At 71.5% G+C, this 115,343-nt stretch carries 96 protein-coding genes and 1 pseudogene (1 of these 97 cut by a window edge); 56 read left to right on the top strand and 41 right to left on the bottom strand.

Going from position 1 to position 115,343, the window contains the following annotated elements; all coding sequences use genetic code 11:
- Window positions 1-77 precede the first annotated feature (77 nt).
- The 4 genes from EDF40_RS04965 (at window position 78) to EDF40_RS04950 (ending at window position 4,840) form a co-directional block, all read left to right on the top strand.
- Window positions 78-1,073 (top strand): Gfo/Idh/MocA family protein, encoded by a 996-nt coding sequence (locus EDF40_RS04965; RefSeq protein WP_123338902.1) that lies wholly within the window; start codon window positions 78-80, stop codon window positions 1,071-1,073.
- A 73-nt stretch (window positions 1,074-1,146) separates the two neighbouring features.
- Window positions 1,147-2,655, top strand: a complete 1,509-nt coding sequence (gene dacB, locus EDF40_RS19120; protein WP_185002779.1) for a D-alanyl-D-alanine carboxypeptidase/D-alanyl-D-alanine-endopeptidase — start codon at window positions 1,147-1,149, stop codon at window positions 2,653-2,655.
- A gap of 23 nt (window positions 2,656-2,678) precedes the next feature.
- Window positions 2,679-3,299: an isochorismatase family protein gene (locus EDF40_RS04955; protein WP_111084202.1), complete on the top strand. Its 621-nt coding sequence runs from the start codon at window positions 2,679-2,681 to the stop codon at window positions 3,297-3,299.
- A 74-nt stretch (window positions 3,300-3,373) separates the two neighbouring features.
- On the top strand, window positions 3,374-4,840 hold the full coding sequence (locus EDF40_RS04950; RefSeq protein WP_123339061.1) for an NAD-dependent succinate-semialdehyde dehydrogenase: 1,467 nt from the start codon (window positions 3,374-3,376) through the stop codon (window positions 4,838-4,840).
- A gap of 19 nt (window positions 4,841-4,859) precedes the next feature.
- On the opposite strand, the gene EDF40_RS04945 is transcribed toward EDF40_RS04950, so the two are convergent.
- The 10 genes and pseudogenes from EDF40_RS04945 to EDF40_RS04900 all read right to left on the bottom strand — a co-directional run bounded on the left by EDF40_RS04945 (window position 4,860) and on the right by EDF40_RS04900 (window position 14,543).
- Window positions 4,860-6,713, bottom strand: a complete 1,854-nt coding sequence (locus EDF40_RS04945; RefSeq protein WP_123338903.1) for an ABC transporter ATP-binding protein — start codon at window positions 6,711-6,713, stop codon at window positions 4,860-4,862.
- Window positions 6,714-6,720: 7 nt separating this feature from the next.
- Window positions 6,721-6,936, bottom strand: coding sequence for a helix-turn-helix domain-containing protein (locus EDF40_RS04940; RefSeq protein ID WP_123292166.1), 216 nt, complete (start codon window positions 6,934-6,936; stop codon window positions 6,721-6,723).
- A 245-nt stretch (window positions 6,937-7,181) separates the two neighbouring features.
- Window positions 7,182-8,561: an MFS transporter gene (locus tag EDF40_RS04935; RefSeq protein ID WP_123338904.1), complete on the bottom strand. Its 1,380-nt coding sequence runs from the start codon at window positions 8,559-8,561 to the stop codon at window positions 7,182-7,184.
- 188 nt (window positions 8,562-8,749) lie between these two features.
- Window positions 8,750-9,397 (bottom strand): annotated as a pseudogene (ribA, locus tag EDF40_RS04930) (GTP cyclohydrolase II); the annotation flags it as partial.
- A 29-nt stretch (window positions 9,398-9,426) separates the two neighbouring features.
- Window positions 9,427-10,551 (bottom strand): bifunctional diaminohydroxyphosphoribosylaminopyrimidine deaminase/5-amino-6-(5-phosphoribosylamino)uracil reductase RibD, encoded by a 1,125-nt coding sequence (gene ribD, locus EDF40_RS04925; protein ID WP_260212604.1) that lies wholly within the window; start codon window positions 10,549-10,551, stop codon window positions 9,427-9,429.
- A 150-nt stretch (window positions 10,552-10,701) separates the two neighbouring features.
- Entirely contained in the window at window positions 10,702-11,259 is a 558-nt protein-coding gene (locus tag EDF40_RS04920) for a GNAT family N-acetyltransferase (protein WP_185002777.1), read from the bottom strand.
- 2 nt (window positions 11,260-11,261) lie between these two features.
- Window positions 11,262-12,272, bottom strand: a complete 1,011-nt coding sequence (gene trpS / locus EDF40_RS04915; protein WP_123338908.1) for a tryptophan--tRNA ligase — start codon at window positions 12,270-12,272, stop codon at window positions 11,262-11,264.
- A gap of 42 nt (window positions 12,273-12,314) precedes the next feature.
- Window positions 12,315-13,157, bottom strand: a complete 843-nt coding sequence (locus EDF40_RS04910) for an exodeoxyribonuclease III (protein ID WP_123292347.1) — start codon at window positions 13,155-13,157, stop codon at window positions 12,315-12,317.
- A 273-nt stretch (window positions 13,158-13,430) separates the two neighbouring features.
- Window positions 13,431-13,703: an HPr family phosphocarrier protein gene (locus EDF40_RS04905; RefSeq protein ID WP_123338909.1), complete on the bottom strand. Its 273-nt coding sequence runs from the start codon at window positions 13,701-13,703 to the stop codon at window positions 13,431-13,433.
- Between the two features lie 69 nt (window positions 13,704-13,772).
- Window positions 13,773-14,543, bottom strand: coding sequence for a DeoR/GlpR family DNA-binding transcription regulator (locus EDF40_RS04900; RefSeq protein WP_111086639.1), 771 nt, complete (start codon window positions 14,541-14,543; stop codon window positions 13,773-13,775).
- A 252-nt stretch (window positions 14,544-14,795) separates the two neighbouring features.
- On the opposite strand from EDF40_RS04900, the gene ptsP reads away from it, so the two are divergent.
- From ptsP to EDF40_RS04885, 4 genes are all read left to right on the top strand, one after another.
- Window positions 14,796-16,451, top strand: a complete 1,656-nt coding sequence (gene ptsP / locus EDF40_RS04895) for a phosphoenolpyruvate--protein phosphotransferase (RefSeq protein ID WP_123338910.1) — start codon at window positions 14,796-14,798, stop codon at window positions 16,449-16,451.
- A 65-nt stretch (window positions 16,452-16,516) separates the two neighbouring features.
- Window positions 16,517-18,055 (top strand): PTS mannitol transporter subunit IICB, encoded by a 1,539-nt coding sequence (locus EDF40_RS04890; protein WP_185047005.1) that lies wholly within the window; start codon window positions 16,517-16,519, stop codon window positions 18,053-18,055.
- Window positions 18,056-18,145: 90 nt separating this feature from the next.
- Complete coding sequence (locus tag EDF40_RS19455; protein ID WP_027466426.1) at window positions 18,146-18,583, top strand: PTS sugar transporter subunit IIA; 438 nt, start codon at window positions 18,146-18,148, stop codon at window positions 18,581-18,583.
- Complete coding sequence (locus tag EDF40_RS04885) at window positions 18,580-19,746, top strand: mannitol-1-phosphate 5-dehydrogenase (RefSeq protein WP_123338911.1); 1,167 nt, start codon at window positions 18,580-18,582, stop codon at window positions 19,744-19,746. The genes EDF40_RS19455 and EDF40_RS04885 overlap by 4 nt, the downstream gene beginning before the upstream one ends.
- Before the next feature lie 72 nt (window positions 19,747-19,818).
- Here EDF40_RS04885 and EDF40_RS04880 read toward each other — a convergent pair whose 3' ends face one another.
- Window positions 19,819-20,778 carry a diacylglycerol kinase family protein gene (locus EDF40_RS04880; RefSeq protein WP_123338912.1) on the bottom strand — a complete coding sequence of 320 codons (960 nt, stop codon included), beginning with the start codon at window positions 20,776-20,778 and terminating at the stop codon, window positions 19,819-19,821.
- Between the two features lie 186 nt (window positions 20,779-20,964).
- Here EDF40_RS04880 and EDF40_RS04875 point away from each other — a divergent pair, with 186 nt between their 5' ends.
- The 5 genes from EDF40_RS04875 (at window position 20,965) to EDF40_RS04850 (ending at window position 25,189) form a co-directional block, all read left to right on the top strand.
- The gene (locus EDF40_RS04875; RefSeq protein WP_185002775.1) at window positions 20,965-22,224 is read left to right on the top strand and encodes an ice-binding family protein; all 1,260 of its coding nucleotides are present in this window, start codon (window positions 20,965-20,967) and stop codon (window positions 22,222-22,224) included.
- A 10-nt stretch (window positions 22,225-22,234) separates the two neighbouring features.
- Window positions 22,235-23,167 carry an NADP-dependent oxidoreductase gene (locus EDF40_RS04870; RefSeq protein WP_123339063.1) on the top strand — a complete coding sequence of 311 codons (933 nt, stop codon included), beginning with the start codon at window positions 22,235-22,237 and terminating at the stop codon, window positions 23,165-23,167.
- 132 nt (window positions 23,168-23,299) lie between these two features.
- Entirely contained in the window at window positions 23,300-23,824 is a 525-nt protein-coding gene (locus tag EDF40_RS04865) for a DUF805 domain-containing protein (RefSeq protein WP_123338914.1), read from the top strand.
- A 70-nt stretch (window positions 23,825-23,894) separates the two neighbouring features.
- Complete coding sequence (locus EDF40_RS04860; protein WP_123338915.1) at window positions 23,895-24,473, top strand: DUF805 domain-containing protein; 579 nt, start codon at window positions 23,895-23,897, stop codon at window positions 24,471-24,473.
- Window positions 24,470-25,189 (top strand): DUF805 domain-containing protein, encoded by a 720-nt coding sequence (locus EDF40_RS04850; protein ID WP_221180445.1) that lies wholly within the window; start codon window positions 24,470-24,472, stop codon window positions 25,187-25,189. The genes EDF40_RS04860 and EDF40_RS04850 overlap by 4 nt, the downstream gene beginning before the upstream one ends.
- Before the next feature lie 70 nt (window positions 25,190-25,259).
- Here EDF40_RS04850 and EDF40_RS04845 read toward each other — a convergent pair whose 3' ends face one another.
- The 6 genes from EDF40_RS04845 to EDF40_RS04820 all read right to left on the bottom strand — a co-directional run bounded on the left by EDF40_RS04845 (window position 25,260) and on the right by EDF40_RS04820 (window position 30,793).
- Complete coding sequence (locus EDF40_RS04845; RefSeq protein WP_111086631.1) at window positions 25,260-25,904, bottom strand: TNT domain-containing protein; 645 nt, start codon at window positions 25,902-25,904, stop codon at window positions 25,260-25,262.
- A gap of 52 nt (window positions 25,905-25,956) precedes the next feature.
- Window positions 25,957-26,727 (bottom strand): succinate dehydrogenase iron-sulfur subunit, encoded by a 771-nt coding sequence (locus EDF40_RS04840; RefSeq protein WP_123292177.1) that lies wholly within the window; start codon window positions 26,725-26,727, stop codon window positions 25,957-25,959.
- Window position 26,728: 1 nt separating this feature from the next.
- The gene (gene sdhA, locus EDF40_RS04835) at window positions 26,729-28,522 is read right to left on the bottom strand and encodes a succinate dehydrogenase flavoprotein subunit (protein ID WP_123338916.1); all 1,794 of its coding nucleotides are present in this window, start codon (window positions 28,520-28,522) and stop codon (window positions 26,729-26,731) included.
- Between the two features lie 49 nt (window positions 28,523-28,571).
- Entirely contained in the window at window positions 28,572-29,018 is a 447-nt protein-coding gene (gene sdhD / locus EDF40_RS04830; protein WP_123338917.1) for a succinate dehydrogenase, hydrophobic membrane anchor protein, read from the bottom strand.
- Window positions 29,019-29,029: 11 nt separating this feature from the next.
- Window positions 29,030-29,479 carry a succinate dehydrogenase, cytochrome b556 subunit gene (sdhC, locus tag EDF40_RS04825; RefSeq protein ID WP_123338918.1) on the bottom strand — a complete coding sequence of 150 codons (450 nt, stop codon included), beginning with the start codon at window positions 29,477-29,479 and terminating at the stop codon, window positions 29,030-29,032.
- A 78-nt stretch (window positions 29,480-29,557) separates the two neighbouring features.
- The gene (locus EDF40_RS04820) at window positions 29,558-30,793 is read right to left on the bottom strand and encodes a glycosyltransferase family 1 protein (protein ID WP_235035928.1); all 1,236 of its coding nucleotides are present in this window, start codon (window positions 30,791-30,793) and stop codon (window positions 29,558-29,560) included.
- Between the two features lie 156 nt (window positions 30,794-30,949).
- Here EDF40_RS04820 and EDF40_RS04815 point away from each other — a divergent pair, with 156 nt between their 5' ends.
- The 16 genes from EDF40_RS04815 (at window position 30,950) to EDF40_RS04735 (ending at window position 48,661) form a co-directional block, all read left to right on the top strand.
- The gene (locus EDF40_RS04815; protein ID WP_123338920.1) at window positions 30,950-32,065 is read left to right on the top strand and encodes a mannose-1-phosphate guanylyltransferase; all 1,116 of its coding nucleotides are present in this window, start codon (window positions 30,950-30,952) and stop codon (window positions 32,063-32,065) included.
- A gap of 81 nt (window positions 32,066-32,146) precedes the next feature.
- Entirely contained in the window at window positions 32,147-34,084 is a 1,938-nt protein-coding gene (locus EDF40_RS04810; RefSeq protein WP_123338921.1) for an alpha/beta hydrolase, read from the top strand.
- Between the two features lie 136 nt (window positions 34,085-34,220).
- Window positions 34,221-34,598 (top strand): hypothetical protein, encoded by a 378-nt coding sequence (locus EDF40_RS04805; protein ID WP_148053795.1) that lies wholly within the window; start codon window positions 34,221-34,223, stop codon window positions 34,596-34,598.
- A gap of 525 nt (window positions 34,599-35,123) precedes the next feature.
- A complete protein-coding gene (locus EDF40_RS04795; RefSeq protein ID WP_148053796.1) occupies window positions 35,124-35,483 on the top strand; it encodes a hypothetical protein in 360 nt (119 codons plus the stop codon).
- Window positions 35,484-35,717: 234 nt separating this feature from the next.
- The gene (locus EDF40_RS04790; RefSeq protein WP_123292183.1) at window positions 35,718-36,782 is read left to right on the top strand and encodes a BMP family protein; all 1,065 of its coding nucleotides are present in this window, start codon (window positions 35,718-35,720) and stop codon (window positions 36,780-36,782) included.
- Between the two features lie 140 nt (window positions 36,783-36,922).
- Complete coding sequence (locus tag EDF40_RS04785) at window positions 36,923-38,443, top strand: ABC transporter ATP-binding protein (protein WP_123338925.1); 1,521 nt, start codon at window positions 36,923-36,925, stop codon at window positions 38,441-38,443.
- Between the two features lie 55 nt (window positions 38,444-38,498).
- Window positions 38,499-39,860, top strand: a complete 1,362-nt coding sequence (locus tag EDF40_RS04780) for an ABC transporter permease (protein ID WP_185002773.1) — start codon at window positions 38,499-38,501, stop codon at window positions 39,858-39,860.
- Window positions 39,857-41,146 (top strand): ABC transporter permease, encoded by a 1,290-nt coding sequence (locus EDF40_RS04775; protein WP_123338926.1) that lies wholly within the window; start codon window positions 39,857-39,859, stop codon window positions 41,144-41,146. The genes EDF40_RS04780 and EDF40_RS04775 overlap by 4 nt, the downstream gene beginning before the upstream one ends.
- 166 nt (window positions 41,147-41,312) lie before the next feature.
- Complete coding sequence (locus tag EDF40_RS04770) at window positions 41,313-41,711, top strand: cytidine deaminase (RefSeq protein WP_123339066.1); 399 nt, start codon at window positions 41,313-41,315, stop codon at window positions 41,709-41,711.
- A gap of 5 nt (window positions 41,712-41,716) precedes the next feature.
- A complete protein-coding gene (locus EDF40_RS04765; protein WP_123338927.1) occupies window positions 41,717-43,015 on the top strand; it encodes a thymidine phosphorylase in 1,299 nt (432 codons plus the stop codon).
- Between the two features lie 120 nt (window positions 43,016-43,135).
- Window positions 43,136-44,248: an adenosine deaminase gene (locus EDF40_RS04760; RefSeq protein WP_123338928.1), complete on the top strand. Its 1,113-nt coding sequence runs from the start codon at window positions 43,136-43,138 to the stop codon at window positions 44,246-44,248.
- A gap of 3 nt (window positions 44,249-44,251) precedes the next feature.
- Window positions 44,252-44,698, top strand: a complete 447-nt coding sequence (locus EDF40_RS04755; protein ID WP_123338929.1) for a PTS sugar transporter subunit IIA — start codon at window positions 44,252-44,254, stop codon at window positions 44,696-44,698.
- A complete protein-coding gene (locus EDF40_RS04750) occupies window positions 44,695-44,973 on the top strand; it encodes a PTS sugar transporter subunit IIB (protein ID WP_123292189.1) in 279 nt (92 codons plus the stop codon). The genes EDF40_RS04755 and EDF40_RS04750 overlap by 4 nt, the downstream gene beginning before the upstream one ends.
- Window positions 44,974-45,026: 53 nt before the next feature.
- Entirely contained in the window at window positions 45,027-45,869 is an 843-nt protein-coding gene (locus EDF40_RS04745; RefSeq protein ID WP_123338930.1) for a purine-nucleoside phosphorylase, read from the top strand.
- Entirely contained in the window at window positions 45,866-47,542 is a 1,677-nt protein-coding gene (locus EDF40_RS04740; RefSeq protein WP_123338931.1) for a phospho-sugar mutase, read from the top strand. Before EDF40_RS04745 ends, EDF40_RS04740 begins: the two co-directional genes overlap by 4 nt.
- A 165-nt stretch (window positions 47,543-47,707) precedes the next feature.
- Window positions 47,708-48,661 carry a hypothetical protein gene (locus EDF40_RS04735; protein ID WP_123338932.1) on the top strand — a complete coding sequence of 318 codons (954 nt, stop codon included), beginning with the start codon at window positions 47,708-47,710 and terminating at the stop codon, window positions 48,659-48,661.
- Window positions 48,662-48,755: 94 nt separating this feature from the next.
- On the opposite strand, the gene EDF40_RS04730 is transcribed toward EDF40_RS04735, so the two are convergent.
- The gene (locus EDF40_RS04730) at window positions 48,756-50,540 is read right to left on the bottom strand and encodes a biotin carboxylase N-terminal domain-containing protein (protein WP_123338933.1); all 1,785 of its coding nucleotides are present in this window, start codon (window positions 50,538-50,540) and stop codon (window positions 48,756-48,758) included.
- Between the two features lie 79 nt (window positions 50,541-50,619).
- Window positions 50,620-51,414 carry a nucleoside triphosphate pyrophosphatase gene (locus EDF40_RS04725; protein ID WP_123338934.1) on the bottom strand — a complete coding sequence of 265 codons (795 nt, stop codon included), beginning with the start codon at window positions 51,412-51,414 and terminating at the stop codon, window positions 50,620-50,622.
- A gap of 14 nt (window positions 51,415-51,428) precedes the next feature.
- Here EDF40_RS04725 and EDF40_RS04720 point away from each other — a divergent pair, with 14 nt between their 5' ends.
- The 4 genes from EDF40_RS04720 (at window position 51,429) to EDF40_RS04705 (ending at window position 56,000) form a co-directional block, all read left to right on the top strand.
- Entirely contained in the window at window positions 51,429-52,688 is a 1,260-nt protein-coding gene (locus tag EDF40_RS04720) for a class I SAM-dependent RNA methyltransferase (protein WP_123338935.1), read from the top strand.
- 131 nt (window positions 52,689-52,819) lie between these two features.
- Window positions 52,820-53,536, top strand: a complete 717-nt coding sequence (locus EDF40_RS04715) for a response regulator transcription factor (RefSeq protein WP_111086608.1) — start codon at window positions 52,820-52,822, stop codon at window positions 53,534-53,536.
- Window positions 53,537-53,541: 5 nt separating this feature from the next.
- Entirely contained in the window at window positions 53,542-54,954 is a 1,413-nt protein-coding gene (locus tag EDF40_RS04710) for a sensor histidine kinase (protein WP_123338936.1), read from the top strand.
- Window positions 54,951-56,000 carry a hypothetical protein gene (locus EDF40_RS04705; protein WP_123338937.1) on the top strand — a complete coding sequence of 350 codons (1,050 nt, stop codon included), beginning with the start codon at window positions 54,951-54,953 and terminating at the stop codon, window positions 55,998-56,000. The genes EDF40_RS04710 and EDF40_RS04705 overlap by 4 nt, the downstream gene beginning before the upstream one ends.
- A gap of 757 nt (window positions 56,001-56,757) precedes the next feature.
- Here EDF40_RS04705 and EDF40_RS04700 read toward each other — a convergent pair.
- Both EDF40_RS04700 and EDF40_RS04695 read right to left on the bottom strand, forming a co-directional pair.
- On the bottom strand, window positions 56,758-57,012 hold the full coding sequence (locus EDF40_RS04700; protein ID WP_123338938.1) for an acyl-CoA carboxylase subunit epsilon: 255 nt from the start codon (window positions 57,010-57,012) through the stop codon (window positions 56,758-56,760).
- Window positions 57,013-57,025: 13 nt separating this feature from the next.
- Window positions 57,026-58,621, bottom strand: coding sequence for an acyl-CoA carboxylase subunit beta (locus EDF40_RS04695; protein ID WP_123292198.1), 1,596 nt, complete (start codon window positions 58,619-58,621; stop codon window positions 57,026-57,028).
- Between the two features lie 74 nt (window positions 58,622-58,695).
- On the opposite strand from EDF40_RS04695, the gene EDF40_RS04690 reads away from it, so the two are divergent.
- The 4 genes from EDF40_RS04690 (at window position 58,696) to EDF40_RS04675 (ending at window position 63,386) form a co-directional block, all read left to right on the top strand.
- Window positions 58,696-59,496, top strand: a complete 801-nt coding sequence (locus tag EDF40_RS04690) for a biotin--[acetyl-CoA-carboxylase] ligase (RefSeq protein ID WP_123338939.1) — start codon at window positions 58,696-58,698, stop codon at window positions 59,494-59,496.
- A gap of 4 nt (window positions 59,497-59,500) precedes the next feature.
- The gene (locus EDF40_RS04685) at window positions 59,501-60,049 is read left to right on the top strand and encodes a PH domain-containing protein (RefSeq protein ID WP_185002771.1); all 549 of its coding nucleotides are present in this window, start codon (window positions 59,501-59,503) and stop codon (window positions 60,047-60,049) included.
- A gap of 65 nt (window positions 60,050-60,114) precedes the next feature.
- Entirely contained in the window at window positions 60,115-61,422 is a 1,308-nt protein-coding gene (locus EDF40_RS04680) for a UDP-glucose/GDP-mannose dehydrogenase family protein (RefSeq protein ID WP_123338941.1), read from the top strand.
- A gap of 74 nt (window positions 61,423-61,496) precedes the next feature.
- Window positions 61,497-63,386, top strand: coding sequence for a glycosyltransferase family 39 protein (locus EDF40_RS04675; protein WP_148053798.1), 1,890 nt, complete (start codon window positions 61,497-61,499; stop codon window positions 63,384-63,386).
- Here EDF40_RS04675 and EDF40_RS04670 read toward each other — a convergent pair.
- Complete coding sequence (locus tag EDF40_RS04670; RefSeq protein ID WP_123338943.1) at window positions 63,361-64,908, bottom strand: DUF2142 domain-containing protein; 1,548 nt, start codon at window positions 64,906-64,908, stop codon at window positions 63,361-63,363. The two genes, EDF40_RS04675 and EDF40_RS04670, sit on opposite strands and share 26 nt — an antisense overlap.
- A 10-nt stretch (window positions 64,909-64,918) precedes the next feature.
- Window positions 64,919-65,434, bottom strand: a complete 516-nt coding sequence (locus tag EDF40_RS04665) for a GtrA family protein (RefSeq protein WP_123338944.1) — start codon at window positions 65,432-65,434, stop codon at window positions 64,919-64,921.
- A gap of 116 nt (window positions 65,435-65,550) precedes the next feature.
- Between EDF40_RS04665 and EDF40_RS04660 the strand changes: the two genes are divergently transcribed.
- From EDF40_RS04660 to EDF40_RS04640, 5 genes are all read left to right on the top strand, one after another.
- Window positions 65,551-66,687 carry a 5-(carboxyamino)imidazole ribonucleotide synthase gene (locus tag EDF40_RS04660; RefSeq protein ID WP_123338945.1) on the top strand — a complete coding sequence of 379 codons (1,137 nt, stop codon included), beginning with the start codon at window positions 65,551-65,553 and terminating at the stop codon, window positions 66,685-66,687.
- 274 nt (window positions 66,688-66,961) lie between these two features.
- Entirely contained in the window at window positions 66,962-68,935 is a 1,974-nt protein-coding gene (locus EDF40_RS19380; RefSeq protein ID WP_221180446.1) for a glycoside hydrolase family 6 protein, read from the top strand.
- Between the two features lie 66 nt (window positions 68,936-69,001).
- Window positions 69,002-70,123, top strand: a complete 1,122-nt coding sequence (locus EDF40_RS04650; protein WP_123338946.1) for a glycosyltransferase — start codon at window positions 69,002-69,004, stop codon at window positions 70,121-70,123.
- A 55-nt stretch (window positions 70,124-70,178) separates the two neighbouring features.
- Entirely contained in the window at window positions 70,179-70,646 is a 468-nt protein-coding gene (gene purE / locus EDF40_RS04645; RefSeq protein ID WP_123339067.1) for a 5-(carboxyamino)imidazole ribonucleotide mutase, read from the top strand.
- A 237-nt stretch (window positions 70,647-70,883) separates the two neighbouring features.
- On the top strand, window positions 70,884-71,645 hold the full coding sequence (locus tag EDF40_RS04640) for a glycoside hydrolase family 16 protein (protein WP_123338947.1): 762 nt from the start codon (window positions 70,884-70,886) through the stop codon (window positions 71,643-71,645).
- A gap of 24 nt (window positions 71,646-71,669) precedes the next feature.
- Here EDF40_RS04640 and EDF40_RS04635 read toward each other — a convergent pair whose 3' ends face one another.
- Both EDF40_RS04635 and EDF40_RS04630 read right to left on the bottom strand, forming a co-directional pair.
- Window positions 71,670-72,812 carry a glycosyltransferase family 1 protein gene (locus tag EDF40_RS04635; protein WP_123338948.1) on the bottom strand — a complete coding sequence of 381 codons (1,143 nt, stop codon included), beginning with the start codon at window positions 72,810-72,812 and terminating at the stop codon, window positions 71,670-71,672.
- Between the two features lie 57 nt (window positions 72,813-72,869).
- Window positions 72,870-73,925 carry a YbhN family protein gene (locus tag EDF40_RS04630; protein ID WP_123338949.1) on the bottom strand — a complete coding sequence of 352 codons (1,056 nt, stop codon included), beginning with the start codon at window positions 73,923-73,925 and terminating at the stop codon, window positions 72,870-72,872.
- 29 nt (window positions 73,926-73,954) lie between these two features.
- Between EDF40_RS04630 and EDF40_RS04625 the strand changes: the two genes are divergently transcribed.
- On the top strand, window positions 73,955-75,133 hold the full coding sequence (locus EDF40_RS04625) for a glycosyltransferase family 4 protein (RefSeq protein ID WP_123338950.1): 1,179 nt from the start codon (window positions 73,955-73,957) through the stop codon (window positions 75,131-75,133).
- Window positions 75,134-75,137: 4 nt separating this feature from the next.
- Here the strand turns inward: EDF40_RS04625 and EDF40_RS04620 are convergent, their stop codons facing one another.
- Genes EDF40_RS04620 through EDF40_RS04595 form a run of 6 tightly spaced genes read right to left on the bottom strand, consistent with a single transcriptional unit; the run spans window position 75,138 to window position 83,053 of the window.
- On the bottom strand, window positions 75,138-76,295 hold the full coding sequence (locus EDF40_RS04620) for an acyltransferase (protein WP_123338951.1): 1,158 nt from the start codon (window positions 76,293-76,295) through the stop codon (window positions 75,138-75,140).
- A 23-nt stretch (window positions 76,296-76,318) separates the two neighbouring features.
- Entirely contained in the window at window positions 76,319-77,269 is a 951-nt protein-coding gene (locus EDF40_RS04615; protein WP_123338952.1) for an NAD(P)-dependent oxidoreductase, read from the bottom strand.
- A complete protein-coding gene (gene rfbD / locus EDF40_RS04610; protein ID WP_123338953.1) occupies window positions 77,266-78,117 on the bottom strand; it encodes a dTDP-4-dehydrorhamnose reductase in 852 nt (283 codons plus the stop codon). The genes EDF40_RS04615 and rfbD overlap by 4 nt, the downstream gene beginning before the upstream one ends.
- A 44-nt stretch (window positions 78,118-78,161) precedes the next feature.
- Complete coding sequence (gene rfbB / locus EDF40_RS04605; RefSeq protein WP_123338954.1) at window positions 78,162-79,148, bottom strand: dTDP-glucose 4,6-dehydratase; 987 nt, start codon at window positions 79,146-79,148, stop codon at window positions 78,162-78,164.
- A 49-nt stretch (window positions 79,149-79,197) separates the two neighbouring features.
- Window positions 79,198-82,122, bottom strand: a complete 2,925-nt coding sequence (locus EDF40_RS04600; RefSeq protein WP_123338955.1) for a hypothetical protein — start codon at window positions 82,120-82,122, stop codon at window positions 79,198-79,200.
- Window positions 82,112-83,053 carry a glycosyltransferase family 2 protein gene (locus EDF40_RS04595; protein ID WP_123338956.1) on the bottom strand — a complete coding sequence of 314 codons (942 nt, stop codon included), beginning with the start codon at window positions 83,051-83,053 and terminating at the stop codon, window positions 82,112-82,114. The genes EDF40_RS04600 and EDF40_RS04595 overlap by 11 nt, the downstream gene beginning before the upstream one ends.
- Before the next feature lie 129 nt (window positions 83,054-83,182).
- Between EDF40_RS04595 and EDF40_RS04590 the strand changes: the two genes are divergently transcribed.
- The 3 genes from EDF40_RS04590 to EDF40_RS04580 all read left to right on the top strand — a co-directional run bounded on the left by EDF40_RS04590 (window position 83,183) and on the right by EDF40_RS04580 (window position 86,608).
- Window positions 83,183-83,791: a dTDP-4-dehydrorhamnose 3,5-epimerase family protein gene (locus EDF40_RS04590; protein WP_123338957.1), complete on the top strand. Its 609-nt coding sequence runs from the start codon at window positions 83,183-83,185 to the stop codon at window positions 83,789-83,791.
- Between the two features lie 22 nt (window positions 83,792-83,813).
- Window positions 83,814-84,677 (top strand): glucose-1-phosphate thymidylyltransferase RfbA, encoded by an 864-nt coding sequence (gene rfbA, locus EDF40_RS04585; protein ID WP_123338958.1) that lies wholly within the window; start codon window positions 83,814-83,816, stop codon window positions 84,675-84,677.
- A 128-nt stretch (window positions 84,678-84,805) separates the two neighbouring features.
- On the top strand, window positions 84,806-86,608 hold the full coding sequence (locus EDF40_RS04580; protein WP_123338959.1) for a glycosyltransferase: 1,803 nt from the start codon (window positions 84,806-84,808) through the stop codon (window positions 86,606-86,608).
- A gap of 37 nt (window positions 86,609-86,645) precedes the next feature.
- Here EDF40_RS04580 and EDF40_RS04575 read toward each other — a convergent pair whose 3' ends face one another.
- The 5 genes from EDF40_RS04575 to EDF40_RS04555 all read right to left on the bottom strand — a co-directional run bounded on the left by EDF40_RS04575 (window position 86,646) and on the right by EDF40_RS04555 (window position 91,922).
- The gene (locus EDF40_RS04575) at window positions 86,646-87,500 is read right to left on the bottom strand and encodes a glycosyltransferase family 2 protein (protein ID WP_123338960.1); all 855 of its coding nucleotides are present in this window, start codon (window positions 87,498-87,500) and stop codon (window positions 86,646-86,648) included.
- Window positions 87,497-88,663: a glycosyltransferase family 1 protein gene (locus EDF40_RS04570; RefSeq protein ID WP_221180447.1), complete on the bottom strand. Its 1,167-nt coding sequence runs from the start codon at window positions 88,661-88,663 to the stop codon at window positions 87,497-87,499. The genes EDF40_RS04575 and EDF40_RS04570 overlap by 4 nt, the downstream gene beginning before the upstream one ends.
- A 92-nt stretch (window positions 88,664-88,755) precedes the next feature.
- The gene (locus EDF40_RS04565) at window positions 88,756-89,871 is read right to left on the bottom strand and encodes a glycosyltransferase (protein ID WP_221180448.1); all 1,116 of its coding nucleotides are present in this window, start codon (window positions 89,869-89,871) and stop codon (window positions 88,756-88,758) included.
- Window positions 89,790-91,019 carry an ABC transporter ATP-binding protein gene (locus EDF40_RS04560; RefSeq protein WP_123338962.1) on the bottom strand — a complete coding sequence of 410 codons (1,230 nt, stop codon included), beginning with the start codon at window positions 91,017-91,019 and terminating at the stop codon, window positions 89,790-89,792. The genes EDF40_RS04565 and EDF40_RS04560 overlap by 82 nt, the downstream gene beginning before the upstream one ends.
- 3 nt (window positions 91,020-91,022) lie before the next feature.
- Complete coding sequence (locus EDF40_RS04555) at window positions 91,023-91,922, bottom strand: ABC transporter permease (RefSeq protein WP_123338963.1); 900 nt, start codon at window positions 91,920-91,922, stop codon at window positions 91,023-91,025.
- 206 nt (window positions 91,923-92,128) lie between these two features.
- Here EDF40_RS04555 and EDF40_RS04550 point away from each other — a divergent pair, with 206 nt between their 5' ends.
- Both EDF40_RS04550 and EDF40_RS04545 read left to right on the top strand, forming a co-directional pair.
- Window positions 92,129-92,695 carry a hypothetical protein gene (locus tag EDF40_RS04550; RefSeq protein WP_123353878.1) on the top strand — a complete coding sequence of 189 codons (567 nt, stop codon included), beginning with the start codon at window positions 92,129-92,131 and terminating at the stop codon, window positions 92,693-92,695.
- Window positions 92,695-95,208 (top strand): hypothetical protein, encoded by a 2,514-nt coding sequence (locus tag EDF40_RS04545; RefSeq protein ID WP_123338965.1) that lies wholly within the window; start codon window positions 92,695-92,697, stop codon window positions 95,206-95,208. The genes EDF40_RS04550 and EDF40_RS04545 overlap by 1 nt, the downstream gene beginning before the upstream one ends.
- 256 nt (window positions 95,209-95,464) lie before the next feature.
- Here EDF40_RS04545 and EDF40_RS04540 read toward each other — a convergent pair whose 3' ends face one another.
- On the bottom strand, window positions 95,465-96,781 hold the full coding sequence (locus EDF40_RS04540; RefSeq protein ID WP_260212605.1) for a glycosyltransferase: 1,317 nt from the start codon (window positions 96,779-96,781) through the stop codon (window positions 95,465-95,467).
- Between EDF40_RS04540 and EDF40_RS04535 the strand changes: the two genes are divergently transcribed.
- Together EDF40_RS04535 and EDF40_RS04530 are read left to right on the top strand one after the other, a co-directional pair.
- On the top strand, window positions 96,704-99,415 hold the full coding sequence (locus EDF40_RS04535) for a glycosyltransferase (protein WP_395862388.1): 2,712 nt from the start codon (window positions 96,704-96,706) through the stop codon (window positions 99,413-99,415). The two genes, EDF40_RS04540 and EDF40_RS04535, sit on opposite strands and share 78 nt — an antisense overlap.
- Window positions 99,412-100,164 (top strand): polyprenol monophosphomannose synthase, encoded by a 753-nt coding sequence (locus tag EDF40_RS04530; RefSeq protein WP_123338967.1) that lies wholly within the window; start codon window positions 99,412-99,414, stop codon window positions 100,162-100,164. Before EDF40_RS04535 ends, EDF40_RS04530 begins: the two co-directional genes overlap by 4 nt.
- A gap of 72 nt (window positions 100,165-100,236) precedes the next feature.
- Here the strand turns inward: EDF40_RS04530 and EDF40_RS04525 are convergent, their stop codons facing one another.
- The gene (locus tag EDF40_RS04525; RefSeq protein WP_123338968.1) at window positions 100,237-102,114 is read right to left on the bottom strand and encodes a hypothetical protein; all 1,878 of its coding nucleotides are present in this window, start codon (window positions 102,112-102,114) and stop codon (window positions 100,237-100,239) included.
- A 119-nt stretch (window positions 102,115-102,233) separates the two neighbouring features.
- Complete coding sequence (locus tag EDF40_RS04520) at window positions 102,234-103,535, bottom strand: O-antigen ligase (RefSeq protein WP_123338969.1); 1,302 nt, start codon at window positions 103,533-103,535, stop codon at window positions 102,234-102,236.
- A gap of 103 nt (window positions 103,536-103,638) precedes the next feature.
- On the opposite strand from EDF40_RS04520, the gene EDF40_RS04515 reads away from it, so the two are divergent.
- Window positions 103,639-105,018 carry a hypothetical protein gene (locus tag EDF40_RS04515; RefSeq protein WP_148053799.1) on the top strand — a complete coding sequence of 460 codons (1,380 nt, stop codon included), beginning with the start codon at window positions 103,639-103,641 and terminating at the stop codon, window positions 105,016-105,018.
- A 9-nt stretch (window positions 105,019-105,027) separates the two neighbouring features.
- On the opposite strand, the gene EDF40_RS04510 is transcribed toward EDF40_RS04515, so the two are convergent.
- A complete protein-coding gene (locus EDF40_RS04510; RefSeq protein ID WP_123338971.1) occupies window positions 105,028-106,428 on the bottom strand; it encodes an O-antigen ligase in 1,401 nt (466 codons plus the stop codon).
- A 9-nt stretch (window positions 106,429-106,437) separates the two neighbouring features.
- Window positions 106,438-108,570: an acyltransferase family protein gene (locus tag EDF40_RS04505; RefSeq protein WP_123338972.1), complete on the bottom strand. Its 2,133-nt coding sequence runs from the start codon at window positions 108,568-108,570 to the stop codon at window positions 106,438-106,440.
- Between the two features lie 45 nt (window positions 108,571-108,615).
- Here EDF40_RS04505 and manA point away from each other — a divergent pair, with 45 nt between their 5' ends.
- The 5 genes from manA to EDF40_RS04480 all read left to right on the top strand — a co-directional run.
- A complete protein-coding gene (gene manA, locus EDF40_RS04500) occupies window positions 108,616-109,824 on the top strand; it encodes a mannose-6-phosphate isomerase, class I (protein WP_123338973.1) in 1,209 nt (402 codons plus the stop codon).
- 75 nt (window positions 109,825-109,899) lie between these two features.
- Window positions 109,900-110,862, top strand: a complete 963-nt coding sequence (gene galE, locus EDF40_RS04495) for a UDP-glucose 4-epimerase GalE (RefSeq protein WP_123339070.1) — start codon at window positions 109,900-109,902, stop codon at window positions 110,860-110,862.
- A gap of 188 nt (window positions 110,863-111,050) precedes the next feature.
- Entirely contained in the window at window positions 111,051-111,383 is a 333-nt protein-coding gene (locus EDF40_RS04490) for a WhiB family transcriptional regulator (protein WP_395862573.1), read from the top strand.
- A gap of 96 nt (window positions 111,384-111,479) precedes the next feature.
- Window positions 111,480-114,317, top strand: coding sequence for a glycosyltransferase family 2 protein (locus tag EDF40_RS04485; protein ID WP_123338974.1), 2,838 nt, complete (start codon window positions 111,480-111,482; stop codon window positions 114,315-114,317).
- Window positions 114,314-115,343, top strand: partial view of a DUF5719 family protein gene (locus EDF40_RS04480; protein WP_123338975.1) — the 5' portion only. Its footprint extends 374 nt past the window's final position; 1,030 of the gene's 1,404 nt are visible here — the first part of the coding sequence; it begins with the start codon at window positions 114,314-114,316; its stop codon lies beyond the right edge, outside the window. Before EDF40_RS04485 ends, EDF40_RS04480 begins: the two co-directional genes overlap by 4 nt.

Here is a 115,343-nt window from a genome sequence, read left to right as displayed (position 1 = left end):
CTCGCAGCACGTTAGCTGGCAATCACCCGTGGAGTCCATACCAAAGTGCTGCGGCCAGTCCTGGTAGAAATGGCCGCATGACGGTTCGCTGGGGAGTCATCGGCACGGGCGGCATCGCCCGGTCCTTCGTGGGCGACTGCGTCGCCGCGGGCATCGAGTTCACGGCGGTCGGCAGCCGTACCCGCGACGGTGCCGAGGCGTTCGCGGCGGAGTTCGGCATCCCACGGGCGCACGGCTCCTACGAGGACCTCGTCGCCGACGACACGGTCGACGCCGTGTACGTCGCGACCCCGCACGTCCGGCACGCCGAGGACGCCCTGCTCGCGATCCGCGCCGGCAAGCACGTCCTCGTCGAGAAGGCCTTCACGATGACGGCGGCCGAGGCGCGGACCGTGGTCGATGCCGCCCGTCGAGCGGGCGTCGCGGTGACCGAGGCGATGTGGACCCGGTTCCTGCCGCAGATGGCGATGATCCGCGAGGTCCTGGCCGAGGGGCGCATCGGCCGGCCGGTGCTCGTCGAGGCGACGCACCACCAGGCCCTGCCCACCGACCCGTCGCACCGGCTGCGCGATCCCGCCCTGGGCGGTGGAGCCCTGCTGGACCTGGGCGTGTACCCGGTGTCCTTCGCCGTCGACGTGCTGGGCGTGCCCACCTCGCTCGTCGCGGCCGGCACGCTGAGCGAGCAGGGCGTCGACACGCAGATGGGCATCGTCCTGACGCACGAGGGCGGTGCGCAGTCGGTGATCCACTTCGGGATGGACGTGCGCAGCCCGAACACGGCCTCGGTCATCGGCGAATCGGGGCGCATCGACGTCGACTCGACCTGGTACACCCCGACAACGTGGCGGATCCGGGACCGCGACGGTGTCGTGGTCGAGGAGTTCGACGCGCGTGAGGAGCTGGCCGGCTACGGCCACGAGGCGCGCGCGTTCGAGGCGATGGTCACGTCCGGCGTGCACGAGGGCGGTCCGATGGACGCCGAACAGTCGGTCGCGATCATGGCCGTCATGGACGAGGCCCGCCGCCAGGTCGGCGTGCACTACCCGGCGGACGACCCCTCCACAGCGCCCTGATCCGGGTCGCGTCGTCCACATCGGCACGATCCGGCCTGGAGGCTCCTGCCGCAGTTCCGTAGGATCGGTCGCGATGTCCGAGCAGCAGCCCACCCCGCCTTCCGTACCGGAGCGTCTCCGCGCCGCCGTCGCCGCCGTGCGCGCCTCCGCCGTGCGCCGCCCGGTGCCCTGGATCGCCGGTGGGCTCGCAGCCCTGCTCGTGGTCGGTTCGGGCGGGGCCGTCGCGGTCGCCGCGGCGATGACACCGGACACGGGCACGACGGCCGCGCGGGAGACCACGTCGACCGCGACCGCGACGCCGAGCCGGTCGACCGCCACCACGAGGCGACCGACGAGCACGCCGACACCGACCCCGGACGCCCGCGCCGTGCCGAAGGACCCGGCGGGCCCGTCCGCCCTGCGCACCTGCTCGATCGCCGGTGCGGCGTCGGCGAGCGGTCTCGGCGCGTTCGAGGGGTACGTCATGGACGCGAAGACCGGCGAGGTCCTGTTCTCGAAGGACGGCGACAAGGCTGCCCAGACCGGCAGCGTCATGAAGACCCTGACGACGGCGACGGCGCTCGCGGTGCTCGGCGGCGACCACCGCATCCCGACCACGGTCACGCAGGAGTCCGGCGGGACCATCGCGCTGGTCGGGCACGGCGACGCCACCCTGTCGGCCGGCAACGGCACGGTCTACCCGGGGGCCCCGACGCTCGCGCAGCTCGCCCAGCAGGTCAAGGCGAAGGTCGGCGACACCCCCGTCACCACCATCGTCACCGACGACACGTACTGGAGCGACGCCGACGCGTGGGACCCCACGTGGCCGGTGTCCGAGCGCACCATCGGGTACCAGCCGAAGGTGACGGCGCTCATGGTCGACGGTGACCGGGCGAACCCGGCCGCGGCGACCTCGCCCCGGTCCGAGGACCCGGTCGGCCGTGCGGGCACCGCGTTCCGGACGGCACTGGCGAACGCCGGGGTCGCCGGGGTGGGGTCGGCACAGATCGTCAAGCGCGCCACGACAAGCACGAACACCATCGCGACGGTGTCCTCGCAGCCGGTGTCGACGCTGATCGGGCAGATGATCCCGAACTCGGACAACACCCTCGCCGAGATGCTCGCCCGGGTGTCGTCGAAGGAGTCCGGCTCGAACGGGTCGGCGGCGTCGCTGACCTCGGTGTACCGGTCGGCGCTCGGTTCCTACGGCGTCGACCCGGCCGGCGTCGTCATCAAGGACGGCTCGGGCGAGAGCGCCGCCAACGCGGTGTCGCCGAACTTCGTCGCCCACCTCATGGTGCAGGTCGCCGCCGGTGCGAAGGGCCTCGGCACCCTAGCCAACGCCCTGCCCGTGTCCGGCCAGTCCGGCACCCTCGCCAGCCGCTTCACCGGCGCGAACGCCGTCGCCCGCGGCAAGGTGCACGCGAAGACCGGGTGGATCGACAGCGCGAACACCCTCGGCGGGTACATCGACGCCGCGGACGGCTCACGCCTGACCTTCGCGTTCTACGCCATCGGGTCCTCGCGTGCGGCCGCGCTGCCGGCCCTCGACGCGGTGACCGCGGCGGCCTACTCGTGCGGGAGCAAGCTCACCGACTCCTGAGTCACCGGGTGTTGGATGGGCCCATGGCACGGGCTCTCCTCATCGTCGACGTCCAGAACGACTTCACCGAGGGCGGTGCGCTCGGTGTCACCGGGGGCGCGGCCCTCGCGGAACGGATCAGCGCGTTCCTCGGCCGGCACGCCGAGGAGTACGACCTGATCGTCGGCTCCCGCGACTGGCACCACGGCGACGACGACAACGGCGGACACTTCGCCGGACCCGAGGGCCCCGACTTCGTCGACACGTGGCCCGTGCACTGCGTGGCCGGCACACCGGGCGCCGAGTACCACCCGGAGCTCGACACCGAGCCGATCGACGTCGACGTCTTCAAGGGCCAGGGCACGCCGGACTACTCGGCGTTCCAGGCACGGACCGAGGCGGGCGTGCCGTTGCCGGAGATCCTGACCGAGCACCGGGTGCACTCCGTCGACATCGTCGGCATCGCCACCGACCACTGCGTCCGGGCCTCGGCCCTCGACGCCCGTGCTGCCGGCATCGACGTCGCGGTCTACGAGGACCTGGTGGCCGGCGTCGACGACGAGCGCAGCGCCCGCGCGCTCGACGACATCCGAGCGGCCGGCGGGCACGTCGACCGCAGCGACATGGACGAGGGGCTCGCGAACCCCGGAGGAGCACAGCTGTGACCGAGACCAACACCGACACCAGCACCGAGACCGACACCGGCAAGAGCGGCACGGCCGGCGACCTCACCGCGACCGTGGGCGACGACCACGTCACCGTGCACGGCGTCCCGACCGGCCTGTTCATCGGCGGGTCCTGGCGCCCGTCGGCGAGCGGCGCGACGTTCGCCGTCCGCGACCCCTCGACCGGCGACGTGTTGGCCGAGGTCGCCGACGCCACCCCCGAGGACGGCATCGCCGCGCTCGACGCCGCGGTCGCCGCGCAGCAGGAGTGGGCGGCCACCGCACCGCGCCAGCGCTCCGACTTGCTGCGCCGTGCGTTCGACCTGGTCCGCGCGCACGAGGACGACCTGGCTGCCCTGATGACGCTCGAGATGGGCAAGCCCCTGGCCGAGGCCCGCGGCGAGGTGGTCTACGGCGGCGAGTTCCTCCGCTGGTTCTCGGAGGAGGCCGTCCGCATCGGCGGCGCCCGCACCAACCCCGAGGGCACCGGACGCGCGATCGTCCTGAAGCGTCCGGTCGGCCCGGTGTACGCGATCACCCCGTGGAACTTCCCCCTCGCCATGGCGACCCGCAAGATCGGCCCCGCACTGGCGGCCGGCTGCACGGTCGTCGTGAAGCCGGCGGACCTCACGCCGCTGACCACGCTGTTCCTGGTCGAGCTGTTCCGCCGTGCCGGGCTGCCGGACGGCGTGCTCAACGTGGTGCCGTCCCTCGACGCCAAGGGGCTGTCCGAGCCGATCATCGCCGACCGCCGCCTCCGCAAGCTCACCTTCACCGGGTCGACGCCGGTCGGGTCCGCGCTCCTCAAGCAGGCGGCGGACAACGTGCTCAAGACGAGCATGGAGCTCGGCGGCAACGCCCCCTTGCTGGTGTTCGACGACGCCGACCTCGACGCCGCCGTCACCGCTGCGATGCTCGCGAAGTTCCGGAACGTCGGCGAGGCCTGCACGGCCGCCAACCGGTTCTTCGTGCAGGAGGGCATCGCCGACGCGTTCGTGGCAGCCCTCACCGCGAAGGTCGACGCGCTCCGCATCGGCCGGGGCACCGAGGACGGCACGACGATGGGTCCGCTCATCGACGACCGTGCGGTGGACAAGGCCGCCGGACTCGTCGACGATGCGGTCACCCGCGGCGCACGGCTCGTCACCGGCGGACACCGCGTCGAGCGGCCCGGCACCTACTACTCGCCCACGGTGCTCGACGACGTCCAGCCGGGGTCGGAGATCCTGACGACCGAGATCTTCGGACCGGTCGTGTCGATCACCCGCTTCGCGACCGAGGACGAGGGCATCCGGCTCGCCAACGACACCGAGTTCGGGCTCATCGCCTACGCGTTCACGACGGACTTCCCGCGCGGGCAGCGGCTCGCCGAACGCCTGGAGACCGGGATGCTCGGGCTGAACACCGGCGTCGTGTCGAACGCAGCGTTCCCGTTCGGCGGGGTGAAGTCGTCCGGCCTCGGCCGCGAGGGTTCGCACGAGGGCATCGAGGAGTACCTCGAGACCGTGTACGTGCTCACCCCGGACCCGTTCGCCGCCTGAACGGGCCCCACGGCGGGGCTCAGACCAGCAGCTGGTGCTTCGCCAGGTCGCGGTAGAGCGGCGTCGACTCGACGAGCTCGGAGTGCGTGCCGGCGCCGACGACCCGGCCGTGCTCGAGCACGACGATGATGTCGGAGTCGACCACGGTGGACAGCCGGTGCGCGATGACGAGCAGGGTGCGGTCCTCAGCGACGGCATCGATCGCCAGCCGCATCTTCTGCTCGTTCACGCCGTCGAGCGACGACGTCGACTCGTCGAGCAGCAGGATCGGGGGAGCGGCGAGCAGGGCGCGGGCGATGGCCAGCCGTTGACGCTCTCCGCCCGAGAGCATCACGCCGTCCTCGCCGACCTGGGCGTCGAGCCCACGCGGGTCGCGGTGCAGCACCTCGCCGAGGTTGACCGCCTCGAGCACGCGCACGCAGTCGTCCTCGGTCGCCTCCGGCGAACCGAGCAGCAGGTTCGCGCGGATGGTGCCAGCGAGTACCGGTGCGTCCTGCTCGACGTAGCCGATCTGGGCGCGGAGCTCCTGGCGGTCCATGCCCCGGACGTCGATGCCACCGAGCCGGATGACGCCCTCGGTCGGGTCGTAGAACCGCTCGATCAGGGCGAGGGTCGTCGACTTGCCAGCACCCGACGGACCCACGAGTGCGACCCGCGAGCCGCGGGGAACACGGAACGACACGTCGTGGAGCACCACGTCGTCGGCCGGACGCTCGTCGGCGAGGCGATCCGGGCCTCCCGGTCGATCCACCGCGCCGGACGCGACGGCGCCGTCCGGACCGGAGGCATCCGCTGCAGCCGCGTACCGGAACGTGACGTGCTCGAACGTGATGGCGTCGTCGGAGGCGACCGCGGCGGCGGGGCGCGCAGCTGCGTCGTCCTGCGCCTCGGTCGGCAGGTGCAGGATCTCCTCGATCCGGCCGAGCGCCCCGAGCGCCTGGGCGACCGCGACAGCGGCGCCCATCGCCTGGCCGAGCGGCATGATCATCATGAAGAGCAGCAGGATGAACGTGATGAGCGTGGCGATGGTGATGGTGCCCGCGGCGACCTGGGCCCCGCCGACGCCGAGCACGGCGATGAACGCCACCTGCATGACGATGCTCGCGACCGGCACGACGAACGCGGACATCTTCGCGATGTCGAGGCCGCGCTGGTAGGCCTCGGTCGCGTGTCCGTCGACCTCGTGCACCTCGCGCTCGGTGGCACCGGCCGCGCGGATGGTGCGGACGGCGCCGATGCCGCGCTCGACGGCCGCGGTCAGGTCGCCGACCTTCTCCTGCGCACGCTTCGACGCGACCCGGATGCGCCGGCTCAGTCCGCCGACGACCACGATCGCGACCAGGACGATGACGACCACGATCACGAGCAGCAGCGGGTCGATGATCGCCATCGCGATGATCGCGCCGATGAACGTGAGGGCGCCGCCGATCGACTCGATCAGGCCCTGGGTCAGGACGGCGCGCAGGAGCGTGGTGTCGCTGCCGACGCGGGACACCAGGTCGCCGGTGCGACGGGTGTCGAACTCCGAGATCGGCAGGTTGAGGATGCGGGCGATGAGCTTGCGGCGCGTGGAGAGCACGACGCCCTCGCCCGCACGCTGCAGCAGGAAGTGCTGCACACCGTTCAGGACGCCGGCGACGAGGACGAGTCCGACGAGCAGCCAGACGAGCGTGCTGAGCGTGTTGCCCTGCTGCACCGCCGTGACGACCTGGTTGACGAGCAGCGGCTGCGCGAGCGACGCCCCGGCGCCGAGGATGCTCAGCACGATGATGACGACCATCGCCGGCTTGTTCTCGAACAGGTAGGACAACAGGCGGCCGAAGGTGGCGCGGGGGCCGTCGGTCTTCTTGGGGCGCGCGAAGGGGAGACTCATCGTGTTCCTAGTTTCTGCCGTACTTCTTGTGCACTGCCTGTCGGCTGACACCGAGCAGGGTCGCGATCTCCTGCCACGACGCCCCGGCGTTCCGGGCGGCACGCGCAGCGAGCTCTTCGGTCCGGTCGAGTTCACGGCGGAGCTCGCGCACGTTGGCGAGGGCGGAGAACGGGTCGTCCCCGGAGGCTCCGGCCGCGAGGCTCGTGATGGTCGGTCGGTCCATGGGTGTCAACCTACATTGACGCGCCGACAACTGTCAACCTGAGTTGACGGACAGGGTCGGTGTGTCGGCATCGGAAACGCCGGCGGCTTCGTTCGACGCCTCCGAGTTCGCGAGACGCCGCCGCATTCGGCGGCGTCTCGCCGACACGACGGCGTCTTGCGCCGGGAAGTGGTCGTGCGCGCACGACGGACGGGAGGCCCGGTGCCAGCTGGCACCGGGCCTCCCGTCCATCAGGTGGTCGCGTTTCAGGCGTCGGTGAAGTCCTTGCTCTTCGTCTCGCGGACGAAGAGCAGCGCGACGAGCGTCACGACGGCGGCGATCGTCAGGTACAGCCCGACCAGGAAGATGTTGCCGTCGGCCTGCCACAGCGCCAGGGCGATCGTCGGTGCGAGCGAGGCACCGAGGATCGACGCGACGTTGTACGCGATCGCCGAGCCGGTGTACCGGACGTTCGTCGGGAACAGCTCCGGCAGCAGCGCACCCATCGGCCCGAAGGTCAGCCCCATCAGGGACAGGCCGACGATCAGGAACGTCACCACCGTGATCGGACCCTGCGACGCCGCGAACCAGAACTGGAACGTCAGACCGAACAGCGCGATGCCGATCGTGGTCGGGATGAGGGTCTTCCGGCGCCCGAACTTGTCGGCCAGGATGCCGGCGATCGGGGTGAAGATGCCGAAGAACACGACGCCGATCATGAGCAGCGTCAGGAACTCACCGCGGCTGTAGCCGAGGCCGACCTTCGGGACGAGCGGACCGGCCTCGGCACCGGTGGTGCCGTACGACAGCGTGAACGTGGTCATGAAGTAGAAGAGGACGTACGTCGCGACCATGCCGAACGTGCCGACGATGAGCGCCTTCCACGAGGTGCGGAACACCCGGCCCAGCGGGACCTTCGCGACCGTGCCGGACTCCTGCACGCCGCGGAACACCGGCGACTCGACGAGCTTGAAGCGCACGTAGAGCCCGACGATGACCAGGACCGAGGAGAGCAGGAACGGGATGCGCCAGCCCCACGCCTGGAAGTCGGCGTTCGGGGTGCCGTCGGCACCGGCGGGCATCGCGGCGTTGATCGCGATGAACAGGCCGTTCGCGAGCAGGAAGCCGATCGGTGCGCCGAGCTGCGGCATCGAGCCGAAGACGCCGCGCTTGCCCTTGGGGGCGTTCTCGGTGGCGAGCAGTGCCGCACCGGACCACTCGCCGCCGAGGCCGACGCCCTGGGCGAAGCGCATCACGGCGAGCAGGACCGGTGCCCACACGCCGATGGTGCTGAACGTCGGCAGGCAGCCGATCAGGAACGTCGCGGTGCCCATGACGAGCAGCGACGCGACGAGGGTGGTCTTGCGGCCCACCCGGTCACCGAAGTGCCCGAAGATGATCGACCCGATCGGCCGCGCGAAGAAGGCGAGGGCGAACGTCACGAACGACGACAGCTGCGATGCCGTGGGGTCCTCGTTCGGGAAGAACAGCGTCGGGAAGACGAGCACCGCGGCCGTCGCGTAGACGTAGAAGTCGTAGAACTCGATCGAGGTGCCGACGAGGCTGGCGATGACGACGCGCGAGCGCGGGTTGCCTGCTGGTGCCGGAGCTGAGGTCGGGGTTGCTGGTGCCGGTGCGGCGGTCATGGGTGTCGTGTGGTCTTCCGTGGTGCGCACTCCTGGTAGGGAGCACGGATACCCGAAACGGCGGACACCGATCGGTTCGCGCAGGGTGGCGCGGGCACCGATCGGGTGCGTTCGGTTGGTGGGGGACCGCTTGTGACGGAAGACAACATCGTACGACAGATGTCGCCCACCTGCGAATCAGCCCAGAGTCAGCTGGCGGCTCCTGCGCCGGCGCCCGCCCCGGCGCCGGCCTCGAGGTGGGCGGGCAACTGGTGCCCCATCCGGTCGCGCTTGGTGTCGAGGTAGCCGGCGTTCTGCGCCGAGACACCGACCACCAGCGGCACGAGCGACTCGACGGTGATGCCGTGCTCCTCGAGCTGGCGACGCTTCTCGGGGTTGTTCGAGAGCAGTCGCACGCGGGTGATCCCGAGTTCGGCGAGGATGCCCGCGGCGCCGCCGTACGCACGGGAGTCGGCCGGCAGCCCGAGCGCCAGGTTGGCGTCGAGCGTGTCGAGGCCGTCCTCCTGCAGGCGGTAGGCCTTGAGCTTGTTGATGAGCCCGATGCCGCGTCCTTCCTGCCCGCGCAGGTAGACCACCACCCCGCCCTCGGCAGCGATGGTGTCGAGCGCGGCGTCGAGCTGGGGCCCGCACTCGCACTTCAGCGAGCCGAACGCCTCGCCGGTCAGACACTCGGAGTGCACGCGGACCAGGGCGCCGTCGGACGGGGCGGACCCGTCGGGCAGCGCGCCGATGATCGCGACGTGCTCCGCGCCGGTCACGAGGTCGCGGTAGGCGCGCATCTGGAACGTGCCGTGGGTGGTGGGGACGTTCGTCGACACCTCGAACTGGACGGGGCTGCCCGGGGTGGAGGAGGTCAGCGCGTCGGTCATGGGGTGCTCCGGTCGTTCGTGGGCCCGTCGTCTCCGAACCCGGGTGCTGCGTCGTGCTGCTGCGGTGTCTGCTGCTGCGCTGTCTGTGGTGGCGCTGTCTGTGGTGGCGCTGCCTGCGGCTGCGCTGTCGCGCTGCGTTGCGGTCGGGCTCGGACCAGCAGGTCAGGGCCCAGGCTGGTGGTCGATAGTACGTCCAACCGCCGACGCCCGGACATGCTTCCCACCCCGAGGTCGTCGAGGGCGACCCGGGGTCCGCCGAGCAGGATCGGGGCGACGTACACGAGGTACTCGTCGACGAGCCCGGCGGCGATGAGCGCGGACGCGACGGCGGGGCCGCCCTCGACGAACACCGAGTGCACGCCGTGCCCACGCAGGGCGGCGAGCGACGCGGCGAGGTCGTGCCCCGGCAGCGTCACGAGCCCACGGGGGTGTCGACGGACCGCGGCGTCGTCGGGGACGGCGCGGTCACCGAGCACGACCGCGAGCGGCTGGTCGGCGAGGAGTTCGCCCGCGTCACCCCGAGCGGTCAGGCTCGGGTCGTCGGCGAGCACGGTGCCGGTGCCGACCAGGATCGCATCGTGCGCGGCGCGCTGCTCGTGGACGTGCTGTCGGGCTGCGGCGCCGGTGATCCACTTGCTCGTGCCGTCGGCCGCTGCGGCGCGGCCGTCCAGGCTCGAGGCCCACTTCACGGTCACCCACGGGCGTCCGAGGCGGACCGAGAGGAGCCACCGTTCGAGGAACGCCTCAGCCTCGTCGGCGAGCACACCGGACACGACGTCGACCCCGGCGGCGCGGAGTCGGTCGGCACCGCCGTGCACGTCCGCGCCCGGATCGTCGATCGCGTACACGACACGGGCGACCCCGGCCTCGATCAGGGCGACGGCGCAGGGGCCGGTGCGGCCGGTGTGGTTGCAGGGCTCGAGGGTGACGACGGCCGTCGCGCCGCGGAGGTGTGCCGGATCGACCTTCGCCATCGCGTCGACCTCGGCGTGTGGGCTTCCGGCGCCCTTGTGCCATCCCTCGGCGAGGACGTCGCCGGCGGGGGAGAGGATCACGGCGCCGACCCGTGCGTGGTCGCCCACGACGGGCCCGAGGGCCGCGAGTTCGAGCCCGCGGCGCATCGCCCGGACCTCGGTGGGTCGTGCCGTGTCGCTCACGGATCGAGCCTACCGGCGGTGGATCGGTGACACGTCATCGTCGGGAACGCGGCGTCATGCGGGACCGGGTCACGGAGCGCTGCGTCACGCGGGGCCGAGTCACGGAGCGCTGCGTCACGGAGCGTCGGGCCACGGGAGGTCCGATGCGGGCGCACCGTCGGCTCGGCGCAGGGCGGTCCACGCGGTCGTCGGCCCGCCGTCGCGTCCCGGGATCCGGGCGGGCCCGGCGCCGGTGAACGAGAACCCGGCGCTGCGGGCGACCGCGGCCGACGCCGTGTTGCCCTCGTAGCACTCCCAGTAGACGTCCGGAGCACCGTCCTCGAACGCCCAGTCCACGACGAGCTCCACCGCATCGTGCATCAACCCGGCACCGCGGGCCGAGGGCGCCAGCCAGAAGCCGAGGTCGCGGCCGGCGGTGCGGTAGCCGATGATCCCCTCGAGCCAGGAGGACCCGCTGCGACGGATCGCCCAGGTGTACTCGCGGTCCGACGCCCAGCCAGGACCGACCAGGGCGTCGACGAAGGTCCGTGCGTCCTGTTCGCGGTACGGCGTGGGGATCGTCGTCCAGCGGACGATGTCCGGGTCCTGACAGGCGTCGGTGATCGCCGCGGTGTCCGCCCGGGTCGGGACGTCGAGTCGGACCCGGGCGGACTCCAGCGTGACCGGCAGCACGGTCAGCCGCGCGAGCGCGGGACGAACCCGATCCGGTCGTACACGCGCGCCAGGGTCTCCTGCGCGATGGACTGGGCACGGTCCGCGCCGACGGCGAGCAGTCGGTCGAGCTCCGCCGGGTCGTCGAGCAGCTCGAGCGTGCGGGTGCGTACCGGCTCGAGCTCGGCGACGACGGCGTCGGCGACCGCGCCCTTGAGGTCCCCGTAGCCCTTGCCCGCGAACGATGCCTCGAGCTCGGCGACAGGGGTCCGGCTGAAGGCGGACAGGATCGCGAGCAGGTTCGTCACGCCCGGCTTCGCCTGCCGGTCGGAGCGGATCTCGCGCTCGTCGTCGGTGACGGCCGACTTGATCTTCTTCGCGGTGCGCTTCGGGTCGTCGAGCAGCCGGATCAGGCCGCTGTCGGACGCCGCCGACTTGCTCATCTTGCTCGTCGGGTCCTGCAGGTCGTAGATGCGCGCCGTCTCGGTGCCGATCCGGGCCTCGGGCACGACGAACGTGTCGCCGAACCGCGAGTTGAAGCGTCCGGCGAGGTCGCGGGTGAGCTCGACGTGCTGGCGCTGGTCGTCGCCGACCGGCACGACCTTGGTGTCGTACAGCAGGATGTCGGCGGCCATCAGGACCGGGTACGTGAAGAGCCCGACCGACGCGGCCTCGGACCCCTGTCGCGCCGACTTGTCCTTGAACTGGGTCATCCGGCTCGCCTCACCGAACCCGGTGAGGGTGTTGAGCACCCAGGCGAGCTCGGCGTGGGCCGGCACGTGTGACTGCACGAACAGCGTCGACTTCGTCGGGTCGATGCCCGACGCGATGTACTGCGCGGCCGTCGCCCGGGTGCTCGCGCGGAGCTCGGCCGGGTCCTGCGGCGAGGTGATCGCGTGCATGTCGACGACGCAGTAGATGGCGTCGAAGTCGTCCTGCAGGTCGCGCCACTGCATGAGCGCCCCGACGTAGTTGCCGAGGTGCAGCGAGCCGGCGGACGGCTGGATGCCCGAGAAGATGCGGGTCTTGGTCATGGTGGTGTTCCTGTGGGTCAGGTGGAGCGCAAGGAGTGGGGATCAGAGTTCGTAGTCGACGACCACGGGGGCGTGGTCGGACCATCGCTGGTCGTACGCCGCGGCGCGGTCGACCGTGTACTCCGTGACCTTCGCCGCGAGGTCGGGCGTGGCCATCTGGTAGTCGATGCGCCAGCCGGTGTCGTTGTCGAACGCCTGGCCGCGCCAGGACCACCACGTGTACGGCCCCTCGACGTCGCCGGCCTGCGCACGCCCGACGTCCACCCAGCCGAGCCCCGGGCCCGTCGAGCCGTCAGCGCCCTCGACCGGTTCGCCGTCGGCACCGAAGAAGCGCGAGAAGTAGGCACGCTCGCGCGGCAGGAAGCCCGCTCGCTTGACGTTGCCCTTCCAGTTCTTGATGTCGCGCTGGTCGTGCCCGACGTTCAGGTCACCGACGACGACGGCGAGTGGGTTGTGCGCGCGGAGGGCGGGCAGCCGCTCGGTCATGGCGTCGAGGAACTTCCACTTCTCGTCCTGCTTGGGGGTGTCGACCTCGCCCGAGTGGACGTAGGTGGACACGACCGTGACCGTGGTTCCGCCGATCTCGTAGTCGGCTTCGAGCCAGCGGCCGGCGGAGTCGAACTCGTCCGGTCCGAGGGCGACGCGGTGGATCTGGGCGGAGTGTCGCGAGGCGATCGCGACGCCGGCCCGGCCCTTGGCGGTCGCGGGGTCGTGCACGATGTCCCACTCGTCGCCGAGCAGACCGGCCAGGTCCTCGCTCGACGCACGCACTTCCTGCAGGGCGAGCACGTCGACGTCGCGGGTGGCGAGCCAGTCGCCCATGCCCTTGCGGAAGGCGGCGCGGACGCCGTTCACGTTGACGGATGCGAGGCGCAGGCGTGTCATGCCGACCACCTTATCGGCGGGCGCCGACAGCCCCGGACCGCACCGGTTCGAGGTTCCACGACTCGCCGCGTGCCGTCCGCCGAGGTTCCACAGACCGACGTGGGGGACGCCGAGATGACGAGATTTCGGAACCTCGGGGAACGGGGCGGGCGCACCCCGGGGCGGGCGGGGCGGACGGGGCGGGCTCGGGCACGGCAGTGCGGGGGACCGCACGACGGACGAGAGGCACGGTGCCAGCTGGCACCGTGCCTCCCGTCCGTCGGATCCGCGCGATCAGGCCGCGTCGTGGTCCGTCTGCAGGAACTCGACCAGGCTGTCGGCGGTGGTCTCGGCGTCGTCGCCGGTCACGGTGAGGCCGACCTCGTCACCGTTCTCGATGCCCAGGCCGAGCAGGGCGAGGATGCTGCCGGCGTTGCCGGACTTGTCGCCCTTGGCGATCGTGACCTGGTGGCCGGAGGCCGTCACGGTCTGGACGAAGAGGGACGCGGGGCGCGCGTGCAGGCCGGACGCGCTGGCGACGGTCACGGTGCGGGTGGCTTCGGACATCGATGTACTCCTGTCGATGGGTGGTGCGCTCATGCTAGCGAGCGCCGGATGGGCGGGTCGGGCGAGCGGTCAGGGTCGACCGGGCCAGAACACCTCGGTGCCGGCGGCTTCGACCTCGCGGACCAGGTCGAGGTTGACGGCGGGATCGGTGATGATCGTGTCGATGGCGGCGAGGGGTGCGACGCGGCCGAACTCCTCGCGGCCGAACTTGGTGTGGTCGGCGAGCAGGATGCTGCGGCGGGCGGACTTGATCATCGCCGACTTCACCGCGGCCTCGGCCATGTTGTGGGTCGTCAGGCCGCGCTCCGGAGTGATCCCGTTGATGCTCACGAAGGCGACGTCGACGCTCACCATGCCGATGAGCTGGTGCGTCCACGTGCCGACGCCGGCCAGGGAGTCGCTGCGGATGTTGCCGCCGAGCAGGTGCAGGTCGATGCCCGGCCGGTTCGCGACGGCCATCGCGACGGGGAGGGAGTGCGTGACGACGGTGAGTCCGCGGTCCGTCGGCAGCATCTCGGCGAGGCAGATGGTGGAGGTGCCGGCGTCGATCATGATCGAGCCGTTCTCCGGCAGCTCCTCGAGCGCGGCCTCGGCGATGACCATCTTCTCGGCCTGGTTGATGCCGCCCCGGTCGCCGACACCGGGGTGGATCGTGATGCGTTCGACCGGGATGGCGCCGCCGTGGGCACGTCGGACCAGTCCCCGTCGCTCCAGCGAGGTGAGGTCGCGGCGGATGGTCTCTGGCGTGACCTCGAGCAGCTCGGCGAGGTCCTTGACGTCGACCCGCCCCTGCGCGCGCGCCTGCTCGACGATGCGCTGGTGGCGTTCTGGTGCGTACATCGGACCTCGTCGTCTCCTGGTCGGAACGGAACGGACATGACCGGGCACGAACCCGACGGAAACGAGCCGGAGCGGCTGGCCGTCAGACGCAAACGGGCATCTGTTTCTGCATTTTTATCCCCGGATGTGTTTGTTTGTCAACGCGGATCGGGGTAGTGTGCTGCTCAGCCGCACCGGCGAGGTCCCGTCTCAGCCGTGCGCGCACCGAACGAACACCCCACCGCAAGCGCGTGTGAGATGAAGGAGTCTCGAATGTCCGAACTGCTCGGCACCGGCGTCGGCCGCGGCGTCGCCCACGGCCCCGTGCTCCGCATGGCGGACCCGCTCGGCGAACCGTCGAAGGACGCCCTGACCGGTTCGGCGGACGACGCGAAGCATGCCGTGCACGACGCACTGGCCGCGGTGGCCGAGGACCTCAACAAGCGCGGACAGCTCGCCGGCGGCGACGCCCAGGCCGTGCTCGAGGCGCAGGCGCTCATGGCGCAGGACCCGACCCTCCTCGACGACGTGCACACGCGCATCGACGGCGGCACCAACGCCGAGCGTGCCGTGTACGAGGCGTTCGCGCAGTTCCGTGACCTGCTCGTCGGCATGGGCGGCTACATGGGGGAGCGCGCAGCCGACCTCGACGACGTCGCCCAGCGCATCATCGCGAAGCTCCGTGGCGTGCACGCCCCCGGTGTCCCCGAGTCGGACACCCCGTTCGTCCTCGTCGCCCGTGACCTCGCTCCGGCCGACACCGCCCTGCTGGACCTCGACAAGGTCCTCGCGCTGGTCACGCGTGACGGCGGCCCGACCTCGCACACCGCGATCCTCGCCCGCGCCAAGGGCATCACCGCGATCGTCGGCGTCACCGGTGCCGACGACCTGGTCGACGGGCAGTCGATCGTCGTCGACGCCGTCGCCGGCACCGTCGTCACCGAGCCGTCCGACGCCCTGGTGGCCGACGTCGAGCAGCGCATCGCCGACCGGCTCGCCGCGGCCGCCGCACCGCTCACCGCCGGTGCCCTGGCCGACGGCCACGTCGTGCCCCTGCTCGCGAACCTCGGCAGCCCCGCCGACGCCGCGGGCGCCGTTGCTCTCGGTGCGGAGGGCGTGGGGCTCTTCCGCACCGAGTTCCTCTTCCTCGACTCGCCGAAGGCGCCGACCGTCGACGAGCAGACCGAGTCCTACCGTCAGCTCCTCGCCGCGTTCCCGGGCAAGAAGGTCGTCGTCCGTGCGCTCGACGCCGGTGCCGACAAGCCGCTGCCGTTCCTGACCGACAAGGACGAGGAGAACCCGGCGCTCGGCCGTCGCGGACTCCGTGCGCTGCGCAACCACCCCGAGGTGCTGCGCGACCAGCTCGTCGCGCTGGCCCAGGCGGACGCCGCGACCGAGGCCGACCTCTGGGTCATGGCCCCGATGGTCGCCGACGCCGAGGAGACCGAGTACTTCGTCACCCTGGCCCGCGAGCTCGGCATCCGCACCGCCGGCGTGATGGCCGAGGTGCCGTCGCTCGCCCTGATGGCCGAACAGGTCTTCCAGAACGCGGACTTCGTGTCGATCGGCACGAACGACCTGACCCAGTACACGATGGCCGCCGACCGCATGCTCGGCACCGTCGCGTCCTACCAGGACCCGTGGCACCCCGCCGTCCTGCGCCTCGTCGCCCAGCTCGGAGCGGCCGGTGCCGACGCGGGGAAGCCCGTCGGCATCTGCGGTGAGGCCGCAGCCGACCCGCTGCTCGCCGTCGTGCTCGTCGGCCTCGGCGCCACCACCCTCTCCATGACCCCCGCGGCCCTGGCCGACGTGCGCGCCGAACTCGGTCAGCACACGCTCGAGCAGGCCCGCGAGATGGCCCAGGCGGCACTCGCCGCGTCCACGGCGGCGGCCGCGAAGTCCGCCGCAGCGGCCGCGCACGCCGTCTGAGCCGCACCATCCCCAACACCCCGTCCGCACCAGCAGCAGCTCCACCACACAGAAAGTCACCGCACATGACAACGTCGTCCGTTGCAGCGCCCGACGCACCCGCGAAGTCGCGGGGCGGCGCACGCGTCGCCGTTCAGAAGTTCGGCACGTTCCTCTCCGGCATGGTCATGCCCAACATCGCGATCTTCATCGCGTGGGGCCTGATCACCGCCTTCTTCATCGAGACCGGATGGACCCCCGTCGGGATCCTCGGCGGGTTCGGTGAGACGGACGGTGTGGCCAACATCGGTCTCGTCGGCCCGATCCTGACGTACCTGATCCCGCTCGCGATCGCCTTCCAGGGCGGCCGGATGATCTACGAGACCCGCGGCGCCGTCGTCGGCTCGATCATGGCGATGGGTGTCATCCTCGGTGCCAACGGCACGATCATGATCCTCGGCGCGATGATCTGCGGGCCGCTCGGCGCGTACCTCATCAAGCAGATCGACAAGATCTGGGACGGCAAGATCAAGCCGGGCTTCGAGATGCTCGTCAACAACTACGCGGCCGGCATCCTCGGCTTCGGGCTGGCGATGGTCGGGTTCTTCTGGCTCGCCCCGCTGTTCAAGCTCATCGCCGAGGGCCTCGGCGACGCGGTGAACTTCCTCGTCCAGCACTCGCTGCTGCCGCTCGCCAGCGTCATCATCGAGCCGGCCAAGGTGTTCTTCCTGAACAACGCCATCAACCACGGTGTGCTCGACCAGCTCGGCGCCCAGCAGGTGCAGGACTCCGGCAAGTCGATCCTGTTCCTGCTCGAGGCGAACCCCGGCCCCGGTCTGGGCATCCTGCTCGCCTTCACCTTCTTCGGTGTCGGCATCGCCCGCTCGACCGCTCCCGGTGCGATCCTCATCCAGTTCTTCGGTGGCATCCACGAGATCTACTTCCCGTACGTGCTGCAGAAGCCGGTCCTGTTCATCGCCGTCATCCTCGGTGGTGCGACGGGCGTCGGCACGAACGTCCTGTTCGGCTCCGGCCTGGTCGCCCCGGCATCGCCCGGATCGATCTTCGCCGTGCTGACGGCGACGGCGAAGGACAGCTACGTCGGCGTCATCCTGTCGGTCGTCCTGTCCGCAGCGGTCACCTTCGCGGTCGCGTCGTTCTTCCTGCTGGCCAGCCGCAAGCGCGACCTCGCCAACGGCGGCGGTGACATGACCGCAGCGTTCGACAAGATGCAGGCCACCAAGGGCCGCGACGCGAACGCCGCGACCGCCGGGCTCTTCGGCGGCACCGCCCCGGCCAACTCGGAAGAGGCAGCCGCCGCCGGCACCACCGCCACCGCGACGAAGGTCCAGAACCTCGTGTTCGCCTGCGACGCCGGCATGGGCTCGAGTGCGATGGGCGCCAGTGTCCTGCGCAACAAGATCAAGAAGGCGGGCATCGAAGGGGTCACGGTCACCAACAAGGCGATCGCGAACCTGTCCGGTGACGAGGACCTGATCATCACGCAGGAAGAACTGACGGACCGCGCCAAGCAGAAGAACCCGAACGCGCAGCACGTGTCGGTCGGCAACTTCATGAACGCGCCGCAGTACGACCAGGTCGTCGACCAGCTCAAGAACCAGTAACGCCACCACCAGTAACGAAGTGCAGTATCGGAGGGGACGGGGACATCCCCGTCCCCTCCCTCACGTCCTCGAACACCAAGGAGAACCACGATGCCCGTCCTGCAGGAGAGCCAGATCCGGATCCACACCGAGGACACCGCGCCGACCAAGTCGGAGGCGATGAAGGAGGCGGCCGAGATCCTCGAAGCTGCGGGCGCGGTCACCGCTGACTACTACCCGGCGATGCTCGAGCGTGAGAAGAGCGTGTCCACGTACATGGGCAACTTCCTCGCCATCCCGCACGGCACGAACGACGCGAAGGACGCCATCAAGTCGTCCGCGCTGTCGTTCATCCGCTACGCCAGCCCGATCGACTGGGACGGCAACCCCGTGCGCTTCGTCGTCGGCATCGCCGGCGTGAACAACGAGCACCTCGACATCCTGTCCAAGATCGCGATCGTGTTCTCCGACGAGGACGAGGTCCAGAAGCTCACCGACGCGGCCGACACCAGCGCGATCCTGTCGATCCTCGGCGAGGTCAACGAGTGAGCACCACCGACCGGGGCACCGCCGTCCACTTCGGTGCCGGCAACATCGGCCGCGGCTTCGTCGGGCTCCTCCTGCACGAAGCGGGCTACGAGGTCGTCTTCGCCGACGTCGCCGCGCCGCTCATCGACGCCCTCGCCGCCGCCGACTCGTACACCGTGCACGAGGTCGGCACCGGCGCCGAGGACCACGAGGTCACGAACTTCCGCGCCCTGAACAGCGCGCAGGACGAGGACGGCGTCGTCGCCGAGATCGCCGCTGCCGCGATCGTCACCTGCGCGGTGGGCCCGAACGTCCTGAAGTTCATCGCCCCGGTGATCGCGCGGGCGCTGCAGCAGCGCGACGCGGACGCTGCGCCCATCGCCGTGATGGCGTGCGAGAACGCGCTGAACGCCACGGACCGTCTGCGCGAGTTCATCGTCGACGCGCTCCCGGCCGAGGGCCGTGACGCGGCGCTCGCGAAGGCCGTCTTCGCGAACACCGCCGTCGACCGCATCGTGCCGGCCCAGCCCGAGGGCGCCGGACTCGACGTCACCGTCGAGACCTACTTCGAGTGGGCCATCGACCGCACGCCGTTCGGCGGCAACGAGCCGGAGATCCCCGGCGCGCACTACGTCGACGGCCTCGCTGCCTCCATCGAGCGGAAGCTCTTCACGGTGAACACCGGGCACGCCACCGTCGCGTACCACGGCTTCGTCGCCGGGGCCGACAAGATCTCCGACGCCATCGCGATCCCCGCCGTGCGTTCCGAGCTCGAGTCCGTCCTGGCCGAGACGAGCGACCTGCTCGTCCGTCGCCACGAGCTCGACCCCGAGGTGCACCGCGCCTACGTCCAGGCGATCATCGCCCGGTTCGAGAACCCGCACCTGCCCGACACGGTGACGCGCGTCGGCCGGCAGCCGCTCCGCAAGCTGTCGCGCGACGAGCGCTTCGTCTCGCCCGCCGCGGCGCTGGCCGAGGACGGCACCGAGCCGACCGCACTGCTCGACGCGATGGGCGCGGCGCTCCGCTTCGACGTCGCCGACGACGAGCAGAGCGTCGAACTGCAGGCGCTCCTGGCCTCGGACGCGTCCGATGCCGACGTGGTGACGCAGATCACCGGCCTCGCCGCGGAGCACCCGCTGCACGCAGCGTTCGCGGACCGGGTGCGTGTCGCGCGCGGCTGACGCTCTCGACGTGGCCCAGTGATGACGGGAGGCCCGGTGCCAGCTGGCACCGGGCCTCCCGTCTTCACGTGGTCACCACGACCGCCCCGCCCGGATGGTGAGTCCGCCGTGGTCCACCGTCAGCCGCACCGCCACCACGGTGCCGAACGGGTCGCCGTCGAGCTGGACCTGCTCGGGCTGGTCCAGCTCGAGGTCGAGGACCCGTGCGCTCGTGTACCGCAGCGTCCGGGTGGCCGGGATGAGCCACGACAGGAACCGGCCGAACCCGGTCCGGTGGAAGAAGCGGTTCAGCGACAGGCCGTAGCCGACGCCGGCCCAGCCGACCGTCCGACCGGGGCGGAACGCGACCGCGTCGAGCACCCCGTCGTCCGGCTTCGCGGCGGGCAGCAGCAGGACGCCGGCGGTCAGGGTGCCGCAGTTGCCGACGATGACGGTGTGCGCCCGCATCGTCCGGGTGTCACCGTCGTCGAGGCGGTACCGCAGGTCGATCTGCCGGTTGCCGATCACGGACCGCATGATCGGGTCCGAGTACGCGAGCCAGCCGAACCGCTTCTTGAGCCGCGCGTTGGTGTTGGCCGCCATGTTCGCGTCGAGGCCGATACCTGCCATCACCAGGAAGGCGTGGCGAGTCGTCGTGCCCTGCGGGTCGGTGAGCTCGGCGAAGGCGAGGTCGACCGGCCGATCGGTCCCGCTGAAGGCGGCTCGGACCGAGCCGGCGACGTCGTTCAGCGGGATGCGGAGGTTCCGGGCGTACAGGTTCCCGGTGCCGACGGGGAGCACGGCGAGGGGCACGCCGGAGCCGTGCAGCACCTCGGCTGCGACGCGCAGTGTGCCGTCGCCACCGACGACCAGGACGACGTCCGGCGCGGTGGCGAGCGCATCGAGCGCGGCGGCACGGCCGTCGTCGGACGCCGCGGTCTCGAACCACGTCGTGGGATCCCAGCCGTTCCGGCCCGCCTCGGCCCCGACGGTGTTGCGGAGCACCCGCAGGTCGACCTTGGACGGGTTGACGACGATCGCGGCGCGCGGCATGGAAGGACGATACCGAACAGCCGTCGCGGTCCAGATCGGACGGATTCTGTCCACCATCGGCTGATCCGGGCGAACCTGGGAGTCCGGAGCGCAGAACGCATGTGATCAGAACACACTCGGGACACGGTGAACGCCGGGTGTCTCCGACGTCCGATCGGCTCTTCGCCATCTCAGGCAGGGGCCTCCGTGGCCAGATCGCCCATCTTCCGTTCCATCGTCGTCGTCAGTACCGGGATCGGGTTGGCCGCGGTACTCGCGCTCGGCGCCTCCTCGGCCGCGTCGGCCGCCACCGTCATCGACGGCCCCGTCGGTCTCGGGACCGCGGCGAGCTACGGCGTCCTCGGCGCGCAGACCGTGACGAACACCGGGCCGACGGTGGTCAACGGTGACCTCGGCGTCTCGCCCGGTACCTCGATCACCGGCTTCGGCGGCACCGGCAACGGGACCGTGAACGGCACCGTGCACCAGACCGACGCCGCGGCCGCGCAGGCCCAGTCGGACACCACGACCGCGTACAACGTGGCCGCTTCGCTGACGCCGACCCGGACCGGGCTCCAGGAGCTCAACGGGCTCAGCCTCAGCCCGGGCGTCTACAACGGCGACACGCTGCAGCTCGCGAACACCGGCCAGCTGACCCTGGCCGGCGGCGCAGACTCGGTCTGGGTGTTCCAGGCCGCGTCGACCCTGACGATCGGGTCCGGCACGAGGATCGTCATCACCGGTGGCGCGAGTTCGTGCAACGTGTTCTGGCAGGTCGGCAGTTCCGCGACCATCGGCAGCGCCGCCCAGTTCCAGGGCACCGTCCTCGCGGACCAGTCCGTGACGGCGACGACGGGTGCGACGGTCGTGGGCCGGCTGCTCGCCCGGAACGCTGCGGTGACGCTCGACGACAACACCATCACCCGTCCGACCAACTGCCCGGCTGCCGGCACGCCGTCCGAGAGCGTCGCACCGACGATCACCTCGGGCACGCCGACCGACGCCACCGCGGGCACGCCGTACTCGTTCCCCGTCACCGCGACGGGCAACCCGGCACCCACGTACTCCGACGGCGGGACCCTGCCCCCGGGCCTCACGATCAACCCGGACACGGGTGTCATCTCCGGGACGCCCACCACGCCGGGCACCACGACGGTGACGATCACGGTCGACAACGGCACGGCACCGCCGGACACCGAGACGTACGTCGTGACCGTCCGCGCACCGGCGCCCACGGCGACGCCGACCGCTTCGGCTCCCGTGCCCACCGCTCCCACGTCGACAGCACCCGCGGTCCCGGTCATCGGTGGCGGCGCCACCGGCGGCGGCACGACGGAACTGGCCTTCACCGGCAGCGACCCGACGATCCCGCTCGCCGCGGCAGGCGCGATGCTGCTCGTTGGCATCGCCGTGATGGTGCTCCGTGCACGGACCCTCCGTGCACACCGCCGGCGGATCGGGGCGTAGCGTCGGCCGCATGACGAAGCACTGGGTGGCACCGCGGTTCGGCGGCAGCGAGGTCCTCGAGTTCGTGGACACCGAGGTCGCCGCACCCGGACCCGGCGAGGTCACCATCGCGGTCCGCGCCGCCGGCATGAACCCCGCCGACACGAAGCACACCCGGCAGGGCGACCCGGCCGACCTGCCGGTGCCCGTCGGCTACGAGGTCGCCGGCGTGCTCACCGCGGTCGGACCGGACACCACGATCGCGTCCGGCGGGGGAGCGGTCGGCGACGAGGTCCTGGCGTTCCGGGTCGCCGGCGGTTGGACGTCGTCCCTCACCGTCCCGGCGGCGGACGTCTTCGCGAAGCCCGCCGGGCTCGGCTTCCCCGAGGCGGCGAACCTGTTGCTCGCAGGCACCACCGCAGCCGACATGCTGCGCGTCACCCGTGCCGCGGGCCGCGACACCGTGCTGGTGCACGGTGCCTCCGGAGCAGTCGGCGTCAGCCTGCTGCAGCAGCTCCGCCTGCTCGGCGCGCGCGTCATCGGCACCGCCTCCGAGCGGGGTGCGGACGTCGTGCGACGCTTCGGCGGCGAATGGGTCGCGTACGGCGACGGCCTGGAGGCACGGGTCCGGTCGCTCGCACCCTCCGGCATCGACGTGGCACTGGACTGCGTGGGCACCGACGAGGCCGTCGACGTCTCGCTCGCCGTGGTCGCGGACCGCGACCGGATCGTCACGATCGCCGCGCAGGCGCGCGCCGCCGAGGCGGGGTTCGCCGCAGTCGGTGGGGCGCAGCCCGCGAGCAAGGCGTTCCGCGACTCCGTGCGACAGCGACTGATCGACCTGGCCGGGGCCGGACAGCTCGAAGTGCCGGTGGCGCGGACGTTCCCGCTCGCCGAGGCGAAGGCGGCCGCGGAGCTGCTGGAGTCCGGGCACCCCGGCGGCAAGCTGGCACTGCTGCCCTGAGTCGGTCGGAGCGCCGGTCGGAACGCTGTCGGAGCGCAGTCGCTGCGCTGTCCTCCGCTGGGGGGACGCGTCCGGTCGCCGCCGCTGCCAGACTCGACGGTGATCGCAGTCGGCCCCGGAAGGAACGAACCAGTGAGTGACCAGTACCCGCCGCAGAACCCGTACGGCCAGCAGCCCGGACCGTACGGCCAGCAGCCCGGACCGTACGGCCAGCAGCCCGGACCGTACGGCCAGCAGCCGACCGGCCCGCGCCAGCCCCCGCTGTGGGCGCCGTGGTACGGGATCCCGTTCGTGCAGGCGTTCCCGCGGTTCTGGAAGAAGTACGTCCGGTTCGACGGCCGCGCGAGCCAGTCGGAGTTCTGGTTCTGGGCCCTGTGGTACGTCATCGGCTCGGCGGCCACCGGCATCGTCGGTGGGTTCTTCAACGTGCTGCCGTTCTTCGACGACGCGTCGAACGGGTTGAGTGGGTTGTGGGCCCTGGCCTGCGCACTCGGCTTCATCGCGCTGACGGTGCGACGACTGCACGACGTGAACCTGAGCGGGTACTTCGCCTTCCTCTTCATCATCCCGCCGCTCGGCGTCCTGTTCTCGCTGATCGTCGGTCTGATGGGTTCGAACCCGCAGGGGCAGCGGTACGACGAACCCCACCGCGGGTAGCGAGCGACGGCCGCGCGACGGTTCTGGTTGACTCGGACCCGACTACCAGCCAACGATCGAGGGGGACACCGTGAGTGACCAGTACCCGCAGAACCCGTCCGGCCAGCAGCCGGGCGGCCAGCCGAACCCGTACAACGGAACGCCGCAGTACGGCCAGCAGCCGGCGACCGGCCCGAACGGCGAGCCGCCGATCTGGGCCCCCTGGTACGGGATCTCCTTCGGCAAGGCCGTCGGACGCTTCTTCAAGAAGTACGCGACCTTCAGTGGCCGGGCGAGCCGCAGCGAGTTCTGGTGGTGGTACCTGGCGAACGCGATCGTCGGCATGGTCCTCGGCATCCTGTACGGCATCGGCATCGCCACGTCGGAGCGTTCGACGGTGTCGATGTCGACCGCGACCTCGGCGAGCGTGCAGTCGACCGTCACCAGCCCGTCCGCGCTCTTCGTGATCGCTGGCATCCTGATCGGGCTCTGGGGCCTCGCGATCATCATCCCGACGCTCGCCCTCGGCTGGCGACGCCTGCACGACGCGAACCTGCCCGGTGCCCTGTGGATCATCGCGATCTTCGTCGGCATCGTCGGCATCGTGTTCGGCCTGCTGCCCTCGAACCCGCAGGGCGAGCGCTACGACCGACCGACCGGCGCTCGATGAGCTACGACACACCGCAGTGGGGCCAGCCCGGCGGCGACCAGCCGTCGGGGCAGCCCGACCCCGGGCAGCAGCAGCCGGGGTACGGGCAGCAGCCCGGTCCCTACGGGCAGCAGCCCGGGTACGGCCAGCAGCCTGCCCAGTACGGTCAGCAGCCCGGGTACGGCCAGCAGCCCGGGTACGGCCAGCAGCCCGGGTACGGCCAGCAGTACGCCGACCCGTACCCGCAGGCCGGCCCGCCGATACCGGTCGGGCCCGACGGGGCTCCGCCGCTGTGGGCACCCTTCTACGGTGCCGGGTTCCTCGACGCCTTCACCCGGTTCTTCAAGAAGTACGCCCGGTTCGACGGGCGCGCCAGCCGCAGCGAGTACTGGTACTGGGTCCTGGCGAACGCGATCGTGACCCTCGTTCTGTACGGCGGGTTCATCGCCGGCATCATCTCGTGGAGCGTCTCGGCCTCGACCACCGACGAGTACGGCTACACCCAGACCGAGGGTGCACCCCCGGCGTGGATCTTCATCCTGCTCGTCTTGTACGGCCTGTGGTGGCTCGCGACCCTCATCCCGAACATCGCGCTCGGGTGGCGCCGCGTCCACGACGCGAACCTCGCCGGGCCGCTCTGGCTCATCGGGATGTTCGTCGGCATCGCCGCGATCGTGTTCGGCTGTCTGCCGCCGAACCCGGCCGGTGCGCAGTACGACCGTCCCGACCAGGCGTAGCACCACACAACGGCAATCGGCCCGCACTGCGCGAACGCGCGGTGCGGGCCGATCTGCGTCGTGCGCGGAGTCAGACCACGCGGAGTCGAGCCAGTGCACCGTCGACGACGAGGTCGCGGACGGTGACCGTGGGATCGGCGATCTGGAAGCGGAGCGCGCCGCCCGGCTGCTCGAACCACGGCTGCACGAAGCGGACGTTCACCATGAACGGGCGCTCGACCAGGTAGCGGTGGGTCTCCGGGACGCCGGCGACGTGCGGCGGCAGCGACCGGCTCGGCAGCGGGGTGTCGAGGGGGTGCAGCAGGTAGCCGTCCGGACCACCGATGCGGTCGACGGGGACGCCCGCGGGGATCTGGATGGTCAGCCCCTGTTCGCCGGCCTGCGACACCTGCTGCGCCAGCTGCGGGTACGTCGACGCCGCACGGTCACGGAGCCCGTCGAGCTCGTGCCGGGCGATGTCGCGCGGAGCCGGGAACGGCCGGTTCAGGAACCGACGGAGCATCTCGACCGCGTCCTCCTCGCCGCGCGCGGTGGCGAGGCGGCGGGCCGTGCCGTAGTCGACGACCTCGAGCGCGAACTCGTCGGACGCCTCGGCCGGGACCACGCGGAGCGCGCCCTCGACCGGCGGCTCGTGCAGGGTCTCTCCGGGGAGCTGCACGTAGCGGATCGTGTAGCCGAGCTGGTCGAGGATGGGGCGGGTGGCCGCGAACGTCATGGAGCGGAGCCTATCGGTGGAGTCGATGTCGAGTCTTGGACGCCCCCGAGTGTCAGGCGCGACCCCGCATGACGGCCTGCTTGACCTCGGAGATCGCCTTCGTCACCTGGATGCCACGGGGGCAGGCGTCGGTGCAGTTGAAGGTGGTGCGGCAGCGCCAGACCCCTTCCTTGTCGTTGAGGATGTCGAGGCGGACCTCGGCGGCGTCGTCACGCGAGTCGAAGATGAAGCGGTGCGCGTTCACGATCGCGGCCGGGCCGAAGTACTGCCCGTCGGTCCAGAACACCGGGCACGACGAGGTGCAGGCGGCGCAGAGGATGCACTTCGTGGTGTCGTCGAAGCGTGCGCGGTCGGCCACCGACTGGATGCGCTCCTTGCCCGGGGTGGGCGCCGTCTTCGGCTGCAGGAACGGCTGGACCTCGCGGAAGGACTTGAAGAAGGGCTCCATGTCGACGACGAGGTCCTTCTCGAGCGGCAGGCCCTTGATCGCCTCGACGTAGATCGGCTTCGAGACGTCGAGGTCCTTGATCAGGGTCTTGCACGCCAGCCGGTTCCGCCCGTTGATGCGCATCGCGTCCGAGCCGCAGACGCCGTGGGCGCAGGAACGGCGGAACGTCAGGGAGCCGTCCTGGTCCCATTTGATCTTGTGCAGGGCGTCGAGGATGCGGTCGGTCGGCAGCATCATGACGTCGAAGTCCTGCCAGCGCGGCTCGTCGTCGACGTCCGGGTCGAAGCGTCGGATGATGAGCGTGACGGAGAAGGACCCGGGAGGCGCGTCGGTGGTGTCGGTCCGGGGTGCGTCGGAGACCAGGGTGTCGGTCATCTCAGTACTTCCTCTCCATCGGCTGGTACCGGGTCACGACGACCGGCTTCCAGTCCAGCGTGATGTGGTCGTCGGCGAGTGACGAGTGCGGGTCGCCCGTCAGGTACGCCATCGTGTGCTGCATGTAGTTCTCGTCGTCGCGCTTCGGGTAGTCGTCGCGCATGTGGCCGCCGCGGCTCTCCTTGCGGTTGCGGGCCGAGTAGACGACCACCTCGGCCAGGTCGAGCAGGAACCCGAGCTCGACGGCCTCGAGCAGGTCGGTGTTGAACCGCTTGCCCTTGTCCTGCACCGAGACCTGCATGAAGCGGTTCCGGAGCGTGTGGATGGTCTCGGTGACGCGGGCGAGGGACTCGTCGGTGCGGAACACCTGGGCGTTCTTGTCCATCTCGTCCTGCAGCTCCTTGCGCAGGACGGCGATGCGCTCGGTGCCGGTCGAGGCGCGCAGCTGGTCGAGCATCGCCCGGACGCCGGCAGCGGGGTCTTCGGGCAGCGGGAGGAACTCGGCGGTCTTGACCCACTCGGCGGCGTTGTTGCCCGAGCGCTTGCCGAAGACGTTGATGTCGAGGAGTGAGTTCGTGCCGAGACGGTTCGAGCCGTGCACCGAGACGCAGGCGCACTCGCCGGCGGCGTAGAGGCCGGGGACGACGGTGGTGTTGTCGTAGAGCACCTGCGCGTCGGTGTTCGTCGGGATGCCGCCCATCGCGTAGTGCGCGGTCGGCATCACCGGCACCGGCTCGACGACGGGGTCGACGCCGAGGTAGGTGCGGGCGAACTCCGTGATGTCCGGGAGCTTGGTCTCGAGGACCTCGGCACCGAGGTGCGTGCAGTCGAGCAGGACGTAGTCCTTGTTCGGGCCGGCACCGCGGCCCTCTGCCACCTCTTGCACCATGCACCGGGCGACGATGTCGCGTGGGGCGAGGTCTTTGATGGTGGGGGCGTAGCGCTCCATGAAGCGTTCACCGGAGGCGTTGCGCAGGATCGCACCCTCGCCACGAGCGCCCTCGGTCAGCAGGATGCCGAGGCCGGCGAGGCCGGTCGGGTGGAACTGGAAGAACTCCATGTCCTCGAGCGGCAGGCCCGTGCGCCACACGATGCCGACGCCGTCGCCGGTCAGGGTGTGCGCGTTCGAGGTCGTCTTGTACATCTTGCCGAAGCCGCCGGTCGCGAAGATCATCGCCTTGGCGTGGAACACGTGCAGCTCACCCGTGGCGAGCTCGAACGCGACGACGCCGGCCGGCTGCTTGCGCGTGACGCCGTCTTCGCCCACGACGTCGACCATGATGAGGTCGAGCGCGTAGAACTCGTTGTAGAACTCGACGCCGAGCTTGACGCAGTTCTGGAACAGCGTCTGCAGGATCATGTGACCCGTGCGGTCAGCCGCGTAGCAGGCGCGACGGACCGGTGCCTTGCCGTGGTCGCGGGTGTGGCCGCCGAAGCGACGCTGGTCGATCTTGCCCTCGGGCGTGCGGTTGAACGGCAGGCCCATGTTCTCGAGGTCGATGACGGCGTCGATGGCTTCCTTCGCCAGGATCTCGGCGGCGTCCTGGTCGACCAGGTAGTCGCCGCCCTTGATCGTGTCGAAGGTGTGCCACTCCCACGAGTCCTCTTCGACGTTCGCGAGGGCCGCGGCCATCCCGCCCTGCGCCGCACCGGTGTGCGAGCGGGTCGGGTAGAGCTTCGAGATGACGGCCGTCTTCGCCTTCGGGCCGGCCTCGATCGCGGCACGCATGCCCGCGCCTCCTGCGCCGATGATGACGATGTCGAACTGGTGGTGGTGCACGGTGGTCTCGGTCACAGGGGTCTTTCCGTAGACGGTGGGAAGGCGGTCGGCAGCGGGGATGGTGCTACTGCGCCGGGCAGAAGGAGGGCAGGTCCGCGGCGGCTGCGCCGGCGGGGCACGGGTCGAACGTCCAGCAGACGAGCAGGCCGAGGACGATCAGCACGACGCACGCGATGAGGATCGCGGCGAGGAGCGTCTTCCGGATGCCCGGCTTCGACACGTAGTCGTTGACGATCGTGCGCATGCCGTTCGAGCCGTGGATCAGGGCCAGGACGAGCATGAGGGAGTCCCACACCTGCCAGAACGGGTTCGCCCACTTGCCGGCGACGAAGGCGAAGTCGATCTGCTTGACACCCTCGCCCGCCACCATGTTGACGAAGAGGTGGCCGAAGATCAGCACGACGAGCAGGACGCCCGAGCCGCGCATGTAGATCCAGCCCCACTTCTCCCAGTTGGTGGAGCGGCGGGCGGCCGCGGCGGAACGGGGAGGTTCGACGATCTGCGTGGTCATCAGGTGCCCCTCTAGTTGAAGTCCGCGAAGAGGTTCATGAGCTGGCGGGGCAGGAAGCCCGCGATCGCGATCGCCCACAGGACGATGACGACCCAGAACATGGACCGCTGGTACTTCGGCCCCTTGGACCAGAAGTCGACGAGGATGATCCGGAGCCCGTTGAACGCGTGGAACACGATGGCCATCACCAGGGCGATCTCGCCGATGTTCATGATCGGGGTCTTGTACGTGCCGATGACCGCGTTGTACGCCTCGGGTGAGAGGCGCACGAGAGCCGTGTCGAGGATGTGCACGAGCAGGAAGAAGTAGATCGCGACACCGGTGATCCGGTGCAGGACCCACGACCACATGCCGGTCGACCCGCGGTACAGCGTGCCCTCGAGTTTCCGAGAGGCGCGGGGCGCCTCGATCGTGACTTCGGGGACGGCGGTCGCCGTACCGCCGCCGGTGGGCTCAGCCATGAGCTCGTCCTTCCATAGGACGGGCTCGCCCGATCGGCGAGCCCTTGCCGTTCGTGTTCGTGTGGAACACGTCCCATCCTATGCGCGGGTGCTGACCTTCTCGTCCCGACCGGCCCGCAGGCCCCGACCCACGGGCGGCGCGCCGATGTTCCTGGCCGTGTCGTGGTGCCCCAGGAGCTGGTCGCCGACGGCCTCCCACGTGGTGCCCTCGACCCGGAGACGGCCCGCCGATCCCATCCGTTCCGCGAGTGCGCGGTCGTGGTGGAGCCGCAGGACCGCCTGTCGCAGAGCCTGCGGTGCGTCGGTGTCGTAGAGCTCGCCGTCGAGTCCGGGGGCGACGAGGTCGAGCGGACCACCCGACGCCGGCGCGATCACCGGCAGCCCCGAGGCGTGCGCTTCCTGGAGGGTCTGCCCGAAGGTCTCGGCCGGACCGGTGTGCACGAAGAGGTCGAGCGAGGCGTACGCGTCGGCGAGGGCGTCGCCGCGCAACGGTCCGGTGAAGGTGACGTCGAGGTGCCGCAGGCGTCGCTCGAGCAGCGCCCGGGACGGCCCGCCGCCGGCCACGACGACGCGGATGCCGGGGATCCCGCCGAGCTCGGCGAGCCGTTCGACCTCCTTCTCCGGCGCCAGCCGCCCGACGTAGCCGACGATCGTCTCGCCGTGCGGGGCGATCCGGCGCCGGAGCGCCCGGACGTGGGCGGACTCCCGTCGGGCCGGGTGGAAGAGCTCGGTGTCGACCCCGCGCCCCCAGCGGGCGACGCGGGGGACCCCGTCCTCGGCGAGCATCGCGGCGGTCGCGCTCGACGGTGCGAGCGTCAGCGAGGCGCCGGCGTGGATGCGGCCGAGGATCCTGCGGACCAACGGGACGGTCGCCGTCAAGCCGTTGCGGCGGGCGAAACCGGCCACGTCGGTCTGGAAGACGGCGACGGAGGGGATGCCGAGCCTCCCGGCTGCCGTGATCGCGCGTCCACCCAACAGGAACGGACTCGCGGCGTGGAGCACGTCGGCGCCGGAGGCGGCGAGGATCGTGTCGAGGACGGGGTGGGGGAGTGCGACGGGGAACTGCCGGTACGCGACGGCGGGGATCCGGTGCACGTCGAAGGAGCGGTAGCGCTCGACACTGCTGCGGGACCGGAACTGCGCGAGCCCCGGGGTGTCCGGTGCGATCACGACCGCGCGGTGGCCACGGCGTTCCAGGTGGTCGAGGACCGCCAGGACGCTGGTGGTCACGCCGTTGAGGGTGGGCAGGAAGCTCTCGGTCACGACGGCGACGGTCCGGGGGGACGTGCCGCGCTCCACGCTGCGTGCGCTCATGGTGCTGCCCATGCTCCGGGCGCCACGTGACCCCGCGGGGCCGACGACGTGAACGGGGCGGAGGCGACGGGTGAACAACGACGTGCGGGAGCCCGCATGCGGGAATCGTGCGGAGACCACCCAGGATCCGCACGGCAGGACCGGTACGGTGAGCGCGTGGCTGACGCTCTCGAAGACTTCTACGCGATCATCCCCGCAGGGGGCATCGGATCGCGCCTGTGGCCGCTGTCGCGCGCCGACGCACCCAAGTTCCTGCACGACCTGACCGGGTCCGGCACCTCGCTGCTCCGGCAGACCTGGGACCGGCTCGCCCCGCTCGCGGGCGAGCAGCGGATCATGGTCGTGACCGGACGGGCGCACCGCGTCGCCGTCGAGTCGCAGCTGCCCGGGGTCGAGGACCACAACGTGGTGCTCGAGAGCGAGCCGAAGGACTCCACGGCGGCCATCGGCCTCGCCGCGGCGATCCTCGTGCGCCGCGAACCCGACGTCGTCATCGGCTCCTTCGCCGCCGACCACGTCATCGGTGACGCCCGCGGCTTCCGCCGTTCCGTGCGCGAGGCCGTCGCCGTCGCCCGTGCCGGGTACATCACCACCATCGGCATCACGCCGACCGAGCCCGCGATCGGCTTCGGGTACATCCACGCGCACGGCGACACCCTGGACATCGAGGGCGCACCGACCGCGCACGCCGTCCGGTCGTTCGTCGAGAAGCCCGACCTGGACACCGCGCGCTCCTACGTCGAGCAGGGCACGTACCTGTGGAACGCGGGCATGTTCATCGCCCGCGCCGACGTGCTGCTCGAGGAGATCGGCCGGAACAACCCGACACTGCTGGCCGGCATCAACGAGCTCGCGGACGCCTGGGACACCTCGGCCCGCGGGGCGGTCGTCGACGCGGTGTGGCCCACGCTCGAGAAGATCGCGATCGACTACACCGTCGCCGAGCCGGCCGCCGCGGCCAGCCGCATGGCGGTCGTCCCCGGTGACTTCGACTGGGACGACGTCGGCGACTTCGCCTCGCTCGCCAAGCTGCAGTCCGGTGGTCGCCCGAACAACCTCGCCGTGCTCGGTGACGGCGCCCGGATCCTGGCCGACTCGTCGAGCGGCATCGTGATCTCGCACAGCCAGCGGCTCATCTCGCTCATCGGGGTCGAGGACATCGTCGTCGTGGACACCCCCGACGCGCTCCTCGTGACCACCAGCGCGAACGCGCAGCGGGTCAAGGGTGTCGTGGATGCGCTCAAGATCAGCGGCCGCGGCGACGTCCTCTGACGACGTCGCACCGGTCGTTCGTCCGGTGATGTTTCAGGTGTAGGGTCGCTGGGGGAGCGACACGGGGAGGACTCGGGGGCGATGGCGGACATCGAGTTCGACGCGGGGGACGCGTCGGCACTGGCCAAGGCGGTTCGGGGAGCAGCCGCGACGCTGCGTGGGCAGGGTGGGATCCGGTCCGGAGCGGCGGAGTCGGCACTCGCGGACTTCGCTGGCTCGTACGCCGACCGGTTCCCTGACGCCGTCGTCATCGAGGCGGAGGACCGAGGCAAGCTCGTCGGGGTGCTGACCGATCTCGCGTCCGGCGTCGACCGAGCCGCCCAACGCGCCGAGCAGGAGCGTGAGCGCGTCCGCGCGCACGCCGCCTGGAAGGTCCGAGAATCCGAGCGTCAGCGGTCGGCCGCGGACGCGCTCGCCGGACCGTTCTCGGGAGCGGCGGTCGATCTCTGGGGGACGTTGGTCGACCGGGAGCCCTCGAACGAGCCGCTCACTCGACCAACCGTGGACGCCGAGTTCCGCGGCCGTGAACGTGCTCGGTACGGAGCGGGTGCGAGCCGGGGGAAGAGCTCCGCCGACCCGACGGCACTGCGCGCGTTCGTCTCGACGGTGGCAGGGCTCGACACCGCGGCCTCGGCTGAGGCGGCGCGAGTGCGTTCGGCCTGGTCGTCGTTCCGGTCCTCGTGCGCATGGGTGCAGGTCGACCGCGGCAGCATGCCGGCTGGGTTCGACCGGTACGTCGCGGAGAACGACGAGGACCGGTCCTGGATCGCCAAGACCGCCAAGGCGTTCGAGGATGCAGGCGGCGGCGCGCTCGCCGACGCCGTGCTCGACATCGCTGCCATGGGCCGGGCAGCGCCCGCGGTGCAGGGTCTGCTGGCGCCCGGACTGACGCCGACGCAGGTCGCAGCGAAGTGGGCGGCGCTCGGTCTGACCACGGCCGACGCCGATGCGCTTCGAGCGCTGCCGACGTCGGTGCTGTCCGAGCTCGGCAACCTGGAGGGCATCCCGTACTGGGCTCGGAGCACGGCAAACGTCGTGGTTTTGAACCAGCGGTTGGGCGACGTCGAGCTCGAGATCGAGAGTCTTCTGGCGTCCGTGGCGTCCACGGGCGACGAGGGTGCCGCACGCGCGGCGGCACAGCGGATCGCGGCGCTGAAGACCGAGCTGAAGTCCCTGCGCAACATCAACGCGACGATGGCGAAGAAGGGGGCGGAGGGGGAGCGGTACCTCATCTCGCTCACCGACGACCAGCCCCCGCTGGCGGCCGTTTCGATCGGTGACCTCGACACGGCTGACTCCGTGACGTGGGCCGTTCCGGGGATGGACACGACGACCGCGGACATGAGTTCGTGGACGATGGCGGCGCAGAACATCTACGACGAGCAGGGGCGAGCTGCTGTCGATGGCGGGTTCTCCGGGACCCACGCAGTCGTCTCCTGGATCGGGTACGACACGCCGACGCCCGCAGAAGTTCTCTTCATGGGGAAGGCGAAGCGGGGCGGAGGGCAGCTTGCCGAGTCAATCCGTGGATTGGGGGCCGTGCGCACAGAGCGGATGCCGGAGACGAATGTCGTCGCGCACTCGTACGGCACGACCACGACGGCCGTCGCGTTGTCGCAACGAGGCGTTCACGTCGATCGGTTCGTGGCGCTCGGTTCAGCGGGGCTGCCGGACACTGTCGATTCAGCAGACGAACTGCACGCCGGACACGTGTACGCGGCACAGGCGAAGGACGCACCAGTGGGGCAGGCCGGTCAGGGTGACGAGTGGGCTGTCTTCGGACGAGACCACAGCGTTGCGCATCATGTCGACCCAACGTCCGGGGACTTCGGGGCAACCGTGTTCGGTGCCAACGGCACGACGGCGGCTGACGGCAGGAAGCTGAAACCGGTCTTGCACCACGACCCGTTGAACAGTGACCTCAAGGGGTACCTCGACCGTGACACGGAGACGATCTACAACGTCGGGCGAGCGACGATCGGTTTGGACGACGAGCTCACCCCGCCAGGATCACGGTGACCGTGCGCAAGCAATGAGGAGAACGATGACCGTCGTAACGCCCGTCGGACGCGTGGCTGCGAGCGCGATGGCGCTCGTGGCGCTGGTGACCGTGCTCGCTGGGTGCGCCCGGCACCCCGAGGAGAGGAAGCCGTCCGTGAACCCTGAGACCGCGAAGCAGCAGATGATCGACGCCGTCGACGAAGTCACCGGGCGCCTGGGCGGTGAGTGGAAGCCCCGGACCGGGCCGGATTACGCCGAGAGATGTCAGCTGCCGGACGGTGAGGACGGTGCGCACTGGGTGTACCTCACTGGCCGGGCGGACGGCGGCGACCCGCAAAATGACGCCGCGGAGACGGCTGATCGCTGGGAAGCACAAGGGATGACGATCGAACGCTGGGGCAAGGGAGACCGCCCGGCGATCGTCGGTCGTGGCGGAGGCTCGGTGGAATCGATCAGTCTGTACGCTTACCCGGGCAACTACACCGTGCAAGCCCTCTCGCTCTGCTTCCCGGGCGACGCCGACGAGCTGTGACGCAGGGCCGTCTCCCGGGCCCTGCGACGGGCACATCCGCCCGCGCGACCGTCTCGGGGATGACTGGGAAGCCCGTACGGGACCGGACGCGCCGGAAGGCTGCACACTTCCGGGCGGTGAGCCGGGCGCCCACCTGCGATACCTGACGGGCAGCGCGCGGACAGGGAGTCCCGAGACCGACGCTGCTGGAATGGTGCAGCACTGGGAGGCGCCGGGCACGGGCATCGTCCAGCGCGACTCGAGTGATGGACGCGCGGTACTCAGGAGTGGAGGAGGCAATGTTTTGTCCATCAGCGTCTACGCCTACTCGGGGAACTCCACGGTCCAAGCCGTCTCGCTGTGTTTCCCGGGCGACGCGGACCGTCTGTGATGCTCGGTCAGGGCCGCCGGTGCAACTCCTCCGCCGTCGCGTTCGTCCTGGGCGCCGTGGCGATAACGCTCGCCGGGTGCGTTCTGCGCGAGCCGGACGTGAGTGCGCCACCTCCGACGGAGCCTCCAATCGACGCTGACACCGCGAAGCAGCAGATGATCGATGCCATCGACGACGTCACGAAGCATCTGGGCGGCGTGTGGAAGCCTCGCACCGGCCCTGACGCTCCTGAGCACTGTGAGCTGCCTGACGGGACGCAGGGCGCCCACTGGGTGTACCTCACCGGCCGGACTTCAAGGGGCGACTCGCAGGACCCGGAATCTGACGCGAAGGCGACGCTCGCCCGCTGGAAGTCCCAGGGAATGAAGGTCGAGCGCTGGGCTGACCCCGATGGACCTGCGATCGTCGGCCGCGGAGGTGGCTCGATCGACTCGATCAACCTCTACGCGTTCCCCGGCGACTACACCGTCGAAGCCATCTCGCTGTGTTTCCCTGGTGACGCCGACGAGCTGTGACCTCCAGGGATCCGCCGCTTCGGCGACGTCCTGTAGCGCTCCACCGACAACCCCCTCGAACTGGGGGTCCGAGCGTGACCCCGCGTTACGGGCGCGTTTCGGCGCGGTCGCGATCCCGTAACTGATCCGTCCGGTGCTCAGAACGGGTCCTGTACCGGCCGGGCGGTCGTGTACTGTCGCCACGATCGCCCGGAACGCACGTGGTCCGGGCACGCTCCCCGGAGGAACCCACCCGTGACATCTCGTACCCGACGCGTCGTCCTCAGCGGCTTCGCGCTCCTCGGCACCGCCGCCGTCCTCGCAGGCTGCGCCTCGGCGCCGTCCGACACGACGACCGCCAAGAAGACCGACTTCCGCCCCTGCATGGTCTCCGACGCCGGTGGCTTCGACGACAAGTCGTTCAACCAGCTCGGCTACGAGGGCATGAAGGACGCCGCCAAGGACCTCGGTGCCACCTACAAGGAAGCCGAGTCGAAGGACGCCACCGTCTACGACTCGAACATCCAGCAGCTCATCGGCCAGAACTGCAACCTCGTCGTGACCGTCGGCTTCAACCTCGCCGACGCCACGAAGAAGCAGGCCGCCGCGAACCCCGACACCGACTTCGCGATCATCGACGACAGCTCGATCGACGCGAAGAACGTCAAGCCGATCACGTTCGACACCTCGCAGGCCGCGTTCCTCGCCGGCTACGCAGCGGCGTCCTACTCGAAGACCGGCGTCGTCGGCACCTTCGGCGGCATGCAGATCCCGACCGTCACCATCTTCATGGACGGCTTCGCGGACGGCGTGAAGTACTACAACGAGCAGAAGGACAAGGACGTCCAGGTCAAGGGCTGGAACGTCGACACCGGCAAGGGCTCGTTCACCGGTGGCTTCGAGGCCGGCACGCAGGCCAAGTCCGTCGCACAGACGCTCCTCGACCAGGACGCCGACGTGATCCTGCCCGTCGGTGGCCCGATCTACCAGTCGGCTGCCGAGGCCATCAAGGACGCCGACAACGGCTCCGTCCTGATCGGTGCGGACAGCGACCTCTACGAGGCCGACCCGCGCTACAAGGACATCGCCTTCACCTCGGTCGAGAAGGGCATGCGCCCGGCCGTGAAGGACGTCGTCGAGCAGGCGGCCGACAAGAAGTTCTCGAAGACCCCGTACGTGGGCACCCTCGAGAACGAGGGCGTCGGCATCGCGCCGTTCCACGACTACGAGTCCAAGGTCGACAAGGGCCTGCAGGGCGAACTGGACGACATCAAGGCCGGCATCATCGACGGCTCGATCAAGGTCAAGACCCAGTCCTGACCCGACGAACGCGGGCGAGGGGCTTCCCTCGCCCGCGTTCTCGTGCGCCCGAGCGGTGCACGTGAGACCGTGCGCCCGCGTGGCGCACTCGAGACCGTGCGCCCGCGTGGCGCGCGCGAGACAGAAATAGACTCCCGAACATGAAGCTCGAACTCCGCGGCATCACCAAGCGGTTCGGCGCCCTGGTCGCCAACGACCACATCTCGCTCACCGTCGAGCCGGGTGAGGTCCACTGCCTCCTGGGTGAGAACGGCGCCGGCAAGTCCACCCTGATGAACGTCCTCTACGGGCTGTACGACGCCGACGAGGGCCAGATCCTGCTCGACGACGTGGTCCAGGACTTCGACGGCCCCGGTGACGCCATGCGCGCCGGCATCGGCATGGTGCACCAGCACTTCATGCTCGTCCCCGTCTTCACCGTCGCCGAGAACGTCATGCTCGGTCAGGAGCAGACCACCTTCGGGGGCCGGCTCGACCTGGCCGGCGCCCGCAAGCGGGTCACGGAGATCTCCGACCGCTTCGGGTTCGACGTCGACCCCGACGCCAAGATCGAGGACCTGCCCGTCGGCGTCCAGCAGCGCGTCGAGATCATCAAGGCGCTCTCCCGCGACGCCTCAGTGCTGGTGTTCGACGAGCCGACGGCCGTCCTCACCCCGCAGGAGACCGACGAGCTGATGGGCATCATGCGGCAGCTCCGCGAAGCCGGCACCGCGATCGTCTTCATCACCCACAAGCTCCGCGAGGTCCGCGAGGTCGCCGACCGCATCACGGTGATCCGGCTCGGCAAGGTCGTCGGCGAGGCCTCGCCCGCGGCGACCAACAACGAACTGGCCGCGATGATGGTCGGCCGCGCCGTCTCCCTCGTCGTCGACAAGACGCCGTCGACCGGTGGCGAGGACGCCCTGGTCGTCGAGGGCCTCACCGTCACCGACCCGTCCGGCATCGTGCTCGTCGACGACGTGTCGTTCTCGGTCCGTCGCGGCGAGGTCCTGGCGATCGCCGGGGTGCAGGGCAACGGGCAGACCGAGCTGACCGAGGCGATCCTCGGTCTCGAGCCGGTCCACGCGGGCCGCATCACGCTGGACGGCAAGGAGCTCACCGGCCGCAGCGTCAAGCAGGTGCTCGACGCCGGCGTCGGGTTCGTCCCCGAGGACCGCAAGGAGGACGGCCTGGTCGGCGAGTTCACCATCGCGGAGAACCTCATGCTCGACCGGTCCGACCACGACCAGTTCGTCCGCGCCGGCACCATCCGTGCCGCCGAGCGCGACGCCTTCGCCGACGAGAAGATCGCCGAGTTCGACATCCGCACGCCGGGCCGCGCGACCGCTGCCGGTCGGCTGTCCGGCGGCAACCAGCAGAAGATCGTCCTCGCCCGCGAGCTCAGCCGCGAGCTCCGGCTGTTCGTCGCCGCGCAGCCCACGCGCGGCATCGACGTCGGGTCGATCGAGTTCGTGCACAAGCGCATCGTCGCCACCCGCGACACCGGTGTGCCCGTCATCGTCGTCTCCACCGAGCTCGACGAGGTCGTGGCACTGGCCGACCGCATCGCCGTCATGTACCGCGGCGGCATCGTCGGGATCGTGCCGGCGACCACCCCGCGAGACGTCCTCGGCCTCATGATGGCCGGCGAGATCCCAGAAGGAACGGAGCTGGCCGCATGACCGGTTCGGCCGGCGAGATCCAAGCCACATCCACGACCGGAACGGAGCTGGCAGCGTGACCGCGCAGGACCCAGACAACACGCAGCCCACCGCCGACACCGAGGCAGACGCCCCGCTCACCGACGACCGTCTGCAGGAGTCCCCGGAGACCCCGCACCTGATGACGGACTCGGCGGACGACACCGAGCGCCGCAACGGCGCCCCCGGCACCGACCGCTGGCACGCCGCGATGCAGAGCATCCTGAACGGCTCCGTGCTCGTCACGGTCCTCGCGGTCGTGCTCGCCCTCGTCGCCTGCGGCATCCTCATCGCCCTGACCGACGAGAACGTCCGCGCCACGGCCGGATACTTCTTCGCCCGTCCCGCCGACATGCTCCAGGCCATCGGCACCGCGGTCGGCGGCGCCTACTCGTCGCTGTTCCAGGGCTCGGTGGTCAACTTCGGCGCCACCAGCTTCCAGCAGGCGATCGCCCCGCTCACCCGGTCGATAGACTACGCGGTGCCGCTCGTCGTCGCCGGCCTCGGGATCGCGCTGTCCTTCCGCGCCGGGCTGTTCAACATCGGCGGCCAGGGCCAGATCCTGATGGGGGCCGCGGCCGCCGGCTGGGTCGGGTTCTCGTTCGACGGCCCTGCCGCGATCCACATCCCGCTCACGATCGTCGCCGGCATCGTCGGCGGTGCGGTCTGGGGAGGAATCGTCGGTGTCCTCAAGGCCCGCACGGGTGCGAACGAGGTGGTCGTCACGATCATGCTCAACTACGTCGCGCTCTACCTGGTCAGCTACCTGCTCCGGACCCCCGGTCTGCTCCAGGCCCCCGGCAGCAGCAACCCGATCTCCCCGGCCACGAAGGACAGCGCGCTCCTGCCGCAGCTCTTCGGCGAGCGGTACGGCGTGGACCTCGGGTTCATCGTCGCGATCATCGCGGTCGTCGTCGTCTGGTGGCTCGTCAACAAGTCATCGCTCGGCTTCCGGTTCCGCACCATCGGTGAGAACCCCCGCGCCGCCCGCGTCGCCGGCATGAGCGTGCCGGCACTGACGATCTGGGTGATGGTCATCTCCGGTGCCCTCGTCGGCATCGCCGGTGCCTACCAGGTGCAGGGTGCGGTCACGACGGGCTTCACCTCGGGCATCGACGCCGGCATCGGCTTCGACGCGATCACCGTCGCGCTGCTCGGTCGCTCGAAGCCGTGGGGCGTGTTCTGGGCCGCGATCCTGTTCGGCGTGCTGAAGAACGGTGGCTACGCCATGCAGGCCGCCAACGGCATCCCGATCGACATCGTCGGTGTCATCCAGGCCCTCATCGTCCTGTTCATCGCGGCGCCGCCGCTCGTCCGCGCGATCTTCCGGATCCCGCAGCCGGGAGCCCGCCAGCGCACGAAGACGAGCAAGAACAGCAAGAAGGCGGTCGCCGCGTGAGCACCCTCAGTCCCACCGCGGCGCCCGCGTCGCCCCTGTCCGACCGTCCGGTCGAGACGACCCGCAGCTGGAAGCTCCCGATCGGGTACGCCGTGTTCACGCTGCTCGCGGTCGTGTTCTTCGTCCTGCTCAGCCGTGCCGGCACGACCACCTTCCGGCTCGCGAACGCCGGCGACTTCGTCGCGCTGCCGAACGTCCCGCTGTCGGCGGCACCGACCGGCTACGTCGTGGTCGTGCTCCTGGCGATCGCCACGGTCTACGCCTTCGTCGAGGTCCGCGCCTACCGGCACGTCCCGCTCTGGGTCACGTCGGTCTTCGCGATCGTCTTCGTCGTCGGCTTCTTGACGTGGGCAGCGGCCGGCGCCACGATCCCGCTGCCCGGCCTGCTGGTCGGAGCACTCGGGCTGAGCGTCCCCCTCGTGTTCGGTGCCCTCGGCGGCGTCATCTCCGAGCGGGTCGGCGTGGTGAACATCGCCATCGAGGGTCAGTTCCTCGCGGGTGCGTTCACCTCGGCGCTCATCGCGTCGCTCACCGGCTCCGCGTGGGTCGGGCTCGTCGGCGCGCTCGTCGCCGGTGTGCTCGTCTCGTTCATCCTGGCCGCGTTCAGCATCAAGTACCTCGTCGACCAGGTCATCGTCGGTGTCGTCATCAACGCCCTCATCTCGGGGCTGACCGGCTTCCTGTACTCGCAGGTGCTGTCCCCGAACGAGACCACGCTCAACGTCGGCGTCCGGTTCCCGAAGTTCGAGATCCCGCTGCTCCACCAGATCCCGGTCATCGGTCCGGTGTTCTTCGAGCAGAGCGTCATCGTCTACCTGGCGTACGTGGCCGTCGCGGTCGTCACCTTCGGCCTGTTCAAGACCCGCTGGGGCCTGCGCCTCCGCGCGGTCGGCGAGCACCCGCAGGCGGCCGACACGGTGGGCATCAACGTCACGAGCACCCGGTTCTGGAACGTGTCGCTCGCCGGCGCGATCGCCGGCCTCGGTGGTGCGTACTTCACGCTCGACGCGGTCGGACCGTTCACGAAGGACATGACGGCCGGCGCCGGCTACATCGCCCTGGCCGCCGTCATCTTCGGTCGCTGGGACCCGATCAAGGCCACGCTCGCGGCGCTGCTGTTCGGCTTCGCGTCGAACCTGCAGAACACGCTCGGGGCGATCGACTCGCCCGTGCCGAGCGAGTTCCTGCTGATGCTGCCGTACGTGGTGACGATCTTCGCGGTGGCCGGCCTGGTCGGGCAGTCGCGCGGTCCCGCCGCGTCCGGCAAGCCCTACATCAAGAGCTGACGGCCAGGAGGCACGGCACATGACCGACACGCACGCTGCGGACGACGGCACGGCCGCGTCCACCGACGCGATCGCCTGGACGGACCCGGCCACGGCCCTGCGCGCGGGAGGCGGCGACACCGCCGCCGACGGGGCGGACGCAGCCACGGGCCTCCCGGTCGACGACGTGGACTGGGGCGCCCTCCGCGACGCCGCCACGGCCGCGATGCGGCGCGCCTACGCGCCGTACTCGTCGTTCCCGGTGGGCGCCGCGGCGCTCACCGACGACGGCCGGATCGTCTCCGGCTGCAACGTCGAGAACGCGAGCTACGGGGTGACGCTCTGCGCGGAGTGCTCGCTCGTGTCGCAGCTGCACATGACCGGCGGCGGCAAGCTCGTCGCGTTCACGTGCGTCGACGGTGACGGGGCGACCCTCATGCCGTGCGGCCGCTGCCGCCAGCTGCTGTTCGAGCACTCGACCGAGGGCATGCTCCTCGAGACGGTCTCGGGCATCCGCACCATCGACGAGGTCCTGCCCGACGCGTTCGGGCCGCGCACCCTCGCCACCTACCAACAGGAGCACTGATCCCCATGGCCGTCGAGCCGTTCGACACCGTCGACCTCATCCGCACGAAGCGATCCGGTGGCGCCCTGAGCACCGCCGAGGTCGACTGGCTCGTCGACGCGTACACGCGCGGCTACGTCGAGGACCCGCAGATGGCCGCGATGGCGATGGCGATCTTCCTGAACGGGATGGAGCGGCGCGAGGTCAAGGACCTCACGCTCGCGATGATCGCGTCGGGGGAGCGGATGTCGTTCGGGTCGCTCGGCAAGACGACCGTCGACAAGCACTCCACCGGTGGGGTCGGCGACAAGATCACGCTGCCGCTCGCACCGCTGGTGGCGTCGTTCGGCGTCGCGGTGCCGCAGCTGTCCGGCCGTGGCCTCGGTCACACGGGCGGGACGCTCGACAAGCTCGAGTCGATCCCCGGGTGGCGGGCGGCGCTGTCGAACGACCGGATGATGGAGATCCTGTCCGACGTCGGTGCGGTCATCTGCGCCGCCGGCTCCGGCCTGGCACCGGCCGACAAGAAGCTGTACGCCCTGCGGGACATCACCGGCACCGTCGAGTGCATCCCGCTCATCGCGTCGAGCATCATGTCGAAGAAGATCGCCGAGGGCACCGGTGCGCTCGTGCTCGACGTGAAGTTCGGCTCCGGTGCGTTCATGCCGACCTACGAAGCGTCGCGCGAGCTCGCGCAGACGATGGTCGACCTCGGGAACGACGCCGGGGTGAAGACCTCGGCGCTGCTCACCGACATGGAGGTCCCGCTCGGGCTGACGATCGGCAACGCGCTCGAGGTGCGGGAGTCGGTCGAGGTGCTGGAGGGCGGCGGTCCGGCCGACGTCGTGGAGCTGACCGTCGCACTGGCCTCGGAGATGCTGACGCTCGCCGGGATGCCGGACGCCGATCCCGCCGCGGCGCTGGCCGACGGCCGGGCGATGGACACCTGGCGCCGGATGATCTCCGCACAGGGTGGGGACCCCTCCGCCGCGCTGCCGGTCGCCCGCGAGCAGCACGTCGTCACGGCGCCGTCGTCCGGTGTGCTGGCGCAGCAGGACGCCCTGCCGTTCGGCGTCTCGGCCTGGCGCCTCGGTGCCGGTCGTGCCCGCGCGCAGGATCCGGTGCAGGCCGGTGCGGGCATCGAGCTGCACGTCAAGCCCGGTGACACCGTGACCGAGGGGCAGCCGCTCTGGACGCTGCACACCGACGACGCCTCGCGGATCCCGCGCGCGCTCGAGTCGCTCGAGGGTGCGTGGTCGATCGGCTCGTCCGACGCAGCCGTGGCCGCTCGCGGGCCGATCGTGCGGGAGCGCATCGCGGGCTGAACGCGACTGTCCGACCGACTGGAGGCTCTCTGCACACGTGTGGAGAGCCTCCAGTCTGTGCAGGGGTCTGTTGTGCACAGGTGCCTGCGCGCGGTCGGTGTCCACCGATAGCCTGGTCGCATGAGCGCCGACGCCCCGACCTACCGCCTGCCCGACGCCGGAGCGGTCATCAACGACCTGCCGAAGGTTTCGCTGCACGACCACCTCGACGGCGGCCTGCGCCCCGCGACGATCGTCGAGCTGGCTGCTGCTTCGGGCGTGACGCTGCCGACCACCGACCCGTCCGAGCTCGGGCAGTGGTTCGCCGACCAGTCGAACTCGGGCTCGCTCGTCGAGTACCTGAAGACGTTCGACGTCACCACCTCGGTCATGCAGACGGCACCGCAGCTGACGCGCATCGCCCGTGAGTTCGTCGAGGACCTGGTCGCCGACGGCGTCGTCTACGGCGAGGTCCGGTGGGCCCCCGAACAGCACCTGCAGGGCGGGCTGACGCTCGACGAGACGGTCGAGGCCGTGCAGGCCGGCATCGAGGAAGCGGTCGACGCCGCCGGCGGCAGCATCCGGGTCGGCCAGCTCGTCACCGCGATGCGCCACGCCGACCGCTCGCTCGAGATCGCCGAGCTCGCCGTCCGGCACCGTGACAACGGGGTGGTCGGCTTCGACATCGCTGGTGCCGAGGCCGGGTTCCCGGCGTCGAACCACCGTGCCGCGTTCGACTACCTCGCATCCGAGCTGTTCCCCGTCACCGTCCACGCGGGCGAAGCCGACGGACTCGCCTCGATCCGGTCCGCGCTCGTCGACGGTCGCGCGCTGCGCCTCGGGCACGGCGTCCGGATCTTCGAGGACGTCACCCTCTCCGACGCCGGTGACGGCTCGACGCTGGCCTCCCTCGGCGAGGTCGCCTCGTGGGTCCGCGACCGCGAGATCCCGCTCGAGGTCTCGCCGTCCTCCAACCTGCAGACCGGTGCGATCGCAGCCTGGGGCGACGACCTCGCCGACCACCCCTTCGACCTGCTCTACCAGCTCGGCTTCCGGGTCACGGTGAACACCGACAACCGCCTGATGAGCGGGACGTCGCTGTCGAAGGAACTCGCACTGCTCGCCGGCACGTTCGGCTACGACCTCGACGACCTGGCGGCGTTCCAGATCAACGCGGCGCTCGGGTCCTTCCTGCCGCTCGAGGACCGCGAGGAGATCATCGCGACCATCACCTCCGGGTACTCGGAGGCCTGACGCATGGGACTGCCGCCGCTGCCGGACGCCGCCGTCCTCCTCCGGGCCACCGCGCCCACCTGGCGTGACGCGATGCGCCTGGCCGGCGGCGCGCTCGTCGCGTCCGGGGCCACGACCGACGAGTACACGGACGCCATGATCGGCATGGTCGAGGAACACGGGCCGTACATCGTGATCTCCCCGGGCCTGGCGTTCGCCCACGCCCGACCGGGCGGCGCAGTCCTGCGCGACGGGCTCGCCGTCGTGACCCTCGAGACACCGGTCGCGTTCGGCCACCCGCACAACGACCCGGTCCGCGTGGTCCTGGGGCTCGCGGTCGCCGGGGTGGGGACGCACCTCGAGTCCATCGGCGAGATCGCGAACCTGTTCAACGACCAGACCGTCACGGGGCGGATCGCCGACGCGACGACGGCGGACGAGGTCCGCACGATCATGGGGGTGTCCGCGTGAAGATCGTGACCATCTGCGGTGCGGGCATCGGCTCGAGCGGCATCCTGAAGGTGAACGCCGAGAAGGCGTTGTCCGCCCTCGGCCTGCAGGCATCGGTCGTCGCGGCCGACGTGGCCTCGGTGCGCGACGTGTCCGACGACGCCAACGTGATCCTCACCAGCCAGGAGTTCGTCGAGGCGATCGGCGACACCTACGCCGAGGTCATCGTGATCCGGAACCACTTCGACCAGGGCGAGATCACGGCGGCGGTGGACCGGGCGCTCGGCGAGCACTGAGGCGGGTGCGGCGGCGGCCGCTGGGGCGGGCGTCCGCCCTTTAGAGTTGGGGCATGAGCACCGAGAACCCGCTGAACGACCCCGCTGCCGACCCGTTCGAGGTCGCGCGGGACGCCGCCGCCGTCATCGCCGCGAAGTCCGGCATCGAGCGGCACGACATCGCCCTGACCCTCGGCTCGGGCTGGGGCAAGGCCGCCGACATCATCGGTGAGACCGTGTCCGAGATCCCGGCGGACCAGGTCCCCGGGTTCAGCGCCTCGGCCGTGCCCGGACACTCCGGCACCATCCGGTCGATCCGCCTCGCCGACGGCCGCCACGCGCTCGTCATCGGCGCACGCACGCACTACTACGAGGGCCACGGCGTCCGCCGGGTCGTGCACAGCGTCCGTACCGCCGCGGCCGCTGGTGCCACGGTGATGGTGCTGACGAACGGTGCCGGTGGCATCAAGGAGCACTGGACGCCCGGCACGCCCGTGCTCATCAGCGACCACATCAACCTGACCGCCGACAGCCCGCTCGAGGGCGCGACGTTCATCGACCTCACCGACCTGTACTCGTCCCGGCTGCGCGAGGTCGCCCGCTCGGTCGACCCGTCCCTGGACGAGGGCGTCTACACGCAGTTCCGCGGCCCGCACTACGAGACCCCTGCAGAGGTCCAGATGGCCAAGGCCATCGGCGGGCACATCGTCGGCATGTCCACCGCACTCGAGGCCATCGCCGCCCGACAGGCCGGCATGGAGGTCCTCGGGTTCTCGCTCATCACGAACCTCGCCGCCGGCATCCAGAAGACGCCGCTGTCGCACACCGAGGTGCTCGAGGCCGGCAAGCAGGCCGAGCCCGTGATCGCGGACCTGCTCGCCCGCGTGGTGACCGCCCTCGGGCAGCCGGCGTCGTGAAGATCGACCTCGACCACGTGCTCGGGACCGCTCGGTCCTGGCTCGCGCAGGACCCGGATCCGCAGACCCGTGACGAGCTGACCGCCGCGATCGACGACGCCTCCGACGGCTCCGGCCCGGCCGTGCAGGCCCTGGCCGCGAGGTTCGGCGGCCGGCTGCAGTTCGGTACCGCCGGACTCCGCGCCGAGCTCGGCTACGGCCCGCTCCGCATGAACCGGGTCGTCGTGTCGCAGGCCGCTGCCGGGCTCGCACGCTTCCTGATCGACACGGGCCGGTCGCGCAGTGTCGTGATCGGCTACGACGGCCGGGTGAACTCCGACGTCTTCGCGCGCGACTCCGCCGAGGTCATGCGCGGCCTCGGGCTCGAGGTCACGCTGCTGCCGGTCGCCCTGCCCACGCCGGTGCTCGCGTTCGCCGTGCGGCACCTCGACGTCGGCGCCGGGGTGATGGTCACCGCGAGCCACAACCCGCCCCGCGACAACGGGTACAAGGTCTACCTCGGACAGGACGACGACGGGTCGCAGATCGTGCCGCCGGTCGACGGCCGCATCGCGGACGCCATCGACGCCGTCGCGGCGGGGTCGATCACGGACCTACCCCGGGGCACCGACTACACCGTCGCGTCGTCCGCGCTGCTCGATGCCTACGTGGCCGCGACGGCCGCCATCGTGCCGGCCCCGACCCTGGCGCCGCAGGAGCAGCCGAAGGTCGTCTACACGGCGATGCACGGTGTCGGGTGGGAGACCGCACGCGCGGTGTTCGCCGCCGCCGGGTTCGCGTCGCCCGCGGTCGTGCCGGAGCAGATCGAGCCGGACGGAGCGTTCCCGACCGTGTCGTTCCCGAACCCGGAGGAGCCCGGCGCGATGGACCTGGCGATCGCCCGCGGGCTCGCCGTCAGCGCTGACCTCGTCATCGCGAACGACCCCGACGCCGACCGGCTCGCGCTCGCGATCCCGGCGGTGTCCGACTCCGGGGACCCGACCTACCGCCGCCTGTCGGGCAACGAGGTCGGGTGGCTGCTCGGCTGGCAGGCTGCCGTCCGCGCGTCGGAGACCGGCGCCACGGGCACCCTCGCAGCGTCGATCGTCTCGTCGCCGGCGCTGGCCCGCGTCGCCGCCCGCCACGGTCTGGAGTACCGCGACACCCTGACCGGCTTCAAGTGGGTCTCCCGGGTCCCCGGGCTGCTCTTCGGGTACGAAGAAGCGCTCGGCTACCTGGTGGACCCGTCGGTCGTGCGCGACAAGGACGGCATCTCGGCGGCGCTGTCGCTGCTGTCGTTGGCGTCGGACCTGGCCGCTGCCGGATCGTCGATCGCCGGGCAGCTCGACGCCTTCGCCGCCGAGTTCGGGGCGTTCGCGTCGGGGCAGGTCGCGACCCGCGTGGACGACCTGTCCCGCATCGGCGAGATCATGGCCTCGCTGCGGTCCGCGCCGCCGTCGTCGCTCGGCGGCCTGGAGGTCCGCACCGTGACGGACTACGTCGACGGGGTGGAGGGCTTCCCGCCGTCGGACATCCTGCGCTACGACCTGACCGGTGACGCGCGCGTGATCGTCCGACCGAGCGGCACCGAGCCCAAGGTCAAGGTCTACATCGACACCGTCGCGGAGACCCCCGCCGAGGCCCAGCGCCTCGTCGACGCCCTCGCGGCGTCCGTCCGCCCCCTGGTCTCGTAGCGCGCGGCCCCGCCCGCCCGGCTCGTTCGTGTTGCGCCCCGCTGCGGGCATCGCGCCCCGACTCTTCGGGGCGCGATGCCCGCAACGGGGTGCGCTGCCCCGTGGCCTGTCCACAGATCGCGCAGACCCCGCTCGCGACGGACCGTGCGTCGCGATCATCGGAGCATGGAACACGAACCCATCTCGACCGTCGGCCTCGCGCAGGACCCCGGTCGTGCGTCGGCGATCCGTCGCGCAGCGGATGCCGGCGCCCTCGTCCGGGTGCACCGTGGCACGTACATCGGGTCGGGCGAGTGGGCGTCGATGACGGAGCGCGAACGACATCGCATGCTCGTGCGGAGTGTGCTCGCCGGCGGGACGGGCTCCGTCGTGGTGTCGCACCGGTCAGCGGTCGCCATGCTCGGACTGCCGTGGATCGGGGCGTTCGGCGAGCGTGTCACGGTGACAGACCCGTCCCGGGACCGGGGCCAGGTCAAGCGGAGCATCCAGCGCATCGGCAGCGCCGGCCGGCGACCGTCCTCCGTCGAGGTCGACGGTGTACCCGTCACGACGTTGATCGAGACCGCGGTCGACGTCGCCCTTCGCGAACACCCGTGGCGTGCCATCGTCGTGCTCGACGCGGTCCTGCGGCGCGGCGTCGAGCGGGCGACGATCCTCGAAGCGCTCGGGAGTCGTCGTGCTCGCGGGCATCGACGCGCGCGGGAACTGGTCGAGTACGCGGATCCGCTCGCCGAGTCACCGGGGGAGAGCATCACACGGTGGGGTGCGCACGTGCTCGGCGCACCGGACCCGGTACTGCAGCAGGAGTTCCGGCACGACGGCCTGCTCCGCGACCGGGTGGACCTGTGGTTCGCGGAAGCCGGGGTGATCGTCGAGTTCGACGGCCGGGTGAAGTACGACGACCCGCGGCGAGGGCGCACGGCGGCAGACGCCCTGGTCGACGAGAAGCGCCGTGAGGACCGTCTCCGCCGTCGTCGAGGGGTCAACGGCTTCGCACGGGTGATGTGGTCGGACGCGATGCCTGCGGGGCAGCTCCCGCGGATCCTGCACGATGCCGGGGTGCCGCTCGGACCGAACTGGGGTACTGCCTGGCGTCATGCTGCGAGCCGCGCCCTCTGACGGTCATTGCGCCCCGAAGAGTCGGGGCGCGATGACCGCAGCGGGGCGCAACCCGAGCTGACGAGCCGCGACGGCCCGCGACGGCCCGCGCGGCCTACGCCAGCTCGAGCAGCACGTGACCGGACGAGACCGTCTGGCCGACCGGGGCGTTCAGCCCGGTGACGACGCCGTCCTTGTGGGCCTGCACGGGCTGCTCCATCTTCATGGCCTCGAGCACGACGAGCAGATCGCCCTTCACCACGGTGTCACCCTCGGCGACCGCGAGCTTCACGACGGTCGCCTGCATCGGCGACGCGACGGACCCGCCGGACTTCGCGATGCCGCCCTTGACCGCCGACGAGCGGCGCTTCGGGGGAGCGGAGGGACCGGCCGGACGACGACCGGCGACACCGGCGGCGGCACCGCCACCGACGATCGACGGCATGGTGACCTCGATGCGCTTGCCCTGCACCTCGACGACCACCGAGTCGCGCGAAGCCGGCGCCGGCAGTTCTTCAGGAGAACCGCTCCACGCCGGGATCCCGCCCACGAAGTCGGTCTCGATCCACTGCGTGTACACGGAGAACGGCGAGGAGTCATCGGTCGCGAACGCCGGGTCCGACACGACCGCACGGTGGAAGGGCAGCACGGTCGGCAGGCCGGTGACCTCGAACTCGGCCAGTGCACGACGCGAGCGCTCCAACGCCTCGGCGCGGGTGGCACCGGTGACGATGAGCTTCGCGAGCATGGAGTCGAACGAACCCGACACGACGTCGCCGCTCACGACACCGGAGTCGACGCGGACGCCGGGGCCCGACGGCGCGTTGAAGGCGTGCACGGGGCCGGGCGCGGGGAAGAAGTTGCGGCCCGGGTCCTCGCCGTTGATGCGGAACTCGAACGAGTGCCCGCGGGGCGTCGGGTCGGAGTAGTCGAGCACGCCGCCCTCGGCGATGCGGAACTGCTCGCGCACCAGGTCGATGCCGGTGACCTCTTCGGACACGCAGTGCTCGACCTGCAGTCGGGTGTTGACCTCGAGGAACGACACCGTGCCGTCGGCGCCGATCAGGAACTCGCACGTGCCGGCACCGACGTAGCCGACCTCGCGCAGGATCGCTTTCGACGATTCGTACAGGCGCTCCTGCTGCGCATCCGTCAGGTACGGCGCGGGTGCTTCCTCGACGAGCTTCTGGTGCCGGCGCTGCAGCGAGCAGTCACGCGTCGACACGACGACGACGTTGCCGTGCTCGTCCGCCAGGCACTGGGTCTCGACGTGGCGCGGCTTGTCGAGGTACTTCTCGACGAAGCACTCGCCCCGACCGAACGCCGCGATGGCTTCACGCGTCGCCGACTCGAACTGCGAGGCGACCTCGTCGCGCGTCCGTGCGACCTTCAGGCCACGGCCACCGCCGCCGAAGGCCGCCTTGATGGCAACCGGCAGGCCGACCTCGTCGGCGAACGCGATGACCTCGGAGGCGTCCTTGACGGGCTCGATGGTGCCGGGGGCGAGCGGCGCGCCGACCTTCTCGGCGACGTGGCGCGCGGAGACCTTGTCACCGAGGCGCTCGATCGAGTCGGGCGACGGGCCGATCCAGGTCAGTCCGGCGTCGATGACGGCACGGGCGAAGTCGGCGTTCTCGGCAAGGAACCCGTAGCCCGGGTGCACGGCGTCTGCGCCGGACCGTCGGGCGACCGAGATGATCTTGTCGATGACGAGGTAGGTGTCGGCGCTCGTGGTGCCGTTCAGCGCGTAGGCCTCGTCGGCGAGGCGGGCGTGCAGGGCGTCACGGTCCTGGTCGGCGTAGACGGCGACCGATGCCTTGCCTGCGTCGCGGGCCGCGCGGATGATGCGGACGGCGATCTCGCCGCGGTTCGCGATGAGGACCTTGCTGATACGGGGCATGAGACATCAGCGTATTCGTGCAACGGGAGCACGAATTGACTGGCACCCACAAAGAACCGTGCCGAACAAGTGCGGATGTCTACAGTGACCAGAACTCGTGCCAGCGGACGCCGAAGCCGCGGAGCAGCATCGACCGCAGCACCGGCAGGGACAGCCCGACCACCGCCGACGGTGCCCCGTCGATGCGCGAGATGTACGCCGCCGCCCGCCCGTCGATGGTGAACGCCCCCGCGACCTCGAGCGGCTCGCCCGTCGCCACGTACGCGTCGATCTCCTCGGCGGACAGGTCGTCGGCGAACGTCAGCACGGCGCTGTCCACGGCGACCACGCGGTCGCCACCGGCGGCCACGGCCGACCCGCCGGGCGCGACGTCCCCCAGCTCCGGCACGCCGGCAGGAGACGTCACCAGGGTGCGGACGGGAGGCACGGGGCGGACCGCATCCGGGCCTCCCGTCCGTCCCGTGGCCGGGTCCAGGTCGCGGCGCCGGTCGTCGCGTCGTCGATCGATCACGCAGTGTCCACTCCACAGCGTCCCGCCGCCGGCGGCGAGCATCTGCCGCCAGCGCTCCCGGGCCACCGACGGGTCGTGCGGCTTGCCGTACAGGCGCCCGTCGACCTCGAAGGCGGAGTCGCCGCCGAACACGAAGCCGTCGACCGGCGACCCGGCGACGTCGGCGTCCGCGACGGCCGACGCCTTGGCGACGGCCAGCAGCGACACGAGCTCCGGGCCGGTCAGGTCACGGCCGAGCGCGGCGGCGGCCGCGGTCGCCGCGGCGTCCTCGTCGACCCCGGGCGACACGAGGACGGGCTCGATCCCGGACTGGGCGAGGAGTGCTCGGCGGGCAGGGGATGTACTCGCGAGGTACAGACGCATGGGACCATCGAACCATGGGTGAATCCGTCGGAACGCTGCTCGAACTCGACGTCACCGGGATCGCCCACGGCGGCATCTCGGTGGCACGGCACGAAGGCCGGGTGGTCTTCGTCACGGACGCGATCCCCGGGGAGCGCGTCGTCGCCCGGGTGACCGAGGACCGGAAGAAGTCGTTCTGGCGCGCCGACACCGTCAGCGTCGTCACCCCGAGCGAGCACCGCGTCGACCACGTCTGGGCCGAGGCCGCGCTCGACCGCGACCCCGAGACGCGCCCGGGCGGTGCCGAGTTCGGCCACATCGCCCTCGCACACCAGCGCACGCTGAAGCACGACGTGCTCGTCGACTCGTTCTCGCGGTTCGCGCACACGGACCTGGCATCCGTGCTCGGCTCGGACGTCGTCGTCGAGGCCGCACCCGGTGACGACGCCGCGAACGGCCTCGGTTGGCGTACCCGGGTCCGGCTGCACGTCGACGAGCACGGCACCGCCGGCCCGTTCGCCGCGCGCTCGCACTCCGTCATCCCGGTCACCAGCCTGCCGCTCGCGAACGACGCCGTGCAGCAGAGTGCGCCGCTCGGCCGTGGCGTGATGCCCGGCTCGTCGGTCGTCGACGTGCTGGCACCGAGCGGCTCCGAGGGGGCGCGCCTCGTCATCGACGAGCAGAAGCCCACCGTGGTGACCGAGGTCGTGGGGGAGCGCACCTTCGCGGTGGACGACAACGGCTTCTGGCAGGTGCACCGTGCCGCGGCGTCGGTGCTCACCGAGGCCGTGCAGGACCTGGTCGACCGCGACCGGCTCGACCCCGAGGGCACCCACCTGGACCTGTACGGCGGCGTCGGCCTGCTCGCCGCCGCGCTCGGCGACCTCGTCGGCCCGAAGGCGCGCCTCACGAGCGTCGAGAGTGCCGCACGCGCGACCGAGCACGCGCAGGAGAACCTCGCCGAGTGGCTCGGTGCGCGCGCCGAGACCGGCCGGGTCGACCGCTGGCTCGCGAACACGGTGGCGAACGCCTCGCGCGCCGAGCAGGACCGGTTCCGCGCCGGCACGATCGTCCTCGATCCGCCGCGTGCCGGTGCCGGTCGTCAGGTCGTCGAGCAGATCGCGGCCCTGCACCCGTCGCAGGTCGTCTACGTCGCCTGCGACCCGGTCGCGCTCGCCCGCGACGTCGCGACGTTCGCCGACCTGGGGTACAAGCTCGAGGTGCTGCGGGCGTTCGACCTGTTCCCGCACACCCACCACATGGAGGCCGTGGCGCGCCTGACGCCCGCGCGCTGACGGGCAACCGGGCGGTTTCGTCCGCGTGGCGCGTCCGGTTTCCCCGGACCTGAGTCCAGCCTGGGTATCCTGGGCGCTGATGGCGATCCGGTTTCAGGGGCCGGGGACGCACATCGGAACGAGAGGCCACAGTGGGAGCAGGAACGACAACCGCAGCCGAGACGTCGGGCACGGCCACCAGGCCGGTCCGGGTCGCGATCGTGGACGACCACGAGTCCGTGCGACTCGGGATCCAGGCGGCGTGCCAGAACGAGGGCTTCGAGGTGGTGCTCACCGCCGCGAGCGTGCCCGAGTACGTCCAGAACCTCGACGGGCGCGAGGTCGACGTCGTCGTCCTCGACCTGTCACTCGGTGACGGCTCGACCGTGACCGAGAACGTCAAGGGCGTGCAGGGGACCGGCTCCGCCGTGCTCGTGCACTCCATCGCGGACCGCGTCGCCAACGTCCGTGAGGCACTCGCAGCAGGGGCTGCCGGTGTCATCCCGAAGTCGTCCGCCACGAAGACGGTGATGGCAGCGGTCGCCACCGTCGCGCGTGGTGACGTGCTGAACAACCTCGAGTGGGCGAGCGCCATCGACGCCGACCGCGACTTCGCGAAGGCCCAGCTCGGCCGGCGCGAGCGCGAGATCCTGCACCTGTACGCCTCGGGCCTGCCGCTCAAGCTGGCGGCGCAGCAACTCGGCATCGGGTACTCCACGGCTCGTGAGTACCTCGACCGCATCCGCGTGAAGTACGTCGAGGTCGGTCGCCCGGCCCCGACGAAGGTCGACCTGCTGCGACGGGCGGTCGAGGACGGCATCCTCCCCGGGCTCGACTCGGGCATCGACCCCGACGGTGACGGTCGCTGAACACGATGGCGAGCGCGGCTGAGCCGGCGTCGCGCCGGGGGAGCGGCCCGGGGACCGGTCGTGGGACCGGTCGGTGGTTCGGCCGCGGGTCGGGCGGCGCTGGTGCGGCGTCTGGTCGTGCCGGCCGCGTCTCAGCAGGCTCGGGTCGTGTTCCCGGTGGCGACCCGGTCGGCTTCGGGGGCGGCGCGCCGTTCGGTGCCGACCCGTCACGCAGCGTCCGCGCGTCGATCACGCAGGCGTCGGTGGAGCGTGCCTTCGCGATCCTGCTGGCGATGACCGCGGTCGGCCTCGGCATCGTCGACACCCCCGCGGTCCTCGCCCAGTTGCCGTACCTCGACCCGTTCTGGGGCCCGGTCGTCGCGATCGCGCTCGGGGCGTCGTTCGTCCTGGTCGGGGTCTCGGCGTTCGTGCCGCGGGTGGCGCAGTTCGCGCAGATCCTCTGTGCCATGCTCTTCCTGGTCGCGTTGACCACGTGGCCGCTCACGGTGCAGGACTCGATCCCGTCCACGCAGCAGCCGTGGCCGTGGTGGTTCTGCACCGTCGGCTCGACCGCGGCGGCCTTGGGCTTCGCCACCTGGCGGGCCACGATCTACACCGCACTGGTGCCGGCGATCTACGTCGTCCTCCGGCTCACCCCGGTCGGCGGCGACGCCGGGCTCGTCCGTGCGCTGCTCGACGGCGTCTACACGGCGCTGCTCAGCGGTGCGGTGCTCGTCATCGCCGTGGTCCTCCGCCGTGCCGCTTCGTCGGTCGACACGGCGCAGTCGACCGCGGTCCGCCGGTACTCGCTCGCCATCCGCGAGCACGCGGTCGAGGTGGAGCGCGTGCAGGTCGACGCGATCGTGCACGACAGCGTGCTGACGACGCTGCTCTCCGCTGCGCGGGCCGACACGCTCGACGCGAAGACCCTCGCCGCCCGCATGGCACGGAACGCCATCGACCACCTCGAAGCCGCAGCAGCAGACGGCCCGGACGACGACACCCCGGTCTCGCTCGCCGACCTCCGCACCCGCATCGGGGAGGCGATCGGTGCCCTCGCGGTGCCCGTCCGGCTCGTCCCCGCCCTGGCCGGGTCGATCCGGCTGCCGGCGTCGGTCGCCGACGCTCTCGCGTCAGCAGCACTGCAGGCGGCCGTCAACAGCGTCCAGCACGCCGGTGGGCCCGACGTCGCCCGGTGGGTCCGCGTCGAGCAGCACGACGACGGCGTGCACATCGAGGTCGGTGACGACGGTCGCGGGTTCGACGTCGCGGCAATCCCGTCCGAACGACTCGGGGTGCGGCGGTCGATCATCGAGCGCGTCGCCTCCGTCGACGGCCGTGCCGAGGTGCACACCGCCCGGGGCGAGGGCACCCGAATCGAGCTGCGCTGGTCGCCGACCACGCCGTCCACGCCCACGACGACGGGAGCCGCAGCGTGAAGGTCTCCCTGCCCGCGAGCATCGCGCTCGGCCTGGCGTCGCTGTTCTCCCTCTACCACCTGGTCCTCGCCGTCGCGTCGCTGCAGCGCGTGCACGACGTCGGCCCCGTGATCGCCTGCATGGTCCTCTACGCAGCGGCCACCGGCACCGCGCTGTTCGTGCCCGGCAAGGTCCTGCCGGTCTGGACCGCGTGCTTCTCGCTCGCCACCGCGATCGTGATGCCGCTGGTCGCGGCACCCGTCGTCGACCTGTCGAGGCCGCCGGGGCCCGCCACGTGGTGGATCGCCGCCGTCGGCACGCTGATGGTCGTCCTCGTCGTGCGGGGTCGTGGGCCGTTCGCCTGGGCCGGCGTCCTGTTCCTCGCCGTCTACTCAGTGGCCTGGGCGGGCCCCGACGCGCTCGGGACGCTCGGGGTGCTCGGCAGCGTGGCCTGGGTCGCGATCGCCACGGTGTTCGCCATCGCCATGAACCGAGCCATCCGGAACACCCGTGAACTCATGCGCGCTGAACAGGAGACCGCCGACTGGCAGGCTGCGCAGGACGCCCACGTCTTCGAGCGGCAGTTCCGCCTGAGCCAGACCACGCGGATGGCCCTGCCGATGCTGCAGCGGATCATCGACTCGTGCGGTGACCTCGACGAGGCCGATCGGGCAGAGTGCCTGCACCTCGAGCAGGCCATCCGCGACGAGATCCGCGGCCGCTCCCTGCTGTCCGAGGACGTCCGCGACGAGGTCATGCGCCTGCGCCGCCGGGGCGCGACGGTGCAGCTGCACGACGACGGCGGTCTCGACGAGCTCGAGGTCGACGACGTCCGCCGCATCCACGCCCGCATCGCCGAGGCGCTCCGCCAGGCCCGCGAGGCCGACAACGTCATCGTCCGCACCGTCAGCGAGGGGTCCGACTCCGCGGTGACGGTCGTCGGGCTCAAGCTCGACACGGCCGCGAGCGAGTCCGCCGCCCTCGGAGCGGGCATGGAGGACGACGACGGCGACGAGGACGACTCCGTGGCCCTCTGGCTCGAGATCCCGCGGCACGAGCCCGCCTGAGGGGCGCTGCGCCTGCTCGAGCGTGGGCGTGTGCGGCGTCGCGCGCGGCGAGACGGAAGCGACGAGGTCGATGTCGTACGACATCGAGGGTGTCGCTCGTGCGCGCGCGCAACTGTTGTGTCCGCGTGCCGACGACGTCCTCGACGTCGTACGACGTCGAGGACGTCGTTCCGGGTCCGTGGGACGCGCGCGCGGCGGTGGACAGGACACGTGGCGGCCGGGAGGCGCGTGGCGGCGCCGCCACGGGCCTCCCGGCCGCCACGTGGTCGCGCCGGGCTGGCGCCGACGGCTGACGCGACAACACGGACGTCGTACGACGTCGGAGGCGTCGCTCGTGCGCGGGTGCAACTGTTGCCGGCGCCGGGGGACGACACTGTGGACGTCGTACGACGTCCAGGATGTCGTTCCGCATCGACGGCCGGCGCGAACGCCCCCGGAAACGGGGAACGGGCCGGTCGTATCCGACCGGCCCGTTCACGACCCGAGGCTGAGCGACAACCCGAATGTCGCCCTGCCTCGCAGCGGGCGGTGGCGTCGTACCCTAGTCGGCCACCGACCTGCGATGTTCTTCGTTGAAGGACACCGAACACCAGTAACTATGCCAACCCACAACCCCTGTGTCAGTCGTCATTATGGGGGACAAATTCGGCATTTCCGGTCCTCTTCGGCGATTCATGACCCCCGTGCGAGGGGATACCGACCGGGAAGTGCAGCCTGCAACGTCCGCCGGGTCGGGGACACCAGGGGTACAGCGAGGTCAGCGGAGCGAACGGCCCCAGGCGCCGGGGCCGTGGTCGAGCGAGCGACGCAGCCCGCGGGCCGAGGCCTGCCACCCGGTGCGCGGCTCGTCGACGACCTCGGCGCGACCGGCTGCTGCGGCCTCGTCGGCCTGGCGCTGCAGCACGGCGACGACCGCTGCGAGCTCCTCGGGGGTGGGCTCACCGGAGACCACCCGGACGTCGGCCACCGAGGCGGGCTCGTCCGAGGGGACCGGAGCTGCGTGACGACCCATCAGTGCGCACCCATCAGAGGGGGATGTTCCCGTGCTTCTTGGGCGGCAGCGTCGCACGCTTGCCGCGCAGGGCACGCAGGGCCTTGATGACCGAGACGCGGGTGGCGTGCGGCTGGATGATGCCGTCGAGCTCACCGCGCTCGGCCGCCAGGTACGGCGACGCGACGTTGTAGGTGTACTCGTTCGCGAGCTTCGTGCGGACCGCAGCGACGTCCTCGCCGGACTCCTCGGCGCGCTTGATCTCGGCGCGGTACAGGATGTTGACGGCGCCCTGACCACCCATGACGGCGATCTCGGCGGTCGGCCATGCCAGGTTGATGTCGGCGCCGAGCTGCTTCGACCCCATCACGATGTACGCGCCGCCGTAGGCCTTGCGCGTGATGACGGTGACGAGCGGGACGGTGGCCTCGGCGTAGGCGTACAGGAGCTTCGCGCCGCGGCGGATGACCCCGGTCCACTCCTGGTCGGTGCCGGGCAGGTAGCCGGGGACGTCGACCAGGGTCAGGATCGGGATGCCGAACGCGTCGCAGAACCGCACGAAGCGGGCTGCCTTCTCACCGGCGTCGATGTTCAGCGTGCCGGCCATGGCCTGCGGCTGGTTCGCGATGATGCCGACGGTGCGGCCCTCGACCCGGCCGAAGCCGATCAGGATGTTCGGCGCGAAGAGCGGCTGGACCTCGAGGAACTCGCCGTCGTCGACGACGTGCTCGATGATCGTCGTGACGTCGTACGGCTGGTTCGTGGAGTCCGGGATCACGAGGTCGAGCTCGTGGTCGGCGTCGGTGGTCTCGAGCTCGGGGGCGACGTCGTAGGCGGGGGCGTCGGACAGGTTGTTGTCCGGCAGGAACCCGATGAGCGAGCGGGCGTAGTCGAGGGCGTCGGTCTCGTCCTCGGCCAGGTAGTGGGCCACGCCGGAGACCGCGTTGTGGGTCTGCGCGCCGCCGAGCTCCTCGAAGCCGACGTCCTCGCCGGTGACGGTCTTGATGACGTCGGGTCCGGTGACGAACATGTGGCTGGTCTTGTCGACCATGATCACGAAGTCGGTGAGCGCGGGGGAGTACACCGCGCCGCCGGCCGCCGGGCCCATGATGATCGACAGCTGCGGGATGACACCGGACGCCTGGGTGTTGAGGCGGAAGATCTCGCCGTACTTGCCGAGCGCGACCACGCCCTCCTGGATCCGGGCCCCGCCGGAGTCGAGGATGCCGATGATCGGCACGCCCGTCTTCAGCGCGTGCTGCATCACCTTGATGATCTTCTCGCCGGCGACCTCGCCGAGCGAACCGCCGAAGACGGTGAAGTCCTGCGCGTACACGGCGACGTTGCGGCCGTGGATCGTGCCGACGCCGGTGACGACCGCGTCGCCGTAGGGGCGCTTGGCGTCCATGCCGAACGAGGTGGTGCGGTGGCGGACGAACTCGTCGAACTCCACGAAGGAGTTCTCGTCGAGCAGCTGCTCGATGCGTTCGCGCGCGGTGCCCTTGCCCTTGGCGTGCTGCTTGGCGATCGCGGACTCGCCCGCAGCGGTCACGGCCTCGTGGTACCGCTCGCGGAGGTCGGCCAGCCGGCCTGCCGTCGTCGAGAGATCGGGGGTGTCTCCTGAAGTCACCCGCTCACCCTACCGGCGGCGACGTCGGGGCCGGTTGGAGGACCCCCACGGTTCCTGCCCGTACATTTGCGTGCATGTCCACATCCCCGTCGTCGTCGTTCCCCGCCACCAGCGAAGCGGTCCGGTCGGCGGGCGCGACCCTCACCGTCCCCGACGAGACCGGCTCGACGAACGCCGACCTGCTCGCCGTGGCACCCGAGCAGCAGCACGGCAGCGTGGTTGCGACGCTCCACCAGACCGCGGGCCGCGGACGCCTCGACCGCACGTGGAGCGCACCGACCGGCGAGGCCCTGGCCGCGAGCCTGCTCGTGCGCGCCGACCTCGCCGACCACGACCGTGGCTGGCTCCCCCTCGTCGCGGGTGCCGCCATGCGTGACGCGATCGCACGGGTGCTGCCCGCCGGCGCCGACGTCGCCGTCAAGTGGCCGAACGACGTCCAGGTCGCGGGCGACAAGGTGTGCGGCATCCTCTGCCAGGTCGCCTCCGACGGCAGCATCGTGGTCGGTGCCGGCGTGAACCTCACGATCCCCGCCGACCGCCTGCCGACCCCGACGTCGACGTCGCTGCTCGTGGCGGGCGCGGTCGACGACGCCCCCGCGTTGGCCGACGCGGTCCTGTCCGCCTTCCGGGCAGCCGTCCTGGAGGCCGTGGCCGGCCTGGTCGCCGGTGGTCCCGCCGCCGAGTCGGTCCGGTCCCACGTCCGTGCCGCGTGCGGCACGATCGGTCGCCGCATCCGCCTCGAGCTGCCCGACGGCACCGTGGAAGAGGCCGACGCCACCGGCATCGACGACGAGGGCCGCATCACGATCCGGGATCGAGCGGGTGACTCCAGGGGCGTCGCCGTGGGGGACGTCACCCACCTGCGGTATGCATGACGGCATGACCGCCGAGCCGCCGCCCGAACGCGTCGTCGCTCGCCTGCGACCGCACGCTCGTCGGCTCGTGCGCCCTGCGGTGTTCGTCGTGCTGGTCACGGTCGCCGGCGGGTTCGGCTTCGGAGTGTTCCAGGCGCAGTTGGCGTGGCTCAACGCCGTCGTCGCCGGACTCGTCGTGGTGCTCGTGGTGTTCGGTGGCGCCGTGCCGTTGTTCCGGTGGATGTCCGAGCGGTACGTCGTCACGACCCGGCGGCTCGTCGTCGTGCACGGACTCGGCACACGGACCCGACGTGAGCTCCTGCACTCCCGCGGCTACGACGTGACGGTGCGGCGGCGCGGGCTCCAGGGCGTGTTCCGCTCCGGCGACGTCCTGGTGTTCCCGGGCGACGACCCCGCCGTGGTGCTCGCGGACGTGCCGCACGCCGACCTCGTGGTGGCCGTCCTGCACGACCTGGTCGAGGCGTACGAGGCCCGTCGCCGGCACCGCGAACCGGACTGGGACGAGATCGTCGGCGGGCCGGACCGACCGCCGTGGGGCGACGTCCGCGCCTGACCGCGGGCGCGACCCGGTGGGCGGCCAGTGTGTGACTTCGATCAGAAACCGGTACCGTCTTCGTCGTGCGTATCTCTGTCATCGGCTGCGGGTACCTCGGTGCCGTGCACGCCGCCTCCATGGCCAAGCTCGGACACGAGGTCGTCGCCGTCGACGTCGACCCGACGAAGATCGAGCGGCTCGCTGCCGGCGAAGCCCCCTTCTTCGAACCCGGGCTCCCGGAGATCCTGACCGAGGCGCTCGCCTCCGGCCGGATCCGCTTCACCACCGACATGGCCGAGGTCGCCGGTGCCCGCGTGCACTTCCTCGCCGTCGGCACACCGCAGAGCCCGACCGGTGCCGCGGACATGACCTACGTGGACGCCGCGGTCGCCGCACTCACCCCGTACCTGTCCGCCGGCGAGTTCGTCGTCGGCAAGTCGACCGTCCCGGTCGGCACCGCCGCACGCCTCGCCGCCGAGGTGTCCGAGGCCGTGCCCGGGGCGACACTCGTCTGGAACCCCGAGTTCCTGCGTGAGGGCTTCGCCGTGCAGGACACCATCAGCCCGGACCGCTTCGTCTACGGTGTGCCGGACGGTGCCGCCGGGCAGGCCGCCGTCGACGCCCTCGACGAGGTCTACGCCGAGGCGCTCGCGTCCGGCACCCCCCGGCTCGTCGTCAACCTGCCCACCGCCGAGCTGGTCAAGATCAGCGCGAACGCGTTCCTCGCCACGAAGATCTCGTTCATCAACTCGATGGCCGAGATCGCCGAGGTCGCCGGCGCCGACGTCACCGCGCTCGCCGACGCCATCGGCCACGACGCCCGCATCGGCCGCAAGTTCCTGAACGCCGGCCTCGGCTTCGGCGGCGGCTGCCTGCCCAAGGACATCCGGGCGTTCCAGGCGCGGGCGAACGAGCTCGGCGTCGGGGAGTCCCTGGCGTTCCTGGCCGACGTCGACGCCACGAACCTGCGTCGTCGTGCGCACGTCGTCGAGCTGGCGCAGGAGCTGCTCGGCGGTGTCGTGACCGGCAAGCGCGTCGCGGTGCTCGGCCTGGCCTTCAAGCCGAACTCGGACGACGTCCGTGACTCGCCCGCCCTCGACATCGCCGCACGCCTGCACGAGCTCGGTGCCACGGTGTCCGCCTACGACCCCGAGGCCGTCGTCACCGCGCGTCGCGTGCACCCGGAGCTCGACTTCGTCGAGACGGCGGCGGACGCGCTGTCCGGCGCGGACCTGGTCCTCGTGCTGACCGAGTGGACCGAGTTCCGCGAGCTCGACGCGACCACGGTGGCGTCCCTGGTGTCGAGCCCGGTCGTCATCGACGGCCGCAACTGCCTCGACCGCGACGCCTGGACCGCAGCGGGCTTCACGTACCGCGGCATGGGGCGCTGAGCGACATCGCGACGACGGGGGACGTGACCACGGCCGGCACACCGGAGGTGACCGGCGCGGACACGGAGTCCGCCGTGGGTCCACGCGCCGTCGCGCACGCCGCGGCACCGCACGCACGGCCGCGCGGGCGCCGGCGGCAGGTCGGCGCCTTCCACGAGGGCCGCCGGCCGTCGCGCGCATCGCTCGTGGGCAACGGGGCGCTCCTGGTCGTCGCGTCGGTACTGGTGGGCGTCGTCGCGTACCGGACGCGGCTCGAGGTGACCAACATCGACGGCATCTCGTACATGTCGATCGCCGAGCAGTACGCCGGCGGTCACTGGGCGGACGCCGTCAACGGGTACTGGTCCCCGATGGCGTCGTGGCTGATGGCACCGGTGATGCTGCTGGGCGCCGGGCCGAGCACCGCGTTCGCGATCGTCAACCTGGGCGCGAGCATCGCGGTGATGGGCATCGGTGCCTGGCTGCTGCTCCGCACGACCGGCAACGGCTGGACGGCCGCGTGGTCGATCGTGGCCACCGCTCCGCTCATGATCGCCAACGTGGCACTGCAGACCCCGGACACCCTCGTGCTGGCGTGGGGGCTCGTCTTCGTGTGGTCGCTGCTCGCCGCCGACCGCGCCTGGCACGGGTCCGTCCGGCGGATCGTCCTGGCAGCCGTGGTCATCGGCTTCGTCTGCGCGCTCGGGTACTTCACGAAGGCGTTCCTGGTCCCGGTCTTCCTGGTGGTCGTTCCGGTCTGGGCCCTGGTCCGCTGGTTCCAGGACCGGCGTGACGCGCGCGAACTCCGCTCCCTCCTGCTCCCGACCGTCGCGCTCGTCGCCGTGGTGGTGCTCTCCGCTCCCTGGGTCATCGCGCTGTCGGCCAAGTTCGGCGGCGTCGAGCTCGGATCGTCGCTGACCGTCAACGTCTCGAAGAAGTTCTCGGACGCGTCCGGCTCCGACTACGACGACGTCCGCATCCCGTCGCCGCCCAACGACCTGGCGGTCTCGCCGAACGAGGACCGCACGCCGTCGCTCTACGAGTCGCGCGTGTACACCGCCGAGCGCGAGCTGCCGATCCGCCTGCCCGCCGGCACCCCCGTCGCGGAACCGGTCGAGAGCAGCACGACGACGCTCGTCGGCAAGCTGACCTACTACGTCCAGGAACGGCTCGAGGCGCTGCCGTTCTACTTCGCCCGCATCGGGTCGTTCGCGCCCTTCGCGCTGGGCATCGGCGTCGTGTTCGTCGGGGCGGCGATCGCGGGTGTCGTGCACTACCGGCGGTTCGTGTTCGCGAGCATCGTCGGGATCTTCTCCGGCGTGTACCTGCTCGGGTACGCGGGCATCGCCACGGTGGACACGCTGGGCGGCAACGCCCGGTACTACCTGCCGCTCTTCACGGGGTCGGTGCTCATCGCCGGTGCGCTGCTGCCGACGTTCTGGCGGGCGGCACGTCGTGGCCGCCGCGTCCGACAGGTCGTCGCGGTGCTCGCGTGCGTGCTGCTCGTGGTCGCCTCGTACAGTCAGAACGTCAACAACGTCAGGGCGCCGTTCTCGACGTTGGCGGTCCGCCCCACGGGGTTCCCGGCCGGGCAGGTGCTCGGTGGGGTCGTCCACCCGGACGAGCCGCTCGTCGAGTCGTTGCGTGCGGCCGACGTGATTCCCTCCGGCAGCAAGATCCTCGGCACGAACACCCGCAACACGGTGCTCATCGCGTTCCGTCTCGGGGCGCAGATGTACGGCGAGGACGGGCAGGCGTACGACTACCAGGACCCGGCGTTCGTCGCCCTGCTCCGAGAAGCCGGCATCCAGTACTTCCTCAACTACACGAACCCGCGCAACCCGCAGGTCCGCGACTACTCGGCCATCGGGCCCGTCGTCGGCACGTTCCCGGTGTACCAGGTGTGTTCCGACGAGAAGGGCGCCCCGGTGCAGTCCTGCTCGGTCGACGTGATCCAGGTCACCGGGACGGGGACGGTGAACTGACCGGCACCGGCCGGACCCGCCACGCCTGCTGCACGCCGACGGTCAGTCCGACGGCGACCAGGACCGCCAGGACGACGACCACCGCGAACGGCACCGGCCCGGCCGCTTCGTAGCGGTCGACGCTCGCGGCGGACACCGGCCCCCGTGCGGCGTTCCAGAACCAGCCGGAGACGACGACGAGTCCCCACAGCCCGACCGTCGGCAGGCCGATGGCGAGGACCCGCACGGTCGCCGTCCGCGCCGCACCGGTCAGGGGGAGCCGTCGCCACGCGATCGCGCTGAGGACCACGAGGCACACGATCGCCGGGAACACGTAGCGGCCCTGCGTCCCCGCGACCTCGGTCGTCCGCAGGTACGCCTGCGCGCTGCTGACCGTCTGCAGGAGCAGCAGGAGTGCGGGGAAGACGGCCAGGCACCGCGCCGGGATCGCCGTCCCACCGCGGCGGAACGCCCAACCGAGCACCACGACGAGGGCGACGACGGTCAGCACGGCGGTGAGCGTGTCGCCGATGCTGACCTGGGCCCGTTGCCCGGGGGAGCCCCAGAAGGTGCGTGCGAGCGTGCCGAAGCTGACGTCCGCGAAGTGCGGGACCGACGGGTGCTCACCCGCGGGGAAGGGACGGTCCGGCCGGATCGCCGCGTAGCCGTCGGGCTGCAGGGTGTGGAACACCACGAGGTTGCGTACCCACCACCACGCGCCGAGCGCCGCCGCCACGGCGAGCGTGCCCGCGGTCCGGAGCAGACGGGCGGCCAGGGGCAGGCCTCCTGCCCCTGCCCCGCCCACCAGTACCACGAGCGCCACGAACGGGATCGCGGGCAGCCCGGTGCCCTTCGTCGCCACGAGGACACCGAGCGTGGCACCGAGGCCGAGCAGCGTGCGACGGCGGAGGTCACCGGTCAGCACGCGGGACGCGAGCCACACGACGAGTCCGCCGAAGAGCAGTACCGGTGCGTCGTTGGAGACCGAGGCGCCGATCGACGCGAGCTGCGGCACCGCGAAGAGTGCGAGGGTGCCGAAGACGGCGGCCCGCGGCGAGCGGGTCACCCGGCGGACGGCAGCCCACGCCAGCAGGGCGAGGGGCGTGACCAGGGCGGCGTCGAACAGACGGAGTCCGACGAGCGCGTGGTCCCACCGGAGCGAGCCGTGGTGCAGGACCCGGAGCACCAGTGCATCGGCGACGTAGGCGGTCGGCGGGTGCTGGGTCATCTGGTCGACCGTCTCGGAGTCACCGGGGTGTGCCGCGAGCAGCGCGCCGACGGTCGACCACGACGACGCGTCGCCGGAAGCCTGCTCCTGCTGCGCCGCCCGCACGGCGTTCGACACGTGCAGGGTCCCGGGGGCCGGCCAGCCGGAGCCGGTGGCGACGTGCAGCGCGGCGTCGAAGTGTGCGGGTTCGTCCGGGGCCTGGAACGCCGGCACGACGAGTGCCCAGAGGAGGAGCCAGAGGCCGAAGGTCGCCGTGAGGACCGCGATCCGCACGGCCTCCGACCGGGTGACGGTGGGGTGCGGTGCGTGTTGCATCGCGTCGAGACTACTGGCCGGAGACCTCGGACCGGGCCGCCGGGGCGATCGACGCGTCGTCGACCGGCGTCGCGACGGTGGCGGCGTCCCGGTCCCGACCGCCGCGCTCGGGGTGGTAGACCCACACCTTGTAGAGCCAGAACCGGAACGCGGTCCCGAGCACGAGTCCGATCACGTTGCCGGAGACGTTGTCCGCCAGCGCCGACGTGAAGCCGAGGACGTAGTGCGAGATCCCGAGGCACCCGAGCGAGATGACCATGCCGCCCAGCGAGACGACGACGAACTCGATGCCCTCGCGGGTGGCGACGGCACGGCGCTGCTCGCGGAACGTCCAGTAGCGGTTGCCCATCCAGTTCACGAAGATGGCGACCACGGTCGAGACGACCTTCGCCCAGAACGGCCCGGAGTGGACCTCGTCCGGGTTGAGCACGGTCGCCCGCAGGACGTTGAAGATCGTGGTGTCCACGACGAAGCCGACGGCGCCGACCACACCGAAGCGTGCCAGCTGGGCAATGAGGCGCCGCACGTGCCCTCCAGGATCCGTAGAGTTGTCACGGGCCGTGCACGACAGCGCGACCCGAACAGCGATTGTAGGCAACGCGTTCTCACCGCTCGGTGTGAACGCCGGAAGGATCACACAGCATGGCGTTGCGCGTCGGGGTCATCGGCGGAGGACAGCTGGCACGGATGATGGTGCCGGCCGCCGTCGAGCTGGGGATCGACATCCGGGTCCTCGCCGAGGGACCGGGCATGTCGGCATCGATCGCCGCCACGGCCGAGGGCGACTACCACGACGTCGAGACCGTCCTGGCGTTCGCCCGCGACGTCGACGTCGTCACCTTCGACCACGAGCACGTGCCGCAGGACGTCCTGCGCGCCCTGGTCGACGCCGGCGTCGCCGTGCGCCCCGGCCCGGGCCCGCTCGCGGTCGCCCAGGACAAGATCACCATGCGCACGAAACTCAGCGAGCTCGGCCTGCCCGTGCCGGACTGGGCGGCGGTGCACGACCCGGACGAGCTTCGCGCGTTCCTCGACGAGCACGGCGGCCGTGCGGTCGTCAAGACGCCGCGCGGCGGCTACGACGGCAAGGGCGTCCGGGTCGTGTCGGACCCCTCCGACGTCGACGACTGGTTCATCGCCGTCGCCGAGGCCGGTGGCGGCCAGGCGCTGCTCGCCGAGGAACTCGTGCCGTTCACCCGCGAACTCGCGCAGTCCGTTGCCCGACGGCCCTCCGGTCAGGTCGTCGCCTGGCCCCTCGTCGAGACCGTGCAGCGCGACGGGGTCTGCGCCGAGGTCATCGCCCCGGCACCCGACAGTGCCGGACGCATCGCCGACGTGACCGAGTCGATCGCGGTCCGGATCGCCGAGGAGCTCGGGGTCACCGGTGTCCTGGCCGTCGAGCTGTTCCAGACCGACGACGAGCGCATCCTGATCAACGAGCTCGCGATGCGCCCGCACAACACCGGGCACTGGACGATCGACGGTGCGACGACGAGCCAGTTCGAGCAGCACCTGCGTGCCGTGCTCGACCTGCCGCTCGGCGCCACGGGCTCGTTCGCCTCGGCCGCGGTGATGGTCAACGTGCTCGGCGGACCGGCCGACGGCGACCTCGCCGCCCGGTACCCGGCGGCACTCGAGGCCTTCCCCGAGGCGAAGTACCACTTCTACGGCAAGGCACCACGACCCGGTCGGAAGATCGGACACGTCACGGTGCTCGGCGACGACGTCGACGACGTCGTCTACCGGGCGCGCGCGGCCGCGGCGCACTTCGACGACTGACACCGGGTCCGTCGACCGGGCGGATGACGGACGGGGCCCACGCCGCCGGTACCGGAGCGACGCGCCAGCGGTGGTCCGGCCGTGCCGGTGACGGGAGGCCCGTGGCGACGCCGCCACGGGCCTCCCGTCCGTCTGCGGGTCGCGTCCAGGGCTCAGATGCGTCCCCAGGGCTGCCGACACCCGCTCGGGTGGCACCCGCACTGGCGGGTGGTGACCGGCAGCGGCCCGTGTTCCCATGGACCGGTCAGGGGTCGACCGTCCGAGGAGTGTGTCCATGCGCCGCCGTCCGCGCCGTGCTGTCGTCTGCGGCACCGCCGTCGCACTCACCGCCCTCGCCGGCGCGCTGCTGCCGGTGAGCGGCGCGTCCGCTGCCACGTCCGCCACGACGATCCGGTCCGCATCGGCTGCGTCGCTGTACGGTGCCGGTCCGTACCGGTCACCCACGAGCGAAGCAGCCAAGGCGGCCACCGCGCTCGCCACCGCGGATCCCGCCGGTGCCGCCGCGGCCTCGACGATCGCGCGGTACCCCGTCGCGACCTGGCTCGGCGAGTGGACCCAGGGCGCCCAGTTGACCAGGACGATCAGCGCTGCGGTCACCGGCGCCGACGATTCCGGTACCACCCCGGTGTTCGTGTTGTACGCGATCCCGGACCGGGACTGCGGCGGGTACTCCGCCGGTGGGTTCTCGGAAGCCTCCTACGACGCCTGGGTCGACCAGGTGACCGCCGCGCTCGCTGGACACCGCGCCGCCGTCGTCGTCGAGCCGGACTCGCTCGCGATGCTCAGCAACGCGAAGTGCAGCACCACGCTCGACGAACAGCGCTACCGGATACTCTCCCGCACCGTCGCCGGGCTCACCGCCGCAGGCGTGCCGGCGTACCTCGACGCCGGCAACTCCAACTGGGTGCCGCCGGCGACCATGGCGGCCCGGCTGAACAGCGCGGGCGTGCAGCAGGCCCGCGGGTTCTTCACCAACGTCGCGAACTACTACCCGACCGCCCAGGAGCAGGCCTACGCGCAGAAGGTGTCCGCGGCGACCGGGGGCTCGCACTACGTGATCGACACCTCGCGGAACGGCCAGGGCTGGCGGGGGACCTGGTGCAACGGTCCCGGCGCCGGGCTCGGCACCTCGCCCCGGGTCGTCGCCGACGGCACCGCCCTCGACGCCCTGCTGTGGGTGAAGACCCCCGGCGCGAGCGACGGCACCTGCAACGGTGCCCCGGCCGCGGGCACGTGGTGGTCCGCCTACGCCCAGGCCCTGGTCGCGAACGCCCGGCTCGGCGCACCCGCGGCCGACCTGGCGCCCCGGGGATCGCTCGAGGTCGTCGCCGGCACCGGGGGCGGCGTGCGGGTGACGGGGTGGGCCTACGACGAGGACGACCCCACGCAGTCCGTCCAGGTGCGCGCGACCGTCGACGGCGCGGCGGCCGGCACCACCAGCGCGGACGGCGACCGACCCGACGTCGACGCGGTCGCCGGGGTGGGCCGGGCCCACGGGTTCTCGGCCGTGGTCCCGGCCGCCGAGGGCACGCGCCGCGTCTGCGTGACGGCGGTGAACACCGGCGCCGGCTCCGACACGACGCTCGGTTGCGCGTCCGTCCGGGCGTACCGGCACGACCCGTCCGTCGCGCTCGAGTCGGCGCAGGTCGCGGTCGGCGGCATCGCGGTCAGCGGGTGGGCCTTCGACGGGGACGACGTGACGAGCACCACCGCCGTCGCGTTCACGGTCGACGGGAAGGCCGTGTCGACCCTGTCGGCCGGCCGTGCGCGGGCCGACGTCGACCGCATCTGGGGAGCGGGGCCGTCGCACGGGTTCGCGGGGACCGTGACGGCCGGTGCGGGCAAGCACACCGTCTGCGCGGTCGCGCGGAACGTCGGGCCGGGTGCCGATCGCGTGTCGAGCCCGTGCCGGACGGTCACCGTGCCCGTCGCCGCGCCGGTCGGTCGGCGGGACGCGGTCTCCTCCGACGCGGCCGGCCGGGTGCGCGTGCGCGGCTGGACCTTCGACCGCGACGCCCTCGAGCGTCCGGTCACCGTGCGCGTGACGGTCGGTGGCTCGGTCGTCGGGAACGTGGTCGCGGACCGGAAGCGGAGCGACGTGGACCGGGTGCACGGCGGCGGTGCGCAGCACGGGTTCGACGGCGTGGTGCGGGTCGCCGCCGGCAGCCGATCGGTGTGCCTGACCGCGGTCGGGATCGGCCGGGGCGGCGACACGTCGCTCGGGTGCGCGACGGTGCGGGTGCGCTGAGGCACGGCGCGCCTGCGACGTGGCGCGTGCGGGCGCGCCCGTGGCTCGGTGCGGGAGGATGGCGGCATGCCACGTGATCTCGTCCGCCGGGCCGCTCGCCGACTCCGTCGCGCCGTCGTCGGCACGCCGACCCGCCCCGAGCCGTCGTCGGTGCTCGCTCGTGCGCCGCTGCCGGTGCTCGGGTACGTCGTCGCCGGTGCGGACGGTGCGCATCCGGCGTCCGCTCACGTGCGCGTCGTCCGGCGCACCGAGCACCTGGCGGCGAGCGGCACGACAGCGGTTCGCCAGGTCGACCCGGCGGCGTTCGTCCACGGGACCGACACCACCGCGTACGCCGCCGTGCTGGTGCAGCGCGACATCCTGCCGCGCGACGCCGTGCAGCCGTTCCTCGACGCCGCCGCAGCCCGCGGGGTCCGCGTCGTCGGCGAGGTCGACGATGACTTCTTCACCGAGTCCGGGCGCCGACGGCTCGCACGGGCCGAGTACGACCCGGACCGACTCGCCTCGATCGACGCGCTGGTCCGCGGCGCCGACACCGTGGTGGTGAGCACACCGGAACTCGCCGACGTCGTGCGCCCGGTCGCCCGCGACGTCACGGTCGTGCCGAACGCCCTGGACCCCGGGCTCTGGACCCCGGTCGCCGCAGAGCACGACGACGAGCGCCCCGACGGTGAGCACCGGGTGCTCTACATGGGCACGCTCACCCACGCCGCCGACCTCGAACTCCTGCGCGACGTGTTCACCGACCTGACGACCGCGGACGGCACACCGATCCGGCTCGAGGTCATCGGGGTGACCGCCGAGGGCGGTGCCGACTGGTTCCGCCGGGTCGAGGTGCCGGACGGCCACTACCCGGCGTTCTCCCGCTGGCTCGTCGCCCACCGCGAACGGTGGCGCGCCGGTGTCGCCCCGTTGCGCGACGAGGAGTTCAACCGTGCCAAGAGCGACCTGAAGTTCCTGGAGTACACCGCGCTCGGGCTCCCCGCGGTCGTCTCGGACCGGCCGTCGTACGCCCTGGCCCGGGCGCACGGAGCCGTCGTCGTCCCCGACGACCCCGCAGCCTGGCGGGACGCCGTGCGTGCCGCCGTCGAGCGCGGGACGGCCGACGAACGGGCCGTCCGGTGGGTCACGGGGGAGCGGACGATCGGCCGCGAGGACGACGCCTGGCGCCGGGTGCTGCTCGGCTAGGCTCGTCCGCGTGACCGACACCGCCGCACCCGCTCAGCCGCTCGTCTCGATCATCATGGGGTCGGACTCCGACTGGCCGACGATGCGCGCGGCGGCGGACATCCTCGCCGAGCTCGGCATCCCGTTCGAGGCGGACGTCGTGTCGGCGCACCGCACGCCCGACAAGATGACCCGGTTCGCCCGCGGTGCCGCCGACCGTGGCATCCGCGTCGTGATCGCCGGGGCCGGCGGTGCGGCGCACCTGCCGGGCATGGTCGCGTCGATGACGACGCTCCCCGTGATCGGTGTGCCCGTGCAGCTCGCCCGACTCGACGGCCTCGACTCCCTGCTGTCGATCGTGCAGATGCCCGCCGGCATCCCCGTCGCGACGATGGCCATCAACGGCGCGGCGAACGCCGGGCTGCTCGCCGCGCGCATCATCGGGTCCTCCGAGCCCGCCGTCGCCGCACGTCTGGCGGAGTACGCGATCGGGCTCGAGCGCCTGGTCGAGGAGAAGGCCGCGCGCCTCCGCGACTCGCTCTGACGGCCGTCGTCGACCCGGATCGCGCCCCCGGACGGGGGACGGACGACGGTGCTGAACGGGTCCTCACGGTGGCAGACGGAACGGTCTGCAACCCCCGCGTACTGGGGATAAAGCGACCCTGTCAACCCCGCGCGCTGGCTGCATTCAACAACTACCTTGTACCGCGGGAGGCCGAACGCCGGCCCTCCGGCACCCACGGGAACGGGTGCCGACCGTCACGTCAGGGAGTGACAACGCATGCAGAAACGCGCCACGAAGCGAGCCGCACTCACCGTCGTGCTCCTCAGCGCCGCGCTCGTCGCGGGGCCGCTCGGTCAGGGGACCACCGCGACGGCAGCCACCACCTCGGCGCCGGTCGGCAACATCGGCAAGTTCACACAGACCTTCCGCGAGGACTTCCGGACCACCGCCGCAGCCAAGGGGAAGTTCGCGAAGTCCTACGCCAAGTCGTGGCAGCCGTACCCGGACGGCACGGGCGGCATGTACTACTCGGGGACCCAGATCAGCGCGATCAACGGCTCGATGGACGTGCGGCTCGACGGCAAGCGCGGCGCCGCCGGCACCTTCGGGTCGCCGACCGGAGCATGGGGCCACAAGGGCGGGAAGTTCACCGTCCGTGCGATGGCTGCCGGCGGCAACGGGAACGGCGCCGCGTTCATGCTCTGGCCGTCCTCGGACACGTGGTCCGACGGCGAGATCGACTACCCCGAGTCGAACTTCGAGACCGCGCCGATGCTGCACCACCACTCGATGACCCCCGGCCGCGAAGCGACGGCGACGAGCCTGAGCACCGGGACGACCTGGCGGTCGTGGCACACCTACTCGATCGAGTGGATCCCCGGCAAGTCGGTGTCGTACTCCCTCGACGGCAAGGTCATCAAGACGGTCACGAAGGACGTCCCGACGACCGCGCACCGGTACATGTTCCAGGTGGGCAACTGGGGCGGCGTCGGGCACCTGTACATCGACTGGGTCACCACGTACTCGTACACGGGCTGAGGCGGTCCGGGCGGTCGGACCGCCTCAGAGGTCCGCGTGCAGCTGCCAGGTCTCGGCGGCCGAGTCGGCCCAGTCGTACATCCGGGCTCGGTCGGGTCCGGCGACGGCGAGCTGACCGGCCAGCAGCGGGTCGTTGACGACCTGGTAGACGGCCTGCGCGAGGCGCTCGGGGTACGACTCCCGCGGCCCGCGGGCGACGGTCACCCCGGCGTCCGAGGCGACCTCGGCCACGGCCGGGTCGTCGGAGTGCACCACCGGCGTCCCGAAGCTCATCGCCTCGATGACGGGCAGCCCGAACCCCTCGGCCAGGCTCGGGAACACGAAGACGGTGGCACGGTCGTACGCGACGGCGAGGTCGGCGTCGTCGATGCGGCCGAGCACCTTCACCCGGTCGCGCGAAAGTCCGGCGCGCTCGGCGGTGCCGTACACGTCGACGTCGCCCCAGCCGTCCGGTCCGGAGATCACGAGGGGGATGTCGGCGGGGGCGTCCGGGTGGGCGAGCGCCTCGATCAGCGACGCGAGCGCCTTGCGGGGCTCGAGGGTGCCGACCGCCAGGACGTACCGGTCGGGCAGGCCGAGCCGCTCGGCGCGGACGTCGGCGTCGACCGGCAGGCGGAGCCGGCCGCTCGGAGCGCCGCCGATGACCCGGAGACGCTCGTCGAACCGGTGGATCTCGTTCAGGGCGCTCGCGACCGCGTGGGTGGGCACCACGACGGCGTCGGCGTGCTTCCACGCCCGCTTCACCATCGCCTTGTGGAAGTGGACGCCGCGCGGCGTCAGGGTCTCCGGGTTGGTCCACGGCACCGTGTCGTGCACGGTGACGACCGTCTGGCGGCCCGGGTCCTGGAAGCGGTTGTGCTTCACCAGGGGCGCGAGGACGCTCGGTGCGTGCACCATGCCCTTCGCGACGCCGCCGACGACTCCGCCCTGCCAGGCGAGCGAGAGCTCACGGCGCGGCAGCGCGAGGCGGTCGAGCTCCACCAGTCCGGGCAGGAGCGTGCGGATGTGGGCGAGCTCGTCGCGGCTGACCGCCGACACGATGCCGGCGACGTCGCAGCCGGCCGGGGCGTTGTCGATCAGGTGACGGGTGAGCTCTTCGGCGTAGCGACCGATCCCGCCCGGGACCGGTGCGACGACCTGGTCCACGACGACGTGCAGAGTGGTCATGCGGTGCGCCTCCTCGTGGTGCTGCCGTGCGCACGGCGCGGTCGGTAGCCGACCATATCAGTCGGTTCGGGGAGGGACCGGAGCGCCGCCGCGACGTGCGACGGCGGCCGTCACCCGACGGTGCCGGGCCGCGAGCACCGCACCGGCACCGGCGAGCACGACGTCGCCGATCGTCATGAACACCCGGCTGATGACGGCGAGGGCGAGGGGGGCAGAGCCGCCGGCGACGCTGCCGAGGAGGAGCACCAGGATGCCCTCACGCGGCCCGATGCCGGCCGGGGCGATGACGACGACGAACCCGACGAGCCACGCCACGGCGTAGGCGCCGACGGCCACGGGGAACAGCGTCGGCGAGTCGGCCCCGAACACCCGCAGCACCACGGTCGCCTGCACGCCGTACGCCACCCACATCACGAGCGACCAGACCAGCGACATCGCCGTGCCGGACCAGGTGAGCGTGGTGTCCTGGGCGGGACGGCGGAGCACACGGAACGCCAGCGCGATGAGCCGACCGAGCACGGGCGGCGTCAGGCACACGAGCCCGATCACGATCACGGGGATGAGCCACCAGAAGGTCGCGAACCCGGTCGACGACGCGAGGAGCACCGCGATGATCCCGACGATCGCGGCAGTGACCATGCTGACGAGCATCGAGGCGAGCGCGGCGACGGCGCTGCCGGTGCGCTGGAGCCCGTGCGCCCGCCCGAGCTCGGCCTGGGCGGCGATCGACCACACGCCGCCGGGGATGTACTTGCCGAGTTGGCCGACGAAGAAGATGGACGACGCTGCGGCGAGCCGGACGTGATAGCCGCTGGCTGCCATCATCGCGCGCCACGACAGCATGTTCGCGACCAGGGCGACGATCGTGAAGACGATGCCGACGAGGACGGTGAGCGCGTCGAGCCGGCCGAAGTCGCGGGCGATGGCGTCCCACTGGCGCGCGATGCTCCAGACGAGGAACGCCACGGCCACGACGGCCGCCACCCACTTCACCACGGTGAGCACGCGGGCGCGCCGACCCCTGGTCGGGACCGCGCCGATCGCGGCGTCGGAGGAGGTGTCGAGCGGGTCCTGGGACCCCGCGGCCGACCCCGTAGGCTGTTGTGCGTCCATCGACCGACAACTCTAAGGGAGCGCGCTGGATGCGACCCGATCCGGATCTCCGTCCGACCCTCCTCGTCGCTGCGTCGACCTTCCCGGCTGAGGCCGGCGACGGCACGCCCGGCTTCGTCCTCGACCTGGCGATCGCGCTGTCGGACGAGTACCGCGTCGTGGTGGTCGCCCCGATGACGAAGGGTGCCAGCGCACACCAGCGGATCGGTGACGTCGAGGTCCGGCGGTACGGGTACTTCCCGGCCCGCTGGCGCGACCTCGCCGACGGCGCCATCGTCGACAACCTCAAGGCGAAGAAGTCCCGCTGGTTGCAGGTGCCGTTCTTCTTCGTGTCCATGGCAGCCGCCCTCCGACGCGAGCGACGCCGCTCGCAGCCGGACGTCGCGCTGCTGCACTGGATCATCCCCCAGGGCGCCGTCGGTCAGCTCGTGCTCGGCGACCTGCCACGTGTGGTGACCACGCTGGGTGGCGACCTCTACGCCCTGCGTCACCCGCTCCTGCAGGCCGTCAAACGGTCCGTGATCCGCAGCGCCGCCTCCGTCACCTGCATGAGCACCGACATGGCGCAGGAACTCGGCAAGCTCGGCGCCCGCGACGAGCAGGTGCACGTCGTCCCGATGGGCGTCGACCTCGACCCGATCACGCGCGCCGTCGAGCGCGAGACGCGTGTGCCCGGTCGGGTCCTCTTCGTCGGCCGACTCGTCGAGAAGAAGGGCGCCACCGTCCTGCTCGACGCCCTCGACCGGATGACCGAGCAGCCGGCCCAGGTCGCCGTGGTCGGCGACGGCCCGTTGCGTGCGCAGCTCGAGGGACGTGCGGGCTCGGTCGTGACGTTCCTCGGCGCGCGCGGCAAGGAAGCGCTCGCGGCGGAGTACGCGACGGCCTCCATCGCGCTCTACCCGTCCGTGCCGGCCGCGAACGGCGACCGCGACGGCCTGCCCGTCGCCCTGCTCGAGGCCATGTCCGCCGGCTGCGCGATCGTGGCGTCGGCGGTGCCCGGCATCGTCGACGTCATCGAGGACGGTGTGAACGGTCTGCTCGTCGCTCCCGGCGACGCCGGCGCGCTGGCCTCGGCGGTCGACCGCCTGCTCGCCGACCCGGAGCTCGCCGAGCGGCTCGGCCGCGCTGCCGCGCAGACCGCCGCCGCGCACACCGTCGAGGCCGTCGGCGACCGCTACCGCGACCTGCTCGCCGCCGCGCGCGCCTGAGCCGCTAAGCCGCCCGGCGGTCGTCGTCCCGCAGACCGGCGTCCGCGCCGTCGTCGCGCGGAGCGGCCGGCCCCACGCGCCCCCGGCGCACGGTGATGGTCTTCGCCACGCGCTTCGCCAGGCGGTGCGCCGGCAGCTCGACGAGCCGCGCGAAGAGCCCGGCGACGACGACCGCCACGGGGATCGCGATGATCGGGGTCAGCCACGGCACCGACGTCGGCAGCAGGAGCGCGACCGACACCGTGATCGGCTCGTGCACCAGGTACAGGCTGAACGACAGCCGGCCGAGGGCTCGCGGCACGGGCCCGAGCATGACCCGTTCCGCCGGCAGCCACTTGCCGCACAGGAGCACGATGAGACCTGCCGAGGCGAGGACCACGATCGGCACGTGCAGCCCGACCATCGAGCGGGGGACCCACCACTCGAAGGTGATGCCGAGCACCGCCAGCGCGGCGAGGACCCACCCCGGACCGCGTCGGATCTCGGGGATCCGTTCCCAACCGGCGGCGAGGGCCGAGCCGAGCAGGAACATCGGCAGGTACATCAGCCAGTCCTCGTGGACCTGTCGCCCGTACGCCGACAGCAGCAGCGCGGCGACGGCCGTGAGCCACCAGACCCGGCTGGTCGCCTTCGCCAGGAGCACGAACACCGGCAGCAGGAGCGAGAACGCGACCTCCCACGTCAGGGACCACAGGGGGCTGTTCAGCCGCGTGGGCGACCACAACGTCACGTCGCCCAGCAGCCCGCCGGCGGTGAGCGGCTCGACGTGTCGGAGCAGCCAGCCCGACGCACCGGGGTCGGCGGTCCGCGGCACGAGCAGGAACAGGACCAGTGCGAGTGCGACCGAGGCGACCACCGGCACGTAGAGCCGCAGGAGCCGGCTCGGGTAGTACGCGAACCAGTCCTGCGCGCGTCGGAGCGACGGGAGCGTCAGGACGAAGCCGCTCAGCACGAAGAAGACGAAGACGGCCTCGCCGCCGGCCCAGAACAGGTGCAGTGGGGAGTCCACGAGCCACGCGCGGCTGGACGGCACCGGCAGACCGTTGTTGCCGTCGGACAGCGACGGGACGACGAGCAGGCCGTGGTGGATCAGGACGACGGCAGCGGCGACGCCGCGGAGCCCGTCCAACGACCCGATGCGGCCGGCGGGTCGATCACGCATGACGTGATCCTACTGCGCCGTGCCTACTGTTCCGCGTGGTCGGCCCCGGCTGGTGCGTGGTCCGCGCGGATCGCGTCGACGGTCGCCGCGACGCCCTGCCCGAAGGGGACGAAGGTGCGTTCGCCGACCTGTGGGAGCACGTCGGACCGCATCCGCAGGTCGAGCCCCTGGAAGGTGGCGGACGGATCTGCGCCCTCCCGGATGTCGAGGCGAGTGCCGAGTGCGTGCTCCACGGCGTCGATCACGTCCGCGATGGTGGCCGGTTGCCCCGACGCGAGGATCTTCGTCACGACGGGCGTCGCTGCGGCGTCCTGCTCGACGAGGTCGAGGGTCCGGAGCACCATGTCCACGGCGTCGTCGATGTACAGGTAGTCGCGTGTGGTCGACATCGGCACGTAGATCGACGACGGGCGACCCTCGAGGTGCGCGAGGGTCAACTGCGAAACGAGCCCCTGCGGCTTGCGCAGGTTCGCCCCCGGCCCGTACAGGTTCGAGATCCGACCGACCACGAGACGCGAGCCGGTGTCGTGCGCCCACTCGCGGAACTGTCCCTCGACCGCCAGCTTCGCGTGCCCGTACGGGGCGAGCGGCACGGGTTCGGTCTGCTCGTCGAAGGGCGGTGTCGCGCTACCCGCGTACACCGCGCCGGCGGAGGAGGCGAAGAACACCGTGCCGGCACCGGACCGGTCGTCACGGGTGGCGTCGAGCACCCGTGCGATGAGTCGCTGCTCGGCGTCGAAGACGTCGGCACCGGTCGCGACGACGCCGGTCCCCGCGCACCACAGCAGCCGCCACGGTTCCGGACCGGAGCGGACCACGCGGAGGGCGTCGACCAGCGCGGAAACCGCAGCGTCCTGGTCGTCCCAGGGCACGCGCGCGACGAGCGGGTCGGTTCCGGACGCCACGAGCGACCGGCGGACCGCTCCGCCGAGGAACCCGCCGGCGCCGACCACCAGGGTGGACGGCACCGTCATGCGCTGAAGACCCCGGCGGCGGTCGCAGCGTGCAGCGCCTCGCGCCAGTCGCGCATCGGCGCCAGGCCGGCGCGGGACCAGCCGTCGTGGCCGAGGACGCTGTAGGCGGGGCGGGGTGCCGGACGGACGAAGGCGGCGCTGTCGGTCGGCAGGACCCGCTCCGGGTCGAGGCCGTTCTCCGAGAAGATCGCCCGGGTGAAGTCGTACCACGACCCCTGCCCGCTGTTCGTGCCGTGGTAGATCCCGGCCGGGGCGTCGCCGTCGACCAGCGCGATGATCCGTGCCGCCAGGTCACCGGTCCACGTGGGCTGCCCGACCTGGTCGGTGACGACGCTCACCGTCTCGTGGGACGCCGCGAGCCGGAGCATCGTCGCCGCGAAGTTCGGACCGTGTGCGCCGTAGATCCACGCGGTGCGGACCACGTACGACGAGTCCGGTGCGATCTCGCGCACCAGGGCCTCGCCGGCCGCCTTGGACCGTCCGTACGCGTTGACCGGGTCGGTCGGCGCGTCCTCGGCGTACGGCGCGGTGCCGTTGCCGTCGAAGACGTAGTCGGTCGAGACGGTCACGAACTTCGCCCCGTGCCGCACGGCGGCCTCGGCGAGCAGCGCCGGACCGGTCGCGTTCACCGCGTGGGCGGTGTCCTCGTGTGACTCGGCGTCGTCCACCTTGGTGTACGCGGCCGAGTTGATGACGACGTCGTGCCCGGCGACCGCGGCGTCCACGGCCGCCGGGTCCGTGATGTCCAGCTCGGCACGGGAGCGCGCCGTGACCTCGCGGCCGGCCAGGGCCTGTCGCAGGTCGTGGCCGAGCATGCCGGCGGCGCCGGTGATGAGGTACCGGGTCATGGTGTCGCTTCCGTGTCGGTGGTGGTCGGGTGGGGGACCGCTGCTCAGGAGAGCGCGGCACGCTCCTTGAGGGGCTCCCACCAGGTGCGGTTGTCGCGGTACCACTGCACGACGTCGGCGAGGCCCTGCTCGAACGGCACCTGCGGCTCGTACCCGAGCTCTGCCTGGATCTTCGAGATGTCGACCGAGTACCGGAGGTCGTGGCCGAGGCGGTCGGCGACGCGGTCGACGTACGACCAGTCCTTGCCGGTCGCGTCGAGCAGGAGCTGCGTGAGCTCCTTGTTCGTCAACTCGGTACCGCCGCCGATGTTGTAGATCTCGCCGGCGCGGCCCTTGGTGAGCACGAGCGCGATGCCACGGGTGTGGTCGTCGACGTGCAGCCAGTCGCGGATGTTGTTGCCCTCGCCGTACAGCGGCACGTGCCGGTCGTCGATGAGGTTCGTGACGAACAGCGGGATGACCTTCTCGGGGAAGTGGTACGGCCCGTAGTTGTTCGAGCAGCGGGTGATCGAGAGGTTCAGCCCGTGGGTCCGGTGGTAGCTGCGCGCGAGCAGGTCGCTGCCGGCCTTCGACGCCGAGTAGGGCGAGTTCGGCTCGAGCGGGCGCTCCTCGTCCCACGAACCCTCGCTGATCGAGCCGTAGACCTCGTCGGTGGACACGTGCACGAAGCGCTCGGTGCCGTGGCGGAGCGCCGCGTCGAGCAGGCGCTGCGTGCCGACGACGTTGGTCTCGACGAAGATGCCGGAGTCGCGGACCGAACGGTCGACGTGGGACTCGGCGGCGAAGTGCACGATCGCGTCGATGCCCGGGATGACCTCGTCGAGCTTCGCGGCGTCGCGGATGTCGCCCTCGACGAAGGTGTAGCGCGGGGAGTCCGACACCGGGGCGAGGTTCGCCAGGTTGCCCGAGTAGGTCAGGGCGTCGTAGACGACGACCTCGGCACCCTCGAGTCCGGGGTAGGCGTCCTGCAGGGTGCGTCGGACGAAGTTCGAGCCGATGAAGCCGGCTCCGCCGGTGACGAGGATCTTCACGTGATCTGGTTCCTTTTCGGAGTCGGTGACGGTGGATCGATTGACGATGCTAGTGGGTCGCGCTCGCGGCGTCGTCGCCCGGTCGCCTGCGGCGGCGTCGGACGAGCACGGTCACGACGGTGCAGGTGAGGATCGTGAGCAGGACCGTGGCGCCGCTGAGCAGGTACCCGGTCCGAGCTCCCGGCACCGCGTACTGCAGTGCGACGGTGTGCTCGCCCGCCGGCACCCAGACCGCACCGCCGGCGTCGTCGGCTGCCACCAGGTCCGTCGGCGCACCGTCGACGGTGGCCGTCCACCCCGCTCGCTGCAGGGAGTCGGAGACGACCACCCAGCCGGCTGCGGTGGCGTCGACCTTCGCGACGGTCCGGTTGACATCGTCGCCCTGGACGGTGATCCGTGCGGTGCCGTCCGGGTCGGCGGTGTGGCTCGACGGCTTGCTGAGGACGACCGTGGACGCCGGCAACGACTTGTCGGCGAGGGTCCGGATGCGTGCGGTGGCGGTCCGTTCGACGACCTGGTCGGAGGCCCACCGCACCCGGTCCACGGCGTCGCTGCGCTCGTAGATCGTCGCGTCGCCGGTGTGCACGACCGTCACGCCGTCGCCGTCGTCCGGGCGCGTGATGCTCATCACGGCGTCGCCGGCGTCGTCCGTGCCGATCGGGACGAGCTTGTCCTGCCCGGTGACGCTGATCCGGATGTGCCACGAGGTCGAGGCCGGGATCTCCGAACCCTCGAGCGCGACGTTCCGTGGCCCACCGAGCCCGGGGACCCAGCTCGACGTGGACGCGAGCGTCTCGCCGGAGTCGTCTGCGACGATCGCGACCTCGAGCGTCATGCCCCCGGCGGAGGTCGTGGGCGCCGGCGGCCCGGTGAACGTGACGCCGTTGACGGGTCCGGTGTGGCTCGCCGAGTCGACCGACGGGTTCGCCGCGGTCAGGTCGGACCACTTCGTCTGGGAAGCGCCCGGCTCGGCCGTGCCGGCGAGTGGCGCGGACGGGTCGGCCACCAGGTACTTCGTGCTGACCCGGTCGAGGATCCCCGACGTGGCGAGTGACGGGATGAGGTTCGGCTCGAACGACAGGTACGTCGCCGTCGGGTAGGTGTCCGGGTCGACCGCCCGCATCAGTTCCTTCCACTGGGCGGTCTGGAAGGCGTGGCCGGTGGTCTCGCGGATCTCGTAGTACGACGACGACCCGGGGAGCATCGCGCTGCCGGTGGTGGCGTAGCGGCCCTGGTCGGCGACGTGCTTCCGCAGGTAGTCGATCGCCGGGGTGGTCGGGTAGAACGTCGACGTCGGCGCGATCGGCCACCAGGGCTGCGTCGCGATGGCGGCGGGCACCGCGACGAGGGCGACGACGCCGACCGACGCGATCGTCGTCAGGACCCGAGACCGCAGCACCCACACGAGCAGGACGAGCACCACGGTGGCGGCGCCGAAGATCCCCACCCAGAGGATCTCGACCTTGGTGCGGTGCACGTACTCCTCGGAGATGAGCGGGATCGCGAGCAGCGTCTGCGCGCCGACCCCGACCGCCACGAAGAGCACCACGGCGATCGCCAGGACGCGACCGGTGCGTCGGAGCGGTCCTGCTGCCCGGAAGCGCGCGAACTCGTCACGCAGGTTCTCGGGCTGCGCCACGCGGCCGAAGCCGACCCCGGCCAGCGCGGCCGCGAGGAACAGCACGACGACGCGTGCGCGGCCGATCGGGTTGGTGTCGAACACCGGGAGCTCGCGGACGGCCGACAGGACGGGGCCGCCCAGGTAGACGATGACGACGGCGAGCGCGAGCATCGCCGCGACCATCGCGACGACGCCGTGCGTGCGGCGTCGGACGAGGTCGTGCCGTGCCCGGACGTCCGGGGCGGCGTCCTCGGTCCGGAGCGCCGGGGTGGGGAGCGCCGGTCGGATGAGGACCGCCGCTGCGATGAGCACCACGGCGGCGATGCCCAGGTACGAGTACTCCTCGACCGGGTTGCGGATGCCCCACGCCGGCCCGGTGCTCTGCACGAACGAGATGTCCGGCACCCAGGCGCTGACGAGCGGTGGGGTACCGAGACCGTTCGGGCCGCTCTGCCCGCGTCCGCTGAAGTCGACCAAGCTCGTCGCGTTGATGGCGAACGGGACGAGTTGCCAGGCGGACAACAGCAACCCGAACACGATGCCGCCGACCGCGATGACCCCGCTGCGCACGACGGGCAGCACGCGGCGGTGGGCGACGATCGTCCGGACCAGGAAGTACAGGCCGCCGATGAAGAGCGCGTACCCGACGATCGCGGGGAAGCCGCCGAGCAGCATCGACGCGAGCGGGACCCCCACCGCGATGACGTCGCGCGCGCGGAGCTCCACCGCGGCACGGTCGATCGCCCAGAACAGCAGCGGGATGCAGGCCGCCACACGGGTCTGCGGCCAGTTCGCCCACGCGACCATGAAGCCGGACGACGAGTAGACCAGGGCGGCGATCGCCCAGCCGGCGCGGGGGACGCCCCACCGGCTCAGCAGGAGCGACATGCCGACGGTGACGACGACGACCTCGAGCAGCTTCACCATGCCGGGCGCGTACGACAGCGGCAGGAACCACCACGGCAGCGAGAGCGGCGACCAGGCACCGGAGTCGGGGATCCCGCCGAGTTCGGCGCCGCCCGCGACGTAGGGGTTCCACGCGGCGAAGACGCCCTCGTGGGCCAGGCGGGTGAGGAGCGAGGTCTGCGGTGCGACCGTGTCGATCGTGTCGCTGTTGAGGATGTTCGTCGACGTGGTCATCGACCGGAGCGACTCGCCCCACGGGGTGTACCGGGCCAGGAGTCCGGTGTTGAGGAAGGTGCCGTGCCCGATCAGGGCAGGACCGAGGGTCCAGACGACGAAGGCGGCGAGCCCCGCCCAGGCGGCGATCTCCACCCAGCTGCCGGGGCGGCGCAGCCAGAGCGCGAAGCGGGTCCGTCGGTCGAGCACGGACGCGCCGCGCTCAGTCGCCATACCGCTGCAGTTTCTGCAGGTCGAGCTGCTCCTCGGCCAGCGTCCGGTTCAGCCTGGTCAGGTCGGCGACGACGCCGATCACGATGCTCAGGACCGCGGTGATGAGGAGCACGACGCCCAGGATGATGGACTGCAGGTGGTTGCCACCGGTGTGCATCGTGAGGAGGACGAGGTACCGGACGAGCGGCCAGGCGCCGAGGACGCCGAGGATCGCGGCCACCCACAGGAACAGCGCCATCGGCCGGTACATCAGGTACACGCGGGCGATCGCCGAGCCGGACTGGAACATGTGCTGCCAGATGTTCTTGAACAGCCGGGACTCGCGGGTCTTCGGGTTCGTCGTGATCGGCACGGACGCGATCGCCAGCCGCTTGTAGCCGGCCTGCACGATGGTCTCCATGCAGTAGCTGAAGCGCGTCACGATGTTCAGCCGGATGAGGGAGTACTTCGAGTACGCGCGGAACCCGCTGGCGGCGTCGGGCAGGTCGAGCCCCGCTGCACGGCTGGCGACCCACGAGCCGAAGCGCTGCATGAGCTTCTTGAAGCCCGAGAAGTGCTCGATCGTGCGCGTCTGCCGGTCGCCGATGACGATCTCCGCCTGCTTGCGCAGGATCGGCTGGACCAGCTCGGCGATCTGCGACTGCGGGTACTGGTTGTCGCCGTCGGTGTTCACGACGATGTCGGCCCCGTGCAACAGCGCGTAGTCGACGCCGTCACGGAACGAGCGGGCGAGCCCCATGTTCGTGGTGTGGTGCACGAAGTGCTTGACGCCGTGCTCCTTGGCGACCTCGACGGTGCGGTCGGTGCTGCCGTCGTTGATCACCAGGATCTCGATCTCGTCGATGCCGTCGATCTCCCGCGGGATGGAGTCGATGACGCTGGCGAGGGTGTTCTCCTCGTTGAGGCAGGGGATCTGGATGAAGAGCTTCACGGGTTCGCAGTGTCTCGTTTCTGGGGTCCGGCAGGTGCGCGAGGCCAGGACAGCCTATGCGAACCCACGGTTCGGTGCAGGTCCGGCCTGCCGACGGTGGTCGACCGGACGGCTTGGTAGGGTGCAGCAGTGCAGATCCGCGAACTGAAGATCCCCGGCGCGTGGGAGTTCACGCCCGTCCAGCACGGCGACGCACGAGGAGCATTCCTCGAGGCGTACCGCGCCGACGTCCTCGAAGAGACGGTCGGTCACCCACTGGACCTCCGACAGGTCAACATGTCGATCTCGGCGGCCGGCGTCGCCAGGGGCATCCACTACGCCCTCGTCGCGCCGAGCCAGGCGAAGTACGTCACCGCCGTCCGCGGGGCCTTCATCGACTACATCATCGACATCCGGGTGGGGTCGCCGACCTTCGGGCAGTGGGACTCCGTCCGCATCGACGACGTCGACCGCAAGGCCGTCTACCTGTCCGAGGGCCTCGGACACGCGATCGTCGCGCTCGAGGACCACTCCACCGTGAACTACCTCGTGAGCGCCCACTACAACCCCGAGCGCGAGAAGGGGATCACGATCCTCGACCCGACCGTCGGCCTCGAATTGCCCGAGGGCATCGGCGAGCTCGTGCTGTCCGACAAGGACACCAGCGCACCGACGCTCGACGAAGCCGCCGCAGCGGGTCTGCTGCCCATCTACGAGGAGTGCGTGGCCTACACCGAGTCGCTCCGCACGACGAAGTAACGAACGAAGGAAGCGCACTGCGATGAAGGGCATCATCCTCGCCGGGGGTTCCGGCACCCGTCTCTGGCCGATCACCAAGGGCATCAGCAAGCAGCTCATGCCGATCTACGACAAGCCGATGGTCTACTACCCGCTGTCGACGCTCATGATGGCCGGCATCCGCGAAGTGCTCGTCATCACGACGCCGGAGTACAACGAGCAGTTCAAGGCGCTGCTCGGCGACGGCTCCGCCCTCGGCATGGAGATCCAGTACGCCGTGCAGCCGTCCCCGGACGGGCTCGCGCAGGCGTTCGTCATCGGCGAGGACTTCATCGGCGACGACAGCGTCGCCCTCGTGCTCGGCGACAACATCTTCCACGGGACCGGCCTCGGCACGAGCCTGAAGAAGAACACCGAGGTCGCGGGTGCGACGATCTTCGCGTACCACGTGGCCGACCCGAAGGCGTACGGCGTCGTCGAGTTCGACGATGCCTTCACGGCGGTCTCCATCGAGGAGAAGCCGGCCGAGCCGAAGTCGAACTACGCCGTCCCCGGCCTGTACTTCTACGACAACAAGGTCATCGAGATCGCCAAGACGATCGAACCGAGTGCGCGCGGCGAGCTCGAGATCTCCACGGTCAACGAGCGCTACCTCGAGGCCGGCGAGCTCGGTGTCCAGGTCCTCGACCGCGGCACGGCCTGGCTCGACACCGGCACGTTCGAGTCGATGATGCAGGCGTCCGAGTACGTGAAGGTCATCGAGGACCGGCAGGGCTTCAAGATCGGGTGCATCGAGGAGATCGCCTGGCGCAACGGCTGGATCGACGACGAGCAGCTGTCCGCGCTCGCCGCACCGCTCGTCAAGGGCGGCTACGGCGTCTACCTCCAGCGCTTGCTCGGCGTCTAGTCACCGCTCGGCTGGTTTCCCGCATGGCCCCTGGTCCTGGCTGGTTTGGTCGCCGTCGTCGCGGGACGACGGCGTCCGTCCACCACGATCCCGTTCCAGCGCCCGCGACGCCGGCTGCCGTCGTCCGCGTGGCCGGTTTCGTGGGCCCGCTGTCGCAGCTCGACCGCGCGGTCACCGTGCTGCTGGTGAGCCGGTCCGACCGGTACGACCGGCTGCCGGCCGCGGTGACGGCGGCCCGTGTGGCGTTCGGCCCGGACGTCGACGTCCGGGCCGTCGGCTACGTGGCGGACGCATCACCCGTCGGGGAACCGGTCCGCGGTGTGCCGTGGGTGCTGCGCGAGCCGGTGGACGGCATCGGGTCCGCGATCAACGCGGGGGTCTCGTCCGGGGTGGGCCGGGTGCTGCTCGTCGTGGACTCCACCGTCGGCGTGACCGACCAGGACCTCCAGGTGCTCGCGGCCGCGGGCACCGACCGTGTGGCGCAGGCTCGCGTGTGGACGGCGGACGGCGGGCGCCGACACGGTGCTCGGCTGCTCCGGCCCGGGGCGCTGCCGTGGACCGACGACGGCACGGCCGGTGCGGGGTCGGGGGACCCTGGTGCACCGGACGCAGCGGCGCCCGTGGACGCCTCGGTCGCCGCGGCCGTCGACCGTGCCCGCCTCGCGGACGGCATCCGCACCGTGCCGGTCTTCGCGGCGGACCAGCCCGTGCTCGCCGTGCCGGGGTCCGCGCTGGTGCCGGCTCCGTGCCTCCCGGACGAACGGATGACGCTGACGGCCTGGAGCCGCGCGGTCGCGGACCGGACCGGGCACGCCGCCGTCGTCACCTGGGCCGTCGAGCGCTCCGCCGAGGCCGGCCGCACGGTCGACGGGGCCGTCGTCGACGCCTTCGCCGGCTGGCGGGACCGCCGGCCCGACCCGCGCGGGTTCGCCATCACGGCCGGGCCGCCGCTGCCGCCGTGGGGCGCGCGGCCCGTGGCACCGACGCCCCGCTCGCAGAGCGACGGCGACGAGCTGTCGTGGTCGCTCAAGATCGCCGCTCCCGCGGGGTCCGATGGTGACGGCTGGGGCGACGTGCACTTCGCGGCCGAGCTGGCCGGCGCCCTCGAGCGGCTCGGGCAGCGCGTCCGGATCGACCGGCGGGACGCCCACGTGCTGGACGACGACGCCGCCGACGACGTGACCCTGGTGATCCGCGGACTCGACCGGGTGCCGCCGAACCCGGCGTCCGTCAACCTGCTCTGGGTGATCAGCCACCCCGACGACGTCACGGACACCGAGCTGCGTTCCTTCGACGTCGCCTTCGCCGCCGGTCCGGTGTGGGCGGCTGCGGCCGGGGTGCGTTCGGGCGTACCGGTCCGGACGCTGTTGCAGGCGACCGACCCCGCGGTGTTCCACACGGGTGCGCGGTCGACGAGCAGTGCCGATGCCGACCGGGTGGTGTTCGTCGGGTCGACCCGCGGAGCCGCACGTCCGGTGGTGTCGGATGCGGTGGCGCTCGGTGCGGACCTGCGGGTGCACGGGCCCGGGTGGGGACCGCTCGTGCCGGCGGGGGCACTGGGTGAACCGTCGCTGAGCCGGGCCGAGGTCGCGACGGCCTACTCCTCGGCACGCCTGGTGCTCAACGACCACTGGCCGGACATGGCCGCTGGCGGCTTCGTGTCGAACCGGGTGTTCGACGTGCTGGCGTCCGGGGGAGTCGTCGTGACGGACGCGGTCGCCGGGCTCGCCGAGGTCCTCGACGTGCCGACCCTGGCGGTGGCGGGTTCCCGCGACGAGCTCGCCGTCCTGCTCGATCCGGCGCGACTGTGGCCGTCGGCTGCTGCGCGCGCCGTCGTGGCCGAGCGCATCGCCGCGGAGCACTCCTTCGACGCGCGCGCCGGGGTACTGCTCGAGGCGGCCCGCACCGAACGAGCCCGCCTGCGTCGCTGACCCCGGAGACCGACCGACCGACCGACCGGGGTGCCGGCTACTTGCGGGTGACCCAGCGGGCACGGAGCGACAGGCCGGCGCGCAGCACCAGGCGCAGCGGCAGCAGCCACCACGCCCCGTACTTGCGCGACAGGAACCGGTACGCGCTGCGGTGGTGCTCGATCTCCATCCGGCGCCGGTTCGACGACGTCGAGTGCGCCCCGGTGTGGGTGACCACGGCGCTCGGCACGTACACGTTCGCGCGACCGGAGCGACCGACACGCTGGCCCAGGTCGACGTCCTCGAAGTACATGAAGTACGACTCGTCGAAGCCGTCGAGCTGCCGGAACAGGTCGGTACGGATGAGGAAGCACGCGCCGGACAGCCAGCCGGCCTCACGTTCGACGACCTGCGTGGTGGACCAGTACCGCTGGCTCCACGGGTTGGCGGGCCAGAACCGCGAGAACGCCGCGTGGCCGAGGCCGGTCCGCAGCGAGGGCAGCTGGCGGGCGGACGGGTAGGTCTCGCCGTGGTCGTCGAGGATCCGCGGACCGAACGACCCGCCGGACGGCAGGCGGTCGGCGGCGGCGACGAGCGCGTCGATCGACCCCTCGCCGAGCACGACGTCGGGGTTCGTGACGAGCAGGAACTCGGGGCGGACGTCGGGCAGGACGTCGTCGAGGGCGCTCAGCGCGGCGTCGATGCCCCCGCCGTAGCCACGGTTGCCCCCCGATGACACCACGACGGCACCGTAGGACTCACCGATCGCCCGCAGTGCGTCGATGTCGGCTGACCCGTTGTCGGCGATCACGACGGCGACCGGCTCCGAGGACGCCGCCGCGACGCTCGCCAGGAACGGCCGGATGGTCTCGCCGGTGTTGTAGGTGACCGTCAGCACGGCGACGCGGATCACCGGGTACCCCCGGCCCGAGCGGCCTCGGCCACGGCCGAGTAGGCCTCGACGTGCACGGCTGCCGTGGCCTCCCACGTGAACGAGGCGGCCCGGGCCAGCGCGGCCGCCCGGTGCGACGCGACGAGCGACGGGTCGTCAAGCAGCCCCGTCATGGCGGACGCCAGTGCGGGGGCGGACGGCTCGGTGTACACGGCTGCGTCACCGCCGACTTCGGGCAGCGACAACCGGCGGGTGGTCAGGACGCACGCGCCGGAGGCCATCGCCTCGACCACCGGCAGGCCGAAGCCCTCGCCGAGGGAGGGGTAGACGACGAACTCCGCGCCGCCGAGGTAGCCCGCCAGGTCCTCGAGGGGCAGGTACCCGGCCTCGATCACGTGGTCGTCGGGCTGCAGGGCGTCGAGTCGTGCGATCGCGGCCTCGTCCCAGCCCCGGGCCCCGGACAGCACGAGCCACGGCGTGTCCGCACCCGCCGTCGTCCGCGCGGAGCGCACCGCGGCGTAGGCGTCGAGCAGTGCGGTGACGTTCTTCCGCGGCTCGATCGTGCCGAGGAACGCGATCCAGGGCGCGCCCTCGGGCAGCGTCGCCGCGATCCGGGCGTCCTCGACCTCGGCGGTGGTCGGCTCGTGGAAGACGGCACGGTCGACCCCGAGCGGTGCGACCCGGACGTCGGCGCGGATGCCGCCGACGACCCGCGCGGCCTCGGTCGCGGTGGCCGCGCTCGGCACGACGACGACCGGCCGGGTGCGCAGCGAACGACGGCTCCACCAGGTGAAGAACGTGCGCTTCAGCCGGGAGTGCCACTCGGGGTTCGAGAAGAAGGTGGCGTCGTGCAGGGTGACGACGGAGCCGCCGCGCCACGCGAACGGGAACGTGTAGTGCGGGGAGTGCAGTACCTGCGCGCCGAGGCGACGGCCCAGCGCCGGCAGTCCGGTCTGCTCCCACAGGAACCGGAGCGGCACGGAGTCGGTCCACCCCGGCGCGGTGTGCACGGTCGCGTGCGGCGCGACGGCGGCGAAGTGCGGAGCGTGCACGGGCCGGACGACCAGGTGGACGTCGAGCGACGGGTCGGTCAGGTGCGACACGACCCCCTCGACGTAGCGACCGACGCCGCCGAGTTCGCGCGGTACCGCGGTCCCGTCGACGAGGACGGTGAGCTGCGGCACGCGTGGGTCCTTCCGGACGGGGCCGCCGCGGTCGGGACCGTCGGCGGGGGAGTGGGAGTGGGCTGGGGAGAGACCAGGATAGCCCGCCGCGCTCATGCGCCCGGGTCCACGCTGCGGCGTGGGACGGACGCGCGACGCGTCTCGCGGAGCCGCCGGGCGAGGTGCGACGGGAGCGCCCCGACGACGTCCGCGAACGCTGCCAGGACGAGCCGGGCCTCCCGTCGGGTGGAGGCGGACAGCAGCCCGCGCAGGCCGCGGAAGAGGGTACGGGCGCCGGCGCGCAGGACGGTGTCCCACGGTGCGTGCCAGAGTGCGACGACCATCCGGTTCCGAGCGTTGCGGAACAGGAACAGGTCGCTCTGCACCCCGGAGGACGCCGAGTGGTCGTGCTCGACGACCGCGTCGGCCGCGTGCTCGACCCGCCAGCCGCGTCGGCGGAGTCGCCACGCGAGCTCGGTGTCCTCGTAGTACATGAAGAGCGACTCGTCGAGCAGGCCGACGTCGTCGAGGGCGCTCCGCCGCAGGGCGGAGGCCCCGCCGGAGAACCCGAAGACGTCGACGTCGGCGACCCGGTCGACGGGCGCGAACCAGTCGCGGTCCATCCCGTTGCCGTCGCGGTCGACGCGCACGCCGGTGGAGTTCAGGCGGACCTCGCCGTCCGCCGACGGCGTCCAGAGGCGGCCGTCGTGGCCCTGCAGCACGCGCTGGTCGGGTGCGGGCGTCGCGTCGACCGGGAGGCCCGTCCAACGTCCGGCGAGCACGATGCGGCCCGTCACGGCCGCGACCTCGGGCCCCGCCTGCGCCAGGTGGTCGCGGAGCGCCCGGACGAAGCCCGGCGCCGGGACGGCGTCGTTGTTGAGCAGGACGACGACGTCGGCGTCCGCGTGCCGGATGCCGGTGTTCGCGCCGGCCGCGAAGCCACCGTTGTGCTCCCGCGCGATGACGGTGGCACCCGGCAGGTCGCGGCGGAGCACCGCGACGGAGTCGTCCGACGAGCCGTTGTCGACGACGACCACCTGGTCGGCCGCGCCCTCGGCGAGGACGGCGCGGACGGCCGCGGTGGTGAGGTCCGCACGGTTCCAGTTGACGACGACGACCGCGGTGCGGGACGCGTCGTCGACGGGCGTCAGTCGAGCTCCTCGATGGAGGGCTTCGCGTAGACGCTGCCGACCGCGTCGCCGAACGAGGGGACCTCGAACGAGTCGCACTCGGGCAGGTCGTGCAGGTGCCGGCCGGCCGAGTCCATCATCGAGACGTTGATGAAGTACTTGCCGGTGCCGAAGTTCGTGTCCGCGATGCGGAGGCGGAGCTTCTTGCGGCCGTGCAGCGGCTCGAGGTGGATGCCCATGATGCCGGTCGTGGTGCCGTAGACCACCTGGCCGGACGTGTTGTTGACCTGGACCGCTGCTTCCCAGTCCTCGACGCCGTCGAGGTGCTCGAACTCCATGTCGACGAGCAGGTCGTCACCGGGGGTGACCCCGTCGCGCGGCCCCTTGCCGTCGGCGTGCACCGAGGCCTGCAGGACGGTGCCGCGACCGACCGCGACGTCGGCGCTGAGTTCACCGGCACGACGTTCCTCGAGCACGTCGCGGAACAGGCTGACGGCACCGATCGGGTCTCCGTCGTGCAGGACCTTGCCCTTGTTCAGGAGCACGACGCGGTCGCACATGTCCTGCACCTGGCTGAGGGAGTGCGTGACGATGATGATCGTCTTGCCCTGCTCCTGGAACGAACGGATGCGGTCGAGGCACTTGCGCTGGAAGGCCTCGTCACCGACGGCGAGCACCTCGTCGACCAGCAGGACGTCGGGGTCGGTGTGCACGGCGACCGCGAAGGCGAGTCGCACGTACATGCCCGATGAGTAGAACTTCACCTGGGTGTCGATGAAGTCGCCGATCCCGGAGAACGCCAGGATGTCGTCGAAGCGCTCCTCGGTCTCCTTGCGCGTCAGGCCGAGCAGGCTCGCGTTCAGGAAGACGTTCTCGCGGCCGGAGAGGTCGGGGTGGAAGCCGGCACCGAGCTCGAGCAGGGCCGCCAGGCGTCCGCGGCGCGAGACCGTTCCGGAGGTCGGCTGGATGATCCCGCCGATCGCCTTGAGCAGCGTCGACTTGCCCGATCCGTTCTGGCCGATCAGCCCGACGGTGGTGCCGGCCTGGATCGACACGGTGACGTCGTCGAGTGCCCAGAAGTCCTGACGGTGCTTGCGGCCGGCGCGACCGAGCGTGACGATCCGCTCGCGGATGGTGTTGTCCTTGCGGACGACGAACCGCTTGCGGACGTGGTCGATCACGATGACGTCGGGGCGCTCGGCGGTGGCGCCGGACGTCGACGGGGCGACGGGGGTGCTGATGGCCATGGTCTAGAGCTCCTGCGCGAAGTTGCCCTGCAGGCGGGAGAAGACCCGCTGCGCGCCGATGAGGCAGAACAGCCCGATCACGAGGGCGATGCCGAGCCGCATCATCAGGTGCGGTGGGTAGTCGACGGGGGTCGGGTGGATCCAGATCGCGTTCTGGAGTCCGAGCACCGACAGGGTGAGCGGGTTGTTGGTGTAGACCGCCAGCAGCCACTGCACCTTCAGCTCGGCGACGACCATCGAGTACGAGTAGACGATCGGCGACGCCCAGAGGAGGACCATGAGCCCGACGTCGATGACGAACTGCACGTCGCGCAGGTACACGTTGAGCGCCGACAGCACGAGGCCGATCGCTGCGCCGTACACCAGGATCACCAGCAGCGACGGGATGAGGTAGATCAACCCCTCGTGCCAGGGGAAGACCCCGAGCACGATCGTCGCGGCGATGAGGATCGCGAACTGGATGAGGAAGTTGACCAGGGCCGCGCCGACGCTCGCGAGGGGGAAGACCTCGCGCGGCACGTAGACCTTCTTGATCAGCCCGCTGTTGCCGACGATCGACCCGGTCGACCCGGCGACGATCTCGCTGAAGAGCGTGTAGGCGGTCAGGCCGGTGAAGACGTAGATGGCGAAGTTGTCGATCGCGCGTGACGAGCCGAGGATCTTGCCCATCACGAAGTAGTAGATCATCAGCTGGGTCAGCGGGCGCACGAGCGTCCACACGAACCCGAGTGCCGAGTCCTTGTACCGCGCCTTCAGGTCGCGGCGGATGAGCATCCCGAGCATCTCGCGCTGTCCGAAGACGTCGCGGAGTTCTCGCCAGGTACCTCGGAAAGCGCTCGTCGGAGCGCCGATCACGACGAGGGGCTCCTTGGCGAGCGCCGCCATGCGGGCTTGATCGACCATACGTCTCTTCGTTCGGTGGGGGCAGGACCGGAACAGCATACTCACTGGACCGCTGAGGTCGGGGCGCGCACCCTCTGCCGGACGACACCCGTCGTCCGCCCCCGTGCGGGGGCCAATGTGCGCGACAACAACCCTCAACCTTCACTTTGGGGTTACCGTTGACGCAACCCGGACCCTTGTCAACAACCACAGGACGGCCCGAAAGCATGCAGCAAGTTCCACGGTCGATCGCTGCGCTCGCGGTGGTCGGTGCGCTCAGTCTCTTCACGGCGGGGTGTTCCGCCGGCGACGATCCCGGCCCCACGGCGAGTCCGACGCGGACCGTCAGCCCCTCGCCGAGCGCTTCGGCGCCGTCGTCGGCCCCCTCATCCACCACGTCCGGCCAGCCGACCGCGGAACCGTCCGACGACGACGTACCGACGGCGTTCCCCGGCAGCGGCCAGACGAACGAGCCCGACACGGACCCGTCGGACTTCCCGGCCACCGCGCTCGTGACGTTCTCCGGTTGGGACACCGCCAGCAAGACCCTGCAGGCGGGTGGCCTGGTCTCCGGCACGACGGACACGTCCGGCACGTGCACGTTCGTCGCCACCAAGGGCGGCACCACCCGCACACTGACGAGCAGGGCCGAGGCGAGTGCGTCCTCGGTGAACTGCGCGCAGGTGTCGTTCCCCGCGAGCCAGGTGTCCACCGGGACCTGGTCCATCACCCTCGAGTACTCGGTCGGGTCGAAGTCGACCACGTCCGAACCGATGACGGCGGAGGTGCCGTGATGCGTTCCATCCTGACCGACGACGGTCCACGACGTCCCCTGCGCTCGGTGCTCGGCATGGTCGCCGCGCTCGCGATCGCGGTGAGCGGCCTGACCATCGGCACGATCGTGTCGGAGCGGACCACGACGGAGTCGGCGTCCGCCGCCGTCGCCGCGAACTTCGACCCCGGCAACATCATCAGCGACGCCAACTTCTACAACGGCAGCGCGATGAGCGGCTCCGCCGTCCAGTCGTTCCTGAACAGCGTCGCCCCGAACTGCAAGCAGGCGTCCGGCGGCCCCGCCTGCCTGAAGAACTTCACCCAGAACATGAGCGCCATCGGGGTCGTCCCGAACCGCTGCTCGGCGATCGCCGGCGGCAGCAAGTCGGCCGCCACGATCATCGCCCAGGTCGGCGCCGCGTGCGGGATCAGCCAGAAGGTCCTGCTCGTCCTGCTGCAGAAGGAGCAGGGGATCGTCGCGACGAACTCGCCGACGAGCTACATGTACCTGCACGCCACGGGCTTCGCGTGCCCGGACACCGCACCGTGCGACCCCGCGTACTTCGGGTTCGGACAGCAGGTGTACGCCGCGGCGTTGCAGTTCAAGCGCTACCAGGCCTCGCCGACGTCGTGGGCGTACCAGGCGGGCCGCAACAACGCGATCCTGTACAACCCGAACGCCGCGTGCGGCCGCAAGACGGTCAACATCAAGAACCAGGCGACCGCGGCCCTGTACATCTACACGCCGTACACCCCGAACGCCGCAGCGATGTCGAACCTCTACGGTTCCGGCGACTCGTGCTCGGCCTACGGCAACCGCAACTTCTGGCGCATGTACACCGACTGGTTCGGCTCGCCCACCGGCGGATCCTCGCCGATCGGCTACATCGACTCCCAGAGCGGCGGCGTCGGCGGCACCATCGCGGTCCGCGGCTGGACCGCCGACCCGGACACGACCGACCCGATCAAGGCGCAGTTCTACGTGGACGGCGTGGGCAAGGCCTCGGTCCTGGCGAACGCCGACCGGACCGACCTGGCCTCGCGGCTCGGGGCGAACAACACCCGGCACGGCTTCCAGACGACGCTCACCGGCATGACGCCCGGCAAACACACCGTGTGCGTGTTCGGCATCAACGTCGGCGCGGGGGCGAACACCCTGCTCAACTGCGGCGACGTGACCGTACCCGCCTCGGCCCCGGTCGGCAGCCTCGAGACCGTTACCGGCGGGACCAGCACCATCGCCGTGAGCGGCTGGGCGCTCGACCGCGACTCGTCCGCCGCGACCGCATACAAGGTGCAGGTCGACGGGGTCGGCGCGATCGCCGCGACCGCCGACGTCACGCGCAGCGACATCGCCGCGAAGTACCCGGGTGCCAGCTCCACCGTCGGGTTCTCCAGGACGATCCAGAAGGTCGCCGCCGGATCCCGCACGGTCTCGCTCTGGACCCAGGACAAGCCAGGGGCGACCTGGGTCAAGGTCGCCCAGAAGGTGACGACCGTCACGGCGGCGACCGGGACCTCCGGAGCGGTGAAGGGTGGCTTCGAGTCGGTCACCGGCGGTGTCCGCACCGTCGCGGTGAAGGGCTGGGCGATCGACCCGGACACCTACGCACCGGTGAAGTACAAGGTCCACGTCGACGGCGTCGGCGTGGCGGCCGGCAGTGCGAGCGCGGCGCGCAGCGACGTGGCGAAGGACTACCCGAAGTGGGGCGCGTCGCACGGGCTCGCCACCACCCTGGGGAACATCGAGCCCGGCAAGCACACGGTCACCGTCTGGTGGCAGGACCTGCCGAGCGGCACCTACGTCAGTGCCGGTACGAAGACCGTGACCGTGGCCGCCCCGCCGTCGAGCGGCGCCACCGGGAAGACCGGCGCCGTCACCGGTGCGTTCGAGAAGGCGACCGCCGGACCGAACACCGTCGCCGTCACGGGCTGGGCGATCGACCCGGACCGGTACGACCCGGTCAAGTACAAGATCCACCTCGACGGCGTCGGTGCCACGGCGGGCAGCGCGAGCGCGGTCCGCACGGACATCGGCGCGGCGAAGCCCGGCTGGGGCGACGACGTCGGGCTCGCGGTCACGCTGACGGGCGTGCGGGCGGGGACCCACACGGTCACCGTCTGGTACCAGGACCTGCCCGGTGGGAACTACGTCAGCTTCGGCACCAAGTCGGTGACGGTCAAGGAGGCCGTACCGGCGGCGACGGGCAAGACCGGGGCCGTGTACGGGGCGTACGACGCCGCGACCGGGGGCAAGGGGACCGTCGCCGTGAAGGGCTGGGCCATCGACCCCGACACGTTCAACCCGGTCAAGTACAAGATCCACCTCGACGGTGCCGGAGTGGCAGCGGGCAGCGCGAACGCGGTCCGTGCCGACGTCGAGAAGGTGCACCCGGGCTGGGGCTCCGACGTCGGACTCGCGGTCACGCTCACCGGCGTGAAGCCGGGCAAGCACACCGTGCGGGTCTGGTACCAGGAGCTCCCGGGCAGTGCCTACAAGGATTTCGGGACGAAGACGGTCACCGTCTCGTAGCGGGGCCACCAGACGGACGGGAGGCGCGGTGCCAGCTGGCACCTGGGCCCACGCCGGCCGGTTCCGGGCCGACGCGCCAGCGGCGGTCCGGCCGTGCCCGGTGGGGAGCCTCCCGTCCGTCTGCACCGCCGTCCCGGGGCGACGCGCAGGCGGTGGACCGGCCGTGCCCGGTGGGGAGCCTCCGTCCGGCTGCGTCCCGTCCCGGGCGCGCGGCCGGTCTCGGAGCCGCTCCGGGCTCGAAGTCGTTCCGGCGTCGTCAGGCGCGTCGGCGGAGCGCGCGGGCGACCCCGCCGAGGCGGTCGAGGACCCGGAACTCGGCGGAGTGCGTCAGCGCGTCGTACCGGGTCGCGATCGCGTCGCGTTCGGCCTCGGCGTCGTGCTGCGCTCGTTCGGCGTCCTTGCGTGCCCGGTCGAGGACGGCGACCGCCTCTTCCGACACGATGAGTCGCCGGTTGATGTCCTCGACCCCCGCACGGTGCACGTCGCGCTCCTGCTCGGTCGCGCGGAGCACCTCGCGCTGCTGCGCGGCCCAGCGGAGCACGGGATCGCCGGTACCGGTCCGTGCCGCGGCGCGCGCGATCGCCGCGTCGAGCGACGGGCCGACCTGCTCGGCGCGGGCCGTGTAGGAGTGCCGCGCCAGCACGACGGCGCGGAGCCGCGCGACCAGGGCGTCCCGTTCGGCGGTCGGCATCGCGATCGCACGCTCCAGGGACAGGGCGTCGGTGAAGACGGGGACGTCGGCGAGTCCGAGCTCGTCGAGGCCGAGCGCGCACGAGGTGACGGGCAGTGCCCCACACGCCAGCGACTCGTAGAGCCGTGAGTTGAGGGTGCCGAACGCGGCTGCGGGCTCGATGACGTCGTCGACGACGAACGCGGCGGCGCGGTACACCGCAGGCAGGGCGAAGTACGACACCGCCGGTCGGAGCTCCACACCGGGGGCAGCGTCGACGTGCTCGACGTTCGCGGCGAACCAGACGATCGGCTCGGGCGGGGCGACCTGCTGCAGCACGTCCTGCACACCGCGGCGCGCTCCCCAGAAGTTGACCGTCGTGACGGTGCGGTCGGTCCGCGGCGGCGTCGTCCCGTCCGCGTCGGTGGTGAAGAGGTCCAGGTCGACGCCGATCGGGACCACCTCGACCGGCACGTCCACGACCCGGGCGAGTGCGTCGCGCGCGATGGACGACGACGTCCACACCGCGTCGAACCCGGCGGTGTACGGCGCGCTGGCCCACTGCGCCGTCCAGTTCCGCACCCAGGCCACCGTGGCGGTCCGCGCCGGCACGAGTCCGGGGACGAACGACTCGATCATGCTCACGAGCACCGCCGTGTCCTCGGGGACGTCCTCGGCCCACCGGTGGATCGGCCAGAGGTCGACCCCCCAGCCCTCGGCCAGCAGCGCCCGGGCCAGCCCGAGCGCGACGAACAGGTCGCCCTTCCCCTCGGTGGTGTCGTCGGTCGACACCGCGAAGCGGATCGTCCCCCTCGACCCCGACGCGTGGTCGCCGCGGGCGATCGCCGCGTACTCGGCGGCCAGGGGGGACGAGACGGGGGAGGACGGGATCGCGTGGTGCATCACCGTGCCATTGTGCCCGAAGCGCAGCCCGCCTCGGCCGAGCGCCGTGCTGTGCCTTGTAGGGTGTTGTCGGCTGCCGGGCATCCCCGACGGCCGGATCACCGAACCGTGCCACAGGCGCGGCAGCAACTGGAGGAACTCGCCGTGACAGAGCGCAAGCCAGGAGTCGTGTCCGTCGTCCTCGTGAACTACAAGGGCACGGACGACACACTGACGAGCATCGCCGAGCTCCGCAAGCAGGACTGGCCGCAGGACCGGCTCGAGGTGATCGTCGTCGACAACGGCTCCGGCGCTGAGCACGTCGGGCGGCTGAAGGCCTCCGACCTCGACTTCACCTTCATCGACTCCGGTGCGAACCTCGGCTTCACGGGCGGGTGCAACCTCGGTGTGGAGCACTCCTCCGGCGAGATCGTGGCCTTCCTCAACAACGACGCGCGTCCCGACACCGGCTGGGTGCGCGAGGCGATGGCGACCTTCGCCTCCGGCGCCGACATCGGCGCCGTGGCGTCGAAGGTCCTGGACTGGGAGGGCGTCAACGTCGACTTCACCGAGGCCGCGATGACCTGGTACGGCATGGGCTACAAGCCCTTCGCCGGGTCGCCGGACACCGGGCGCTGGGAGTCGGAGACCGACGTGCTCTTCGGCACCGGCGCGGCGATGTTCGTCCGCGCCGAGCTCTTCGAGCAGCTCGGTGGCTTCGACGACCGCTACTTCATGTTCTACGAGGACGTCGACCTGGGGTGGCGCTTGAACCTGCTCGGCTGGCGGTTCCGCTACCAGCCGAAGTCGGTCGCCTTCCACAAGCACCACGCCTCGATGAACAAGTTCGGGGACTTCCGCGAGACGTACCTGCTCGAGCGCAACGCCCTGTTCACGCTCTACAAGAACCTCGGCGACGAGCAGCTCGCCGCCGCGCTGCCCGGTTCGCTGGCACTCGCCGTCCGCCGTGCCGTGGGCCGCGGCGAGCTCGACTCCACGTCGCTCGACCTGCGCAACCCCGGTGACGACAGCGTCCCGACCATCCCGGTCCCCAAGACGAGCATGGCCGGCATCTACGGCGTCGACCAGTTCGTCGAGCAGTTGCCGTCGATGACCGAGTCGCGCCGCGAGATCCAGGCGAGCCGGGTCCGCAGCGACCGCGAGCTCCTCCGCCTGTTCGGCAACCGCGACGAGCCGGCGTACCCGATCGAGAACTACCTGGCCGGCTACGACAAGATCGTGCACTCCCTCGGCGTGCTCGACGTCGGCACCCGTCGTCGCATCCTCATCATCACCGGGGACTCCATCGGCGAGAAGATGGCCGGCCCGGCGATCCGCGCCACCCAGATGGCGAAGCAGCTGGCGAACGAACACGACGTGCGGGTCATCAGCCTGACCCGCTCGTCACCGATCGACCCGTCGTACGACGTCGTCACGGTCCCGCACCGCCACCCGCGGCAGATGGTCGAGCACGAGGCCTGGGCCGACGTCATCATCGTCCAGGGGCACGCGCTGCGGCTGTTCCCGGTCCTCGAGTCGACGCGCAAGATCCTCGTGGTCGACGTCTACGACCCGCTGCACCTCGAGCAGCTCGAGCAGGGCCGCAGCGACGACGTCGACCAGTGGAACCGGCAGATCCTCGACGCCTCGGACACCCTGAACCACCAGCTCGAGCTCGGCGACTACTTCATCTGCGCGTCCGAGCGCCAGCGGATGTTCTGGCTCGGGCAGCTCGCGGGCTCCGGCCGGGTGAACGCCCGGACCTACTCGCGCGACCCCGACCTGCGCTCGCTCATCGGCGTCGTGCCGTTCGGCCTGTCCTCGACCCCGCCGGTCCACGACCAGCCGCGGGTCAAGGGCGTCGTGCCGGGCATCGGCAAGAACGACAAGCTCGTCGTCTGGGGCGGCGGCATCTACGACTGGTTCGACCCGATCACCCTCGTGCGCTCGATCGGTCAGCTCGCCGAGCGGAAGCCGAACGTCAAGCTGTTCTTCATGGGCGTGCAGCACCCGAACCCCGACGTCCCCGAGATGGACATCGTCGCCAAGGTGCGTGCCGAAGCGGACGCCCTCGGACTCACCGGCAAGAACGTGTTCTTCAACGACGCCTGGATCCCGTACGAGGAGCGCGGCGCCTACCTGCTCGAGGCCGACGCCGGCGTCTCGACGCACTACGAGCACCTCGAGACGACGTTCTCGTTCCGCACCCGGATCCTCGACTACCTGTGGGCACGCCTGCCCATCGTGACGACCGCCGGCGACTCCTTCGGTGACCTCGTCGCTGCCGAGAAGCTCGGTGTCGCCGTGCACGAGCAGGACGTCGACAGCCTCGCCGACGCCCTCGAGACGGCGCTCTTCGACAAGAAGGCGCGCGCCGAGTTCATCGGCAACGTCGACCGCATCCGTGAGCAGTTCACGTGGGAGAACGTGCTGGCGCCGCTCGTCGACTTCTGCCGGAACCCCGTCCGCGCCGCCGACAAGTCGGTGCGGGACACGGTCGCCGTGGTCGAGTCGCACCAGATGCGCGTCCGCGTGCCGGAGCGCAAGAAGCTCTCGGGTGTCCGGTACGACGTCGGCCGCGCGGTGCACTACTTCCGCACCGAGGGCCCGCGCAGTGTCGCGGGCAAGATCAAGCGCCGCCTGCAGAACCGGTGACCGCTGCGGACGCCGCGGCCCTCGTCGTCATCCCGACCTACGACGAGGCCGAGAACGTCCGTGCCGTGATCGCGGCCGTGCTCGGTGCGGTGCCGGCGGCGCACGTCCTGGTGGTGGACGACGGCAGTCCCGACGGCACCGCGGACGTCGTCCGCGGCATCGCCGGGGCCGACGCGCGCGTGCACCTGCTCGAGCGGAGCGGCAAGCTCGGTCTCGGTACCGCGTACGTGGCCGGGTTCCGCTGGGGCCTCCAGCGCGGGTACCCGGTCCTGGTCGAGATGGACGCCGACGGGTCGCACCCCGCCGACCGGCTCCCGGCGCTGCTCGATGCGGTCCGTGCCGACGAGACGGTCGCGCTGGCGATCGGCTCGCGGTGGGTGCCGGGCGGGTCGGTGGTCGACTGGCCGCTGCATCGCCTGGCGTTGAGCCGCGGTGCGAACGCCTACGCGCGGATCGTGCTCGGGGTCGACGTGCGTGACGTCACGGCGGGGTTCCGCGCCTACCGGGCGGCCACGATCGCGCGGATGGACCTCGGCTCGGTCGACTCGAAGGGCTACTGCTTCCAGGTCGACATGACGCTGCGGGTCGCCGACCTGGGCGGCCGGATCGTCGAGGTGCCGATCCGCTTCCGGGACCGCGTGCACGGCACCTCGAAGATGAGCCGTTCCGTCGTGGTCGAGGCCGTGGTCCGCGTCACCGGGTGGGGGCTGCAGCGTCGGTTCGGCCGCTGGCGCGGCTCGCGTCGCTGACGCATCCGGTGCGACGGACAGGAGGCGCGGTGCCAGCTGGCACCGCGCCTCCTGTCCGTCACCGGTCGCGTCTCAGACGCAGCTGACGTCGTAGTCCTGGTTCCCGACGACGTACTGGGCCATCCGCACCTGGCTGCCGGCCGTGAGCCCACCGGCCGAGCAGGCCTTCTGGGCGGCCGCGACGCCGTCCGCGCCGACGGCGATCCAGCTCGGCAGTCGGTAGAGCGTGCTGCTGCTCGGTACGGTGCCGAAGAGCGTGCTCCACTCGGACGGCGACGAGTAGACGCCGGCGGTCGCGCCGATGCTCACGAAGTACGCGGTCATGCCCTCGAGGGTCGCGCGGTTGAGCGCCGCCGTCTTCTGCCACGAGCCGTCGGTCTCGGCATCGAGCCACCACCGGTAGGAGCCGGGCGATGCGACGCCTCGACTTTGCGCATCGTCGTAGGCGCGGTTCCAGCCGTACATCCACGAGCACTGGGTGGATGTGAGCGCAGCGTCGCCCGGCACGCAGGTGCCGTACGGATTCCGCGCCGTCGCGCCGCTCGGGTCGACGTTGTTCGTCGGCCACGAGGCGCGGGAGTTCGACGGGTGGTCCTTGAAGTACTGACCCGGGTTGGCGGTGTTGACGTACAGCTGCGTCTTCGGCTGCGACGTGCCGCCCACCGAGCCACCGGCCCACGCGAGTTGTTGCGCGAGGAAGTCGTTGGTGTTGTTCGCGAGACCGTGGTTCACACCGACGATGCCGAAGGCCTGCCCCACCGGGTAGTTCGACGACGAGCCCCCTTGCGGCCAGGACACGTCGGCGCCGAACCCGGTGCCGCTCGAGCCGTCCAGGAAGTAGCCGGCGACGTCGAGGTGCAGCTGCGCCGAGCCCCTCGAGACCTTCGCCTGCACCCGGCGGTCGGTGCTCGACCCGGTGACCTTGGCCATCACGAGGTTCGCGACGGGCGACCCGGCACCGAAGAGCTGGGTCGCGACCTGCGGGTCCTGGCCGGCCGGGGTGACGCGCAGGTAGGCGTCGGTCGTCGGCTTGGTGACCTCGGCGTTCGCGACGACCGCGGTCGCCGTGCCCGGGACGCCGGCGGTGCCGGAGAGCCGGATGGTGCCGGCGGTCGTCGACACGGCACCGGCGAAGGCGCGGGTGGTGTCGATCGGCACGAACACCGAGCCGGTCGACGCGTTCGAGTAGTAGCCGGCGACGTCCATGTAGACCGTGCCGGTGCCCTTCGAGAGCTTGACCTGCGCGGCACCGTCGACGAGCTTGACGATGGCGAGGTTCGACAGCGACTGCCCCGCCGAGTACAGCTGCGTGACGACCTGCGGGTCCTGGCCGGCGGGCGTCACCCGGACGTAGCCCGCCGCCGTGGGGCCGCTCACCTCGACGTTGACGGCGACGGCCGTGGCGTCCGCGGGGACGCCGGCGAGGCCGGCGAGGGGGACCGGGACCGGTGTCGTGCCGACGGTGCCGCTGAACACCCGCGCCGCGTCGAGCGGGGTGTACGTCGCGCCGGAGCCGTCGGCGTAGTAGCCGGCGACGTCGAAGTAGCCGTTCGCGGTGCCGGCGGACAGCTTCGCCTGGATCGATCCGTTCACCAGCCGCACGGTCACCAGGTTGGCGATCGTCTGCCCGGCGGCGAAGTCCTGCGTCGCGACGGTGGCGTCCTTGCCGGCGGGGGTCACGCGCACGTACCCGGCGACGGTCGGCTTCGCGACCTCGACGTTGACGACGACGGCCGTGGCGTTCGCGGGGACCCCGGCGTTCCCGGCGATCCGGACGACCTTCGGCGTCGTCGTGAGCCCGCCCGACCAGACCCTGGTCGTGTCGATCGGCGTGTACCGACCGGTCGTCGGTGCCGCGGCCTGTGCGGTCGTGACCGGGACGACCACGGCGACGGCGGTGGCGACGAGCGCGGTGGTCAGGGCGAGTGCGAGGCGACGGTGCAGACGCATGTGGTGGTTCCCAACTTCGTGGACCGTCCCCCTGACGGTCTCCGGCAGTCTAGGTGCACGGTGCAACTCCGGGGAGGGCACACGGGTGCGGTGTGCCGATCGACACACGCCGCGCGGACTCAGCCGCGCGGCAGGTGCCGCCGCCACGACCGACGTCGCGCGGCGATCACCAGCACGGCCACGAAGACCATCAGCCCGGCGCCGTGCAGCAGGTAGCTCTCGGCCGTGCTCGTGACCGCCAGGAGCACCAGGACCGCGGCGGGCCACACGTAGGCCACGCCGGGGAACGTCGTCGCCGTCACCCAGGCGCGGGCGAAGGCGAGCAGCGCCGTCACGCCCAGCAGGATCGTGCCGGCGAGCCCGATCTGCAGCCAGGCGTCGATGAACGCGTTCAGCCCCGAGGTGAACCGGTGCCCGGCGGGGTCGATGAAGGTCACGTACGGGACCACGGCCTCGTGCGGCCACGTCCCGACCCACCCCCACCCCTGGATCGGGAACTGCCCGACGAACACGCGGATCTGCGACCACAGGTCCAGGCGGGTCGCCGTCCCGCCGGCTGCCCCGATCTCCGCCAGCACGCGGTGCCGGGCGAGCACGCCCACCACGAGCATCAGGAGCACCGTCCCACCGAGCACGCCGTTCACCACCGGCCGCGTCGTCGGTCGGGCGTGCCGGAGGGACCACAGGGCGAGTGCGGTCACGGCGAGGGCGATCATCGCGAGGCCGGTGATGGGGGACTGCACGAGCATGAGCGCGATGACGGCGAGGGCGGTGGAGCCGATCGCGCGCCACCGCGTCACCGACCGGGTCAGGAACTCGACGACGAAGGTGACGAGTGCCATCGCCGCGATGAAGCCCATGAAGTTGCGGGTTCCGCCGATGCCCTGGATCGGACCGCCGTACGCGATGTTGCCCTGGATGCCGAACGCGGGGATCGGCAGGTCGAGGACGAGGCCGGAGAGGACCTCGAGCCCGAGCCCGGCGACGAGCAGGATCCGGAAGGCGTCACCGGAGGCCCGGATGAGCTGCACGAGGTCTCGGCCGAGCGCCAGGTACAGGCCGAGGCCGATGAAGCACACGGTGGCGACGAGCCCGCGGAGCGCCACCCAGGAGTACTCGCTCCACAGGACACTGAGCGCGCAGTACCCGACGAACGCCAGGAGCGAGAGCGGCAGGACACCGTGCCACTCGATCCGGTAGCGCTGCCCGAGCAGGCTCAGACCGGCCAGGACGAAGAGACTGACGAGCACGGCCCAGACGCCGGCACGCCCGACCAGGGCCCCCACCGTCGGCTGCCCGAACGCGAACAGGACGATGACCGTGGCGAGGGCCTGGCTGAACCGCCCGCCGGCGGAGAACCCGATCCAGGCGGAGAGGTAGCGGCGCGCGAGCACGTGGTGCGTCAGCCGTCCGTCGGTCACGAGTCCATCTTGGTGCACGGACCTCGGCGCGAGGTCATCGCGGAGCGTCGATATGGCTGATACGCGATGACTCGACTAGCGTCGTCGCACGATGCAGCGTGCCGTGACCACGACCCTCCGCCGTTCCGGCACGCTCCGTGCGGCAGCGGCGGTCATCGTCGGCCTGGCCACGACTTCGCTCGCCTGGTGGCGTCTCGGGCCGGTGACACGTGGCACCGCGTGGGCGGAGGACGGCGGTGTCTTCCTGCGCGAGCGGCTCGCGCTCGGGCCCGTGGACTCCCTCCTGCACCCCTACGCCGGGTACCTGCACCTCGTGCCGCGCCTGCTCGTCGACGCCGCGTGGGCGCTGCCCGTCGAGGAGTACGCGCGTGCGCTGTCCGCCGCTGCGTGCCTGGTGGTCGGCGCGGTGGCCCTCACGGTGTTCCTGCTCGCGCGCGACGTCGTGCCGCAGTGGCCGCTCCGGGCACTGCTCGCCGCGCTGCCGGCCCTGCTGCCGCTCGCGCCCCACGAGATCAGCGGGAACGTCGCGAACCTGCACTGGTTCCTGTTGTTCGCGTGCCCCTGGCTGTTCGCGTACCGGGCACGGTCGTGGTGGGCGTCGGGCATCGTCGCCGTCCTGACCGGCTTCGTCGTCCTCACCGAGCTGCAGACCGTGCTGTTCCTGCCGATGCTGCTCCTCGCGTGGTTCCCGCTGCGCGATGCGTCCGGCGTCCGGGCCTGGCCCCGCGCCGTCCCGGTGACGCTCGTCGCCCTCGCCGGCGGCGCTGCGCAGATCGTCACCGCTGTCACCGACCACCGGTCGCGGGCCCCGGGGGCCCCGGCGTTCGCCGACGTGGTCGCCGGGTGGCTGCTGCAGCCGGTCGCGGGCATCTGGTCGCCGGACGTCGGCGCGGTCGCTCGGGTCGTCGTCACGCACGGTTGGGGCGCCGTGCTCGTCCCCGTGCTCCTGGTCGCCGCGGCGCTGGTCGCCGCGGTCGTCGTCGGGTCCTGGCGGGCACGCTGGACGGTCCTGGCGCTCGCCGTGGTCTCCGGTGGCGTCTGGTGGGCGGCGCTCGTCGCCAACGCCGGCGAGGTGCAGGCATGGGCACACCCCACGCCTGGGCTGGCTGCCGTGCCGCCACTGCGGTACGCGGCCGCCTCCGGGCTGCTGCTGCTCGCCGCGGCGGTGGTCGCAGCGAGCGTCCTGCTCGGTCGGGGGCGCGGCGCGACCGACGGCGCACGGCCGGCGCACGGCGGATCCCGGTCAGGAGGCCCGGCTCGCTCCGGGCGGGCGCTGGCCGGTTGGTGCGTGGTCGCGGTCGTGGTCGTCGCGACGCTGGGCAACGTCGCACCCGGCCCGACGCGGCGCAGCGACGGCCCGGTGTGGGCGACGCAGGTGCCCGCCGCGATCGAGGCGTGCGCGGGGGACCCGACACGGAGCGTTGCGATCCGCAAGGTGCCGTGGTCCGCACAGGTGCCGTGCGCCCGGTTGCTCGAGCACTGACGGCGGGCGTCAGCGCACGGTCGGCAGACGGAACTCGCGTCGCGCGGACGGAGTGCGTGGGCCGTCGCCGGCGGAGAGCGGCTCCTCGCCGACCAGGACGATCCGGGTCTTGATCGCGATCAGCGCGAACAACACCCAGTTGCCCTGGTACAGCAGGCGTGACTCGGCGACGGACTGCACGACGAGGGCGACGACGACGAGCAACGGCAGCAGCGACACCGGGTCGAACGGCCTGGGCGACTGCGTGGCGTCGTACCCGATCCGGGTGGCCGACGACCACGAGCGGTCCAGCGTGGTGACGACGTACAGCGCGAACAGGACGAGCCCGATGATGCCGGTCTGCATCCAGACGTCGAGGTACGCGTCGTGGGCCTGCAGGTACGTCACACCCTTGCGGTGGGCAAGGTCGGCGAGCGTGGGGACGTCCGGCCACCAGTAGCCGATCCAGCCCCACCCGACGACCGGGTGCTGGTCGATGAGTCCGAGGACGCGGGCCCAGATGTCCCCGCGACCGGTCGCGTCGGCACCCTTGCCGAGCAGCTCCGACACCGTCCCTCGCGCCACGAACGCTCCGCCTGCGGCGACGACCGCGCCGACCAGCACGACCAGGTAGCGCGGGGTCCGGTGTCCGGTCGGGACCCGCCGGATCCAGAGGGCGACCAGGAGCACGACCGCCACCACGACCGCGGCGGCGAGCACGGTCGACGAGCGGGTCAGCACGAGGACGGCGCCGACGACGACCAGCCAGGCGACGGCACGGTTGCGACGCATCCGCCCCTCGGCGAACTGCACCGCCACGGCGATCGCCGCGAGCAGCGCGACCATCGCGAGCAGGTTCGCGTTGCCGGGCAGCCCCTGGATGCGACCGCCGGTCAGGAGCTCCGCGCGCGAGAAGTAGAACGCGTCCGGGATGTCCCGGTCGCCGTAGTCCGTCCAGACCGGCACGATCGGGTGCCGCACGACGACCGCCACCACGGCCTCGAACAGGAGCGAGCCCATCACCACCCAGCGGAAGGCAAGGCTCATCGCGTCGAGGATGCGACGCCAGGTCAGGGTCGACGCGACCGCCAACGCCATCGCGGCACAGATCACCTGCGCGGCGATGCTCGCCAGCGTCGCCGGGCGCCAGTGCGACCAGACGACCGACACCAGGCACCAGGCGAGGAAGAACCAGAGCGCCCACGGTGTCCGGACGAGCGGCGGCTTCGCGCGGACCAGGATCGTGACGCCCCACGCGGCGACGAGTGCCCAGACCGCCGCTGCGCCGAACCAGGTCAGGGTGTTGGGGAAGGCGTCCCCGGCGAACAGGACGAAGAGGAGCGTCGCACCGAAGGCGAACGCCTCGCGCTCGGGTACGGTCCCGCGCGACAGCGGCCAGGTGTTCGTCACGACGCCAGGGTACGTGCTCATCGGCGGCCGCTACTCCCGGAAGGCCGCGAGCGTGCTGGCGATCTCGTCGCCGAGGTACGGCGCCAGGGTCGTCGCGAAGGTGTTCGTCAGGTGGGTGCGGTCCCGGTGCACGAGCACCCCGCCGATGACCGCCGGGCAGATCGTGTCGGTGCAGTAGTAGCGCGACAGGTCGATCACGCGCGCCTTCCCGGGCATCCGGGCCGCCGCCTGCTCCGAGCCCTCGAACAGGCTGAAGCCGACCGAGCGACTCGAGTCGCACTCGCTCGTCGTGGGACCGGACATCTGGCCGACGCAGGCCACCACGTCCGGGCGTGCCGTCGGGTTGTCGCGGAGGGCCAGGATCGGGATGCCGGCGTCGGCCGGAGCCTGCCAGGCCGCCACCATGCCGTCGACGACGGCATCGGCGTCCGACTGTCCAGCGGCGGGCACGACGGGTCCGTTGCCGGTCGAGTGCGTGACGATCACGCCGTCCAGGTCGCTGTGCGAGCGGAGGTACGCCATCGCGTTCTGCTTCCAGGCGGCGCAGTCGTCGACCTGCTTCTCCGTGTTCGCCTTCTGCACCGCGGTGGTGAGGTAGCAGCTCTGGTGCCCTGCGACGTCGATGCGCCAGTTCCGGGCCTTCGCGATCTTCTCGTAGGTGTCCACGAAGACGTTGTTGTGCGAATCGCCGATCGCGATCAGGTGTTCCGTGTACCCGGTCTTCGGACCGAGGGCGCAGACGTTGAACGCGCTCGAGTCGTTCGACCAGCACGCCGGCCGGTTCGAGTCGTCGTCGAGGGCGTTCGAGGCGGCCGGCACCCGGACGTCCGCGAGGGCGGGGTTGACACAGGGGTCGGCCGACGAGATCAGTGCGGCGGCACCGAAGCACCGGACGTCTCCGGTGCTCAGACGCTGCTGGAACTCGGCCGCCTGCACCTGCTGCACGTGGAGTGCGGTGAGCGACGCGGCGCCGAGCGCGACGACGAGCACGGTGCTGAGGGCCCCGTACAGAGCGACCCGGCGCGGGCGGAGTGCGCGCACCCAGCCGGAGAACCGGAGGGGCTCCTCGATGCACAGCGTCGTGACCGAGGCGACGACCACCGCGCCGACGAAGATCGCGACCTTGTCCTTGGTCGTGAGCTCGTGCCGGAGCACGATCGGCAGCAGGACGACGGCGGGCCAGTGCCACAGGTACACGGCGTAGGAGATGCGCCCCAGGAACCCGATCGGGGTGATCCGTCCGATCCGCTGCAACCCGGAGTGGCCGCCGAACAGCACGACCAGCGTGGCGGACACCACGGGGAGCGCGGCCGCGATGCCGGGGAACGGGGTCGCCGCCGTGATCACGAACAACGACGCCACGAGGCCGGCAGCGCCGAGCCACGCGCCGACGACCCGGACGGACCGGGCCGGGCCGGTGCGGGGCGCGGCCAGCGGGATCGTCGCGGCCAGGCCGCCGAGCGCGAACTCCCACGCCCGGGTCGCCGTCGAGAAGTAGGCGACCCCGGATGCGGTCTCGGTCTGGACGACGCTCCACGCCAGGGACAGCACCACCACGGCGCCGAGCAGCACCTGCGCGACCACGACCGGGGAGACCCCGCCCCGACGGAGACGGCGGGCGCTCCACAGTGCGGCGAGCAGCAGGAGCGGGAGGACGATGTAGAACTGCTCCTCGACGGACAGCGACCAGAAGTGCTGGAACGGGGACGCCTGGTTGCCCTGCGCCAGGTAGTCCACCGAGTCGGCGGCCAGCTGCCAGTTCTGCACGTAGACCGTCGAGGCGATGAGCTCACGGCCGTACTGGCCCCACAGTGCGCTGGGCACCCAGATCAGCACAGCGGTCCCCGTCGCGGCGATCGTCAGGAAGGCCCCGGGGAGCAGTCGCTTCGCACGTCGGGCCCAGAAGCCGGCGAGACCGATCCGGCCGGTGGCGGTCAGCTCGCGCAGCAGGTGCCCCGTGATGAGGAAGCCGGAGATGACGAAGAACACGTCCACCCCGACGAACCCACCGGGGAGCCTGCTCGGCCAGAGGTGGTAGAGCACGACGGCGAGCACCGCGAACGCGCGGAGGCCCTGGATGTCCCATCGGGTCGGGTCGGTCGTGCGGGGGGACGAGGTGCGGAGGGACCCTCGGGTCGGCGACTCCACCGTGCGTGCAGACATCGCGGAGATTCTAGTGTCGCGCGTCGCGCCGGTAGGCTCTGGCCCATGTTCCTCGGCATCACGAACACCCCCCGCGACTACGCCTGGGGCTCGGTCACCGCGATCCCGGAGCTCCTCGGGCGCACCGTCACCGGCGCCCCGCAGGCCGAGCTCTGGCTCGGTGCGCACGCCGGCAGCCCGAGCGTGGTCGTCAACCCGGCGATGGTCGGCGGCGCCGACACCCTGCGCGACTGGATCGAGGCGGAGCCGCAGGACGCCCTGGGCGCTGACCGCACCGGGCTGCCGTTCCTGCTGAAGGTGCTCGCGGCGGCGGCGCCCCTCTCGCTGCAGGCGCACCCGACACCGGAGCAGGCCGAGGCCGGCTTCGCGCGCGAGGAGCGCGAGGGCATCGCGGTCGACGACCCGGCGCGCAACTACAAGGACCCGTTCCCGAAGCCCGAGCTCGTCGTCGCCCTGAGCGAGCGGTTCGAGGCCCTGAGCGGCTTCCGCCCCGTCGAGGAGACCCTGGCCGAGGTCCGCGTGCTCGATGCCGGCAGTGGTCGGCTCGGCCCGCTCGAGGTGCACCTGCAGCACGGCCTCGAGGACACCGTGCGCTGGCTCGAGACGGCCGACGAGTCCGCGCTCGCCGTCGTGCAGGCGGCGAGCGACCTCGCGATGGCACTCGACGACGACCTGCTCACGCCGAACACCGCCACGGTCCGCGACCTGGCAACGAGCTGGCCCGGCGACCCCGGCATCGTCGTCTCCCTGCTCATGCACCGGGTGACGCTCACCGCGGGGCAGGCGATGTACCTGCCCGCCGGCAACATCCACGCCTACCTGGACGGCCTCGGCATCGAGCTGATGGCGCCGTCCGACAACGTGCTGCGCGGGGGACTGACGCCGAAGCACGTCGACGTGCCCGAACTCCTGCACGTGCTCGACTTCACGGCGTACCCGGCACCGGTCCTCGAGCCCGAGCGCCTGGCCCCCGGCGTGGACCGCTTCGCGCCAGAGGGCGTCGGCTTCGCGCTGCTGCGGGTCGATGGGGACGGACGACCGGTCGGACTGAGCACCGGCGGCGTGGCTCCGCTGACCGGACCGTCGATCGCGATCTGCACCGAGGGCGTCGTGACGCTCGTCGGCGCGACGTCCGCCACGCTGCTCCGCAAGGGCGAGTCCTGCTTCATCACGCCGGACGAGGGTGACGTCACGGTGGAGGCTGACTCGTCGAACGGCGTCACGTCGACGGTCTTCATCGCCACCGGTCGGTAGCGCGGAGCCGCACGCCCTGGCGCGGTCCCGCACGCCGCCACCGGGGCGCCGCGTCCGTCCGCTAGCGTGGCGACCATGAGTTGGCTGGTCACCGGCGGTGCCGGGTACATCGGGTCCCACGTCGTCCGAGCACTGCGCTCGGCCGGCATCGACACGGTCGCGTTCGACGACCTCTCGAGCGGTTTCCGCGCGTTCGTGCCGGACGACGTGCCGTTCGTCGAGGGCACGATCCTGGACGGCGAGCTGGTCGCCCGCACCCTGCGCGAGCACGACGTCACCGGCGTGGTGCACGTCGCGGGCTTCAAGTACGCCGGCGTCTCGGTCGAGCGTCCGCTGCACACCTACGAGCAGAACGTCACCGGCATGGCGACGCTGCTCCGTGCGATGGCCGAGAACGGCGTCACGAAGGCCGTCTTCTCGTCGAGCGCCGCGGTGTACGGCACCCCGGACGTCGACGTCGTCGTGGAGTCGACCCCGAAGGCACCCGAGTCCCCGTACGGCGAGTCGAAGCTCATCGGCGAGTGGCTGCTGCGCGACATGGAGGTCGCCGCGGGTTTCACGACGACCTCCCTCCGCTACTTCAACGTCGTCGGGTCCGGCGAGCCCGACCTGTACGACGCCAGCCCGCACAACCTGTTCCCGCTCGTGTTCGACGCACTGCTGGCCGGCCGCACGCCCCGCATCAACGGCGACGACTACGCCACCGAGGACGGCACCTGCGTCCGCGACTACATCCACGTCGCCGACCTCGCGCACTCGCACGCCGTCGCGGCGCAGAAGCTCGAGGCGGGGGAGCCGCTCGAGCAGGCGTACAACCTCGGCAGCGGCGACGGTGTGAGCGTCCGGCAGATCATGGACGCCATGGCGAAGGGCACCGGGATCGCCTTCGAGCCGGAGGTCGCTCCCCGCCGCCCCGGTGACCCGGCGCGCATCGTGGCCACCGGCGAAGCCGCGACGCGCGACCTGGACTGGGCGATGCGCCACACCCTGGACGAGATGGTCACGAGTGCGTGGGAGGCCCGCCGCAGCGCCTCCTAGTGGCTGAGGACGTGTCAGTTGTCCCCCGAAACCCCGACAGACCGGGTGCGACACGCCCAGACGGGGGACATGACACGCCGAAGCGGTCAGTGCCTTCTATGATCCGCGACTTGACTCAGGCGAATGACACCGCTGTAATTACAGGCAACGACTTCAATCGTTGTGGTCCCGTTATCGAGACGTCAGGGGTGATCAGGGTGAACAGTTCCGACTTCCACGCCGGAGTTCCGGAGGACTGGCACGTCGACCCCGTGGCGCTCGGCGTCCCGGGTGTTCGACGGCCGGAGACGGACGACGAGGAGAACCCGCTCGCGTGGCAGGTCGACTCGTTGTGCGCACAGACCGACCCGGAGGCGTTCTTCCCCGAGAAGGGCGGCTCCACGCGCGAAGCGAAGAAGATCTGCACGTCGTGCGAGGTCCGGGCGCAGTGCCTCGAGTACGCACTCGAGAACGACGAACGCTTCGGCATCTGGGGCGGCCTGTCCGAGCGCGAGCGTCGCAAGTTGCGTAAGCGCGCCTGACGGTCCCGCACCGCGCGGTGAGCGCGCCCACAGGTTCACGGCGCGCCGCCGTCCGCAGCGGACGCCGTGCCTCCAGACCGTAGAGTGACGCCCGTCATGCAGCCCAGAGTCACCGCGATCCTCGTCGCCGCCAACGGAGCGGCCCACCTCGACCGGACCCTGGACGCACTCGCGGCCCAGACCCGCCACCCGGAGAACCTGGTGGTCGTCGACGTCGGGTCGACCGACGGCTCCACCGCGGGACTGTCCTTCGGCGGGTCCGCCGAGCTCCTGCGCCTGCCGGCCGGACGCCCCTTCGGCGAGGCCGTCGCCCGCGGGGAGCGCGAGGCTCCGCCCACCGTCGCGGACGAGCCCGTCGACGAGTGGCTGTGGCTGCTCGGACACGACAACGCACCGGCGCCGACCGCGCTCGCCGACCTGCTCTCCGCCGTCGAGATCGCGCCGTCCGTGGTCGTGGCGGGTCCGAAGCTCGTCGCCGACGACGACCCCTCCATCATCCGCGCGTTCGGCGAGAGCATGACGCGCTTCGGCCGCTCCATCGGCCTCGTGCAGGACGAGCTCGACCAGGGCCAGCACGACCGGCACACCGACGTGCTCGGCGTCGCCGCTGGCGGCATGCTCGTGCGCCGCTCGGTGTGGACCGAGCTCGCCGGTTTCGACCCGGCGCTGCCCGACGTCGACGCCGCCCTCGACTTCTGCGTCCGGGTCCGCCTGGCCGGGCACCGCGTGGCCGTGGTCCCCGAGGCGAAGGTCACCACCGCCGGTCCGGTCGAGGAGTTCGGCCGCAAGCGCGTCTCCGAGGCCCGCCGTGTCCGCATGCACCGGCAGGCGCAGCTGCACCGCCGGATGACCTACGCGCCGGGTGGACTGCTCTGGCTGCACTGGCTCACCCTCGTCCCCTTCGCGGTCGGCCGGGCGATCGGCCACCTCGTCGCCAAGCACCCGGCGGCCGTCGTCCCCGAGCTCGCCGCGGCGTTCGCGGTGGCGTTCGGCGGTGGCACCGGTCGGGCGCGTCGGAACCTCGCCCGCACGAAGAAGCTCGGCTGGGCCGCCGTCGAACCGCTCCGGGTCAGCTGGCGTCGGGTGCACGAGCACCGGACCACCTCGCGGGACGTGGAACTCGCCCGGGTCGAGGACGCACCGATCGCACGGGCGTCGTTCCTCGGCGACGGCGGGATCTGGGTCGTGCTGGCCGCGGCGGTCCTGAGCGTCGTGACGCTCTACCCCCTGCTCGGCTCGCCGGCGCTGACCGGCGGCGGCCTGCTGCCCCTCAGCACGAGCGTCGGGCAGCTCTGGCAGAACGTCGGGTACGGCTGGCACTCCCTCGGCACCGGGTTCACCGGCCCCTCCGATCCGTTCGCCGCCGTGCTGGCGGTCCTCGGTTCGATCGTGTTCTGGTCGCCCTCGACGTCCGTCGTGCTCGTGATGCTCGTCGCCTTCCCCGTGTCCGCGCTCGGCGCGTGGTTCGCCGTCCGCAAGGTGACCACCCGCAAGTGGGTTCCGGTGATCGGGGCCGCGCTGTACGCCATCGCGCCCTCGCTCGTCGGCGCGGTCACGACGGGTCACCTCGGCGCCGTCATCGCGCACCTGGTGCTGCCGTGGCTGTTCGTCGCCGTGCTCGAGGCACACCGCTCGTGGGCGTGGGCGTCCGGCGCCTCGCTGCTGTTCGCGGTCGCGGCGGCCTCGGCACCGTCGGTGCTGCCGGTCCTGCTGGTCGCGTGGCTCGTCGCGCTCGTCGTCGGGTGGCGCCGTGCACACCGTCGGGCCTTCATCCCGGTGCCGACCGCGGTGCTCTTCCTGCCGCTCGTCCTCGCCCAGGTCGCCCGCGGCAACGTCCTCGCCGTCTTCGCCGACCCCGGCGTCCCCTCGGCCACCCGGGCGCCGTCCGCGCTGCAGCTGGCCATCGGACAGCCGCTGCCGGACTGGAGCGGGTGGCTGCCCGCAACGTCCGGGCTCGCCGCCGTCGGCACGTGGCTGCCGATCGTGATGGCCGTCCTGGCCGTGCCGATCGCCGCCGCCGCCATCGGCGCGATGCTCGGACACCGCTGGGCCGTCGCCGGCTCGGCGCTCGTCGTCGCACTGCTCGGCTTCGGCACGGCGTTCGCCGCCACCCACGTGGCCGTCACCGGCGTCGGGTCGACCACCACCATCGTGTGGCCGGGCAGCGGCCTGTCGGTGTACTGGCTCGCGATCGTCGTGGCTGCCTGCATCGGGATCGACGTGCTGCCGAAGGCCGCACCGGTCACCGGGCTCGTCGCGACGGTGCTCGCCGGTGTGGCGGTGGCCCCCGCGTTCGCCGCGTTCTACCTCGGCAACGCCGCCATCCAGCCGACCACCGGCCGGGTGCTCAGCGCGTACGTGAACGCCGAGGCGCAGGCGAACCCCGACGTCGGCACGCTCGTGGTGGTGCCGCAGGACGACGGGTCGCTCGCGGTCGCGCTCGAACGCGGACAGGGCGCCACCCTCGACGACCAGTCGACCCTCGACGCCACCGCCCTGCGGTTGAGCGAGTCCGGCGCCCGGCTGACGACGCTCGCCGGCAACCTGGCGAGCCGAAGCGGCTACGACCCACGACCGGCGCTGCAGGAACTCGGCATCAGCTTCGTCCTGCTCGACGACGCCGGCGACGACCCCGAGGCGCAGACGGTGCACGACCGGGCCGCGGGCGCGATCGGGCAGAACGCCCTCTTCACGAGCATCGGTGAGACCACGAACGGTCAGCTGTTCCACTACGAGGGCGACGTCGACCGGACCACCACCGGGTCCGCCGCGGCCCGTGCCACGCACGTCCTCTACCTGGTCGTGCTCGGCGTGGTGTTCGGGGCGGCGGCGCTGCTCGCCGTGCCGACGGCCCCGCGCCGCCGCCGCGCCACCTCGAACGTCATCGAGGCCGAGGAACCCGCGACCACCTTCGACGAGGAGCGCGACGAATGAGCACCACCACCCGCTCCGTCCGACGCTGGGTCGTCCGCGGCACCGCGACCGCGATCGCCGTCGTCGTCGCTGCCGGCGCCGTCACGGCTGCGCACGCCTACGGCACCGCAGCCGAGCCGGGTCGCCCGGCCGGCCGGACCGTCACCCCGGTGCCCGCCGACGCCGAGCGCGTCTGCGCCGGCAGCGCCCTGCGGTTGTCCGACGACTCCGGCAACGACGCCACCCAGGCGAGCACCGTCGGGTCGGCGACCGTGTCCACGGCGACGACCGGTTCGACCGTCGAACGGTCCGCGCTCGACCCGTCGTCGACCGGCGGCAGCGACCCGCGCCTGCTGACCGCCCCTGCGGGCGACAGCACGCCCCAGGTCGCGGGCAGCAGCTACCAGAGCGTGTCCAGCGGCGACCTGGTGGGAGCGGGCGCGGCGTCGTGCGACGACCCGTCGCAGTCGACCTGGCTCGTCGGCGGCTCGACGGAGACCGGGCGCACCAGCCTCGTCACCCTGTCGAACCCGACGGACGTGAACGCCACCGTCGACCTGGCGATCTACGACGGCGCCGGCACGGTCAGCGCCCCCGGCACGACCGGCATCGTCGTCGCCCCGAACACCCAGAAGGTCGTCCCGCTGTCCGGCTTCGTGTCCGACCAGGGATCGACCGTCGTGCACGTGTCGTCCTCAGGCGGGCAGATCGTGGCCCACATGCAGGAGACCGTCGTCCGCACGCTGACCCCCGGCGGCTACGACATCGTCTCCGGCGGCGCCGCGCCGTCGCGGTCGCAGGTCATCCCCGGCGTCGTGCTCGCCGGTGCGCAGGAGGCACAGCGTGGTGACGACACCGCGGACGCCGCCCCCGTCGTCCGGCTGTTCGTCCCCGGCACGCATTCGGCTCGGGTCACCCTCGGCATCTCCACGGCGGACGGCGGCGGTACCACCGTCAACGCCACCGCCGAGCCCGGGGTCGTGACCGACGTCGCGCTCGACGACTTCCCGGACGGCCGGTACTCGTTCACCGTCACCTCGACGCAGC

Source organism: Curtobacterium sp. PhB170 (genome assembly GCF_003752345.1).
Classification (GTDB): domain Bacteria; phylum Actinomycetota; class Actinomycetes; order Actinomycetales; family Microbacteriaceae; genus Curtobacterium.
This window is presented reverse-complemented; position numbering and strand designations above follow the sequence as displayed.

Excerpts from the sequence above, each read along its gene's own strand:
- manA (WP_123338973.1), top strand. The coding sequence starts at position 108,616 with ATGTTCCTCGGCATCACGAACACCCCCCGCGACTACGCCTGGGGCTCG.
- EDF40_RS04845 (WP_111086631.1), bottom strand. The coding sequence starts at position 25,904 with ATGACGTTCGCGGCCACCCGCCCCATCCTCGACCAGCTCGGCTACACG.
- EDF40_RS04880 (WP_123338912.1), bottom strand. The coding sequence starts at position 20,778 with ATGCCGCGCGCCGCGATCGTCGTCAACCCGTCCAAGGTCGACCTGCGG.
- EDF40_RS04620 (WP_123338951.1), bottom strand. The coding sequence starts at position 76,295 with ATGCGTGATCGACCCGCCGGCCGCATCGGGTCGTTGGACGGGCTCCGC.
- purE (WP_123339067.1), top strand. The coding sequence starts at position 70,179 with ATGGGGTCGGACTCCGACTGGCCGACGATGCGCGCGGCGGCGGACATC.
- EDF40_RS19455 (WP_027466426.1), top strand. The coding sequence starts at position 18,146 with ATGCCCGTCCTGCAGGAGAGCCAGATCCGGATCCACACCGAGGACACC.
- EDF40_RS04560 (WP_123338962.1), bottom strand. The coding sequence starts at position 91,019 with ATGGCCATCAGCACCCCCGTCGCCCCGTCGACGTCCGGCGCCACCGCC.
- ptsP (WP_123338910.1), top strand. The coding sequence starts at position 14,796 with ATGTCCGAACTGCTCGGCACCGGCGTCGGCCGCGGCGTCGCCCACGGC.
- EDF40_RS04690 (WP_123338939.1), top strand. The coding sequence starts at position 58,696 with ATGTCCACATCCCCGTCGTCGTCGTTCCCCGCCACCAGCGAAGCGGTC.
- EDF40_RS04965 (WP_123338902.1), top strand. The coding sequence starts at position 78 with ATGACGGTTCGCTGGGGAGTCATCGGCACGGGCGGCATCGCCCGGTCC.
- EDF40_RS04955 (WP_111084202.1), top strand. The coding sequence starts at position 2,679 with ATGGCACGGGCTCTCCTCATCGTCGACGTCCAGAACGACTTCACCGAG.
- sdhD (WP_123338917.1), bottom strand. The coding sequence starts at position 29,018 with ATGACCACGCAGATCGTCGAACCTCCCCGTTCCGCCGCGGCCGCCCGC.
- EDF40_RS04890 (WP_185047005.1), top strand. The coding sequence starts at position 16,517 with ATGACAACGTCGTCCGTTGCAGCGCCCGACGCACCCGCGAAGTCGCGG.
- EDF40_RS04485 (WP_123338974.1), top strand. The coding sequence starts at position 111,480 with ATGCAGCCCAGAGTCACCGCGATCCTCGTCGCCGCCAACGGAGCGGCC.
- rfbA (WP_123338958.1), top strand. The coding sequence starts at position 83,814 with ATGAAGGGCATCATCCTCGCCGGGGGTTCCGGCACCCGTCTCTGGCCG.
- EDF40_RS04550 (WP_123353878.1), top strand. The coding sequence starts at position 92,129 with ATGCAGCAAGTTCCACGGTCGATCGCTGCGCTCGCGGTGGTCGGTGCG.
- EDF40_RS04820 (WP_235035928.1), bottom strand. The coding sequence starts at position 30,793 with ATGAGCGCACGCAGCGTGGAGCGCGGCACGTCCCCCCGGACCGTCGCC.
- ribD (WP_260212604.1), bottom strand. The coding sequence starts at position 10,551 with ATGCGCCGCGGGCTCGAACTCGCGGCCCTCGGGCCCGTCGTGGGCGAC.
- EDF40_RS04735 (WP_123338932.1), top strand. The coding sequence starts at position 47,708 with ATGGAACACGAACCCATCTCGACCGTCGGCCTCGCGCAGGACCCCGGT.
- EDF40_RS04635 (WP_123338948.1), bottom strand. The coding sequence starts at position 72,812 with ATGACCACTCTGCACGTCGTCGTGGACCAGGTCGTCGCACCGGTCCCG.
- EDF40_RS04720 (WP_123338935.1), top strand. The coding sequence starts at position 51,429 with ATGGGTGAATCCGTCGGAACGCTGCTCGAACTCGACGTCACCGGGATC.
- EDF40_RS04625 (WP_123338950.1), top strand. The coding sequence starts at position 73,955 with ATGCGACCCGATCCGGATCTCCGTCCGACCCTCCTCGTCGCTGCGTCG.
- galE (WP_123339070.1), top strand. The coding sequence starts at position 109,900 with ATGAGTTGGCTGGTCACCGGCGGTGCCGGGTACATCGGGTCCCACGTC.
- trpS (WP_123338908.1), bottom strand. The coding sequence starts at position 12,272 with ATGACCAAGACCCGCATCTTCTCGGGCATCCAGCCGTCCGCCGGCTCG.
- EDF40_RS04795 (WP_148053796.1), top strand. The coding sequence starts at position 35,124 with ATGATCGATGCCATCGACGACGTCACGAAGCATCTGGGCGGCGTGTGG.
- EDF40_RS04685 (WP_185002771.1), top strand. The coding sequence starts at position 59,501 with ATGACCGCCGAGCCGCCGCCCGAACGCGTCGTCGCTCGCCTGCGACCG.
- EDF40_RS04765 (WP_123338927.1), top strand. The coding sequence starts at position 41,717 with ATGGCCGTCGAGCCGTTCGACACCGTCGACCTCATCCGCACGAAGCGA.
- EDF40_RS04510 (WP_123338971.1), bottom strand. The coding sequence starts at position 106,428 with ATGAGCACGTACCCTGGCGTCGTGACGAACACCTGGCCGCTGTCGCGC.
- EDF40_RS04760 (WP_123338928.1), top strand. The coding sequence starts at position 43,136 with ATGAGCGCCGACGCCCCGACCTACCGCCTGCCCGACGCCGGAGCGGTC.
- EDF40_RS04630 (WP_123338949.1), bottom strand. The coding sequence starts at position 73,925 with ATGGACGCACAACAGCCTACGGGGTCGGCCGCGGGGTCCCAGGACCCG.
- EDF40_RS04725 (WP_123338934.1), bottom strand. The coding sequence starts at position 51,414 with ATGCGTCTGTACCTCGCGAGTACATCCCCTGCCCGCCGAGCACTCCTC.
- EDF40_RS04545 (WP_123338965.1), top strand. The coding sequence starts at position 92,695 with ATGCGTTCCATCCTGACCGACGACGGTCCACGACGTCCCCTGCGCTCG.
- EDF40_RS04840 (WP_123292177.1), bottom strand. The coding sequence starts at position 26,727 with ATGACCGACACCCTGGTCTCCGACGCACCCCGGACCGACACCACCGAC.
- EDF40_RS04905 (WP_123338909.1), bottom strand. The coding sequence starts at position 13,703 with ATGTCCGAAGCCACCCGCACCGTGACCGTCGCCAGCGCGTCCGGCCTG.
- EDF40_RS04555 (WP_123338963.1), bottom strand. The coding sequence starts at position 91,922 with ATGGTCGATCAAGCCCGCATGGCGGCGCTCGCCAAGGAGCCCCTCGTC.
- EDF40_RS04945 (WP_123338903.1), bottom strand. The coding sequence starts at position 6,713 with ATGAGTCTCCCCTTCGCGCGCCCCAAGAAGACCGACGGCCCCCGCGCC.
- EDF40_RS04540 (WP_260212605.1), bottom strand. The coding sequence starts at position 96,781 with ATGCACCACGCGATCCCGTCCTCCCCCGTCTCGTCCCCCCTGGCCGCC.
- EDF40_RS04710 (WP_123338936.1), top strand. The coding sequence starts at position 53,542 with ATGGCGAGCGCGGCTGAGCCGGCGTCGCGCCGGGGGAGCGGCCCGGGG.
- EDF40_RS04660 (WP_123338945.1), top strand. The coding sequence starts at position 65,551 with ATGGCGTTGCGCGTCGGGGTCATCGGCGGAGGACAGCTGGCACGGATG.
- EDF40_RS04755 (WP_123338929.1), top strand. The coding sequence starts at position 44,252 with ATGGGACTGCCGCCGCTGCCGGACGCCGCCGTCCTCCTCCGGGCCACC.
- EDF40_RS04935 (WP_123338904.1), bottom strand. The coding sequence starts at position 8,561 with ATGACCGCCGCACCGGCACCAGCAACCCCGACCTCAGCTCCGGCACCA.
- dacB (WP_185002779.1), top strand. The coding sequence starts at position 1,147 with ATGTCCGAGCAGCAGCCCACCCCGCCTTCCGTACCGGAGCGTCTCCGC.
- EDF40_RS04700 (WP_123338938.1), bottom strand. The coding sequence starts at position 57,012 with ATGGGTCGTCACGCAGCTCCGGTCCCCTCGGACGAGCCCGCCTCGGTG.
- EDF40_RS04640 (WP_123338947.1), top strand. The coding sequence starts at position 70,884 with ATGCAGAAACGCGCCACGAAGCGAGCCGCACTCACCGTCGTGCTCCTC.
- EDF40_RS04900 (WP_111086639.1), bottom strand. The coding sequence starts at position 14,543 with ATGTACGCACCAGAACGCCACCAGCGCATCGTCGAGCAGGCGCGCGCG.
- EDF40_RS04525 (WP_123338968.1), bottom strand. The coding sequence starts at position 102,114 with ATGCGTCTGCACCGTCGCCTCGCACTCGCCCTGACCACCGCGCTCGTC.
- EDF40_RS04505 (WP_123338972.1), bottom strand. The coding sequence starts at position 108,570 with ATGTCTGCACGCACGGTGGAGTCGCCGACCCGAGGGTCCCTCCGCACC.
- EDF40_RS04940 (WP_123292166.1), bottom strand. The coding sequence starts at position 6,936 with ATGGACCGACCGACCATCACGAGCCTCGCGGCCGGAGCCTCCGGGGAC.
- EDF40_RS04670 (WP_123338943.1), bottom strand. The coding sequence starts at position 64,908 with ATGCAACACGCACCGCACCCCACCGTCACCCGGTCGGAGGCCGTGCGG.
- sdhC (WP_123338918.1), bottom strand. The coding sequence starts at position 29,479 with ATGGCTGAGCCCACCGGCGGCGGTACGGCGACCGCCGTCCCCGAAGTC.
- EDF40_RS04910 (WP_123292347.1), bottom strand. The coding sequence starts at position 13,157 with ATGACACGCCTGCGCCTCGCATCCGTCAACGTGAACGGCGTCCGCGCC.
- EDF40_RS04615 (WP_123338952.1), bottom strand. The coding sequence starts at position 77,269 with ATGACGGTGCCGTCCACCCTGGTGGTCGGCGCCGGCGGGTTCCTCGGC.
- EDF40_RS04650 (WP_123338946.1), top strand. The coding sequence starts at position 69,002 with ATGCCACGTGATCTCGTCCGCCGGGCCGCTCGCCGACTCCGTCGCGCC.
- EDF40_RS04810 (WP_123338921.1), top strand. The coding sequence starts at position 32,147 with ATGGCGGACATCGAGTTCGACGCGGGGGACGCGTCGGCACTGGCCAAG.
- EDF40_RS04730 (WP_123338933.1), bottom strand. The coding sequence starts at position 50,540 with ATGCCCCGTATCAGCAAGGTCCTCATCGCGAACCGCGGCGAGATCGCC.
- EDF40_RS04785 (WP_123338925.1), top strand. The coding sequence starts at position 36,923 with ATGAAGCTCGAACTCCGCGGCATCACCAAGCGGTTCGGCGCCCTGGTC.
- EDF40_RS04850 (WP_221180445.1), top strand. The coding sequence starts at position 24,470 with ATGAGCTACGACACACCGCAGTGGGGCCAGCCCGGCGGCGACCAGCCG.
- EDF40_RS04600 (WP_123338955.1), bottom strand. The coding sequence starts at position 82,122 with ATGGCGACTGAGCGCGGCGCGTCCGTGCTCGACCGACGGACCCGCTTC.
- EDF40_RS19380 (WP_221180446.1), top strand. The coding sequence starts at position 66,962 with ATGCGCCGCCGTCCGCGCCGTGCTGTCGTCTGCGGCACCGCCGTCGCA.
- rfbD (WP_123338953.1), bottom strand. The coding sequence starts at position 78,117 with ATGACCCGGTACCTCATCACCGGCGCCGCCGGCATGCTCGGCCACGAC.
- EDF40_RS04870 (WP_123339063.1), top strand. The coding sequence starts at position 22,235 with ATGACGAAGCACTGGGTGGCACCGCGGTTCGGCGGCAGCGAGGTCCTC.
- EDF40_RS04745 (WP_123338930.1), top strand. The coding sequence starts at position 45,027 with ATGAGCACCGAGAACCCGCTGAACGACCCCGCTGCCGACCCGTTCGAG.